General features: G+C 35.1%; 91 protein-coding genes and 6 tRNA genes (1 of these 97 running past the window's edge). 60 read left to right on the forward strand and 37 right to left on the reverse strand.

Annotated features, from left to right (window positions below; translation table 11 throughout):
• The coding region (locus tag J8281_RS08080) for a hypothetical protein (RefSeq protein ID WP_210197113.1) at positions 1 to 1,118 on the reverse strand (1,118 nt) is incomplete at its 3' end.
• Between the two features lie 309 nt (positions 1,119 to 1,427).
• On the opposite strand from J8281_RS08080, the gene J8281_RS08085 reads away from it, so the two are divergent.
• Positions 1,428 to 1,500, forward strand: a tRNA-Gly gene (locus J8281_RS08085).
• Positions 1,501 to 1,618: 118 nt separating this feature from the next.
• Here J8281_RS08085 and J8281_RS08090 read toward each other — a convergent pair.
• Both J8281_RS08090 and pepE read right to left on the reverse strand, forming a co-directional pair.
• Complete coding sequence (locus J8281_RS08090; protein WP_210197114.1) at positions 1,619 to 2,533, reverse strand: glutaminase; 915 nt, start codon at positions 2,531 to 2,533, stop codon at positions 1,619 to 1,621.
• A 10-nt stretch (positions 2,534 to 2,543) separates the two neighbouring features.
• Complete coding sequence (gene pepE / locus J8281_RS08095; protein ID WP_210197115.1) at positions 2,544 to 3,251, reverse strand: dipeptidase PepE; 708 nt, start codon at positions 3,249 to 3,251, stop codon at positions 2,544 to 2,546.
• Positions 3,252 to 3,352: 101 nt separating this feature from the next.
• Here pepE and J8281_RS08100 point away from each other — a divergent pair, with 101 nt between their 5' ends.
• The 6 genes from J8281_RS08100 to J8281_RS08125 all read left to right on the forward strand — a co-directional run bounded on the left by J8281_RS08100 (position 3,353) and on the right by J8281_RS08125 (position 10,703).
• Positions 3,353 to 4,144 carry a carboxypeptidase-like regulatory domain-containing protein gene (locus tag J8281_RS08100; protein ID WP_210197116.1) on the forward strand — a complete coding sequence of 264 codons (792 nt, stop codon included), beginning with the start codon at positions 3,353 to 3,355 and terminating at the stop codon, positions 4,142 to 4,144.
• A 93-nt stretch (positions 4,145 to 4,237) separates the two neighbouring features.
• A complete protein-coding gene (locus tag J8281_RS08105; protein ID WP_210197117.1) occupies positions 4,238 to 5,005 on the forward strand; it encodes a hypothetical protein in 768 nt (255 codons plus the stop codon).
• 151 nt (positions 5,006 to 5,156) lie between these two features.
• On the forward strand, positions 5,157 to 5,657 hold the full coding sequence (locus J8281_RS08110) for a DUF6702 family protein (RefSeq protein WP_210197118.1): 501 nt from the start codon (positions 5,157 to 5,159) through the stop codon (positions 5,655 to 5,657).
• Positions 5,658 to 5,716: 59 nt separating this feature from the next.
• Positions 5,717 to 8,023, forward strand: a complete 2,307-nt coding sequence (locus J8281_RS08115) for a M1 family metallopeptidase (protein WP_210197119.1) — start codon at positions 5,717 to 5,719, stop codon at positions 8,021 to 8,023.
• An 83-nt stretch (positions 8,024 to 8,106) separates the two neighbouring features.
• The gene (locus tag J8281_RS08120; protein WP_210197120.1) at positions 8,107 to 8,400 is read left to right on the forward strand and encodes a twin-arginine translocase TatA/TatE family subunit; all 294 of its coding nucleotides are present in this window, start codon (positions 8,107 to 8,109) and stop codon (positions 8,398 to 8,400) included.
• A gap of 800 nt (positions 8,401 to 9,200) precedes the next feature.
• A complete protein-coding gene (locus J8281_RS08125) occupies positions 9,201 to 10,703 on the forward strand; it encodes a S8/S53 family peptidase (RefSeq protein ID WP_210197121.1) in 1,503 nt (500 codons plus the stop codon).
• 41 nt (positions 10,704 to 10,744) lie between these two features.
• Here J8281_RS08125 and J8281_RS08130 read toward each other — a convergent pair whose 3' ends face one another.
• Positions 10,745 to 11,389, reverse strand: a complete 645-nt coding sequence (locus J8281_RS08130) for an O-methyltransferase (RefSeq protein WP_210197122.1) — start codon at positions 11,387 to 11,389, stop codon at positions 10,745 to 10,747.
• Between the two features lie 251 nt (positions 11,390 to 11,640).
• Between J8281_RS08130 and kynU the strand changes: the two genes are divergently transcribed.
• Positions 11,641 to 12,942: a kynureninase gene (gene kynU / locus J8281_RS08135; protein ID WP_210197356.1), complete on the forward strand. Its 1,302-nt coding sequence runs from the start codon at positions 11,641 to 11,643 to the stop codon at positions 12,940 to 12,942.
• Here kynU and J8281_RS08140 read toward each other — a convergent pair.
• Positions 12,925 to 13,782 (reverse strand): AraC family transcriptional regulator, encoded by an 858-nt coding sequence (locus J8281_RS08140; protein WP_210197123.1) that lies wholly within the window; start codon positions 13,780 to 13,782, stop codon positions 12,925 to 12,927. The genes kynU and J8281_RS08140 overlap by 18 nt on opposite strands.
• A gap of 203 nt (positions 13,783 to 13,985) precedes the next feature.
• Here J8281_RS08140 and J8281_RS08145 point away from each other — a divergent pair, with 203 nt between their 5' ends.
• The gene (locus J8281_RS08145; RefSeq protein ID WP_210197124.1) at positions 13,986 to 15,152 is read left to right on the forward strand and encodes an MFS transporter; all 1,167 of its coding nucleotides are present in this window, start codon (positions 13,986 to 13,988) and stop codon (positions 15,150 to 15,152) included.
• Positions 15,153 to 15,238: 86 nt separating this feature from the next.
• On the opposite strand, the gene J8281_RS08150 is transcribed toward J8281_RS08145, so the two are convergent.
• Complete coding sequence (locus tag J8281_RS08150) at positions 15,239 to 15,961, reverse strand: hypothetical protein (RefSeq protein ID WP_210197125.1); 723 nt, start codon at positions 15,959 to 15,961, stop codon at positions 15,239 to 15,241.
• A 364-nt stretch (positions 15,962 to 16,325) separates the two neighbouring features.
• On the opposite strand from J8281_RS08150, the gene J8281_RS08155 reads away from it, so the two are divergent.
• Positions 16,326 to 16,538: a hypothetical protein gene (locus J8281_RS08155; protein ID WP_210197126.1), complete on the forward strand. Its 213-nt coding sequence runs from the start codon at positions 16,326 to 16,328 to the stop codon at positions 16,536 to 16,538.
• A 310-nt stretch (positions 16,539 to 16,848) separates the two neighbouring features.
• Here the strand turns inward: J8281_RS08155 and J8281_RS08160 are convergent, their stop codons facing one another.
• Positions 16,849 to 17,334, reverse strand: a complete 486-nt coding sequence (locus tag J8281_RS08160; protein ID WP_210197127.1) for a hypothetical protein — start codon at positions 17,332 to 17,334, stop codon at positions 16,849 to 16,851.
• A 312-nt stretch (positions 17,335 to 17,646) separates the two neighbouring features.
• The gene (locus J8281_RS08165; protein ID WP_210197128.1) at positions 17,647 to 18,174 is read right to left on the reverse strand and encodes a GNAT family N-acetyltransferase; all 528 of its coding nucleotides are present in this window, start codon (positions 18,172 to 18,174) and stop codon (positions 17,647 to 17,649) included.
• Positions 18,175 to 18,652: 478 nt separating this feature from the next.
• Between J8281_RS08165 and J8281_RS08170 the strand changes: the two genes are divergently transcribed.
• Entirely contained in the window at positions 18,653 to 18,940 is a 288-nt protein-coding gene (locus J8281_RS08170; protein ID WP_210197129.1) for a hypothetical protein, read from the forward strand.
• A gap of 25 nt (positions 18,941 to 18,965) precedes the next feature.
• On the opposite strand, the gene J8281_RS08175 is transcribed toward J8281_RS08170, so the two are convergent.
• From J8281_RS08175 to J8281_RS08200, 6 genes are all read right to left on the reverse strand, one after another.
• Positions 18,966 to 19,694 carry an acetolactate decarboxylase gene (locus J8281_RS08175; RefSeq protein WP_210197130.1) on the reverse strand — a complete coding sequence of 243 codons (729 nt, stop codon included), beginning with the start codon at positions 19,692 to 19,694 and terminating at the stop codon, positions 18,966 to 18,968.
• Between the two features lie 52 nt (positions 19,695 to 19,746).
• A complete protein-coding gene (locus tag J8281_RS08180; RefSeq protein ID WP_246849037.1) occupies positions 19,747 to 20,031 on the reverse strand; it encodes a hypothetical protein in 285 nt (94 codons plus the stop codon).
• Between the two features lie 106 nt (positions 20,032 to 20,137).
• Positions 20,138 to 21,802 (reverse strand): FAD-dependent oxidoreductase, encoded by a 1,665-nt coding sequence (locus J8281_RS08185; RefSeq protein ID WP_210197131.1) that lies wholly within the window; start codon positions 21,800 to 21,802, stop codon positions 20,138 to 20,140.
• 29 nt (positions 21,803 to 21,831) lie between these two features.
• Entirely contained in the window at positions 21,832 to 22,668 is an 837-nt protein-coding gene (locus tag J8281_RS08190; protein ID WP_210197132.1) for an aldo/keto reductase, read from the reverse strand.
• A gap of 215 nt (positions 22,669 to 22,883) precedes the next feature.
• Positions 22,884 to 24,272, reverse strand: coding sequence for an ATP-binding protein (locus J8281_RS08195; RefSeq protein WP_210197133.1), 1,389 nt, complete (start codon positions 24,270 to 24,272; stop codon positions 22,884 to 22,886).
• A 313-nt stretch (positions 24,273 to 24,585) separates the two neighbouring features.
• Positions 24,586 to 25,230, reverse strand: a complete 645-nt coding sequence (locus J8281_RS08200) for a flavin reductase family protein (protein WP_210197134.1) — start codon at positions 25,228 to 25,230, stop codon at positions 24,586 to 24,588.
• A gap of 263 nt (positions 25,231 to 25,493) precedes the next feature.
• On the opposite strand from J8281_RS08200, the gene J8281_RS08205 reads away from it, so the two are divergent.
• A complete protein-coding gene (locus J8281_RS08205; protein ID WP_210197135.1) occupies positions 25,494 to 26,294 on the forward strand; it encodes a bifunctional 2-polyprenyl-6-hydroxyphenol methylase/3-demethylubiquinol 3-O-methyltransferase UbiG in 801 nt (266 codons plus the stop codon).
• A gap of 654 nt (positions 26,295 to 26,948) precedes the next feature.
• The gene (locus J8281_RS08210; protein WP_210197136.1) at positions 26,949 to 28,328 is read left to right on the forward strand and encodes an NAD(P)/FAD-dependent oxidoreductase; all 1,380 of its coding nucleotides are present in this window, start codon (positions 26,949 to 26,951) and stop codon (positions 28,326 to 28,328) included.
• A gap of 31 nt (positions 28,329 to 28,359) precedes the next feature.
• Here the strand turns inward: J8281_RS08210 and J8281_RS08215 are convergent, their stop codons facing one another.
• The 8 genes from J8281_RS08215 to J8281_RS08250 all read right to left on the reverse strand — a co-directional run bounded on the left by J8281_RS08215 (position 28,360) and on the right by J8281_RS08250 (position 35,918).
• Positions 28,360 to 29,724 carry an aldehyde dehydrogenase gene (locus tag J8281_RS08215; protein ID WP_210197137.1) on the reverse strand — a complete coding sequence of 455 codons (1,365 nt, stop codon included), beginning with the start codon at positions 29,722 to 29,724 and terminating at the stop codon, positions 28,360 to 28,362.
• A gap of 24 nt (positions 29,725 to 29,748) precedes the next feature.
• Positions 29,749 to 30,684 carry a sterol desaturase family protein gene (locus tag J8281_RS08220; protein ID WP_210197138.1) on the reverse strand — a complete coding sequence of 312 codons (936 nt, stop codon included), beginning with the start codon at positions 30,682 to 30,684 and terminating at the stop codon, positions 29,749 to 29,751.
• A gap of 528 nt (positions 30,685 to 31,212) precedes the next feature.
• Positions 31,213 to 31,641 (reverse strand): VOC family protein, encoded by a 429-nt coding sequence (locus tag J8281_RS08225; protein WP_210197139.1) that lies wholly within the window; start codon positions 31,639 to 31,641, stop codon positions 31,213 to 31,215.
• A gap of 77 nt (positions 31,642 to 31,718) precedes the next feature.
• Positions 31,719 to 32,546 carry a 23S rRNA pseudouridine(2604) synthase RluF gene (gene rluF / locus J8281_RS08230; RefSeq protein ID WP_210197140.1) on the reverse strand — a complete coding sequence of 276 codons (828 nt, stop codon included), beginning with the start codon at positions 32,544 to 32,546 and terminating at the stop codon, positions 31,719 to 31,721.
• A gap of 21 nt (positions 32,547 to 32,567) precedes the next feature.
• Positions 32,568 to 33,407, reverse strand: coding sequence for an alpha/beta hydrolase (locus tag J8281_RS08235; protein ID WP_210197141.1), 840 nt, complete (start codon positions 33,405 to 33,407; stop codon positions 32,568 to 32,570).
• Positions 33,404 to 33,772 (reverse strand): cupin domain-containing protein, encoded by a 369-nt coding sequence (locus J8281_RS08240; RefSeq protein ID WP_210197142.1) that lies wholly within the window; start codon positions 33,770 to 33,772, stop codon positions 33,404 to 33,406. The genes J8281_RS08235 and J8281_RS08240 overlap by 4 nt, the downstream gene beginning before the upstream one ends.
• Positions 33,773 to 33,779: 7 nt before the next feature.
• A complete protein-coding gene (locus J8281_RS08245) occupies positions 33,780 to 34,373 on the reverse strand; it encodes a hypothetical protein (protein ID WP_246849039.1) in 594 nt (197 codons plus the stop codon).
• A 9-nt stretch (positions 34,374 to 34,382) separates the two neighbouring features.
• Positions 34,383 to 35,918 carry a helicase HerA-like domain-containing protein gene (locus tag J8281_RS08250; RefSeq protein ID WP_210197143.1) on the reverse strand — a complete coding sequence of 512 codons (1,536 nt, stop codon included), beginning with the start codon at positions 35,916 to 35,918 and terminating at the stop codon, positions 34,383 to 34,385.
• Between the two features lie 407 nt (positions 35,919 to 36,325).
• On the opposite strand from J8281_RS08250, the gene J8281_RS08255 reads away from it, so the two are divergent.
• Together J8281_RS08255 and J8281_RS08260 are read left to right on the forward strand one after the other, a co-directional pair.
• The gene (locus tag J8281_RS08255) at positions 36,326 to 36,769 is read left to right on the forward strand and encodes a RidA family protein (protein WP_210197144.1); all 444 of its coding nucleotides are present in this window, start codon (positions 36,326 to 36,328) and stop codon (positions 36,767 to 36,769) included.
• Between the two features lie 108 nt (positions 36,770 to 36,877).
• Positions 36,878 to 37,507, forward strand: a complete 630-nt coding sequence (locus tag J8281_RS08260; protein WP_210197145.1) for a 7-carboxy-7-deazaguanine synthase QueE — start codon at positions 36,878 to 36,880, stop codon at positions 37,505 to 37,507.
• Positions 37,508 to 39,728: 2,221 nt separating this feature from the next.
• Here the strand turns inward: J8281_RS08260 and J8281_RS08265 are convergent.
• Positions 39,729 to 40,262 carry a DUF2911 domain-containing protein gene (locus tag J8281_RS08265; protein WP_210197146.1) on the reverse strand — a complete coding sequence of 178 codons (534 nt, stop codon included), beginning with the start codon at positions 40,260 to 40,262 and terminating at the stop codon, positions 39,729 to 39,731.
• Between the two features lie 251 nt (positions 40,263 to 40,513).
• On the opposite strand from J8281_RS08265, the gene asnB reads away from it, so the two are divergent.
• Positions 40,514 to 42,178 (forward strand): asparagine synthase B, encoded by a 1,665-nt coding sequence (asnB, locus tag J8281_RS08270; protein ID WP_210197147.1) that lies wholly within the window; start codon positions 40,514 to 40,516, stop codon positions 42,176 to 42,178.
• Between the two features lie 246 nt (positions 42,179 to 42,424).
• Here the strand turns inward: asnB and J8281_RS08275 are convergent, their stop codons facing one another.
• Complete coding sequence (locus J8281_RS08275) at positions 42,425 to 43,570, reverse strand: M12 family metallopeptidase (protein WP_210197148.1); 1,146 nt, start codon at positions 43,568 to 43,570, stop codon at positions 42,425 to 42,427.
• Positions 43,571 to 43,984: 414 nt separating this feature from the next.
• Here J8281_RS08275 and gyrB point away from each other — a divergent pair, with 414 nt between their 5' ends.
• The 6 genes from gyrB (at position 43,985) to secDF (ending at position 54,550) form a co-directional block, all read left to right on the forward strand.
• Complete coding sequence (gene gyrB, locus J8281_RS08280) at positions 43,985 to 45,925, forward strand: DNA topoisomerase (ATP-hydrolyzing) subunit B (protein WP_210197149.1); 1,941 nt, start codon at positions 43,985 to 43,987, stop codon at positions 45,923 to 45,925.
• 298 nt (positions 45,926 to 46,223) lie between these two features.
• On the forward strand, positions 46,224 to 48,125 hold the full coding sequence (locus J8281_RS08285; protein WP_210197150.1) for a PQQ-binding-like beta-propeller repeat protein: 1,902 nt from the start codon (positions 46,224 to 46,226) through the stop codon (positions 48,123 to 48,125).
• Positions 48,126 to 48,414: 289 nt separating this feature from the next.
• Positions 48,415 to 49,416 carry a DUF6588 family protein gene (locus tag J8281_RS08290; RefSeq protein ID WP_210197151.1) on the forward strand — a complete coding sequence of 334 codons (1,002 nt, stop codon included), beginning with the start codon at positions 48,415 to 48,417 and terminating at the stop codon, positions 49,414 to 49,416.
• An 88-nt stretch (positions 49,417 to 49,504) separates the two neighbouring features.
• The gene (mdh, locus tag J8281_RS08295; RefSeq protein ID WP_210197152.1) at positions 49,505 to 50,431 is read left to right on the forward strand and encodes a malate dehydrogenase; all 927 of its coding nucleotides are present in this window, start codon (positions 49,505 to 49,507) and stop codon (positions 50,429 to 50,431) included.
• 251 nt (positions 50,432 to 50,682) lie between these two features.
• Positions 50,683 to 51,315: a hypothetical protein gene (locus J8281_RS08300; RefSeq protein WP_210197153.1), complete on the forward strand. Its 633-nt coding sequence runs from the start codon at positions 50,683 to 50,685 to the stop codon at positions 51,313 to 51,315.
• Positions 51,316 to 51,532: 217 nt separating this feature from the next.
• Entirely contained in the window at positions 51,533 to 54,550 is a 3,018-nt protein-coding gene (gene secDF / locus J8281_RS08305; RefSeq protein WP_210197154.1) for a protein translocase subunit SecDF, read from the forward strand.
• Between the two features lie 114 nt (positions 54,551 to 54,664).
• Here the strand turns inward: secDF and J8281_RS08310 are convergent, their stop codons facing one another.
• From J8281_RS08310 to J8281_RS08340, 7 genes are all read right to left on the reverse strand, one after another.
• Positions 54,665 to 55,438 carry a DUF1206 domain-containing protein gene (locus tag J8281_RS08310; protein WP_210197155.1) on the reverse strand — a complete coding sequence of 258 codons (774 nt, stop codon included), beginning with the start codon at positions 55,436 to 55,438 and terminating at the stop codon, positions 54,665 to 54,667.
• 263 nt (positions 55,439 to 55,701) lie between these two features.
• Positions 55,702 to 56,199 (reverse strand): DUF192 domain-containing protein, encoded by a 498-nt coding sequence (locus J8281_RS08315; RefSeq protein ID WP_210197156.1) that lies wholly within the window; start codon positions 56,197 to 56,199, stop codon positions 55,702 to 55,704.
• 175 nt (positions 56,200 to 56,374) lie between these two features.
• Positions 56,375 to 57,730 (reverse strand): cell envelope integrity protein CreD, encoded by a 1,356-nt coding sequence (gene creD, locus J8281_RS08320; RefSeq protein ID WP_210197157.1) that lies wholly within the window; start codon positions 57,728 to 57,730, stop codon positions 56,375 to 56,377.
• Between the two features lie 23 nt (positions 57,731 to 57,753).
• On the reverse strand, positions 57,754 to 58,419 hold the full coding sequence (locus tag J8281_RS08325; protein WP_210197158.1) for a DUF1361 domain-containing protein: 666 nt from the start codon (positions 58,417 to 58,419) through the stop codon (positions 57,754 to 57,756).
• Between the two features lie 12 nt (positions 58,420 to 58,431).
• Positions 58,432 to 58,731, reverse strand: coding sequence for a hypothetical protein (locus tag J8281_RS08330; protein ID WP_210197159.1), 300 nt, complete (start codon positions 58,729 to 58,731; stop codon positions 58,432 to 58,434).
• 164 nt (positions 58,732 to 58,895) lie between these two features.
• A complete protein-coding gene (locus J8281_RS08335; protein WP_210197160.1) occupies positions 58,896 to 59,189 on the reverse strand; it encodes a transcriptional regulator in 294 nt (97 codons plus the stop codon).
• A 55-nt stretch (positions 59,190 to 59,244) separates the two neighbouring features.
• On the reverse strand, positions 59,245 to 59,856 hold the full coding sequence (locus J8281_RS08340; RefSeq protein WP_210197161.1) for a hypothetical protein: 612 nt from the start codon (positions 59,854 to 59,856) through the stop codon (positions 59,245 to 59,247).
• Between the two features lie 91 nt (positions 59,857 to 59,947).
• Between J8281_RS08340 and J8281_RS08345 the strand changes: the two genes are divergently transcribed.
• The gene (locus J8281_RS08345) at positions 59,948 to 60,310 is read left to right on the forward strand and encodes a DUF1801 domain-containing protein (protein WP_210197162.1); all 363 of its coding nucleotides are present in this window, start codon (positions 59,948 to 59,950) and stop codon (positions 60,308 to 60,310) included.
• On the opposite strand, the gene kdsA is transcribed toward J8281_RS08345, so the two are convergent.
• On the reverse strand, positions 60,297 to 61,115 hold the full coding sequence (gene kdsA, locus J8281_RS08350) for a 3-deoxy-8-phosphooctulonate synthase (protein WP_210197163.1): 819 nt from the start codon (positions 61,113 to 61,115) through the stop codon (positions 60,297 to 60,299). The genes J8281_RS08345 and kdsA overlap by 14 nt on opposite strands.
• 514 nt (positions 61,116 to 61,629) lie before the next feature.
• Between kdsA and typA the strand changes: the two genes are divergently transcribed.
• Positions 61,630 to 63,429 carry a translational GTPase TypA gene (typA, locus tag J8281_RS08355; protein WP_210197164.1) on the forward strand — a complete coding sequence of 600 codons (1,800 nt, stop codon included), beginning with the start codon at positions 61,630 to 61,632 and terminating at the stop codon, positions 63,427 to 63,429.
• Positions 63,430 to 64,505: 1,076 nt separating this feature from the next.
• On the opposite strand, the gene J8281_RS08360 is transcribed toward typA, so the two are convergent.
• Positions 64,506 to 65,189: a cell division ATP-binding protein FtsE gene (locus tag J8281_RS08360; RefSeq protein WP_210197165.1), complete on the reverse strand. Its 684-nt coding sequence runs from the start codon at positions 65,187 to 65,189 to the stop codon at positions 64,506 to 64,508.
• A 536-nt stretch (positions 65,190 to 65,725) separates the two neighbouring features.
• Between J8281_RS08360 and J8281_RS08365 the strand changes: the two genes are divergently transcribed.
• The 7 genes from J8281_RS08365 (at position 65,726) to J8281_RS08395 (ending at position 79,099) form a co-directional block, all read left to right on the forward strand.
• The gene (locus tag J8281_RS08365; RefSeq protein ID WP_210197166.1) at positions 65,726 to 68,743 is read left to right on the forward strand and encodes a tetratricopeptide repeat protein; all 3,018 of its coding nucleotides are present in this window, start codon (positions 65,726 to 65,728) and stop codon (positions 68,741 to 68,743) included.
• Between the two features lie 25 nt (positions 68,744 to 68,768).
• Positions 68,769 to 70,511, forward strand: coding sequence for a TonB-dependent receptor (locus J8281_RS08370; protein ID WP_210197167.1), 1,743 nt, complete (start codon positions 68,769 to 68,771; stop codon positions 70,509 to 70,511).
• Positions 70,512 to 70,555: 44 nt separating this feature from the next.
• Positions 70,556 to 71,443: a hypothetical protein gene (locus J8281_RS08375; RefSeq protein ID WP_210197168.1), complete on the forward strand. Its 888-nt coding sequence runs from the start codon at positions 70,556 to 70,558 to the stop codon at positions 71,441 to 71,443.
• A 235-nt stretch (positions 71,444 to 71,678) separates the two neighbouring features.
• On the forward strand, positions 71,679 to 72,494 hold the full coding sequence (locus tag J8281_RS08380; protein WP_210197169.1) for a M23 family metallopeptidase: 816 nt from the start codon (positions 71,679 to 71,681) through the stop codon (positions 72,492 to 72,494).
• Positions 72,495 to 72,876: 382 nt separating this feature from the next.
• The gene (locus J8281_RS08385; RefSeq protein WP_210197170.1) at positions 72,877 to 74,676 is read left to right on the forward strand and encodes a DUF885 family protein; all 1,800 of its coding nucleotides are present in this window, start codon (positions 72,877 to 72,879) and stop codon (positions 74,674 to 74,676) included.
• Between the two features lie 143 nt (positions 74,677 to 74,819).
• Positions 74,820 to 76,850, forward strand: coding sequence for a PKD domain-containing protein (locus tag J8281_RS19880; RefSeq protein ID WP_210197171.1), 2,031 nt, complete (start codon positions 74,820 to 74,822; stop codon positions 76,848 to 76,850).
• A gap of 626 nt (positions 76,851 to 77,476) precedes the next feature.
• Positions 77,477 to 79,099: an amidohydrolase gene (locus J8281_RS08395; protein WP_210197172.1), complete on the forward strand. Its 1,623-nt coding sequence runs from the start codon at positions 77,477 to 77,479 to the stop codon at positions 79,097 to 79,099.
• Between the two features lie 38 nt (positions 79,100 to 79,137).
• Here the strand turns inward: J8281_RS08395 and J8281_RS08400 are convergent, their stop codons facing one another.
• Together J8281_RS08400 and J8281_RS08405 are read right to left on the reverse strand one after the other, a co-directional pair.
• Positions 79,138 to 79,926 carry a hypothetical protein gene (locus J8281_RS08400; protein WP_210197173.1) on the reverse strand — a complete coding sequence of 263 codons (789 nt, stop codon included), beginning with the start codon at positions 79,924 to 79,926 and terminating at the stop codon, positions 79,138 to 79,140.
• A gap of 247 nt (positions 79,927 to 80,173) precedes the next feature.
• A complete protein-coding gene (locus tag J8281_RS08405) occupies positions 80,174 to 80,884 on the reverse strand; it encodes a bifunctional 2-polyprenyl-6-hydroxyphenol methylase/3-demethylubiquinol 3-O-methyltransferase UbiG (RefSeq protein WP_210197174.1) in 711 nt (236 codons plus the stop codon).
• A 37-nt stretch (positions 80,885 to 80,921) separates the two neighbouring features.
• Here J8281_RS08405 and J8281_RS08410 point away from each other — a divergent pair, with 37 nt between their 5' ends.
• Complete coding sequence (locus J8281_RS08410; protein WP_210197175.1) at positions 80,922 to 81,413, forward strand: YkgJ family cysteine cluster protein; 492 nt, start codon at positions 80,922 to 80,924, stop codon at positions 81,411 to 81,413.
• Positions 81,414 to 81,603: 190 nt separating this feature from the next.
• Here the strand turns inward: J8281_RS08410 and J8281_RS08415 are convergent, their stop codons facing one another.
• Positions 81,604 to 82,944: an exo-beta-N-acetylmuramidase NamZ domain-containing protein gene (locus J8281_RS08415; protein ID WP_246849041.1), complete on the reverse strand. Its 1,341-nt coding sequence runs from the start codon at positions 82,942 to 82,944 to the stop codon at positions 81,604 to 81,606.
• An 8-nt stretch (positions 82,945 to 82,952) separates the two neighbouring features.
• Here J8281_RS08415 and J8281_RS08420 point away from each other — a divergent pair, with 8 nt between their 5' ends.
• The 27 genes from J8281_RS08420 (at position 82,953) to J8281_RS08550 (ending at position 110,361) form a co-directional block, all read left to right on the forward strand.
• Entirely contained in the window at positions 82,953 to 84,194 is a 1,242-nt protein-coding gene (locus J8281_RS08420) for an ABC transporter permease (RefSeq protein WP_210197176.1), read from the forward strand.
• Positions 84,195 to 84,608: 414 nt separating this feature from the next.
• Positions 84,609 to 85,970, forward strand: a complete 1,362-nt coding sequence (locus tag J8281_RS08425; protein WP_210197177.1) for a pyridoxal-phosphate dependent enzyme — start codon at positions 84,609 to 84,611, stop codon at positions 85,968 to 85,970.
• A gap of 155 nt (positions 85,971 to 86,125) precedes the next feature.
• Positions 86,126 to 87,106 carry an AraC family transcriptional regulator gene (locus tag J8281_RS08430; protein ID WP_210197178.1) on the forward strand — a complete coding sequence of 327 codons (981 nt, stop codon included), beginning with the start codon at positions 86,126 to 86,128 and terminating at the stop codon, positions 87,104 to 87,106.
• Positions 87,107 to 87,667: 561 nt separating this feature from the next.
• The gene (locus J8281_RS08435) at positions 87,668 to 88,945 is read left to right on the forward strand and encodes a DUF2851 family protein (protein ID WP_210197179.1); all 1,278 of its coding nucleotides are present in this window, start codon (positions 87,668 to 87,670) and stop codon (positions 88,943 to 88,945) included.
• Positions 88,946 to 88,974: 29 nt separating this feature from the next.
• Positions 88,975 to 89,196, forward strand: a complete 222-nt coding sequence (locus J8281_RS08440; protein ID WP_210197180.1) for a PspC domain-containing protein — start codon at positions 88,975 to 88,977, stop codon at positions 89,194 to 89,196.
• Positions 89,193 to 90,209 carry a TrkA family potassium uptake protein gene (locus tag J8281_RS08445; protein WP_210197181.1) on the forward strand — a complete coding sequence of 339 codons (1,017 nt, stop codon included), beginning with the start codon at positions 89,193 to 89,195 and terminating at the stop codon, positions 90,207 to 90,209. Before J8281_RS08440 ends, J8281_RS08445 begins: the two co-directional genes overlap by 4 nt.
• A 98-nt stretch (positions 90,210 to 90,307) precedes the next feature.
• Positions 90,308 to 91,915 carry a sodium:alanine symporter family protein gene (locus J8281_RS08450; protein WP_210197182.1) on the forward strand — a complete coding sequence of 536 codons (1,608 nt, stop codon included), beginning with the start codon at positions 90,308 to 90,310 and terminating at the stop codon, positions 91,913 to 91,915.
• A 143-nt stretch (positions 91,916 to 92,058) separates the two neighbouring features.
• The gene (locus J8281_RS08455; protein WP_210197183.1) at positions 92,059 to 92,931 is read left to right on the forward strand and encodes a helix-hairpin-helix domain-containing protein; all 873 of its coding nucleotides are present in this window, start codon (positions 92,059 to 92,061) and stop codon (positions 92,929 to 92,931) included.
• 126 nt (positions 92,932 to 93,057) lie between these two features.
• Complete coding sequence (locus tag J8281_RS08460; protein ID WP_210197360.1) at positions 93,058 to 94,224, forward strand: acyl-CoA dehydrogenase family protein; 1,167 nt, start codon at positions 93,058 to 93,060, stop codon at positions 94,222 to 94,224.
• A 104-nt stretch (positions 94,225 to 94,328) separates the two neighbouring features.
• Complete coding sequence (rpsU, locus tag J8281_RS08465; RefSeq protein ID WP_025743950.1) at positions 94,329 to 94,523, forward strand: 30S ribosomal protein S21; 195 nt, start codon at positions 94,329 to 94,331, stop codon at positions 94,521 to 94,523.
• A 114-nt stretch (positions 94,524 to 94,637) separates the two neighbouring features.
• Positions 94,638 to 95,528, forward strand: coding sequence for a tyrosine-type recombinase/integrase (locus tag J8281_RS08470; protein WP_210197184.1), 891 nt, complete (start codon positions 94,638 to 94,640; stop codon positions 95,526 to 95,528).
• Between the two features lie 56 nt (positions 95,529 to 95,584).
• Positions 95,585 to 95,887, forward strand: a complete 303-nt coding sequence (hpf, locus tag J8281_RS08475) for a ribosome hibernation-promoting factor, HPF/YfiA family (protein WP_210197185.1) — start codon at positions 95,585 to 95,587, stop codon at positions 95,885 to 95,887.
• A 101-nt stretch (positions 95,888 to 95,988) separates the two neighbouring features.
• Positions 95,989 to 96,062, forward strand: a tRNA-Thr gene (locus J8281_RS08480).
• A gap of 234 nt (positions 96,063 to 96,296) precedes the next feature.
• Positions 96,297 to 96,379 (forward strand) — tRNA-Tyr (locus J8281_RS08485).
• Between the two features lie 95 nt (positions 96,380 to 96,474).
• Positions 96,475 to 96,547: transfer RNA gene (locus J8281_RS08490), tRNA-Gly, on the forward strand.
• A 209-nt stretch (positions 96,548 to 96,756) separates the two neighbouring features.
• Positions 96,757 to 96,828, forward strand: a tRNA-Thr gene (locus J8281_RS08495).
• Between the two features lie 58 nt (positions 96,829 to 96,886).
• Positions 96,887 to 98,074, forward strand: coding sequence for an elongation factor Tu (tuf, locus tag J8281_RS08500; RefSeq protein ID WP_210197186.1), 1,188 nt, complete (start codon positions 96,887 to 96,889; stop codon positions 98,072 to 98,074).
• 58 nt (positions 98,075 to 98,132) lie between these two features.
• A tRNA-Trp gene (locus J8281_RS08505) sits at positions 98,133 to 98,205 on the forward strand.
• Between the two features lie 284 nt (positions 98,206 to 98,489).
• Positions 98,490 to 98,687 (forward strand): preprotein translocase subunit SecE, encoded by a 198-nt coding sequence (gene secE / locus J8281_RS08510; RefSeq protein WP_210197187.1) that lies wholly within the window; start codon positions 98,490 to 98,492, stop codon positions 98,685 to 98,687.
• Positions 98,688 to 98,697: 10 nt separating this feature from the next.
• On the forward strand, positions 98,698 to 99,252 hold the full coding sequence (nusG, locus tag J8281_RS08515; protein ID WP_210197188.1) for a transcription termination/antitermination protein NusG: 555 nt from the start codon (positions 98,698 to 98,700) through the stop codon (positions 99,250 to 99,252).
• A gap of 76 nt (positions 99,253 to 99,328) precedes the next feature.
• Entirely contained in the window at positions 99,329 to 99,766 is a 438-nt protein-coding gene (gene rplK / locus J8281_RS08520; RefSeq protein WP_210197189.1) for a 50S ribosomal protein L11, read from the forward strand.
• Between the two features lie 18 nt (positions 99,767 to 99,784).
• The gene (rplA, locus tag J8281_RS08525) at positions 99,785 to 100,480 is read left to right on the forward strand and encodes a 50S ribosomal protein L1 (RefSeq protein WP_210197190.1); all 696 of its coding nucleotides are present in this window, start codon (positions 99,785 to 99,787) and stop codon (positions 100,478 to 100,480) included.
• Between the two features lie 15 nt (positions 100,481 to 100,495).
• A complete protein-coding gene (rplJ, locus tag J8281_RS08530) occupies positions 100,496 to 101,017 on the forward strand; it encodes a 50S ribosomal protein L10 (protein ID WP_210197191.1) in 522 nt (173 codons plus the stop codon).
• Between the two features lie 67 nt (positions 101,018 to 101,084).
• Positions 101,085 to 101,462, forward strand: coding sequence for a 50S ribosomal protein L7/L12 (rplL, locus tag J8281_RS08535; RefSeq protein ID WP_210197192.1), 378 nt, complete (start codon positions 101,085 to 101,087; stop codon positions 101,460 to 101,462).
• Positions 101,463 to 101,594: 132 nt separating this feature from the next.
• Positions 101,595 to 105,404 (forward strand): DNA-directed RNA polymerase subunit beta, encoded by a 3,810-nt coding sequence (gene rpoB, locus J8281_RS08540; RefSeq protein WP_210197193.1) that lies wholly within the window; start codon positions 101,595 to 101,597, stop codon positions 105,402 to 105,404.
• 96 nt (positions 105,405 to 105,500) lie between these two features.
• Complete coding sequence (gene rpoC / locus J8281_RS08545; RefSeq protein WP_210197194.1) at positions 105,501 to 109,802, forward strand: DNA-directed RNA polymerase subunit beta'; 4,302 nt, start codon at positions 105,501 to 105,503, stop codon at positions 109,800 to 109,802.
• Between the two features lie 244 nt (positions 109,803 to 110,046).
• Positions 110,047 to 110,361: a DUF3467 domain-containing protein gene (locus J8281_RS08550; protein WP_210197195.1), complete on the forward strand. Its 315-nt coding sequence runs from the start codon at positions 110,047 to 110,049 to the stop codon at positions 110,359 to 110,361.
• 108 nt (positions 110,362 to 110,469) lie between these two features.
• Here J8281_RS08550 and J8281_RS08555 read toward each other — a convergent pair whose 3' ends face one another.
• Complete coding sequence (locus J8281_RS08555) at positions 110,470 to 112,056, reverse strand: peptide chain release factor 3 (protein ID WP_210197196.1); 1,587 nt, start codon at positions 112,054 to 112,056, stop codon at positions 110,470 to 110,472.
• A 1,155-nt stretch (positions 112,057 to 113,211) separates the two neighbouring features.
• Here J8281_RS08555 and J8281_RS08560 point away from each other — a divergent pair.
• A protein-coding gene (locus tag J8281_RS08560; protein WP_210197197.1) for a hypothetical protein crosses the window boundary here: on the forward strand, positions 113,212 to 115,343 show its 5' portion. The gene runs 1,099 nt beyond the window's last position; 2,132 of the gene's 3,231 nt are visible here — the first part of the coding sequence; the start codon lies at positions 113,212 to 113,214; the stop codon falls past the right edge of the window.

Consider the following 115,343-nt stretch of genomic DNA (forward strand, 5'->3'; position numbering starts at 1 on the left):
GTAATGTTTCCATCACCTGTGATTGCAGTTCCGTCTACTTCTAGTGCACCCGATGCATTTTGCGTAAGTCCGGTTCCTGCTATATCACTATTAATAGTAGCTGCAGTTACAGCATCATCAGCAATATTTTCAGTTTGTATAGCATCATCTGCAATTTGTGCATTGGTCACCGCATCATCGGCGATTTCAGTAGTTCCTACTGCATTTGGAGCAATTTCTAGTGTTACATCGCCAAGTAGTGCATTTGTATCTCCACCAACAGTAAGGTCGGAAGATGTAATGTTTCCATCACCATTGATTGCGGTAACATCTACTTCCAGAGCACCTGTTGTTGCATTTTGCGTAAGTCCGGTTCCTGCTACATCTGCATTGATGGTTGCGGCATTAATGGCATTGGGTGCAATATCTTCAGAAGCAATGGTTCCATTCGCAATTTCTGTAGTCGAAATTCCTCCAGTAGCAACATCTAAAGTGTAAGGATTAGTAGTAGTTCCTGCTCCATTACGAATCAAAGTTCCATCGGTAGCATCCAATATTTCATTACCCGTAATTGTATCACCATCTGCTGAAACGGCTGCAGAAATATCCTGAATCGCTTCTTGAACGGTAGTTTCCAAATTACTATCCCCATCTACATCGATGGGAGCATTTAGATTTACCTCGGTAGCATCTTGATCATCTGTACCATCAAAATTGATTGGTGATCCATTACCATTATCAAAAGTAAATGTACCGTTACCTAAATCTTGTAATTGGGCTTTATTTATTCGTACTGCAGTTCCTTCTTCATTAGTATAAGTAAATGTTCCATCATTATTATCTACAATAAATGTAAGCGTCTCTGTAGAACTAATCGAGCACAAAGATTGCCAAACGGTACCATCGTATTGAAATACACAATTTTGATCAGTATTATAAACTAATGCTCCCGGAAGAGGAGTAATAAGATTCATTTGCCCATTAGTAACTCTGGTTAAAACAAAAACCTTGTCGGCACTTTGTAATTCTAATAGAGAAGAAGAATCAATAGCATTGGGGGCGTCTCCTACTTTTACCTGTGCCAATAGTGTACCGGCATTTAATAAAAGCAGTAGAATTAGGGTAATTCTTACATTCATAGTATTGGGTATTTCTTTACAATAAATAGGTTTATTTAAAACAATTGACGATAATGTTCAAATAATTTTAAGTAATTGTTTAAAATTATTTTACTAACAATAATAGTAATAACTACTTAGATAATTAAAAATTTATTAACAAAAATACATATTTTTTCGGATTAACAGCAATATTTATCGACAAAATACGTTTTAGCCTTTCTTTTAATTACGGTTTTACCGTAAAATTTATAATCTGTATTCGATTCTCGCATTTTTGAAATTTAATTTTATTTTTCTACCAAAAACTTATATTTTTACCTCCACAAAGCGGGAGTAGCTCAGTTGGTAGAGCGTCAGCCTTCCAAGCTGAATGTCGCCGGTTCGAACCCGGTCTCCCGCTCTAAAGGCTCAGTATATTGAAATTCTGAGCCTTTTTATTTTTTTCTACGCTCTTCTAACTGAGGTTCTTCAATATTTACGAAAAAAAGTTTCTGTTGGTTTTCTAATTATAGATTTTTTTAAAATATTGACAATCCAGTTAGTGTAGTCAACCGTTCCAGAGCATACATTCCAAGTTCCGAATTTCCTTTAGGATTCAATAATGGACTCCATACCGTAACCGCATACTGATTAGGATGTATTGCTGCAATTCCTCCGCCAACACCACTTTTGCCAGGTAATCCTACACGAAAACTAAATTCTCCTGCCTCATCATAAAAACCACAAGTCTGCATTATGGCATTAATTCGTTTTACTTTATGAGGAGAAATAACCTCTTCATGGCTAGAAAGTTTTGCGCCACGATTGGCATATACCATAAAAGCCGTAGCCAATTCTTTGCAAGACATTTCTATAGCACATTGATAGATATAAAAATCTAACACTTCTTCAATATCATTAGTGATATTACCAAATGATTTCATGAGATGAAGTAGGGCAGCATTGCGATAACTACATTTTTTTTCAGATTCAAATACCTCTACATTAATTTTCAAAGTATCATTGTCAGTAATATTTTGTACAAATTGAAGAAATTCTTGCTTTGGGCTTTTTAAAGTAGAGATTAAAATATCTGAGATTACTAGTGCTCCAGCATTAATAAAAGGATTTCTGGGAATTCCGTTTTCATACTCCAATTGTATTAAAGAATTGAATGGATTTCCAGAAGGTTCAACATCGACACGTTCAAAAAGATCTTCATGTATCAAAGACATGGCTAATGTTAATCCGAAAACTTTTGAGATACTTTGTATAGAAAATTTTTCATCGCTATTACCAAAACAATAGTGACCAGAGTTAATGCAGTGCAGATGCATCCCAAATTTTTGCGGTGATACTTTGGCCAACTCAGGAATATAGGTAGCTACATTGCCTCGTGGTTGTTTTGTAGTAAGTTCTAAAGCGATCGTATCGAGTATTTCCTGATAATCCACAATTAATCGTTTAATTTAATGTAGTTAATGAACTTTCTGCAGCTACTTCATATGGAGATGTATTCTGTTCAAAAATTCTTGCTGATAAGTTGCCCCCTAAAATAATTTCATTGTTTTTAACTCTTAGCCAGCTTCCTTCTCTTAAGCCCACTACAGGCTGTGGGTTAAGTTTATGAAATTCTTTAATTCTAGTTTCTCTAGTTTCACCTTTGTGAGTCGAATTAGGATCTGGATCAAGATAATGCGCATTAATATTGAAAGGGAGAATACCTAGTGTTTTAAAATTAGGCGGATAAATAATAGGCATATCATTAGTGGTTTGCATGGTAAGTCCTGTTATGTTACTGCCAGCACTTGTTCCGAGATAGGGAGTTCCAGAAAGGATTTTGTTTTTTAGTACTTCTATAAGATCATAGCGATATAATTGATCAACAAGAAGAAATGTATTACCACCTCCCGTATACAAACCTTTCGCTTGCGTTAAAGCATCAATTGGATTATCATATTTATGTATTCCTGTGATTTTCTTGTTTAATTTTTTGAAAATTTCACTAATCTTATGGGTATATTCGTCATGCGAAATTCCACCCGGTCGAGCGTATGGAATGAAAAGTATTTCATCAACATCGTTATACAACTCCAATAGTGTTTCTTTTAAATAGGTAAGCGGTGTGCTACCATATAAAGTAGATGTACTGGCGATTACACAGTTTTTCATTAGTTTTTTAGTAAAGGTAGTTTAACTTTTTATTATATCTTAATCTTTAATGAAGATAAAAAAATATAGTATCTTAGAAAATAAATCAACACTATTTCAACATGAAAATAAAGTTTTCTACCCTCATATTTTGCTTCGTTTTAACCATTTGTAATGCGCAAATCACGTCGAGAGTGATGATAGATGGTAAAATAAGCGCACCTATTGGAGATGATGTTGAGGGTGTTGTCGTTTATAATCGAAGTACAGATAAAGGTACAATTACTAATAGTGATGGAAGATTTAAGCTAAGCGTTGGTGTTAATGACAGATTAGAAGTTGTAGCTATGCAATATCAGCATTTTATCGTATTAGTGGATAAAGGGATTATAGATAGTAAAAAGCTAAATATCTTCTTAAACGAGTCTGTAAACCAACTTGATGAAGTAGTGGTCACTCCATATGATCTTAACGGAAATGTAACAGTAGACGTACAAAAAATTGGCTTCAAAGAAAGTGGGTTAGGGGAGGTTGCCGGACAGACTTCTGTAGTCATAAATGATACTGATTACGATTTTAGACCCGACGAATTATCTCCTGTCACCAATACAGTATTCTTAGAGGATAGAATGATCAATGGTTTAAATTTTGTTAATCTTTTTAAGGTTGTTTTTAAAGATAAGGACGAGGCAAAGAAGAAAAATCATGCATCAGATATCGATGTTAGGGTTCGTAATATGTATAAAGACGATTTCTTCAAGAATTATTTAGCCCTTGATATTGATCAAATTAATGATTTTATATTTTTTGCTGAAAATAACGGTCTAAGTACTACTTATTTTGAAACTGGTAAAGAACTGGATTTACTTCAATTTTTGGTGGTTCAAAGTAAATTATACAAACAACAACAATAATTTACCTCGTTACAGTTTGTCATAGTAATTGAGTTTTGTCGTCTCTTTTAGAAAAGTATCTATAGTCATCTATTTACGGCGCACAACACTCTTATGAAAATCCTATCTTTTTTATTCTTCGTATTTATTTTTTTTCAGGTTAGTGGTCAATCACAGTTGTTCAAAGGAAAAATTATTGCCGACTCTTTACAAGGATATGCCATAAATATTATAAATTTTAATAAAGAAATAGGAACTACGAATGATGAATACGGTATTTTCGAAATACCTGCAGCGGTAGGCGACTCTATTGTCTTTTCATCTGTTCAATACCAGATACAATCTTTAATTGTTGATAAAGATCTTCTAAATAATAAGAAATTTGTAATTGTTTTAAAACCACTAGTCCAAGAGTTAGAAAAGGTAAATATAAGCACCATAGAACTTTCGGGATTTTTAGATAAGGATAGTAAAGCCATAAAAGTTCAACCTTTTGTCGATTCTAAAACGCTGGGCCTTCCATTTGGAAATACACCCCAACCTACACTGGCAGAAAGAAGATTACATACTGCCAAGACATCTGCAAGTGGAATTCCTCTGGATTTTATAATAAACACAATTTCAGGTCGGTTACGTATTTTGAAAAGAAATAAGAGATTAGAAGATATGCAAACAACAATTCAAAAAGGAGAAAAGTCGTTTGCTACGGTATTTTTTGTAGATTCATTGAAGGTTCCAGAAAACTTAATTTCTGATTTTATTTATTATTGTGCTGAAGATGATACTTTTGAAGAACTATTACAACATCAGCAAAAACTGTATTTGCTCGAATTTCTTCAGAAAAAATCAAAACGCTATAGACTGTACAAAGCATTGAATTAACAATACGCAAAAAGGTTTAAGTACCATGCAATTTTTGAGTTTTAGCATAATTTTTAGTGCATTATTTTTAAATTAAGTATTTTTAACATTTATAACGATTCAGATATTAAGTTACACCTTTAATTTCAGCAATGGTATTACATCATTTCTAATGAAAAAAATTCTATTCTTTTTAACGATAGCATGCATTGTAAGCTCATTTACAATTCATAAATTTTATGTTAGTGTTACACAAATCGACTACAACACCAATCAACAATCTTTACAAATTATTACTAGAGTTTTTATTGATGATATAGAAGATGTACTCAAAGAAAGATATGATACAAATATTGTTTTATTAGCTACAAAAGAAAATCCTAACATTGATCAATATTTAAATACTTATTTTACGAAAAAACTAAGAATTAAGGTAAATGGAGAACAAGTATCGTTTAATTTTCTAGGTAAAGAGTACGAGGATGATTTGCTTATTTGTTATTTAGAAATTGAACAAGTTTCTTCATTAACATCGATAGAGATTTCAAATGAAATTTTGATGGATCTGTTTGAAGAACAACAAAACATAGTGCACATAAAAAAAGAAGATCAACGTAAAAGTCTGATTTTAGAAAGCGGAAAAAGCGAAGGGCTGTTAAATTTTAGTAAATAAATCATTAAAATTTCAAAAAACAGTTATTTTGCAAATAATTACATAACACACATCTCAAAATGAAAAGAATACTGCTTGTCCTTACTGTAGGATCATTACTATTTAGTTCGATAGCTTATGCGCAACGTAAACAAGAAACCAGGGAGTTAGGCCATACTAATGAAAACAAATTTAAGCAAATGTATGAAGAGTTTGCTACGCCTAATATGTATAGAACAGGTTCTGGCGCTCCGGGCTCGGCGTATTATCAGCAGCAAGCAGATTATGTAATGGATATAGAGCTAGATGATAAAAACAAGAAGCTCTATGGTAAAGAAACCATAACCTATACAAACAATTCGCCGGATCATTTAGAATTTTTATGGGTGCAATTAGATCAGAATATGCGGGCCAAAGATTCAAAAACACCACTTATTCAAGGCAGTGGCGTTGATCTTGCAAGTTCTCCCAAGGGTTTCTTAACAAAGTATCTTGCCGAACCGTTTGACGGAGGATTCAACATTACATCGGTCAAAAACTCAAAAGGCGAAACCATAGAATACAGCATCAATAGAACAATGATGAGGGTTGAGATGCCCAAAGATTTGCCCCCGGGTGGTAAATTCGTATTCTCGATAGATTGGTGGTATAATATTAATGATCATGTTAATGGAAGAGGACGATCAGGCTATGAAGAATTTGCAGATGGTAATCGCGCTTATGTTATTGCGCAATTTTATCCACGAATGGCAGTGTATAATGATGTAGAAGGATGGCAGAATCATCAATTTTGGGGGCGTGGAGAATTTGCACTACCCTTTGGTAATTTTGAAGTAAATATTACCGTTCCCGCTGATCACGTTTTGGATGGTACTGGTGTATTAACCAATAGAAAAGAAGTATTTACTGAAGAAATGATGAGCCGATATGAAAAGGCAAAAAAATCATACAAGCAACCGATAATTATTGTATCGCAAGACGAAGCCGATAAAGCCTCGAAATCTTTTTCAGACAAAAAGAAAACCTGGAAGTTAAAAGCTGAAAATGTGCGTGATTTTGGTTTTGCTACTTCGCGACGATTTATTTGGGACATGATGGCTGTTAAAATAGGAGGTAAAGATATTATGGCGGTTTCTATGTATCCAAAAGAAGGAAACCCACTTTGGGAAGATTGGTCTACAAAAGTAGTGGCCAGTACCCTAAAATCTTACAGTCGTATGACTTTTGATTATCCTTACCACAAAGCAATATCGGTTCACGCTAAAAATCAAGGAATGGAATATCCTATGATTTGTTGGAATTACGGAAGACCAAATCCTGATGGAACCTATAGCGATCGCGTAAAATACGGAATGATGAGTGTTATTATTCATGAGGTGGGACACAACTTTTTTCCTATGATCGTAAATAGTGACGAACGGCAATGGACATGGATGGACGAAGGTTTGAATACTTTTGTACAATATGTTGCCGAACAGGATTTTGGAGAGTGGTACCCAGATGCTTTAGGAAATGATAAAAATTACCCTTCCAGACGAGGTCCTGCAAAAAAAATTGTTCCTTACATGAGCGGAAATCAAAATCGCTTATCGCCGATCATGACACAGTCTAATAATATACACCAGTTTGGTCCAAATGCATATGCAAAGCCAGCTACAGGATTAAACATTCTTAGGGAAACTGTTATGGGTAGGGATCTTTTCGATTATGCATTTAGAACGTATTCGCAACGTTGGATGTTTAAGCATCCTACTCCTGAAGATTTCTTTAGAACTATGGAAGATGCTTCTGCAGTTGATTTGGATTGGTTCTGGAGAGGCTGGTTTTATACTACCGATTATACAGATATAGGTGTAAGCGATGTGAAGAAATTTGTAGTTTCTAAAATACCCACATTAGCTTCTCAGCAATTTGCTGCAAACGATAGAAGATTAAGATTCGCTAACCCCGCAGATCTGGTAGTTATGGTCGAAGAAGGCAGCGATGATTATAAACGAATAAAATCAAATGATGGATTGATTGAAGATACTAGTAGTCTAAAGGAATATCTAATGGATAATTTTTCTGAAGATGAGCGCAAGAGAATTAAAAATCCTAAATTCTTTTACGAAATTACTTTTGAAAAGCCCGGCGGATTAGTAATGCCCTTGATTGTAGAGTATACTTATGAAGACGGAAGTTCTGAAATCATTACCTATCCAGCGCAAATCTGGCGTAAAAACGATGATAAAGTAAAAAAGGCATTGGCTTCAGAAAAGGCGATAACCAAAATTGTTGTAGATCCTAACGAAGAAACGGCTGATATAGATACTTCTAATAACAGTTGGCCAGAAAATAAAACCTTAGGAAAGTTTGATCAATTTAAAAACAAAGTAAAAGGCAAATAATTCAATAAAATTATCATAAATACGCCATCCTGATCTATTAGGATGGCTTTTGTTTTTCATAGATTGTATATATTTGTAGTATTATGGTAGTATTGCCCTTATTTATTAGCGGAACAGAAATCGCCTTTATCGTTTTTATATTGGTTATGGTTTTTGGTGCTGATAAAATTCCTGAAATAGCTAGAGGCTTAGGCAAAGGAATGCGAATAGTTAAAGATGCAACTAATGATATCAAAACTGAAATTACCAAAAGTGCAGAAAAACAAGGACTAAATACTGATGTTACTTCTTCGATTACGTCAGACATCAAAAAAGAAATAGATCAGGTTAAAGATGATATCGATGACATTACAGGTCCTGTAAAACGAAGGTTCTAACCCACTTCATAAAATTTCTCAAACTCTTTTCTTTCGATACTGCACTTAATAACTGGGATTAAAACTCTTTTCATTGGTATCCAAATTTGAAGTATTACTTGTTTGAGCATATTCCGTATATCGACTTCTCGAGGGTCGCCTACATATCTTTTAATTTATTTCATCTCAACTAAAATTTTAAGTCCGTTATCAAAATCTACTTAACTGAGTGTGAGTTCGATGTAAGAAAATTGCGTCAGTTTGAGATATCCAATAAAAATTTTATACGTTGGTTGAACTCACATTCGTTGTATCGACGGCTTTTACTTCCCCCTTTGAAGGAGGATGTTTTTAAAGAAACACTCATCTTTATCCACCACCTGCAACTCGCCTACAACCAACGTTGTATCGTCCTCAAGGGAAGGAGTTGTACTATAGACAGCCAGGCAATTTTTCTCCATGTTATCTCGTACAGATTCGAGAGGTCGCTACGAAAAATCAATTTCAAAGCTTTTTTATATTAAGAATTTATATCGAGTTTGGTTAATTGAGTTCTTTTTCGATCTAGATGGCTGGTATCTCTATGACTTTAAATGAACACCCATGATTACTGGTATTTCGGGGAATTTTCAACCTAAATATTTGTGTTATGCAAGCATAGTATGATGTTTTTTATTATCAAATTTTTAAAAAATAAATAAAAAATTTGATATATAATTAATATATTAGTTTTAAAATTATATAATTGATAATATTTTAAAGTTTTTTACAAGTTCAATTATATTCGTTTTTACACACAAACTCATAAATCTTATACGTATATGAAAAAAATTATTTTCTTCGTTTTTGGGGTGCTTTTCATTTGGTCTTGTGAAAAAGAAAACCCCGATCAAATTATTGATCAAACTCAACTATCATTAGATGCTCAAAAATTACTTTCTGTTGAAGAAGTCAACGAATATATCGCTGATCAACTTAAAACAAAAGGTGATGTAGTTTGGCTAGATGCTCCAGCTGTTATCTTATGGAGCGCTGCCGTTCATGGTAATAATGTTTTAAGTATTGGCTATGGCAATGCAGGAGAAAGCTTTTCAAAAGCACAGCAATCTCCCCGATTAAGTAAGGCTAAAAGCGACGTAATAGCCATTGTTGAGAAAACAGAGCAAAATGGTAAAACAGCTGTCAAGGTTGTCGACGATGATATTTTAAATGTAATGGATATTCAAGTCACTCGATTAGAAACTGTTGTCGAACTTAAAGCTGCAGATCAAATTAGGTATATTGATCCTATCGGGTATAATTTATATTTAAAAGAGTCGGGTATTTATGAAAAATCCGGCTTAGGATGTGATAGAGATGGGCAAACTATTCATGGTGATGATTATCGTGTGATTACTCCTAACGCATGGTTGCCTTGGAATTTTGATATTCATAAAGTACCACAGGCCTGGAACTACAGTACAGGTTCAGGAATTACGGTAGGACTTATTGATAGTGGAATATCAGCAGGTCAACGTCTTTTAGGAAACGGTTTTAACAGCGGGGATTCAAATAATCGTTCTATAGAACGGTTTGGAACTTACATCGATTCTCCCTGGTGGTGGTCTGATAATTTAGATGGTCCAAACGATCTTTGTGGTCATGGTACCTCTATGGCATCAGCTCTGGCCTCGCCGCGTAATAATACTAATATGCCGGTTGGTGTAGCGTACAACTGTAACTTGATAGCCTATCGTGGTACATCTGATGTAGTTTTAAATGATTATCACGAACGCAAAGGCGTTAGTAATGCATTAAAAGCCTTAGGGGATAGGAGTGATGTAAAAATTATCTCGATGTCTATTGGATACCCCTGGTCGATTGGCAATGTTAAGGATGCCGTAAAATATGCGCATAGTAAAGGGAAATTGATTATAGCTGCCGGAGGAACATCTACAACTTTTACCAATTGGTACGGTGTAATTTTTCCTGCCAGCATGAGCGAGGCTGTTGCTGTAACCGGTTTAAAAGATAACGGATACAATCGCTGTAACGTTTGCCATGATGGTAGTAAAATTGATTTCACTATCGTTATGCAACGCGCGGGCGATGCTAATAGAAATGTACCCGTTATAGGGTTTGATACAGGAGTAACAGATTACGTAAGTGGTTCATCTGTAGCTACAGCCATGACGGCCGGTATTGCTGCTTTGGTTTGGGCTCGTAATCCCAATATGTCTAGAGAACAAGTGCTGGATAAATTGAAAAGATCTGGTGAATTTTACCCCAACCGAAATAATAAATTCGGCTACGGAAATATTAATGCCTTAAAAGCGGTGCAATAAACTTATAAATCTTGAGAGGTTGAGATCTATTACCTAAGATTTCAATCTCTTATTCTACTTATCGTCAGTCCGTCACGAATGGGTAACATTACTGTTTCTATTCGAGTATCTTCGATTAAGAGCTTATTATAATCCAAAAGCGCTTTTGTAGAAATATCATCTTCAGCGATTTGTGCTACTACTTTTCCACTCCAAAGCACGTTGTCTGATACTATGACACCGCCAGTATTCATTTTATTGATAATTAAGTTAAAATAATTAGAATAATTTGGTTTGTCGGCATCTATAAACACCAAATCGAATTTAATATCAAGATCTGGGATGATATGGGTGGCATCTCCAGTATATTGATAAATTTGTTTTCCGTAAGGAGAAAGATCGAAATATTTACGCTGAAAATCTGAGAGTTCTTCATTACTATCGATGGTATGTAGTTCACCCTGATTCGATAAACCTTCGGCCAAACAGAGTGCAGAATACCCGGTATAGGTTCCTATTTCAAGAATATACTTGGGTCGAATCAACTTCGATAGCATGCTTAATACCCTACCTTGATAGGGGCCACTTAGCATACGTGGTTGTAAAATTTTTTGATAGGTTTCTCTAGTCAATTTTTGTAGTAATTCGGGTTCTTCTTCAGTATGATTTATTATATAAGTATCTAATTCTTCTGGTAAAAAATGCATGATTTCTTTTTTGCAAAACTAAAAAAGTTTATGAAGAAGTTATCCTTTTCTATCGACTCTTATACTAGTTCTACTTTAACACTGTTTAAATAAAAAGCGGTCATTTTTTGTTTAGACAAAAACGAAAACTAAATCATAGCCGTAGCTACCGTTGCTTTTTATGTTGAAGTATAAACGGAAAAGGGTAATTTTTAATGAATAATTTCAAAGTGGAAGTGGTATTATACGTATTTTTGAATGAAAAGGCCATTATGAAATTTGAGAATACGCTAGAGTTTGCACGACAGCTAGACGAAAAAGATCCCTTAAGGAAGTATAGGGACAGGTTTCTATTTCCGAAGGTGAACAATAAGCCAGTCGTTTACTTTACCGGAAATTCTCTAGGGCTACAACCCAAAAACGCTAAAGATTATGTAGACGAAGTGATGAAAGATTGGTCAGAATTGGCCGTAGAAGGGCATTTTTATGCAAAAAAACCCTGGTGGGACTATCATGAGCGTCTCGCAAAACCTCTTAGCAAAATTGTTGGCGCCAAACCCGAAGAAATTACCGTGATGAATACGCTCACAGTAAACCTGCATTTATTAATGGTGTCTTTTTACCGTCCAAAAGGAAAACGATACAAAATTATTTGTGAAGAAAAAGCGTTTCCCAGCGATCAATATATGTTTCAAAGTCAGGTTAAATTTCACGGATATACTCCAGAAAATGCTATAGTAGAAATAAAAAAGCGAAAAGGAGAACATAACTTTCGAACAGAAGATATCCTTTCAATGATTCGTGATGTTGGTGATGAGTGCGCGCTAATTTTGATAGGCGGAGTAAATTATTATACCGGGCAGGTGTTTGATATGCAGAAAATCACTAAGGCAGGTCATGATATTGGTGCATTAGTAGGGTGGGACCTTGCACATGCCGCGGGTAACATCGAGTTACATTTGCACGATTGGAATGTGGATTTTGCTGCATGGTGTAGCTACAAATACATGAATAGCGGTCCCGGTAATGCCTCGGGTTGTTTTATACATGAACGTTTTCACGATCAACGTGAAATTAGCAGGTTTGAAGGTTGGTGGGGGACCAGTAAGGATACTCGATTTTTGATGAAACCCGAATTTGAACCTATGCCTAATGCCGATGCTTGGCAAGTGAGTAATGCGTCTATATTATCTATGGCGCCTTATTTAGCTTCATTGCAATTGTTTGAAGAAGTGGGAATGCAGGCATTGATACAAAAGAGGAAAGTAATAGTCTCATATCTTGAATTTGTTTTACAAGAAATTGATAAGCAGGTAGAAAGCACTTTTGAAATTATTACACCTGCAAATCCTAAAGAAAGAGGTACACAATTATCTGTGTTTTTACATGGGGAAGGAAAAAAAATATTTGATTACTTAATGCAAAATGGTGTTATTACCGATTGGAGAGAGCCTAATGTTATTCGTCTGGCACCAGCACCTTTTTATTGTTCTTTTGAAGATATGTATAGTTTTGGTCAAATCTTAAAGGAAGGAATTCTCAAAAAAGCGAATCAATTATCTAGTGAGTTGTAAATTTTGATAAAACGAGGGCGATACTCCCAAGTATCTTTTAAATTGTCTTGAAAAGTATGAAGGGTCATTAAAGCCACATAAGAACATCACTTCAGCTATCGATGTTTTGCCGTTATCAAAATACTCCTGAGCTTTTTTAATTCGAAATTCGTTGAGAAAATCAATGAAATTTCTCTGGGTAGCATTTCTAAACATTCTGCAAAAAGAGTTTGGAGTCAATCCTAGTATTTTTGCCATATCATCAGATCGTATGTCATTTGCGTAAAAGTCATTTACATATTGATATACTTTTGAAATTCTTTTGAATGATTGTTTGTCGATATCAAAAAACGGAGGTGTTTTTAAAAGCTGTTTTTGATCTGTAGCAATCGAAAGGTGATATAAAACATCCATAAAGTTTAGTAATTTCTCAATATTATTTTGTTTGCTAAATTTTAAAAATCGAGATTGAAGTTGTTGATGTGTTTTCGAAGAAAATAGGAGTCCGTTACATGATCTTTTTAGAAAGTTTACGATCAAATTAAACTCTGGAAAATGTAGTAACTTTTCTGAAATAAAGCTTTCCGGGAACTGTATTACTACCTCTACATTATTTTTAAACTGGTTGTTTCCAAAAGGCATATGAGGGATATTGGGTCCTAAAAAAACAAGCATTCCATTGTCGTAATTTTCATAATAAGAATTGATGTGAATACTTCCTTTACCACTTTTAATGAACACTAATTCGTATTCTGGATGCAAATGCCAGTTAATTATGTTACAACGAGACTTATGGGTATAACTTTCAATCTTTAAGGATTTGGATTGTTCCAGGTAAATTTGTTCGTAAGAGATTTGCATATAATAAAATTACCATTTATAAATGTATTTTTCTATATGTATGCATATTTTGTCTTAGTATTAGCATATTTTGTTTTAATATCTATGAAATTATGTATTTACATTTGAGGTAGATAACTTAGTTTAATTAAATAATTGAGTTGAAGAAAATAATTCGCGAACTTAAAGCAAACCTTAGTCTCCTCAAAAAAATACGCATATAGATGAATGCATTGCAACTCATTTTAAAAAAGCGACGCTATTTTGGTCCAGCTTGGGTATTTGCATCTCTAAACATAATGATAGGTACCTGGGTGCTATATATCCCTCAAGTAAAAGAAAAATTACAAATAGATGATGCACAATTAGGAATTGCCTTATTTTGCCTTGCCTTGGGCACATTGTTTATGATTACCCTTTCTCCAATCATAATCAAATTAATAGGTGTTGGTAGGGCAACCCTGTTTTCTATCCTCATTTTTTCACTATTATTTCTAATTCCTACAATAGTTGAAAGCTACCTGGCGTTCTGTATTTCTTTATTTGTAGTAGGCTTGGCAGGTTGTCTTACCGACGTTGCTATGAATGCTTTAGTTTCTGAAATTGAGATAGAAGATAATGTCCATTTTATGTCGGCTTCACATGGTTTTTTCAGTTTAGGTGGGGTTATTGGTGCAGGTATCGGAAGCTTACTAATCGAATATTTTGAAATAGCGATATTGCATTTGGCATGTATGGCAACTTGTGTTATTATTTCTAATCTAATGTTGGCTAGGACATACATTTCTATCAGGGCGATGCACAAAGAAAAAGAAACCCGGTCTAAGTTATTCAAATTATGTAAGCCTCTATTCGGTCTCTCTATTATTGCATTTTTAATTATGGGAAGTGAAGGCGCTATCGAACATTGGAGTAAGTTATATCTTCAAGATATCATGGCAATTTCTTCTGAAAAAATATCAGGCCTTGGATTTGTTGCTTTTTCGGCATTGATGACGGGAGGACGGTTTCTAGGCGATCAGGTTAGTAAGCGATTTGGATCGTTTTCTATCATTATTGTTGGATCTAGCATTGGTCTGTTAGGATTTATAGCCGTCTTGGTTTCTCAGATTTGGATAACTATCATTGGTTTTGGACTGGTAGGCTTCGGTTTTTCTATCATCATACCAGAACTTTTTAGATTGGCTGGTAAAACGAAAGGAATTTCGGCAGCGCAAGGAATTTCATTTGTAGCCGGTTTTGGGTATTTAGGTTTTTTAATAAGTCCACCCATACTGGGCTTTCTATCAAAAATAGAAAGTCTTCACTTAAGTTTTACGGTACTTTTATTTTGGACGTTATTGACAGTAATTATTACTTTTTTTCTTAAGAAACGAGATAAACCAAATTGATCGTAACAATTCATTTTTAGTCTATGCAAATCAATAAGAATGAAGGTACTATTATCAATTTCTCCTTACATAATAAGCTCTAACGTCTATTGTGTTATTACTTCAATATCGTCAAAGTACAGCGTCCAATCTCCTATGTCTTTTTTATGTGTTTTAGCAATTTTGATTCCGTTATACTCTTGATAATCTTCCCAAGATGTGACTAGTGACGGATCATCTGCATTTTTTCGTCTAAAAACCCACTCTTTTATCATAAAATCTCCTTCAAAATAGAAATCATAAGCATCGCCCGGTGTATACCCATCTTGATTATTATAAATTATGGTCAGCTTTTGCATTTCTTTACCACTCATGGGTGCTATTGATTTTACATAGTGTTTGGTAGCAAAGCTTTGCGAATCCCAAACCAAATTAAAAGGAGCCAGCAACCAATATTTATCATTTACAAATTGCTGGTCGGTTTTAAGAGAAATACTATCAACTTTGGTTCGGTTGTAGGTAATGGTATCGTTTTCGGTAATTTTGGTAACCTTATTTTGTTTAGGTTTCCAGCTCCATGAGCGCTCAAAGTGCGTAGAATCTTTATCGACATTAAAAGTAAATTTAATTTCTGTAACGTTATCCCAATGTTTCAGTCCATTAGCATAAGCTATTGCCTCTGCAGTAGTTCTTATTTTAGTTTTGTTTTGGTTTATGTTTTTGGGATCTCTAATTTCGATATCCTCTTCGTAGGGTTCAGGTTTTTTTGTTTCTGTTTTACAAGCGATGCATAGCAAAAAAGCAAGAGCAACCAATATCGAATTTTTCATGTTTAGGTTAGATTTTTAGCTAAATTATGAAAAGATGAATTTTACGAATATAGATTAACATGGTTTTAGGTTTTAGTTGTAAATATTTCAGAAAAATTGTCACTTTCTTTGCATTGTCGTGTAATGATATTGATTTTTACGAATATTCGTAATTTAACCTAAACGGTTTGCGTCAAGCTGAATACTGAAACGAGTTCAGCACAGGCTTGTTTCAGCTTCTCATCGCAATGTACTGACAATAAACTCAATGAGATCCTGAAATGAATTCAGGATGACTTCTTAGTTAAATTTTAGGTATAATAACGGATAATCAATTTGATTTTCAATATTCATGTATCCTATTAATTTTAGAAATGATAATGTTATGAATGAACCAGTAACCTTAAGATTAGTAGAAATAAAAGACGGGAAATATAAAATAGAATACCCTAACCTTTCTGTTCCTATTGAAATTAATGAGCATCTCTTTTATAAGTTTCTATCTAGTAATGAATTTATGATCGAAGGAGATACTCACAAGTTTCCTATACTTCGATCTTACACTAATTCGATAGAAAATCAAAATATGAGTGCATAACAAAATTATAGTATAGCCCGGTTTATGCATTAGAATTTTGTTATGAGGTTTGAAAACGCCTCGACAAAGCATTGCCTTGGGCGAGACGTAGCGTTAGGAGCGTTTTCTAAGTTGTAGAGCATAGCAGTTTACTCTGAGCGGAGTTAAAGTGCTACGGTGACACTTAAGAATACAACGTAGTACTTGGTTTTGCAGCGGTTTAAAGCCATAATACCTGCCCGCTTTTTTCTAATAAAATGATAGGCGGGGATTTTTATTAAATAAAACGGGTTTCATCCATGCATATTTATGGATTAAACAGGTTGTATAATTAAAAATCAATAGAAATTACACTAGGTAACGAATCAATTTTTCCGTTAAACGTATTTTTTCTGGAAGTGATATAGAGTTCTTCTAAGTTATTGTCTCTTCTAAATTGATTGATCAATTCGGGAAGCTTTTCATTTAAATAATTTTCAAAAGCGCGAACATTGGTACTTCTGTTTGCCCCTTTACGAATGGTTTTTAAATATCCGGCTTTGGGAATCTCGAGATTACTTCTTTCAGAAAGAAAGAGTAAATAACTATTGTTTTCTTTTGCCTTCTTAATTTCTATTCTAAAATTGATATCGTCTAAAGCGATAAGACTATTATTAACTTGGCTAAAGTTATTGGTGTAGACTACTTCTTCGCCTTTATGATTAAGATACACAGTTTCTAACTGATCTTCATATAAAATTTGTGCAGAACTTATAGAAGGTATAAGAGCTATACTAATTATCAATACGATATTGATGATGGCAACGCTACTTTTCATGTCTGATGTTTTAGTGGCACTGCCAAAGGTTTGAATATGCTGTGGCTTGCCTCGAAATTAAAATTCAGTTTCTTACGAACGCCTCACAGACTTCCGCCCCGAGGTAGTTTTTTCTATGATTTTTAGCAGACTTTGTTCAAATTTAGCAAAATTATTTGACAGGATCTTTGGTGATCGAAACATTTTTTTGCATAAAACACAACACTATGTTCTTATCTAAAATTGAACCTGACTAACGTATTAGACTTAGACTCTTTTATCATCAGTATATAGTCGTTCTTATGAATTCATAATTACACTAAAAGGTAGTCTTTATTGCTTCCAATTTATTTTCTCAATACTGAAGATATTAAAATTGTTGTCAAATTTTTTTTCAAAAGTCATTCCGTTTTTTAACGCCACTTTTTCTGAACCTTTATTAGCTGTATGAATCACAGAAATTAAAGAATCAATAAAATTATGTTCGAATGCAAAGTCTCTACATTTAGAAGCAGCTTCGAAGGCGTAACCCTGATTCCAGTATTTTGGAAGAATAGAGTACCCGACCTCTAATCGATTTTGGTTGTCTATGTTTTGTACTAAAAGACCAGATTGTCCTATAAACTGATCGGTTTCTTTGTTGATGAGTACATTCATGCCGCCTAATTCATTTTTATATCGATAAAATGATTTTTCGAACCATTTTTCACACAATTCAAAAGGTGTAAGATTTGGGTCCATTTCCAGAAATTTGGCTGTGTTTTTTTCTTTGAATAAAGGCAACCATTCATCAAAATCAGACGATCGAAGTTGTCTAAACTTCAGTCTTTGCGTTTCTTGATCTATGAGTAAATATGTCATATGAAACGAATAGTAACAAATTTTAAAAATTTCTTCACCAAGGGGAATGTTTAAAACTTTTAATGAATATCCGTAATCTATCATATCGCACTGTCTCCTCGAGCGCAGCGGTTACATACGTTCTCAATTTTTTAATTATTTAGTTTTCAAAAAATTAAAAAAATTTAATACGAATATCCGTAATTTAACCTAAATGGTTTGCGTCAAGCTGAACTCGTTTCAGCTTCTCATCTTAATTTACTGAAAATAAACTTCATGAGATCCTGAAATCAATTCAGGATGACTCCTCAGTTAAATTTTAGATATAATAACGGACAATCAATAAAAGATTTAAACGTATGAATTCATTTCGGTATAATAGCTAATTTAGCTTATAAAATTATTTTATATAAAATATCAAAAATATAAATAAATGATTGTATAAACTAGTATGATTCTTGATAAACTGTGTGTACACTAACTTGAAATATCAAAAATCATGATCGGCACAGAAAGGCATATCAAACTTATCAAAGGAAATTTTTCACCCTTCGAGGCAGCAGACGTCTTATTCTCTTTAATTACTGATAAAATAAAGTTTCACAATTTGCAAATGCTACAAAAACATCAGGGATCAGACCCCGATAACTTACATTCTGCAACCAGAATATCTGAATTAAAACACGAAAAAAATGTAGTACGAGATATGATTCTAAAAGCTAGAGATGAGGGATACGAACTTGAAATTTATGGTGCAGTAGAAATTAAAATGAAAAAAGTAAGATGATTAGAAGTACATCAAAACTATAAACCTATTTTTCAGGTAGATATAGTTGCATATTATTTATCTCTAAAATATCAAGATGTCCCATTTTACGCTTATCAGAGGTAATAAGATGCATATGTAATTTTGTATCATGGTGCGTAAATATACCTTTGTGTTTTGAGGAAAAGAAGCCTACAATTTCTGCATTTTGGTTCGTAATCGTGTAACGTATTTGTCCTTGATGTGCTTCTTTTGGTGATGAAACCTTAGTTCCTTCAGGTAAATTTTGAATATGAATTATAGCTTTTGAAACAGTACCTTTAAGTTTAAAAACGAGTGGCCGTTTAAAATTTTTGGTCTTGTTATCGATAAATGTTTCCAAATCTTCTATATTTCTAACAGAGGAAGGTATATCTACAACAATCCATTGAGTGACATTTGCATATACAAAGAAAGGTGCAGAAACTTCATAGGTTTTGTGAACTATCATCGTTGAATCAGAGGATACTTTAGAAACATAACTTTTTCCGTCGTTAATTAGAAGTTCGCCAGTCAAGTAACTATTAGGTCCTAAACCATAAAGGCCAACTCTATTAGATATAGTATCCAGTAAGACGTTACTGCTTAGTTGGCCTTTCCACATAACGTTTTTCATAGCCCCTACAATTTTGACATCGGTATACTCGTTTTCTATTTCAAAATTTTTTTGTTTTTGCGAATCGCATGCCGCCACTAGAACAATAAGTAGAACAGCTATAGTTTTTGATGTTTTCATTTAAACCACTTCAATGTTTATTCTAATAAGCCATGTTTAAAATGAGTTCAATTTAATATTGAACAAAAGATCGATGTGTATAACACCACGCCCACCGTTCATTAGGCTCTGCAGATGTTACTACGTGATGAGTAAGATGTGTTTGATAATGATTGCTGGCATGTTTATTTGGTGATGAGTCGCAACATAATGTTATTCCACATTCTTGACAGGTACGTAAATGTACCCAAGAGTCACCTGTTTTAATACACTCTGCACATTCAAAGCGTTCGTGCGTTTTTAATGTACCGCTATCCAAATTGATTAAGTGTTTACAAACCTTGGTTTTCATTTTCATAACTTAATAGTATATGTTGTAGTGTTCGTTTTTCAAAGAAGATTCTGATTCCATATTCAGCATAAAATTCAGTTATTTTTTACTATTGGAAAGTATGCTATTATAGTTAGGTTTCAGCTAAATATTCATGAACAAATTTTATAGCCATTGCACCTTCACCTACTGCTGATGCAACTCTGTTCATAGCACCGGCGCGCACGTCTCCAGAGGCAAAAATCCCCGGGCTGCAAGTTTCTAATAAGAACGGTTCCCGATCTTTTTTCCAGATTTTTTTAAAATTTTCATAACGCGTCAAATCTCTACCTGTTTCAATAAATCCTCGTTCATTTTTAATAATATCCAATGCTATCCAATCGGTATAAGGGCGTGCACCAATAAAAATAAATAAAGCATCTGCTGGCACTGTTCGGGTAGTATTGGTGCTATTATCGGTTAGTTCTAATTTGGTAAGCCGCTCGTTTTCACCTAAAGCTTTGGTAATATTTGTGTTGCCAAGTAAGGTAATGTTATCGATAGCATCGATTTGATCAATGAGGTAACTCGACATACTGCTGTTTAAACTTTCTTTTCTAATTACGATATACACATTTTTTGCAAATTTGGATAGATAAACAGCAGATTGACCTGCAGAGTTGCCTCCTCCCACAATATATACCTCTTTATCATGACAAGCTTGTGCCTCTGTCATAGAAGAGCCGTAATAGATACCTGCCCCCGTAAAATTCTCAATTCCCTCTGCTTCTAGCTTCCTGTAATTTACGCCTGTAGTGATCACTACGCTTTTGGTACTTATACACTCTCCGTTACTAAGAACAATACTTTTGTAACCATCTTTTTCTGAGATCGATGTAACTTCTTGTGGAGATAAAAACTCGATTCCGAACCGTTTTGCCTGGGTGATAGCTCTATGTGTTAATTCTTGACCACTTAATCCGTTAGGAAACCCCAAATAATTCTCTATTCGCGAACTTGTTCCTGCCTGGCCACCAGGAGCATGTTTTTCTATCAATAAAGTTTTTAATCCTTCAGATCCACCGTATACTGCAGCGGCTAGGCCAGAAGGTCCTGCACCGATAATCACAACATCGTATAAATTATCTTGTGGATGGGCATTAAGTCCCAAAGCTGTTGCAAGTTCGATAATGTCAGGATTTTTAAAACAGCTACCATCCTGTAACGATATTACGGGCATATCTTTGGGAGTGAGTTCATGAAGTTCGATCAATTCTTGAGCTTTTTCACTCGTTTCTGCATCTAACCATTGAAAGGGAAATAGATTTCCCGATAAAAAGTCTTTAATATCATGCGATTTAGGCGAGAACTGGTATCCTATGACTTTAATTCCGTCAAAATCTGGTTGAAAATCCAATTGCCAGACCTGTAGTAAATCATTAAGTGTTGGATATAATTTCTCTTCCGGGGGATTCCAGGGTTTAGTAAGGTAATAGTCCAGTTGCACATCATTTATTGCTTTAATGGCAGCATCAGTATCAGAATAAGCGGTTAAAAGCACCTTTTTAGCTTCGGGGTAATGATTTTTAGCTTCTGAAAGAAAATCGACACCCAACATTTCTGGCATACGCTGATCGACCAGAAACAAGGCTACCGTTTCATTTTTCTTCTTTAGATCGATTAGTGCCTCTAGGGCATCGTTCGCAGAACTAGTACTCATGATACGATATTCTTTACGATATTCAGATTTTAAATCTCTGGTAACGGCGCGTAGTACTTGTGGATCATCATCTACTACAAATATGATTGGTTTTTTCATGTCTTCAGAATACGTTTACTATATTTTGCTTAAAAATTAAAATTATCAGGATCGGGACCAATACGTTTATGACTATCCAAGGCATCGATATAATCCATATCTTCTTTGGATAATTCGAAATCAAAAAGATCTGCGTTGGCTTTTATACGGTCTTTATTTACAGATTTTGGGATGGTGATTACCTTTTTTTGGAGATTCCATCGAAGCACAATTTGAGCAACCGTTTTACTGTACTTCTTTGCCAGATCATCTAAAATAGAAAGCTCAAATATTTTTCCCTGCATCATAGGCGACCAGGCTTCATATTGAATTTTATGCAAATGACAAAAATCTAAGAGATCTTGTTGAACCAGGTGAGGATGAAATTCCATTTGATTGATCATAGGCACGATCTCGGTTTGGTTCATAAGATCTTCTAAGTGGTGTTGCATAAAATTACTAACACCTATAGCGCGAATTTTGTTATCCTTATATAACATTTCTAAGGCTTTCCATGTATCTATATACGTACCAGAAACTGGCCAATGAATTAAGTACAAATCTAAATACTCAAGTTGTAGACGCTTCAAACTAGCCTCGAACGCTGCTATGGTCTGGTCATATCCTTGATCATCATTCCAAACTTTACTTACTACAAAAATTTCTTCTCTAGGGATAGCGCTCTTTTTTATAGCTCTGCCTACTCCTTCTTCATTTTTATAAATACTAGCGGTATCTATGTGTCTATATCCGGTATCTAACGCCCATTGAATCGCATTGATCACCTCTTCATCATTGTCTGCCTGGTATACCCCCAAGCCCAAATAAGGCATATCAACACCATTGTGAAGTCTAAAAGTCCCTTTTATATCTGAAATTTCTCTCATTGTAATTTATTTATGATAATGGTCTGTTTTGTACAAATAGTAATACTGTATTGTTTTCTCTTTAACCTTAATTTTTTCTTCTTAAACCAATTCATTATAAAAATTGCTATTTTAATAGCTCCTATTACATGTAATTTGTTGATACCATAAAGTTATCTACAGAAGCAGAAATACTGTTATACTTTTATGTACTCGATAATTCTAATTATTCAGTTTTAAGATATAGGAAGACATACCGTAAAAGTAGTTCCTTTTTTTGTTGATATTACTTTAATGTCTCCATGGTGTTGATTAATGATTCGCTGCACAACTTCTAACCCCATTCCTGTGCCTTCACCAATGGGTTTTGTGGTAAAAAACGGATCGAAGATTTTACTCAAATCATCTTCATTAATTCCTTTTCCGTTATCGATGATTTCTATTTTAATAAAATTTTTGTCTTTACGGGTTGTAACACCTAGAGTTCCTTCGACATCCATTGCATCTATAGCATTATCTATTAAGTTGGTCCATACCTGGTTAATTTCGCTAACGTATATTTTGGGATAGGGTAGATCTTCTTGAAATTTTTTTTCGATAGTTATATTTTTTCTTTTTAGTTTATGGTTAAGCATGGTAAGCGTACTTTTTATACCGGTATGAATATCTGTTGCCACTTTTTCTGGCGCACGATCCATATGGGTATAACTTTTAATAGATTGTACCAGATTAGAGATCCTATCAGACGCTTCTTCAATTTCATCTACCATTTTCTCGGTAGTTAATACATTTTCTATCCACTCAATGGCATTGGGAAAATTAGTATCACCAGTCGCTTTATGAATTTCTTCCATCGCCTTAATATCCATGCAAAAATCTAATAAAGTCTCGGTAAGTTCAAACGCATTTTCGACACCGTGATCCTCTAACCATTCTTCAAGTTCATCTTCTTTTTCATTACGCTCGCTAAGTTTCATGTTATTTTCGGGGCGATTGGTAATTTTGTCAAAAAGAACGTTATTTATAGTGTCTACTTCTTTATCAGAAGCTTTGATAGAGATAATTCTCTTAAACTTTTCAGGAACATTGGCAAGATGCTGTTTTAAAGCTTTAGAACTTCGTAACATTGCTGATGCCGGATTATTAAGCTCGTGAGCAAGACCTGCTGATAACTTTCCCAAAGCCATCATTTTTTCTGATTGGACATTATTTCTAGTAAATTCTCGAACTCTAGAAGTCATATGATGTACGAGGCTTTCTGTAAGTTCATAATGATCACTCACCATTTCACGAAAAAATGATTTATCTAAAAACAACACCTTTGCATCTTCGACTATTTCGCCATATCCCATGGCAGAACTCATTCTTGAAAACGGTAATAATCCGGCGATACCATTCTTTTTGATCTGCCCGATTACTTTGTAGTTTCCGTTTTGCTCGAATTTAATATCGATTTTGCCTTTTAGAATAATAGCTAATTGATCTATAGTATCCCCTTTTTTAAATAGGAAATCCCCTTGTTCAAAAGACTGAATTTCTGATTGATTGATGAGCCATTGCAACTGTGCATCTGGAACATGAGTAAAATCTGGAATTTCTCGAAGAGTATTTGTTGTAAGATTCATCTGTTTTTTTTTGATGGTCAGACCTGCCTGCCTAGCGGCTGGTAAGCGGATGGAATCGCCATGTGATCATATCACACTGTCTCCTCGAGCGTAGTCGAGAAGTTAGTAAATCCAACGAGATTAAAATCAGGTCTATACTGTACTAAACCAGACGTTAAAATTAATTTTATGATTTATAGCGGATATTCAAATTTATTACTATTCGTTTCATATAGCTAAAAATACTCAATAAAAACTCGTGCTGCAACTACGGCAGACCTCTCAATTCTTAAGATTTTTATAAAATTGCGACAGATTATAATTCTGAAATATGCTAAGATTTGGTCATAAGCGATGTAGTTTCCTGATCTGGTTTAGCATATTGAAAACGATCTAACAGTGTAGGTAGCGCGTAGCCATCTAGACCGATACAAGATACCGCTTCCGTTTTATCGAGCTGCACCCAGCCGTCGTTATGAATGATTTTTTTATCCAAATAGATATGTTCAATACCCCCAATAATTAAAAGGGTATCATTTTCTTTAATCACGTACTCGTTACGATACCTACAACCTAATTGTATGGGGCTATTTTTTACGTATGGCGCATAAAATTCATCCAAATATTCTTCTTTTAACGCAGTTTTGTCAAATTCAGAGATATGCTCTGCATATTTCGAGGCGGTGTGATGTGCATCTTCAATCATGGTTTGATGCACCAGGTTTACAGTAAAAACTCCAGTCTCTTTCAGATTTTTATAGGTATCTCTAGGTACTGTTAATGGTCTCAAAATGAAACCTAACATTGGGGGATTACTACCAATATGGACTATCGAATTAAAAACAGCAACATTCGTATGCCCCTTTTTACTTTTGGTAGCCAATAAATTACATGATTTGTATCCTGTACAGCTATTAATGAGATTAGCCCGATATCTTGACGGCATATGTTCAAGATCTTTTAAGGTAAAGTGATCCATTTATATCTTATATTTAGTGATTAATGTAAAGTGAGCCATGAACTGATTTAAACTTTTTTGATTTAGGCAGGACCGACCGATAGGAAGGTGCCAGATGGTGCAATTGCAAAAGGTTTTGTGCTTGTATGAAGTAATTTTTTACTTGCATAGCAGCGCTACAGAAGTAAAAAATTATAAAATAAAAGTGCAAAACAGCATTTTTTTAGCAAATTGAAAAAAGTTTAAATCAGTTCAATATTTCAAAACTAAGTAATCTATAACATATGTCTACAGAATACGAGAGATATTTTAAAACCAACCAACAAACCTGGGATAGAAAAGTAGCTATTCATGCCGCCAGCTCATTCTATGAAATAGAAGCCTTTAAACAAGGAAAATCATCGTTACATACTTTTGAAATAGATGCATTGGGAGACGTATCAGGAAAATCACTATTACACCTGCAATGTCATTTTGGTCAGGATACCTTAAGTTGGAGTAGAAGAGGAGCCAAGTGCGTAGGTGTAGACCTTTCTGAAAAAGGAATTGAATTGGCCCAACAATTAAACCAAGAGCTAGGATTAGATGCTCAATTTATCAATTGTAACGTTCTAGATACTTCTTTACATATAAAAGAAAAGTTTGATATTGTATTTACGAGCTACGGAGTGATCAATTGGTTACCCGATCTTGAGCCTTGGGGTCGCATGATTGCAGAACGATTACAACCAGGGGGAACGTTTTATATGGTAGAATTTCATCCTTTGGTATGGATGTTTGATTATGCTGAAGAGAAGCCGACTATAAAATACAAATACCATCAAAGCAAAGTAATTTATGAAGAGTACCAAGGAACCTATGCCGACGAAAATGCGAAAATAACCAGTAAAGAATATGGATGGAATCATGGATTGGGAGACGTAATTTCGGCATTAGTAAAGGCGGGGCTTACTATTGAATATTTAGAAGAATACGATCAATCACCTTATGCTATATTTCCTGGATTGAAGGAAACCGAAAACGGAATGTTTGAAACCAAAGATGCACTGTATCCATTGTTGTTTGCCTTAAAAGCTCGGCGGTAGCAGAGCGGTAGTAGATTAGTAAACGAGCATTGCCAGAAATAGCGACTGTAAAGTAGTTGATTTTGTTAAACACCTATAAATACTAGTCCGCGCACTGGGTGGGGTCTCCCGCGCCGCGCGGACACCTATTGCTATCGCGCGGATGGGTATACACCTTGCGCGGAAGAGTCGCCCCTTACCGCTGATCGATAAAACTAGCGTGCGGATTGGTATACACCTTGCGCGGAAGAGTCGCCCCTTACCGCTGATCGATAAAACTGGTGCGCGGATGGGTAAACACCTTGTGCGGAGTAGTTCGCCCATACCGCTGATCGATAAAACTAATACTCGTACGATTATTCTCCTGCGCGGGACATCCAACTTACATCACTGATCGATAGAATTAATAAAAACACAAGCTCGCTCTCTTGCAGAAACGCTAAAAGGTATTTTGAGTAAAGAATTAGAATTAAGAATCCAAAGTTTATAGATAGAGACTGGAACACTTGTAGCACGCCTACCAAGGATAATTCGGTATTATTTATTATTTTTACCGAAGGTTTTAGTGGTTGCGTATGCTCTTAGGTATGGAAAGAGCTCACCTGTTAGATACATTAAAACTCGAGTCTTCTGATTCTATGTATCAATCTAGCGGGTCTTGAATACAAATACCCTATGCAAACAAAACATATTGCCATAGTAGGAAGCGGCCTGGTAGGTTCGCTATTGGCTCTTTATCTAAGAAAACGTCAGTATACGGTTACCGTTTTTGATAGAAGACCAGACATTAGAACCATAGAGTTTAGTGGTCGTTCTATTAATTTGGCGATGTCTGTGCGAGGCTGGAAAACCCTCGATCGTATCGGTATAGGTGATGAGGTAAGAAAACTTGCCATCCCTATGCACAAAAGAACGATGCATATTACCGATCAACCTATCTATCATCAGCATTACGGAAAAGATGGCGAAGCTATCTACTCTATCCCAAGAGGAATTTTGAACAAAAAAATGATCACACTGGCAGAAGATGCTGGGGTTACTTTTAGATTCAATGAAAAAGTTTGGGATATTGACTTGCCCGAAGCTAAACTCTATACAGGGGAATCTGAAAAGAGTGAGTGGACATCGTATCAATATGATATGATTTTTGGATGCGACGGTGCATTTTCAAGAGTACGGCATAAAATGCAGCGAAGAAGCAGGTTTAATTATTCACAAAAGTTTTTAAATACCGGCTATAAAGAATTAGGTATTCCACCCAATGCAGATGGAAGTCATCAATTAGATAAAAACTCATTGCATATTTGGCCAAGAGGCGAATTTATGCTTATTGCTTTACCAAACCTGGATGGTAGTTTTACATGTACTTTATTTATGCCACACGAGGGAGAGCATTCTTTCGAGAACTTAACAGATGATGTCGTTGTAACCAAATTTTGGGAGCAGTATTTTCCTGATACAATTGATCTTATGCCAACGTTACTTGAAGATTTTAAGAACAATCCTACCAGTGCGTTGGTAACCATAAAATGCTACCCATGGACCTATTGGAACAAGGTGGCTTTGGTAGGAGACTCGGCCCATGCCATTGTACCTTTTTACGGACAAGGCATGAACGCCGGGTTCGAAGATATTTCGGTGTTAGACGAGATTATCGAAAAATTGGGTGATGACCGCTGGGAAGAGATTTTTGAAACCTATCAAAAGGCAAGAAAACCTAATGCCGATGCCATTGCCGAGCTATCCTATCGCAATTTTATCGAAATGAGTAGTAAAACCGCCGATCCAGATTTTTTACTTCGGAAAAAAATTGAAAAAAGATTTGCTGAAAAGCATCCTCAAAAATGGATACCGCTGTATTCGAGAGTTACCTTTAGTCATCGTCCTTATGCTGAAGCGCTAGAAATAGGAGACCAGCAGGCGTTGATTATGGATAAAGTTATGAGTATGAATGCTATTAATGATCTTTGGGATAGTGACGAGGTAGAGCATTACATGCTAGATCATCTCGAAAATAACCATTTAGCTAATACAACGAAAGCTAAATTGATATAACATACGTAGGTTAACATATGTTTATTTAGCGTTATCCCATAATACGTTTGATCCAATTCAATTTAGTTGTACTATATGGTGAATATTTGAGAGGAAGTTCTATCCAAAATGGTTTTTGAAGAATGCTTTTGTAATGTGAAAATGCTTCAAAACCAAATTTTCCATGATAATTTCCTATTCCGCTTTCACCTATACCTCCAAAAGGTAGTGATTGTTCTGTAAAGTGCATAACCGCATCATTAACGGCTCCGCCACCAAAAGAAATTTCACGTAGAATTTTTTCCCGGGTATGGCGACTTTTGGTAAAGGCATAACAAGATAAAGGTCTGGGTAGCTTTTTGATCTTTTGTATAGCATCATCAATAGATTCAAAAGAAATCACCGGTAATATAGGTCCAAAAATTTCATCTTTCATGATTTCATCTTCAAAATCTATAGCATCTAATACGGTAGGAGTGATAATTCTTTCTTCTTTATTTCCTTTTCCGCCAATATAAACCTTATCAGGATCAATTAGATGATTGAGGCGGTCAAAGTTTTTATCATTAATAATCTGAGTATAATTATGATTATCAATACGATAGTCAGAACGCTCGATATGTTTTTTTATGCTAGCCAGTACATCGTTTTTAATACTCGAGTGTACCATGACATAGTCGGGAGCAATACAGGTTTGACCAGCATTTAAAAACTTAGCCCATACTAATCTTTTGGCTGTCATATCGATATTTACATCTTCACTAATGATTGCAGGACTTTTTCCTCCTAATTCCAAAGTTACAGGCGTTAAATGTTTAGCTGCAGCCTGATAAATAATTTTTCCTACGGGTACGCTTCCTGTAAAGAAAATTTTGTCAAACTTTATTTTTAGCAGGTTGGTGGTTTCTTCCTCACCTCCCTCTATTACAGTAAAAAAATCGGAGTTAAAATTTTGATGAATAAGTTGAGCCATAATTGCCGAGGTTCGTGCAGGAATTTCACTAGGTTTTAAAACCACTGTACATCCGGCGGCAATTGCGGCGATTGCCGGGCATAAAGAAAGTTGAAACGGATAGTTCCATGCGCCAATGACCAAAACCGTTCCGTACGGTTCTGGCATGATGTAGCTTTTACCTGGTAAATTAACCAGACTGGTAGACACTTTTTGTCGTCTGGCCCATTTTTTTACATGTTTGATTGCCAGATCGATGTCTTCATATATGATGGACAACTCTGTAGTGTAGGTCTCAAACTCAGATTTTTTAAAATCATGATAGATAGCTTCGTAGAGCAAATTTTCGTTTTTTTTCAAGAGCTTCTTAAGGCGTTTTAGTTCTTGGATTCTAAACGAAATTTGTTTTGTTGTATGACTGTTAAAAAATGTACGCTGTTGATCTATGATCTTTTGATAATTCATAATAAAATGAGTAAGAAAACGAAGTTAAGCTTTTTGTTTTTTAGCTTCAAGTTCTCTTTGCATTTGTTTTACGGTAAGCGTACTGCCATCGTGACTCCATCCCGGGGGACCAAAAATGTACATAAATTTATGATACCAGTTTTTTGATTTTTTGGTGTCATTCCAAATATCTCTGTACTCGTGGGTAAGAATAACCCAGGGATTATATGAATTAGGCGCGTGAGTCACACCATATTGCACTTCAATATTCTCGTCGAGTTCTTTCCAGGTTCCAAAAATTTTATCGAATATATTTAAAAATCCTCCGTGGTTCTTGTCCATGTACTCCACATTTTTTGCATGGTGTACCTGGTGCATAGTGTGTGTATTAAAGATTTTTTCGATAAAACCCATTTTAGGAATGTAAACAGAATGTAATTGAAACTGCCAAAGCGCTTCTATTCCTAAACATACCACCACCATCTCTGGCGGAAAACCAATAGCAGGAAGCCACATATAAAATAGTGGTTTGTATAATATGGTAAACCATCCATTGCGTACTGCTGTACCCAAATTAAAATTATCTGAAGAATGATGAACAATATGAGCAGCCCATAAAGCTCTCACCATATGATTTTGTCTGTGAAACCAGTAGTATGTAAAATCATCGAGTAATTGGCAAAGTAGCCATATGTACCAGGCATATCCAAAAGATTCCCAGCCAAAAATATTAGTTCGAATACCGTTAATCTCTGGATTAAATATATCATATACATAGTTGAAAATAACTATGGCAGAGATCGTTTTTATCAATGGGGCCAATAGGGCAGATCCTACTCCCATAAATAAGCTTGCACCCAAATCTTTCCATTCGTACAAATTTTTGTTTTTGTGGTCATGAGCCTTGCTGTACGTAAGTTCTAGCAAGATCAAACCCAAAAAACAAGGTACTCCATACACCAAGGGGTTCGTAAAATCCATTCTTTTTCAGTTCAATTTTTATTTTGGCAGAATATAGGAAGATTTTTTAGTAAATCTTTAACAATACGATACGAATTCGTTTAGGTACACTCTTTTTAACGATTGTCTAATGGTAAAAGTATCTATTTAAGAATAAATTAGCTTCTGCGCTTTTGCAATCAAAAATCTTTGATATCAATTTTACGAATATCCGTAATTTAATCGAAACGGTTTGCGCCAAGCTGAATACTGAAACGAGTTCAGCACAGGCTCGTTTCAGCTTCTCATTTCAATTTGCTGAAAATAAACGTAATGAGATCCTAAAATGAATTCAGGATGACTTCTTAGTTAAATTTTAGGTATAACAACAAACAATCAATTATCAATTTATATCAGTTCTACTTTGAAATTGCTCAAATAAAAAGCAGTCATTTCTTGTTTAGACAAAAAAGAAAACTCAATCATAGCTGTAGCTACGGTTGCTTTTTATTTTGAAGTATAAACGGAAAAGGGCAATTTTTAATGAGTAATTTTAAAATGGAAGTGGTATTACTTCTTAAATAATTCAGAAGGATCTTTAAATGATTTAAACTCAAGAGCATTTCCGCAGGGATCATAAAAGAACATAGTGCCTTGCTCACCTGTTTGCCCTTCAAATCTAATATAAGGTTCTATAACAAATTTAACTTTTTTTTCTTTTAGCTGATCAGCTAGATTATTCCAATCGTTCCATGCCAATACTACACCAAAGTGAGGTACAGGAACGTGTTTCCCGTCAACGGGATTGGTATACTCATCCTGTACATCCTGCTTTTCTTTATAATGAATCACCAATTGATGGCCAAAAAAATTAAAATCAACCCAGTGGTCACTACTTCTGCCTTCTTCTAAACCTAAAATGTCATTATAAAAATTGCGTGCTTTTTCAAGATGATCTACGGGTATTGCCAAATGAAATCGTGATAACGTATTATGCATAACTAATAATTTTTAGTGTTAATCTTCAGTCTATCTAAGTCAGAATAAAAACCTATAACTTTTTGGCCAATAGTAGTTTATTTCTTGCGATCGCTGCGTTTTTTCATTCTGTGCCGGTTATTTTTCTGGTTCTTTTGCGGCACTCTTCGTTTTGTTTCTACATCAGGTGTAATCGAGGCTTCTTCCGTTTTACTGGATTGCTTCACATCATGGGTAATGGTGTGTAACTCTTCAGAAGTTAAATACCTCCATTCGCCAACCGGAACATCCAAAGAGACATTCATGATTCTTATTCTTTTCAAAGCCACTACTTCATAACCCAAATGTTCGCACATTCTTCTGATTTGTCTATTTAGTCCTTGCGTAAGTACGATCCTAAAGGTATACTTTGTAATTTGCTCGACTTCACACCTTCGCGTTATTGTATTTAAAATAGGAATACCATTACCCATACGTTTGATGAATTGATCATTGATCAATTTATCTACAGTCACTATGTATTCTTTTTCATGGTGGTTTCGCGCTCGTAGTATTTTATTAACGATATCTCCGTCACTGGTCAGAAAAATAAGACCTTCACTGGGTTTATCCAGTCTTCCTATCGGAAAAATACGCTTAGGGTAATTGATATAGTCTATAATATTATCTTTTTCGTTTTGAGCAGTAGTACATACGATACCCACAGGCTTATTAAAGGCAAGGTAGACGTGATCTTCTTTTGGCAGTTTGATCAATTTGCCATCAACATGTACCACATCTTCTGCCTTTAGTTTAGTCCCCATTTCGGGTAATTTCCCGTTAACGGTAACGCGACCCTGATCTATCAGTTTATCGGCTTCGCGACGTGAGCAGTATCCTACTTCGCTTAAAAATTTATTGAGCCTAATGAGATTAGAATTTTCCACATGCAAAGTTGGGTATAATTATTATTCTTTCAAAAAATCGATAATCATATTATCGACTTCTTCAAAAAATAGTGAATGACCATAATGCTCTGTAGTTACAAATTTGGCATTGTTCCAACGCTCTGCAATGGTTTTGGCTTCGTGGTACGGTGCAATGTCGTCATACTTATCGTGAATTAGCAGACCTGTGTTTTCTATTTTTTTTGCAAAACCAGCAATAGAAAATTCTTCAAAATAGTAATTGTGCTTATTTTTAAAATATTGATTCAAAGCCTTCATAAATTTAGAAGAAAGCTTCAATACATGCTGATATTCTTTGCTAATTCGAGACACCTCGGACGGTGGTGCCAATACGACCATCTTTTGTATTTCTTGATTAGGATAGCTGTATTGATGAAAAATAGCGGTCATGCCCCCAACCGAATGACCAATTAAATGATTGGGGCGATAGAGTTCAATAATCTTTTGAAGACATGTAGTGTATAGAGGCACATTAAGTATGTTACCAGACGAATTACCGTGAGCGGGAGCATCAAAAGCAATAATATTGTATCCTTGCTTATGTAACTTTGGAATTAACGTTTTCCAGCGATATGTATTACTTTCCCAACCGTGAACGAGTAAAATAGTTTCTCCCATGGCGGGCCAGCGATAGGTTTGAATCTTTGCTGTATTGATTAAAATTCTTTCATCTTCTGCCGCTTCAAGAAAATCTTCCTGTTCGGGTAAAATCTTTCCTTTTTGTGGGGTACAAAAGAGAATGTATGCCTTGTGAACTGCCTTTTTGGGAAACAAAAGAAACAGGAATTGAAAATATTTTCCAATAAAAAGCGGTAGATATTTTTCAAACGTTTCTTTCATTCGTCTTCACGATGTGTTGTTTCTATGGTAAATGCAGGTAAACAGATCGCAATATACTCACATTCTTGTTGAAATGGATTGGCATATTGAACTCGAGTATATTTTTCTATTTTTATAGATTGTCCTGCTTCAAGTATTACAATTTCGTCGTCGATAGTAAATTGTTTTTTACCTTTAATGATGTAGGTATATTCGTCGAATTCTGGAGTTTGAAAAGGCTCGCTCCATCCTGATGGGGCTATCATATGAGCGATACTAATATCAGAATTTTGATCTGTTGCTTTTCCAAAATGCTCTTCAATTAATTTCCCATCTGTAGTTGGGACTATAAACGGATTTTTCTGAATGCTGTATGTTTTACCCATGGCTTTTTTAATTTGCGTCCCATCGTATCCAAAAATTCTTAATCTTTGCAGTATCAGGAATATCTGAAGCTTTAATTTTTACATCGGTATCAGATTGAAACTTTTTTGGTAATTTCTTTTTATCAATGGTAACATACGCTTGTATGCTGTCGATAAATAGTACTGCTGTGCTTAATGTATTATTAATTTTGGAAATTTTATAATGATCTTTTATGTCTCTAAAAGAACTACCTGCCGATAAACCAGAGGTAGTTTGATATCTGGGATCGATCACTTGTATATTTTGTATGGTTGAAGATGGATCAGATTCGTTTCTTGCTTCTAAAACCAAAAGTTTAGCACCTCCTTTTTCAAATATTTCGATATCACTTGTGCCCCGTAAAGATCGATTTTCCATTTTTATTTTTACAATAGAATCCTTAGCAAATATCGAATCCAGTTGATTCACTTGGGTAGTACTGGTAAGATGTCCTATTTTATGACTAGAAATGAGAAAAGGATTATTTTTTTGTTCTTGTTGACAACCTGATGCAATAGTCACCATTATTAGTATCAAAACTATATTTTTGATCATAGCGTATATAAAATTGTGTATAGTCATTAACGTAAATTATTTTAATAACTTGTTTAAAACCCCTAAAGCACCTCGAATAAAAGTTGCACTCGTAAGCACTTTGATGACGGCTTTTTCTGTTGTACTGGCTTTTCTGCTTCTTGATCGAGTACTTTTAGCAGTTCTTTCTAGCTTTTCTCTTTCTTTTTTTGCAGCAGCTTTAGCTTCTTCGGCTTCGGCTTTCTCAATCTTTTCTACTAAAATTTCATAAGCACTCTCCCGGTCTATTTCTTTGTTATATTTGGAAGCAAGTTTTGAGTTTTTCAATAAAGTATCAAGCTCATTAGGACTTAATATATCCATTCTACTCATGGGTGCTCTCAACATTGTAGCAGCAAGTGGAGTAGGGCGACCTTTTTCGTCCAAAGCAGATACCAACGCTTCACCTATCCCTAATGAAGTTAATACCTCTTTAGTATCGTAGTATGCTGAAATTGGATAATTTTCTGCAGTTAGTTTTATAGCTTTTCGGTCTTTAGCGGTAAATGCTCGTAAAGCGTGTTGTACTTTTAATCCTAACTGACCCAAAACTCCGTCGGGTACATCTGTTGGATTTTGAGTAACAAAATATAACCCCACACCTTTTGACCGTATGAGTTTTACAATACTCTCGATTTGATCCATTAAAGCATTCGAAGCTTGTTTGAAAATAAGATGAGCTTCATCAAGAAAAATAACAAGCTCAGGTCGTCCGCTATCGCCTTGCTCTGGGAATGTGCCGTAAATTTCGGCAAGAAGACTTAGCATGAATGTAGAAAATAATTTGGGTTTATCTTGTATGTCGGTTAGTCTAATGATATTGATCAGGCCTCTGCCATCATCGTTTATTCGACATAAATCCTGAACATCGAAAGATTTTTCTCCAAAAAACAAGTCGGCTCCTTGCTGTTCTAACTCAACGATTTTGCGCAGGATAGATCCTGTTGACGCTGTAGAAATACGACCGTAATCTTTTTCGAGTTCTTTCTTGCCTTCTTGGGTCGAGAATTGCAGTACTTTTTTAAGATCTTTAAGATCCAACAAGGGCAATTTGTTATCATCACAGTATTTGAAAATAATCGAAATAATACCCGCTTGCGTTTCAGTAACATCCAAAATACGAGATAATAGCACAGGTCCAAACTCACTTACGGTAGCTCTTAGTCTCACCCCATCCTGTTCTGAAAGAGAAAATATCTCTACCGGAAAATCTTTGGCAGTAAACGGAATCCCGATTTTTTCATGTCGTTCATCAATTTTAGGATGCCCAGCACTTGCCGCAGCGATTCCACTTAAATCTCCTTTGATATCCATTAATAATACCGGAATTCCCTTGTCACTTAAATTTTCGGCAAGAACTTGCAAAGTTTTGGTTTTTCCGGTACCGGTTGCACCAGCAATAAGTCCGTGTCGATTCAATGTTTTTAAGGGTACCTTTACATGTGCATTGGTGATGGTTTCACCATCTAGCATAGCTGCCCCCATGGTAATAAAATCACCTTTACTTGTATATCCTTTATTAATATGATCTAAAAAAGCTTGTTGCTCACTCATCGTAGATTTATTTTTGATAAAAATAGGAATCTTAAGTTTTGTATTGAAATTATATACTATTTTTAATCTAGCAAATTGCCCGAGATGCTGACTTAGGTGTAATGAGCAAACATTGGGATGTTTAGAATCTAGAACCAAGAAATAGAGAAATCAAGATAAATGAATTTTTTGATTTTCAAAACGGAGTGATTTTAACGTTACTACTTCGATAGTTCTGCTTTAGGTGCCGTTCATTACGCTTTAGCAAGTGTCATTCGGTTTCATCTGTTGTACGCACAGAGCGAGTATAAAAATCAAAACCAATGAAACGGATAGTAATAAAATTTCTAATGTGAGAGCGTAGTGATTACATACGTTCTCAATTTTTTAATTACATCGTTTTCAAACCATTAAAAATAGTTAAACGTATGAAAAATATCCTTTGTATTCTATGTTTTGCACTTGTTATACAGGCTTGTCAAACCGACACCAGAACTATAATTTTTCACAAGACTCACGAGCCCAAGAAGTCGGCAGCACCTTTTTCTGATATTGTTCAAGTTGATGATCTCTATTTTCTTTCTGGTCAAATTGGAATGGATCATAGTACTCGAAAGCTTGTAGAAGGTGGTATAAAAGCCGAAACCAAACAAACTCTTGAAAATATAAAGGCGGTTCTAAAACATCATAATTTAGAGATGAAACATGTCGTAAAATGTACCGTTATTTTATCTGATATCGAAGATTTCGCAACATGTAATGCAGTGTATAGAACTTATTTTCCACAAAAACCAGCGCGTACAACCTTTGCGGCCAAAGACTTGGCTATGGGCGCTACCATAGAAATTGAATGTATTGCAGTCAAACCCTAATGAATTTGTATGTGTAATTCGGAGGAAAACGAATTATTTTATTGCAAAACAGCATTTTTTTAGCAAATTAAAAAAAGTTTAAACCAGTTCCTTTACCTTTGCGCTCTTATGCAAAATAGAGTACAAACATTGGTAGATAAGGGAGAAATGCTTCCTTTAATGGAAGAGTTTTATACGATTCAGGGAGAAGGATATCATAAAGGAACAGCGGCATATTTTGTAAGAATTGGAGGTTGTGATGTGGGATGTCATTGGTGTGATGTTAAAGAAAGCTGGAATGCCAGCATACATCCCCCTACAGAAACTGAGATCATTGTAGAAAATGCAGTTCGCTATAGTAATGTAGTAGTGGTTACCGGAGGAGAGCCATTAACCTGGGATATGACACTACTAACTCAAAAATTAAAAGAAAAAGGAGCTCAAACGCATATAGAAACTTCTGGAGCCTATCCGCTTACAGGTATTTGGGATTGGATTTGTTTGTCACCAAAAAAGGTAAAAAAGCCTAAGAATGAGATTTACAAGGTTGCCAATGAGCTAAAATGCATTATATACAATAAGAGTGATTTTGTATTTGCTGAAGAGGAAGCGTTGAAAGTTTCAAACGAATGTATATTATACCTGCAACCCGAATGGAGTGTTCGAGAAAAAGTTATACCCCTCATCGTAGATTATGTAATGAACAATCCAAAATGGAGAGTGTCGCTTCAAACACATAAATATTTAAATATTCCCTAGTAATAGCAACATAGTATAAGATTTGTCTTTTTACATATTTTGTACAAGTACTTGATAATAAATAAATTACGGTAAAACAGTAATTTGTGATACATTAGTATATATAAAGACTATAAATTAGAAAGAAAAAACTTACAATTTTAATTATTTTGTATTCATATTAAAGTTTTTTAGCGATGATAATATTATTTGTGTCGAAATGTTAATTGATACTATACTAGTTACCTTGATTTAATCTTTTACTATTTGTAAATTTATGTAAGTAATTTAAAATCAGTTAGCTATGAAAAATTTTTACACAATATTAGGAATAAGTTTTAAGTCTATTATGACTTTTATAAGTGATTTGCCAGGAGCTTCATGGTATGCAATGCGCAAATAATAGAAAATGATAATTTGATTCATTACTATTTTGATGACCGGTAGGATTTTCTAATTATTATATGACGCATTTACACAAATAATACATAGGTACTTAGTAAATTTAGTTTTCAGTTTGAAGAAAAAACTCATCACATCATTTGCTTCGTGATAGGTTTGAGAAATAGGTTATACAATCAGGAGAGCTTATTTTAGTAAGAAAACTATTCTTTTTTTAAGTGTGTTTAAAACAATGTTAAATGTCTATCATTTAGAATTGATTTAAGCTTTTAGAGATCAGTAGATAAATACGTATAGGTTTTATTATAAAAATTGTTTTTTAGTAATTTAAAATCTTATCACATGTTCGTTCGAGTGCAGTCAAGAAATTTCGTTTTTGTAAAATAGGTTTTGATTGAGCCTGTCCTGAACTCTAACGAAGGTATCAGCTAGACATTAGTACTATATATCTTATTCAGTAGGTGTAACTAACTACTAACCTCTAAAAGTTTAAGTTAGCTATTTAAAATGTACCTTATCAAAAAATAATAGTAATTGCAGTAGATATATTACTTCATAATTTAATTTTCGAGAATAATCAATTAAAACATCATTAAATGAACAAATTTTTTAAAGCAATTGGTCTTGGTTTTAAATCTTTTATTGGATTTATTAAAGATTTACCTGGTGCTTCAGGTAACGCAATGCGTCAATAATTGTTGTCTTTCTAAATTCAATACCTTATAAATTGTTCTTATTTGAACAATTTATAAGGTATTGAATTTCTTAATTTGATTTCTTTCTTATTACGTTGTGGCAATTACAAAGTACCGCTTATTATTTTTAATTTCTTTCTTTAATTTATTCACTCAATCATCGAGTTTTAAATACTTCGTGGGCAAGATCCCAAAACAAAATTAGTTTCAATCAGTGCTTCATAGGCTTTCGGTAAGTTGGTTTACTGATGTCCTTAAAAACGTATTGCCAAGAGTTATCATCCTAAGTATTACATTATTTTGAATGGTAAGGTGTAGAAATTTATGCAATGGATATGTATCTATGTGTTTAAGTCAATTAAGTTTTATATCTATAGCTATTAAAAAGGGGATATTTCCCCTGTATAATGTGATTTTTTTGTAAGATTTTTCTTTTAATAGTAATAGTCTTAATTATTATAAATGCAATTCATCTGTTTAGATATTTAGATTATCTAAATTATCGTCACGTCTATGTTAATATTTTTATACTTGATATAATTGCCTATATATTTGTAAATCAATTTAAAAAACATAAATATGAAGTTATTTTACGGTATCTTAATGGTTGATGTAAAAGCATTAAAATCATTTTTAAGGCAATTGCCTTCTGCATGTAGTCATGCGATCCATCGATAGTATCTTAACTATACTACTATCGAGTTTACTACATATGGATGAGATTGATGTAGTAAAAACGTAACAGAGATTACGCTATTTTCCTAGTAAAATCCATCGTTAGAACTAGAGGTTAACTAGCAGAAAATTAAGTAATTGTGTTCGTTGTCGATGAAATATTCGGTTATGTCTAAAAATTAATGAAAATATTGATTTGACAATATTTTGTCATTAAATTTATCTAATTATTAAAAAATAAATATATGGGGCTATTTTACACTAAATTTAAATTAACTTTCAGAATTGTAATGGAATTTTTAAGCGAATTACCAGGAGCATCAAGTCATGCCATCCGTCGGTAGATCTTAAGATTTTATAACATTTTTAAAAGATCAACACAAATCATATTATTTTAGGGGCATTAAAATAATGATACAAAAAGGCTTAGTTTATAAACTAAGCCTTTTTTGTTTTTAAAGTATTTGCTACTACATGTAAAAGGGGACTTCTACTCTGGTAGTATCCCAACCTAATATCATATGGTAACCTTTATCTACTTTATTAAAAGCTATAGAAAATACTTCTAATTCATCACCGCTTGATGCCGGAACCTTTATTCTGGCAACATCTTTAGATTTATCATAAGTATAAGCTCCCCAACTGTCAAGATCTGAATTAATAATGATCGTCCATTCTTTTTCGCCAGGAATAGTGAATAACGAATACGTTCCGGCCTCGATATTCTGATCTCCCATTTTTACATCTTCAAAAAATTTGATTTCAGTAGCTTCGTCTGCTCCTGTTCTCCAAACTTTATCATTCTTCACAATGTTTCCGAAAATTTCACGACCCTTCTTCTGGGGGCGGCTATACACTACTTTAATTTCTGGTTTGGCGTTTCTATCAGTTTTTGCATAAGCAATGTCTGTCGGACTTTTTTGTAACCCCTCAAATTTTTGAGCATTCATAGTAGTTATCGTTCCCAAAAGCACCATAGCAACGAGTAAGATTGATTTTTTCATGATTATGATTTTAATTTTTACGTAAGACGTAAAGATATCTTTGAACTTACAAGAGAAATGTTAATCCATTCTATAAGTTCTGTTAAATCTTTATCTAATATATCGATAGTTTTACGTATAAATTTGTAGCTACTCCTAATTGTTATGTTTATTTTTATCGTTTTAAGTTTTAAATTGTAGTTAAATACGCTTTAGTTGTTTATATTTTTAAAGCTTAGTCTCACATTTGTTTTAATTAATAAAATAAAATTATGTGTGGGATAGTATGTGCTTTTGATATAAAGCAAGATGTAGAGGTATTACGACCAAAATTATTAGAAATGTCTAAAAAAATTCGTCACAGGGGCCCCGATTGGAATGGGATATATGCCAATGATCGTGCGATACTAGCTCATGAGCGCTTAGCCATCGTAGATCCTGTATCTGGAAAACAACCTCTTTTTAGTGATGATGAAAAAATAGTGGTAGCCGCTAATGGTGAGATATATAATCACCAAGAGCTTCGAAATCAACTTAAAGCAACCTATAATTTTCAAACAGCTTCAGACTGCGAAGTAATTTTGGCTTTGTATCAAGAAAAAGGAACACAATTTCTAGATGATTTAAACGGTATTTTTGCTTTTGCGCTATATGATACCGAAAATGACCTATATCTTATTGCAAGAGATCATATGGGGATCATACCTTTATACATGGGTTGGGATCAAAATGGAACGTTCTATGTAGCTTCAGAATTGAAAGCTCTCGAAGAAGTTTGTACAAAAATTGAATTATTTCCGCCGGGTCATTATTTATTTAGCAAAGATGGAAAGGTTAAAAGATGGTATACCAGAGATTGGTCAGATTATAAAGCTGTTCAAGAAAATCAAACAAGTATTGATGAGGTTAGAGAAGCTTTAGAAGCAGCAGTTCATAGGCAATTAATGTCTGATGTTCCTTACGGAGTTTTGTTATCGGGTGGTTTAGATTCATCGGTCACTTCTGCGATAGCCAAAAAATATTCTGAAAAGCGTGTAGAGTCTGGGGGTACCAAAGCCGCATGGTGGCCACAATTGCATTCATTTTCGGTTGGATTAGAAGGATCGCCTGATCTGGCAGCTGCACAAAAAGTTGCAGATCATATAGGTACTGTACATCACGAAATTAAATTTACCATTCAAGAGGGTTTGGATGCTATAAAAGATGTTATTTACAATTTAGAGACCTATGACATCACAACGATTCGAGCTTCTACACCAATGTACTTAATGGCCAGGGTCATTAAATCTATGGGCGTTAAAATGGTGCTTTCTGGTGAGGGTGCAGATGAGATTTTTGGTGGGTATTTATATTTTCATAAAGCACCTAATGCTCAAGAATTTCATGATGAGACGGTGCGGAAGCTTAATAAATTGCATATGTATGATTGTTTACGCGCCAACAAATCACTGGCAGCTTGGGGTATTGAAGGTCGTGTACCTTTTTTAGATAAAGAATTTATGGATGTGGCTATGCGCATCAATCCAAAAGATAAGATGATCAATGGTGAAAGAATGGAGAAATGGGTAATTCGAAAGGCATTCGAATCCTATCTTCCTGAAAGTGTTACCTGGCGTCAAAAGGAACAATTTTCTGATGGAGTGGGCTACAGTTGGATTGATACGTTGAAAGAGGTGGTTGAACATGAAGTATCTGATGAGCAAATGCAACACGCCCATTTTAGATTTCCAATACAGACCCCTCAAAACAAAGAAGAATATTATTATCGAACAATTTTTGAAAGCCATTTTCCCAGCGACGCTGCAGCGCTGAGTGTACCCCAAGAGCCATCGGTTGCTTGTAGTACAAAAATAGCATTAGAATGGGACGAAGCTTTTAAAAATATGAATGATCCAAGCGGTAGAGCTGTAGCCAATATTCATGAAGAAGCGTATTAGTTAGCCTATACTTTCTTATATCGTCGAATTTATGAAGGCTAAGATTTTTAAAGCAGTTAATTTCTTATGTGGACTGATGTAAACTTTTTAGCTTACATCAAAAAGGTTTAAACCAGTTTAGTATGCTAAAAATACCACAGTATTAATTTAAAAAGCTGAAAAGTTCAGTTTCATTAACATTAAAAACCCTGAGAATAGTTCTCAGGGTTTTTTTGTGCTGCTATAAATTTTTATGCAATATTTATTCTAGTTACCACATTGTCCTAGATTAGACCATCTTCTATTGCTTTGTAATTCATACAAAAATCCTTGATATGTAACCTGATCTCCTACAGAATAGCTGTTATTTCTATTCCATGCAGAAATTCCTTCGCAAATATCTTCAATTACTGTTGTGTCACATTCTAAAAGACGATTCCATCCATTAAAATCTCTTTCATATAAAAAGCCTTCATACGTTACTCGGTCTCCTACATTGTATCGTCTTCCAGAAACCCATTCGTCTACCCCTTCACAAGTATCACCGCCACCGGTATCGCTGGGATACAATTGATTTGTTCCTGCAATATCACCGGCAGATAATCTACTTCTAAAGGGAATACGGCTACCATCTTTTTCGAGCATCACAGGCCGACCGTTTTTACTAAAAGTAAAACTGCTATAAATCATAATTGATGCTACATCAAATTCACCTGGATTTACAGAGTTACTGTCGATTCGAAATTGACTTATGGCTCCGTCTTGGATATTTTCAGGAAAAATATCTACAAATTGATCTCTATCGCTTCGATTTTGTTCGTGTAGGTACCCTAATGTGTGTCCAATTTCATGAGTCATTACTCCAACACCAGTTCTTACTCCCATATTAATGGTACCTCTAGAGCCTTGATCTCCCAAACTTGCAGAAGCACAATTACAGTCACGACCGCTATTTCGAATGGTAACATAAGAACTTTCGTTAGTTCTTTCTTTAAAACGTATGTTGGTATTGTTTATCCATTCATCCATCGAGTCAAAAGTAACATCACGTTGTCTGCTTGATAAACTATTGTCTAATACATAAACGATAGTGTTATTTCTCCATTTGCGTACTCTAGAGGCCAGACCTAGTTTTGCATCAATACCTTGGTCTGGTGCAGCTAAAGGATCAAAAATGATTTTCTCGTCAGATAGTTGCGCTTCATCAAATAATATATCACCCCACTTAAAAGTACCATTTCCCAAATCCTCTACCTGTATCAAGTCACCTCTAAAATATTTATCGACCAAGAGTGTTGTTTCACCAGTTTCATTAGGCAAGTCATCAATGTTTTCATTAGAACAAGAGGTTAAGAAAAGTCCTAAGCTTAGCATGGTAACTTTTACCAAATTCATTAAATTTTGTGTTTTCATGTTAAAGTATAATTATGAGTTTGTTTTATATGCGAGGATAACTATGGATATGTCATGGTTATTTCAATTCTAAATGTTAAAAAAAAATTAAAAAATGTTAATTATACTTAAGTAATGAGAATTCGTAAGCGACGAACTAGTAAGCGTAATTATAAATTAAGTTACCATTCAATTTTTAATTGTTTTTATTAATTTTCTAAGTTTTCTACTCACGTTTTAAAATGCTAAAATTAATATAAAATCCGTTTGAGGTGGTTTTTATCGTTTTTAAGGGCATATTATGTATATCTGGTAGTATATTATATATAATTGTTGATAACTCTTTAAATCATCATAGATAAAATCCTTTTATCCTTTTTGTGTTTTTTTATCTTTGTTCGTTAACCAAAATTATCCTAATAATAAAGCTGGTTTATGAGCGAAGAAAAAAAGAAAAGTAATTATTCTGCCGATAGTATTCAGGCATTAGAGGGAATGGAACACGTGCGTATGCGTCCGTCAATGTATATTGGTGATGTTGGCGTACGAGGTTTACACCACTTGGTTTACGAGGTGGTAGACAACTCTATAGATGAAGCGCTGGCAGGGCATTGCGATACAATTGAAGTTACTATTAATGAAGACAATTCTATCACAACCAAAGATAATGGGCGGGGGATTCCGGTAGAAATACATAAAAAAGAAGGTGTCTCTGCTCTAGAGGTAGTGATGACAAAAATAGGTGCAGGAGGAAAGTTCGATAAGGATTCGTACAAAGTTTCTGGGGGATTACACGGTGTTGGTGTATCTTGTGTTAATGCGCTTTCAGATCATTTGCATGCCTATGTTCATAGAGAAGGTAAAGTATGGGAACAGGAGTATGAAAGAGGAAAGCCTTTATATCCCGTAAAAGCTACCGGTGAAACAGATTTTAGAGGTACCATCGTAACCTTTAAGCCTGATACTACAATTTTTCAGCAGACGATAGAATATAATTACGATACATTAGCCAGTCGTATGCGAGAACTGGCATACCTTAATAAAGGTATCACTATTACGCTTACCGATATGCGTCATAAAGACGACGAAGGTAATTACGTTTCTGAGACTTTTCATTCTGAAGAAGGATTAAAAGAATTTGTACGATTTTTGGATGCGAGTCGTAGTGCTATCATAGGAGAAGTCATTGCCATGGAAGGCGAGAAAAATGATATTCCTGTAGAAGTGGCTATGATTTACAACGATTCTTATGCAGAAAACCTTCATTCGTATGTGAACAATATCAATACTCATGAAGGGGGTACACACCTATCTGGTTTTAGAAGAGGGTTGACCTCTACACTAAAAAAATATGCAGATGCTTCAGGAATGCTTGACAAATTGAAGTTCGAAATTGCCGGAGACGATTTTCGTGAAGGATTAACAGCTATTGTTTCGGTAAAAGTAGCAGAACCGCAATTTGAAGGGCAAACAAAAACAAAGCTAGGTAATAGAGAAGTTACCTCTGCCGTTTCACAAGCGGTTTCTGAGATGTTAGAAAATTACCTTGAAGAAAATCCAAGCGATGCAAAAACTATCGTTGAGAAAGTAATTCTGGCCGCTCAGGCACGTCATGCTGCTAAAAAAGCCCGCGAAATGGTACAGCGTAAGTCTGTAATGAGTATCGGGGGGCTACCGGGTAAGCTTTCAGATTGTTCTGAGCAAGATCCTGCCTTATGCGAAGTATTTCTTGTTGAGGGAGATTCTGCAGGGGGAACTGCAAAACAAGGACGTGATCGTATGTTTCAGGCCATTCTTCCGCTACGCGGAAAAATCCTTAATGTAGAGAAAGCGATGCATCACAAAGTTTTTGAAAATGAAGAAATTAAGAACATCTTTACAGCATTAGGGGTAACTATTGGTACCGAAGAAGATAGTAAAGCACTCAATTTGTCAAAATTAAGATATCACAAAATTGTTATCATGTGTGATGCAGATGTTGATGGTAGTCATATTTCAACCTTGATTTTAACGTTCTTTTTCCGTTATATGAAAGAGTTAATCGAAGCTGGTCATATCTATATTGCTGCGCCTCCATTGTACTTGGTAAAGAAAGGTGCCAAAAAGCAATATGCCTGGAATGATGATCAACGGGATCAAATCGTTCGAGAATTCGGGGATAATTCCAAAATTCAACGATATAAAGGTTTAGGAGAAATGAATGCTGAGCAACTTTGGGATACCACTATGAATCCAGAATTTAGAACATTACGACAAGTAAGTATCGATAATCTCACCGAGGCTGATCGTATATTCTCTATGCTCATGGGAGACGAAGTGCCACCGCGAAGAGAATTTATAGAGAAAAATGCTGTCTATGCCAATATTGATGCGTAGGCTGGTATACTATTAGTCGATAAAATTAGACATTGTATCAAGAATCTATCATATTCCATGGTAGATTCTTTTTTTTATATAAATTAGCAAAATCTTAATATAATTTTAAGAATGTATAGTAGCTTAACCCAGTACATGGTAAAGTTCAATAGTAGAATTTTATTTATGTAATCAATTTAGATCTTCTATACAGATTCGCATTTTAATGTTTAAAATTTTTAATATGAGAACGTAGCGTTACCTAAATTCTCAATTTTATAATTAATTTATTACCAAGTAATTACTAAAATTTAAACGTATGAAACTACATCTATCAAAATTCTCGTTACTAGTTCTTTTCGTCGCTTGTAACACAATTTTTGCTCAGCGAAGCGCTGATAAGCAAATTGCCTTCGATGGAAAAATTGAACAACTCTTTTTTCATGAGTTCTCTGCGGTTCCAATAGTGCTCACAGATAAAACGGTTGCAGGTATCGATGCAGAGAAAGGAACAAAAATATGGGAAGTAGAAGGAGACCGAATTTCTCTCTTGGGAGGAGCGATTCAAACAGATCAGGAAAATTATCGTATGGTTCCATTTTCACCCTATATTATCGTAGCGAATTTGTTAATTGATACTCGCGATGGGAAGGTGTTATTGGATAAGGAAAAAGAAGGATATAAAAAAATCAAATCTTTCCAAATTATTCCTGAGTTAGAATCCTTTATTTTTCAATGCACAACAGAAGACAAAGCAAAAAATAAAGCATTCTTGGTTTCTTTAAAATCGAATGAAAGTAAATGGAATACCGAATTAACGATTAAAAAAAGAGGTACTCTGAATAATTTGGTTGTAGATAAGAATACTAATATTGCTTTTAGTTTAGGGTCTAACTTGTTTATTTTGAATAGTACGAATGGATCAGTTATTTTTAATGAAGAAGAAAAAATAGGAAAGCTTTTTCTTAATCCTTCAAAAGATATCTTGTATGCTGTAGAAGCCGCAGGAGGAGGATTAGGTTCTATGATGGGAGCGGCAATGACATTGAATGCAAATAAACTGTCTGCGTTAGGGGACAAAATACATGCTTTTAAAGTCGAAGATGGAAGCAAAGCATGGAAAAAACCATTAAAACTAGATGAAGGGTTTATGTTTGAGCAAGAGGTAGATGGAAAACTCTTTATTAAACACGAAAAAGCAGGAAGCCTTTATGATTATGCTACCGGAGAAAAACTTTGGAAGAAAGATTTTGAAAAGAGAAGAATAAATGATGTAGAAAAAGTTGATGAAGGATACATGGTGTACTACGGGGCTCGGAAAATCTTGTTGGACAATAACGGTAAGAAAGTATGGAAAAAACCACAATTTAATGGTAACGATTTCCTGGCAGAAGTAGGAGAGGATGATACCTATGATGAATTTAGATATAATAAAGGAAGTATCATTGCTACGCCTTACCGCATCGCATATTATGAAGATGGGGTTAAAAAGGCAATCTGGAAGTTTGGTGTAGATGAAGATACAAGAATAGCTTATGATGATCAAGAAAAGAATTTGATTGTTTTAGATGGTAAGGAACTCTATTTATTAAACCCAGATAAAGGTTGGAATAAAGATAATAGTCAAAAGCTTGAGCTTAAAAAGCATAAGGATTTTAATAGATTAGAAGTACGCGGAGATAATTATTATCTAAGTAGCCCTTGGGAGTTTGCTATCGTTGCCAAAGATGGTACAGTAAAAAAGACAAAATATTATCCGCAGCCAGGAGAAACTGGGCGAAAATTACTTAATACCTTGTCTGTATTAGGTGAAGCTGCCGGTGCAGCTTATCAAGTGGCAGGTGTGTATAACATGGGTATGGGTGCAACTTCTGGAGCTGCAGAAACCTTTACAGGCGTACGACCACCAGGAACAGGAGGTTTTAAACAAGCTGATAAAGGCGCTGTACAATATCAGGCAGGTGCTTATGGAGAAATGGCGGCAGAGGCATTATACAACCCTAATCGTTATGATGGTTCTGCAAATACAAGAGATTATTCTTTCTTTTTCACGAAAGATAATGCAGAAACGAAATATTTGGTTCAGGTAACCAAGGATGGAGGCGAAGAGAAAGATAAATTTACTTTTGAGGATAATAAGCCAAATTATCATGTAGATCAGGTAGAAAAAAGAGTGTTCTACACCAAAGGAAAAAACCTGAACATTTTTGATTACCAATAATTAACTATACAACCTGGTTAAACAAAAAGAGACTGTTTAAACATCGTTATTCTGAGAGAGGCGAAGCAATCTGTAAAACGTAAATTACGAATAAACAGATTACTTCTAAATTGAAATCTTTTGTGACGACTTTTATACTTATTTTTAGATAGCCTCTTTTTGTTTTATCGGGTATCACCTCAGATTTTTGCACAATTCCAAGTTGTTGTAGATTTTCTAACTCATACACCGTGATTAATGGTCGTTTGAACGTTTTTTTTTATATTGCAATGCCCATAAATCCAGATTCATGAAAAAAACTACAATAGGTATTGCTCTTTTTTTAAGTCATATACTTACTTCTCAAACCAACATTGATCAAATTCTCGAGCTAGGCGTAGAAAATGCACAACGATTTAGTCAAGAGTATTTTGCACCCGCAGGACAGGCGTTAATCAATACAATGTCCAACGGTTGGTATACTACAGCAAAAACTAAAAAGCTTTGGCATTTTGAAATAGGTGTTGTTGGTAATCTCTCTTTTGTGCGAGATGATAAACAGTCTTTTCTTTTAAGAACTGCAGAATATACAAATCTAAGTTTTAGGGATGGTAGTTTTAGCCAATTTGTAGGGAGTTCATTAGGTACAAATTCTGAAAATTTATCGATAGTAATTAATGAAGGGAGTGCCTCAGAACATGAAATCGTATTGCCCGATGGTATAGGAGATTCTGAAATAGGATCTTTACCGAACGGATTTATCCAAGGGTCTATGGGATTGATCAAAAGTACAGAAATAAAATTGCGGTTTATGCCCAAAATAAAAGCGGTTGGAGATGCTGAAATACAACTATATGGTATTGCCTTTCAGCATGAGTTTACCAATTGGGTATTTCCTCTCAAAAGGCTGCCTATGAGAATTTCTGCACTGCTAGGATATACCAATGTAAAAGGAAATTATGATTTAAATTCAGCTACGGGGGTTCCCGGTACCAATCAAGAGGTGCAATTAGATACTAATTCGTGGTTGCTCACCAGTATCGTTTCAACTAAATTTCCTGTCTATAATTTTTATGGTGGTTTAGGCTATTATTTCGGGTCAAGCGATGCAGACGTATTAGGAACGTATCAAATACAAAACGGTCCGTTTGCTTCAGAGACAGTCACCGACCCTATACGCGTTAGAACAAAAACTAACGGAATTAAAGCAACGCTGGGAGCTCGTGCGCAATTTGGTATTTTTAAAGCAAATATAGATTACACATTGCAAAATTTTGGAAACCTATCTATTGGACTTGCTTGTGGATGGTAATTAACTTTTTATTGGCTCATAAATTCGTTCTAGAATTCGTATTTTCGCAACTCGAAAATATGTTTAACTACAATCAAAAAAATATATAATGAAAATTACAGTAGTAGGCGCTGGTGCTGTGGGTGCAAGTTGTGCTGAGTACATCGCCATTAAGAATTTTGCTTCAGAAGTAGTATTACTAGATATCAAAGAAGGATATGCCGAAGGTAAGGCGATGGATCTTATGCAAACAGCTTCTTTAAATGGCTTTGATACAAAAATTACCGGTACTACAGGAGATTATTCTAAAACGGCAGGTAGTGATATTGCTGTAATTACTTCGGGTATACCTCGTAAACCCGGTATGACAAGAGAAGAACTTATCGGTATTAATGCCGGTATTGTTAAAACGGTGTCTTCAAGTTTAATTGAGCATTCTCCAAACACAATTATTATCGTTGTTAGTAATCCTATGGATACAATGACGTACTTAGTGCATAAAACAACCGATCTTCCCAAAAATAGAATTATAGGTATGGGCGGGGCTCTAGATAGTGCACGTTTCAAATATAGGTTGGCAGAAGCTCTAGGAGCTCCTATTTCTGATGTAGATGGTATGGTAATAGGAGGGCACAGTGATAAAGGAATGGTGCCATTAACCAGATTGGCTACCAGAAATAGTGTACCTGTTTCAGAATTTATTTCAGATGATAGACTGGAGCAAGTAGCTGCAGATACCAAAGTGGGCGGTGCTACATTAACAAAATTGTTGGGGACTTCTGCATGGTACGCTCCGGGAGCTGCAGTTTCGGGTCTGGTACAAGCTATAGCTTGTGATCAAAAGAAAATTTTCCCATGTTCTACCCTATTAGATGGGGAGTATGGATTACAAGATTTATGTATTGGTACACCCGTAGTTTTAGGAAAAGACGGTATCGAAAAAATTGTAGAAATTAAGCTGAGTGATGATGAAAAAGCAAAGCTGGCAGAAAGTGCAGAGGGAGTTAAAAAAACTAATGGACTGCTAGAGTTGTGATTTAGAACTGGAATTTACAATGCATTTACTATATCATGACTACATAAAAATCATTTAGCAATAAAATAAAGGTTCTTCGTGATGAGGAGCCTTTTTTATTGGTGTTTTCAATAGATTTTATAATGCATAATCCGGGTTTAATACCTTACAGTTTGTAATGAGGTAGCTTACTGAGTACCCACATAATTGCGGTAATTTCAATATTCATCTAAAACAGCACATAAAAAGTTTTAAATTTTTATATTTGCGCCATGCAAAAAAAATGGTATTTCGGGATTTTTATTTCTGTGCTGGCAATGCTTGTCATTGTTCAGCAGCAAACCGTGGTGCCAAATCAGGAGATCGTATTAGAATTTCTGAATACTGAAATCTCTCCTCAAGAGATACAAAAGGCAATTGCATCGGTAAAAACAAAATTACGTCGTATTGGTGTAAAGCATACCCGAGTGTATAACCATTCAAAAGAAGGGGCACTTAAAATCACGTATTATAGTGATGCAGATATAGACGTTATCAAGAAAATATTATCTGAAACGCAAAACATTTCACTGGATCATACCGCATACGACCATGAAAATAAGAGTGACCACAAACCTTCAGATAAACCCTCCCGGGATTATGAGCTCAAGATCAGTGAAATTCAAAAAAGTATAGATTTTAACCCCGATTTTAAGAGTGTATTTGCTTCAAAAACATATCATAAAAGAAATGGGTCTGTACATCACCATTCTTTTTCTTTTTTACGGAGTCTTTTTAGTACGCATACGCATCAATTTCGGTATGGTGGTACTACGTTAAAAGGGGATAAGACGATTACATTGGCAATAAAAGATGTTTTATATCAAATTCCAGAGGGAAGAGCCGGACCCTTTTATCTTTTATAGATTCAGATCTGTCCTGAATACTGAATTCATTTCATAAAAACGAAATAAAATGAATCTGTGATATACTACATATCTCTGCATTCGTTGTTTCATAGTAAATAGCTTCATTACAAAACACAAGCTATTTGATAACAATCATAAATTATTTATTAAAAACTATCAAACTTCAACAAAAGCCATAAAAAAGGTATTCGAAGTTTAATTAAAAAAGGAAATAATGCAAAACAAAGGACTTGTTAGGGTGTTTGCGATTTTATTTGGGTTGGTATGTGTATATCAGCTTTCGTATACATATCTAGCCTACACCAAAGAAAAAGAAGCCGAAGCCTATGCGCAACAAAAGTATGGCGAGAATATAGAAAATTATTCTAAATTACGAGAAACGGCAGAGCAGCAGTATCTTGACTCTATTGGTAAAGAAGAAATCTTTGCAGGAATTACATATAATGATGCTAAAGATAAAGAACTTAACAAAGGTTTAGACCTTAAAGGAGGAATAAATGTAATTCTTCAGATTTCTGTAAAAGATATATTGAAAGGATTATCAAATAATTCGAAAGATCCTTCATTTAATCAGGCATTGCTTGCTACTGATGAGTTACAAAAAAACAGTCAGAATACATACATTGAAGATTTCTTCACCGAGTTTGAAAAAATTCCTGATGCTCAATTAGCATCGCCTGATATTTTCGCAAATAAAAATTTAAGCGATGATATCGTGTATGACATGACGAACGAAGAAGTAAAGCCTATTTTAAGAAGAAAAATAGACGAATCGGTAACTTCTGCTTTTGAAGTGTTGCGTAAACGTATTGATAAGTTTGGAGTAACGCAGCCCAACATACAGCGCCTTGGGCAATCTGGTCGAATTTTAGTTGAGCTTCCGGGAGCAAAAGATGTAGCTAGGGTAAAAAATCTATTACAAAGTACGGCTCAACTAGAGTTTTGGGATGTGTATAAAATGGAAGAAATCTTTTACTCGGTGATCGTTCCTGCAAATAACCTTTTAAAAGAAGAACTGGAGAAGAATAAACCCCAGTCTCAAAGCTCAAACGAAATCGTTTTGGATTCTACCCAAGTAGATACGGCAAAGACTGATGAAGATGCTGCTATCGAAAACTTATTAGAAGATGCAGACGATTCGACAAATGTGGAAACCCAGGTAAATCCGATATTCGATTTGATCGTAGGGCAAGGAGGTCAAGGAGGACCAGTAATTCTTCAGGCACTTAAAAAGAACGCAGACCAAATAATGGCTTATCTAAATGATCCAAAGGTTCGCGCTTTATTACCTGTAGAACAACGATACGTAAAATTTGCTTGGGGTAAACCAGTAAAGGATTCTGAAATTTTAGAATTATATGCAATTAAAGGAAATCGCGACAGCGAGCCAGAATTGAGTGGTGGAGTGATCACAGATGCGCGACAAGATTATAACCAAGTTGGTAAAGTAGCGGTAACCATGCAAATGGATGGTAAAGGAGCCAAAAAATGGGCCGAGATGACCAAAAGAGCTGCAGCGCAACAGAGTCAGATCGCTATAGTTCTTGATGATATTGTATACTCTGCACCTGGGGTAAGTGATCCCAATGGAATCCCTGGAGGAAGAAGTGAAATCACAGGAGATTTTTCTATTGAAGAAGGACAGGATTTAGCCAATGTATTAAGAGCAGGAAAATTACCGGCATCTGCAGATATTATTCAAAGTGAAGTTGTAGGTCCATCCCTGGGGCAAGAAGCTATCGATAGCGGTATCATGTCATTTGCTATTGCTTTAGTATTGATCCTGATTTGGATGATATTCTATTATGGCAAAGCAGGTGCATTTGCCGATGTGGCACTTGTAGTGAACATATTATTTATTTTTGGTGTATTGGCAGGGTTAAAAGCAGTATTAACATTGCCAGGGATTGCAGGTATCGTATTAACCATTGGTATGTCTGTTGACGCGAATGTGTTAATATTTGAAAGAATTCGAGAAGAATTAGCCAAAGGCAAGTCTCAAGCCGATGCTATTAAAGACGGATTTAATAATGCGTTGTCTTCAATTTTGGATGCGAATATTACTACCGGTCTTACAGGTCTAATTTTATTGGTTATTGGTACGGGACCTATCAAAGGGTTCGCGACTACGTTATTGATCGGTATTCTTACATCATTATTCACAGCCATTTTTGTAACAAGATTATTTATCGACGGTTATGGTAAAAACGGTAAGGAGCTTATGTTTTCTACGGCAGCTACCAAAAACCTATTCAAGAATGTAAATATCAACTTCTTAAAGAAACGTAAGATCGCTTACGTAATCTCTGGGATTATTATCACTACCGGTATTTTTTCATTATTTACCAACAATCTGGATTATGGTGTAGATTTTGTTGGGGGACGAACGTATACGGTACGTTTTGCCAAAGATGTAGTGCCTACTGCAGTAGAGAAAGACTTGGTAGCTGTTTTTGAAAGTGCTCAGGCTAAAACACTTGGTGCTAATAATCAGTTAAAAATTACGACAAAGTATAAAGTAAATGAAACCGGTGAAGCTATCGATAGCGAGATCTCGAACAAACTTTTTGAAGCATTAAAACCTTATCTCACCGAGGGGCTAACTTATGATGAGTTTGCCAACGGTGATGACGATAAGCAAGTAGGGATCATGTCATCTATGAAGGTAGGTCCAACCATTGCAGATGATATCAAACAAGCTGCCTTTTGGTCGGTATTGGCGTCATTAATTGTGGTATTCTTATATATTCTTTTACGATTTAGAAAATGGCAGTTCAGTTTAGGTGCGGTTGCAGCTGTATTTCACGATGTCTTGGTCGTACTGGGTGTGTTCTCTCTAACCTGGAAGTTTATGCCTTTCAATATGGAAATCGATCAGGCATTTATTGCAGCAATACTTACAGTAATAGGATATTCTCTAAATGATACTGTGGTAGTGTTTGATAGAATTCGAGAGTTTTTTGCAGAACATACTACATGGCCTTTAGATAAAAATGTAAACGGAGCTTTAAATAGTACGTTAAGCCGAACCCTAAATACATCATTAACTACGTTGTTGGTACTCGTAGCCATTTTTATATTTGCAGTACCCTTAAGAGGGTTTATGTTCTCGCTGATTATCGGTGTACTAATCGGGACGTATTCTTCATTATTTATTGCCACTCCGATAATGCATGATACGGTAAGAAAGGTAGGTTTAAAAACAAAAACCAAAGAGACGAAAGAAAAGTAAACTTATTTCGTAATTATAGCTTTTAAAAAATCCGTTCTAGTAGATTAGAACGGATTTTTTAGTATTATCCAGTGAAATAGTAAGCTTAAGTTGAGTTCGCACTATGAACTGGTATTAATCATCAAAAGATCTATATTTCGCCATGGCAAACATGTAAACTCCATAACATAGAAGTCCTAGTGATACTAATGCAAATAGCCAAGGGCCTGATGTACTTTGTTCTAAAAAGGAGAAAGCCTCTTTGGTTCCTTTGATATTGTTAGAAGATGATAAATCCATACCAGCTCTAATTAAAAAGTAAGAGATAATCCCAACAACAATGCCTCTGGCAACTAATCCGGAATAGCCCAGATTTTTAATTATACTAGTTTTCTTGGCACTCGAAATAGCACTTAAATTGAATTTTTTTAGAAAATCACCTTTAATTGCTTTAATAAATTGGTAAATACTTTTGATAGCTAAGCCAATACCTATAGCGATAAGAATGTATTTTCCAGATTGACCGTCTACTGGCATTTTGCTACCGCTATTTCCCTGTTCTTGAAAAATTTCAATAATTGCATATATTCCAAGGGCTAAATACACAGCACCACTAATAAAAAAGCTAATTCTTTTTATAATGCCTTTGGCATCATTGCCAATGCCTTCTGGATCATTTAAACTTTGCATAAATCGCCAAAAAGCATAACAAGCCAATCCTACTCCCAGTAGTGCTAAGATAATTTTTCCAAAAGCTTGATTTTCCAAAAATTCAATAATTTGAAGTTTTCCGGCTTTTTGTCCGCCCAGATCAAATGCAGTCATTAAGGCTAGAATCCCGGTAAGTGCATATACTACACCTTTTGCGGTATAACCAATATGCGCAACAGTTTTAATATTTTCATTCATTTTTAGAGTAGTTTTCGATGATTATGGTGAAGATAATCTGTGCCACTAGATTAATATAGCTGTAATGAAAAAATAATTAATCCATTTCATTTATACCCGTTCTACTTTAAAATTGCTCACTAGAAATTACACAGTGTCAGGCCATAATATACGTAGATAGTGGTAAAAGTAGGTATACAACTGTATTAGTGTTGTATCTATTACACCGGGTTTAACCAATAGAATCAATAGTGCAATTATACTGTACAGTATAGCAAATTGCTCTATAATTTTATAAACGAGATAGAATCACCAGGCTTTAAATTCCATTGCTCTGATAATCCTGCATTTACTTCCAATACATATTGCGCAGGACCTTCAGACGGTAACGAAGTTTCATTTAGGGGTTGCGCATTTTTTTGAATACTTACCACCTTATAATTTGCATCAATAAAAATAATGTCTAGTGCAAATTCAGTGTTTTTCATATAAAATGAACGAGGGGCTTCTTCAGGAAATATAAAAAGCATGCCCTGATCGTCTTTCATAGTTTTGCGGTACATTAAACCTGTTTGAATTTGATATTCATTATCGGCAATTTCAATGTTTAAATCGACGATAGGATCTACTATGGTGTCTTTAAAATTGAACAAAGAAAGTTCTCCTTCTTTATTGAAAGTAATTTCTTTGGTGTCTATACGCTCATTCTTGACTTCTGTTTTGCAAGAGTAGGTCAACATTGCACTTAGGCTTATCAAAAATATATATACATAGTTGCTCATTATACTGCTTTTTATGGACTAAAGTAGCTAAAAAGCCACACTTCCAAAAATATGAAGCGTGACTTTTATCTGTAGATCAAAATTTAGTTTTTTTCTATATAATTTTGATAGTAAGGCTGCGTAACCTGATTACAGCAATAACATGATTTGACGTATGTTGCAATATATTGGGTGTTTAGTTGTTTTTCCAATCTATTTTTCTAGAAATCATCATAATAGCTGCCAGAATCAAGAATAATCCGATACTGCCAACGAGTAAGGCGTAGTTTTCCAGTTGTATGATAACAAAAATAAAGGCGTACAGTACAACCAAAGATAGAGCAATAAAAATTGAAAACTTATAGCTACGGAGAAGGGTTTTGACATATATAGCTATCAATCCTACAACAGCTATTCCTGAGATCGTATATGAAAATAAGAAACTCGAATGCTCTGATATTGAAATCAGCAGCGTATAAAACATAACCAACGCCAGCCCTATCATTAGGTATTGAAAAGGATGAATATCTATTTTACTAATAGTTTGAATCAAAAAAAATACTAAAAAAGTAAGGGCTATGACTAAATACCCATATTTACTGGCCCGCTCACTTTTCTGATACTCATCTACCGGAATTAGCAACTTTACACCAAAAGCTGAAGTGTTAATTTCTGGAAGTTGTCCAAAGAATTGTTGCTCGAATTCTCTGTTAATCTGCAAAACTTTCCATTGGGCCTTAAAACCGGTTTCTGAAATTACTTTGGATTTAGTATTTGGTAAATAATTCCCGTTAAAACTGGGTGACGGCCAGTTTGAAACCATCGATACTGTGGTTTCTTTACCCACAGGGATAAATCGTAATTGCTCGCTACCATTAATCACCAGATCCATACTAAAATCAATAGGTTGTTCTTTTGGGAGTGTAGTATTCTTTAAAAATTCGGTTTCTAATCTATTTGTGTAAGAGTTTTTGGTATAGCGTGATTGTAATGCATACGTGTGGGTACCTAATGTTAATTCTAAATTGTTTCTTATGCCTTTAATATTAGTAGTATTTAATAGTATTGTAGCTTTATGCCATAAAATATCCTTACTTGCGATATTTCTACTGTCGAAACTGGGAGAGGTAAAAGAACCTTTAATTTTCATAGTAGCCGTATATACTACAGATTCATAAATACTTCTACCTAAGGTTTCAGATTCTATAGTGCTGGCAATGTCTAACGCATCTGGAAAGAAATAGGCATTTCTAGTCGTCGTAAACGTTTCTTCGGTATATGATTTTGTTTTATCATCCCAGTTTTTTTTCAAGGTATGTACGTGATATGGGATTTTGAGAATAGGTCCGTATAATAATACTTCGTTACCCCATTTTTGGTTAATTTCTTTAACTACAGATTTTTGTCTGTAAGAGCGCTCACGTATTAAACTCTCAATAAAAGATAACGGAATTAGCAAGGTTAAAATTAATGCGCCAACCATTAGCATACGAATTGTTATTGAAGTTTTGATCCATTGCCCGAAGGACTTTTTTTGTTTTTGGGTTTCCATATGTTGAAATTTAAATAATTATATTATTCAGTATGATGATATAATTTTGTCTCGCGGTAATACTCTAATAATCGATAGGTGAGAATTAAAAAGCCACCAAAACCTGCAGTAAACATCCAAGTGTCTATATAGTACAAGGGAGAAAGAACTCTTTTAATGATATCTCCTGTAATGTCAACAGGATTTTGAATAATATCCCAACTGTTCCAGCGAAGTATTCGACCTAAGTATATACCTAATCCGCATAAGAGTAAAATAAAGTGCACAACGATTGTAACCACACGATGGGGCAATCGTTGTTTAAGTAGTTTTTGCATCATTTGTAAAGAGGCAAATCCAATGATCATCCCATTAATGGCAAAAGAGAGAATAAGTAATACATCAAACCAAATCGATGGTAACGTACTTTGTTTTATGTGTTGTATGTCGGTTAAGATGTACGGAGCATTAGGTAAAAAAGCCAACCAGATACAAAAGCCCAACCAGAACAGGTTTTTTCTATTGACAAAATAATGTAATAGTAAAGTAATGAAGTAGGGTATACAGGCTAAAAATAGATTCCAGATCAGAAACAGATACAAAAAGGAGTCTGTTGTAATGATTCTCGCCAGCAGAAGAATAAAGGTAAAAATAATAGCTACACTAAAATTCTTGATAAAGGGTAGGTAGGTATAAAAAGTGTGTTTCATAATGGGATAGCATTAAAATGGACTACTCATAACCAGATAGAAATATCCTAGGGCTATGGGAATATTAACAAGAAAGCAGAAGATAGTAATTAGATTTTCTCTGTAGTATTGATGCATAATTATGGCATGAATTAATAGTTCTATGAACATAATTGCATTAAGAACTAAAGTGATAAGGACATAAAATACACCTGCAATAAGAAAAGAGGGAGATTCTGAAATGAGATATAAAGCTAAAATTATAGTGCCTAGCAGAAAACTTGAAACCGCAACTTGTAGTGCTTTTTTGTTGATATACTGTGTTATTTGCATAATGAAGTAATTAAAAATGTATGTTAACTTATTTGGAGCAGTTGTTTCAAAAGTTTTTGAAATGGTGTCTTACTCCATTCATAAAGTTTTTTCAGAATATATTGTTAGTATCTAAGTATTTTAAAGTACTTTGAATTTCAAAGTAAATAAATAAAAAAATATAGTTATTGTTTTAATAGTTTTTCAATGGCTTCTACATGTTTTTTAAAGGCATCACGTCCTTTTTTAGTCACGCTATATTTTGTATTAGGCTTCCTGCCTATAAATGATTTTTCAACATTAATATATGCTTCTTTTTCTAGTGCTTTGGTATGACTTGCCAAATTGCCATCGGTAACTCCCAGCAGTTCTTTCAGCATTTTAAAATCAGCGAATTCGTTCACTACCAATATAGACATAATGCCCAATCGAATTCGGTGGTCAAAAGCTTTGTTTATATTGTGTATTATATTCTTCATCGGTAGTTGCTGTATACACAGAAATCTTTGTAATTCGTACTATTAAAAAAGTGGCTTATTCCTGGCGATCGTGTTTTAGATAGATCAAGCTTCCGTAAAGAATATGCATAGCACCAAAACCTAACACCCAGAACCAAAAACCATATCCGGGAAATATAGCACATAACAAACCTAATATAATTTCTATATATCCCAGATATTTTACATTACCAATAGTATATTTTGATGCATTTACCAAGGCTAACCCATAAAAAATAAGCATTAAAGATCCAGTAAGCCCATAATGATGAGTAAAAATTTTAATGATAATATAGATACCACCGGTAAGCAAGGGAGTCATAAAGGCTGTTAGTAATCTTTTCGAAGTTCCGTTCCATAGAATTTCATTATTTTTCTTCGCCTTTTTAACACTAAGGAAAATGGCAGTCGCAATACTCAAAAGTGCAACGACGAAAAGATCAATCAAAATATATCGAAATACCTGGCTATCTAAAATGATGTAATCCCTACCGCTCTTTTCAAACAGATAGTAGGCAAATGCTGCACCGGTAAGTGCATAAATTCCGGCTAAAATTCCAGATAAACCACTTAAAGAGAGAAATCGAGATGATTTATTCATCATATTTTTAATCTCGGTAATGTCTTTTAAATATTCTTCTTTATTCATATTAAAAGTACTTTGAAATACAAAGTAAAATTAAAACTTCGAATTGTGCAAATATTTTAGGGATATACTTCTAAAATTTTATTTTTGACATATGAATCCGGCAGAAGCATATATTGTAAAGCAACAAGAACCTTTTCAATCCATATTGTTACATCTACAGGTGATTATTGAAACCAGTTTGCCAGAAGTAACGTTATTGTATAAGTGGAAGCTTCCGTTTTATTATGAGGGGAAATATCCTATTTGCTATCTCAATGTCACCAAAGGTTATGTAGATGTAGGATTTTGGGCAGCACAACACTTTACGAAGCATTTGGAATACTTACAATCAGATAACAGAAAATTTGTAAGGTCGTTACGTTATCGCACTCTAGAGGAGATTAATGATCAAATACTTAGTGAAGTTCTTAAAGAAGCCTACCACTTTAGAAAAGAAAAATTTATAACTGGTTAACTGTTTGCCGTATAGCCACCAGGTTGCTTAGTAATTTTTCTAAATGATCAAGATGAAGCATATTGGCACCATCACTTTTGGCATTCGCAGGATCAAAATGTGTTTCCATAAACAGTCCGTCAACGCCTGTGACTATACCAGCGCGAGCGATAGTTTCTATCATGTCTGGTCGTCCTCCTGTAACACCACTGGATTGATTAGGTTGTTGTAGCGAGTGTGTAACATCCAAAACTGTTGTTCCATATTGTTTCATCGTGGGAATCCCTCTAAAATCTACAATCATATCCTGGTAACCAAACATGGTTCCCCGATCTGTAATCATTACATGATCATTACCACTATCGTTTACTTTTTTTACTGCGTGCTGCATCGCTTCGGGACTCATAAATTGTCCTTTCTTTAGATTAACCGTTTTTCCGGTTTTTGCAGCGGCAACCACCAAATCTGTTTGTCGAACCAAAAAGGCGGGAATCTGTAGCACATCAACATAAGCTGCCGCCATAGCTGCATCTTCATTTTCATGTATATCAGTAACGGTAGGGATCTCGAACGTTTCTCCTACTTTGCGTAAAATTTTCAAAGCTTTTTCATTTCCGATTCCCGTAAAACTATCGATACGGCTACGATTTGCTTTTTTAAAAGATCCTTTAAAAATGTAAGGGATTTTTAACCTGGAAGTAATTTCGACTACATTTTCTGCGATGCGCAGCGCCATTTCTTCTCCTTCGATGGCACAGGGCCCGGCAAGAAGAAAAAAATGATTAGCATCAAGATGTTTTAGATTTTTAATTGAAGAAAGATCCATGTGATACATTTAAGAAGGTAAAGATAAGTCTTTTCATAACTGAAGTAAAATATTCTTGATAAAAGTCACTTTAGAATTGGTGTTCGCTATTTTTCAAACTGCCAATTAGCGCAGGTATTATTATGAACTCATCTTGACTTTTTATAATTAGCTGCAAAATGATCTTTTTTACCTACTTTTTGTCATTTTTGAGTTCCGTAGCAAAGGCTATGCAACAAAGAAATGCTTTCAATTAAGCTAAAAATCTCTATTTTTCACTTTAATCAAAAAAGTCAAGATGAGTTCAATACCAGTTCTACTTTAAAATTGCTCAAATAAAAAGCAGGCAATTTTTGTTTAGACGAAAGAGAAAACTCAATCATAGCCGTAGCTACGGTTGCTTTTTATGTTGAAGTATAAACGGAAAAGGGCAATTTTCAATGAGTAATTTTAAAGTGGAAGTGGTATAATTAACTTTTCATATACAAACTGTCAAAATAACTCGTACCTTTGCACCCTTAAAAATGAGGCGTTTATGACAGCTATAAAAAACATCGCAATAATTGCTCACGTAGATCACGGTAAAACTACTTTGGTCGATAAGATTATGTATCATTGTCAATTGTTTCGGGAAAATGAAAATACCGGAGATTTGATTTTAGACAATAATGACCTTGAGCGCGAACGAGGAATTACGATTACTTCAAAAAACGTTTCGGTAACGTACAAAGGAACCAAAATTAACATAATTGATACCCCGGGTCACGCCGATTTTGGGGGAGAGGTTGAGCGTGTTTTAAATATGGCCGACGGCGTATTACTTTTGGTTGATGCTTTTGAAGGACCTATGCCTCAAACACGTTTCGTATTACAAAAAGCAATCGATCTTGGTTTAAAGCCTTGTGTAGTTATCAATAAAGTGGATAAAGAGAATTGCACTCCCGATGAGGTACACGAAAAAGTATTTGATTTGATGTTTGAGCTTGGAGCTGAAGAGTGGCAATTAGATTTTCCGACCGTATATGGTTCTGCTAAACATAATTGGATGAGCGATGACTGGAAAAAAGAGACAGATAGCATTGAACCTTTATTAGATATGGTGATTGAGCATATACCTTCGCCTAAGATTGAAGATGGAACTCCGCAACTATTAATTACCTCTCTTGATTTCTCTTCTTTTACGGGTCGTATTGCTATAGGTCGTTTACAAAGAGGGACGCTAACCGAAGGCATGCAGGTTTCTTTGGTAAAACGCGATGGTACTATAAAAAAGTCAAAAATTAAAGAGCTACATACTTTTGAAGGTCTGGGCAGACGAAAAGTAACGCAAGTTGCTGCCGGAGATATTTGTGCCTTGGTAGGTTTAGAAGGTTTTGAAATTGGAGATACTGTGGCCGATGTAGAAAATCCGGAAGGATTACAAACTATTGCCATCGATGAACCCACGATGAGTATGTTGTTTACGATTAACGATTCTCCATTTTTTGGTAAAGATGGTAAATTCGTAACGTCGAGACATATTAAGGAAAGACTAGAAAAAGAGTTAGAAAAAAATCTTGCACTACGAGTTGAAGAAACCGATAGTGCTGATAAGTTTATGGTTTTTGGTAGAGGTGTTTTACACTTATCTGTACTAATAGAAACTATGAGACGCGAAGGATATGAGTTGCAAATTGGTCAGCCACAGGTGATTATTAAAGAAATCGATGGTGTAAAATGTGAACCCATAGAAGAATTGACCATAGACTTACCCGAACATGTATCTGGAAAAGCAGTCGAGATGGTTACACTTCGCAAAGGCGAGATGCTAAGTATGGAAGCTAAGGGAGACCGTATGATTTGTGAATTTATGATTCCGTCGCGAGGAATTATTGGTTTGCGTAATCAATTACTTACAGCTACAGCAGGAGAGGCCATTATGGCACACCGTTTTAAAGAATATCAACCACTTAAAGGTGACATTCCGGGTCGTATTAATGGTTCATTGGTTTCTATGGAGAAAGGAACGGCGATCCCTTATTCTATCGACAAACTTCAGGATAGAGGAAAGTTTTTCATCGACCCAGGAGAAGATATTTATGAGGGACAGGTTATCGGAGAGAATTCCCGCGGTGATGATATGACGGTTAATGTTACTAAAACTAAAAAATTATCAAACGTGCGTTCGGCAGGTGCAGATGATAAAGCTAAAATTGTTCCGGCAATCAAATTTTCTTTGGAAGAAGCCTTAGAATATATACAAAAAGATGAATATGTAGAGGTAACACCAAATCATCTTAGACTTAGAAAAATCTTTCTTACAGAAGTAGAACGTAAACGAAATAAGATAGTATAATTCTTCAGGGTATTATTTCAGTCAACTGAAGTAAAGTTGAGTGCTTATTTTTTGAGCTATGAAGTAGCTTTAGACTCCGCACCACCAGACAGAAAAAATAAGTGATCAATTTCAGTGAAATAACAATTGTACTTTGGTTTTTTTTGAACTGGTTTACACTTTTTTTGAATATCCGCTATACATTATAAAATTAACTTTAATGTCTGGTCGATCGTAGTCGAAACCTGATTTAGAGCTCGTTGGATTTACTAACCTCTCGACTGCGCTCGAGGAGACAGAGCGATTTTATTGATTACGGATATTCATTAAACTTTTTACCTATTTAAAAAAGTTTATAATGGTCAGTAGATACATATAAATGGATTTTAATTATGAAAATTGATTGTCCGTTATAATACCTAAAATTTAACTGAGAAGTCATCCTGAATTCATTTCAGGATCTCATTAAGTTTATCTTCAGTACATTGAGATGAGAAGCTGAAACGAGCCTGTGCTGAACTCGTTTCAGTATTCAGCTTGACGCAATCGGTTTAGGTTAAATTACGGATATTCATATTATGAAATAGTGTTTTTTAGTAATTTAAAATCTTACTATATGTCTGTTCGAGCACAGTCGAGAACTTTTCGTTTTCGTAAAATAGGTTTCGATTGAGACTGTCCTGAGCTCTGATAGAGGGCTGAACCCGACAATAGTACTATAGTTTCTTATTCCGATAGGTAACTAACTACTACCTCTAAAAGTTTACACTCGTTCTATATCAAAGACATTTATAAACGTAAAAAGTCCCGAGAGGGGGCTCGGGACCGTTTAGTCGATATTTCGGGGTATGAATTGGGGCTAATTCAATATCATAGGGTAATTAATGGGGCATTATTTCTATTTTGGTGTATTACTTTCTCTAATTGTACACTACAAATATAGAGATATTGTAGGAAGTGTCACTTGTAAAAAACAATAAATAATCGGTAAAATACATTAAAATATCGATAAAATGCAATAAAATCGATCGAATTTATAGTTTTAACACGATGCTATAGGAAGATTGTTATCAATTAGATGCCTATTCATGAACGACTCATCCTTTTCGCTGTACTACCTCAAACACCTTATTTCCATCACATTTTAATGTTTTAGAAGGATATTTAAGCAATAAAGCATAATCATGAGTGGCCATAAGAATCGTATTTCCATTTTTATTAATATCCTGTAGTACTTCCATAACCTCTACCGATGTTTGGGGATCGAGGTTTCCGGTAGGTTCATCGGCCAAGATCAGTTCAGGGTCATTTAACAAAGCCCTGGCTATAGCTATTCGTTGTTGTTCTCCACCTGATAACTGGTACGGAAATTTAAAGCCTTTGGTTTTCATACCGACTTTATCGAGAACGTCATCTATTTTGCTATCCATAGCTATTTCGTCTGTCCATCCCGTGGCTTTTAGTACAAATAGAAGATTATCTTTTACTGTTCTATCATTAAGTAATTTAAAATCCTGAAAAACGATACCCAGTTTTCTTCGCAAGAATGGAATTTGGTTTTCCTGTAGCGAAGGTAGATCAAAGTTTACGATACTGCCTTCACCTTCTAATAATGGTAAATCACCGTACAGCGTTTTCATGAAACTACTTTTTCCGGTTCCGGTTTTACCAATAAGATAGACAAAGTCACCTTTGTGTACTTCTACATTCACATCAGAGAGGATCAAGCTTTCTCGTTGATAAATAGAGGCATCCTTAAGGCTTAAAATCGTATCAGACATAGGGAATAGTTCTAATTAATACTACTTGGTAAAAGTAAAAAGTTTTCGATTAAAAACAGAACCCACCAAAAATAGTTTTCAATCATCATAAACTGTTAACTCATTTAACGATGACATATTTTAAATTTAAATAAATAATTGTGCGTTTTACACATTAATCAGATTGTTGGATTATCATTTTAAGGATGTTTCAGTATCTCATGACGCTCATTATTAGTTAATTTTAATGAGAACCTGAAACAAGCTTGTGCTGAACTCGTTTCAGTATTCAGCATGATATCAGAATAGAATTAATACTAATTAGGGATATTCAATTTTAGGGTATTATCGATTTTCAATATTCATAAAGAATTCATAATTATGAAACGGTGTTGTAATTATCTCAAAAAACCTGCGTTATACCTACGAAGATTAGGCTATCTTTAACACAAATTTATTCGCGGGAAACGATATTTACTTAAGGAAATCTCAAGGCTTGCCTTGATCAATTAAATTGTCATTCTGGCGCATGCCAGAATCTAAATCAATAAAGTTAGATGAACAAGCACATTATTACGATGCTTTTCGTAATTAGCCTTTATACGACCATAGCTGCGCAGCAATCTGCGATTTATACCAACGAATTGGTGCAGTACAATCAGGCATTAGAGTTGTATCACAATAAACAATTTTTGGCAGCACAAAATCTTTTTGATAAGGTTCGCGATACGATCGATGACTCAACTATCGATGCCAATTGTAGTTACTACATTGCTAGTTGTGCTGTTTGGTTAAATCAGAAGGATGCCGATCAGCTTTTAGAACGTTTTGTCATACAATATCCAACGAGCATTAAGAGAAGTTCTGCTTATCTAGATGCAGCTACTTATTATTTTGATAACGGAAAATATGCGTATGCGCGAAAATGGTATGATAAGGTAGATGAAGGAAATTTGAATCGTTCAGAAAGAGAAAAGTTCAACTTTAATAACGGGTATGCCTATTTTAAAATTCAGCGATTTAATGAAGCTAAGAAATTTTTAAACCGAGTACAAGATTCACCGGAATATGGAGCAAAAGCCAAATATTATCTCGGTTTTATCGCTTATGAAGGAGACAATTATAAGGAAGCAGATCAATTGTTTGACGAAGTAAAAGACTTAGATCAATACAATAAAAATTTATCGTATTTCCAGAGCGATATGAATTTCAAATCTGGAAACTTTGAAGATGCGATTAAAGAAGGTCTGGCGCAGTTACCTACATCTAAACCTTCAGAAAGATCAGAACTCAATAAAATCATTGGCGAGAGTTATTTTAACCTTGGTGCTTACGACAAAGCCATTCCTTATCTGAAAGAATATAAAGGGCGAAAAGGCAAATGGAATAACACAGATTATTATTATCTGGGTTATGCGTATTACAAGCAAGGGGCATATGCCAATGCAATTTCAGAATTTAATAAAATAATTGACGGTCGTAACGCAACTGCACAAAATGCATATTATCATTTAGCAGAATCCTATTTAAAAACAGGTCAAAAGCAACAGGCGCTAAATGCTTTTAAAAATGCTTCAGAAATGGATTTTGAAGCCAAAATTAAAGAGGATGCTTGGTATAATTATGCAAAATTAAGCTACGAAATTGGAAATTCGTATCAAAGTACACCAAAAATACTGGTAGCATATCTCGATCAATACCCGAACTCTTCGTTTAAAGATGAAATTTCAGAATTATTGATTAGTTCTTACATCACTTCTAAAAACTACAAAGAGGCGATGGATGTATTAGAAAGAAGTCGAAATTTTGCGGATAAAGGGGTGTATCAAAAAGTAGCTTTTTATCGGGGTATAGAACTTTATAATGAAGGTAACTATACTGAAGCTATTACCTATTTTGATACCTCTCTAAATAAGCAAGTAGATCCCTATTTTACGGCGAGAGCTTTGTATTGGAAAGCGGAAAGTAATTACCTGCTTAACAATTTTGATGAAGCGTTACTAGATTTTAAACAGTTTGAAGGAAGCACCAAAGCTTCGACTACTAACGAATACAGTTTGTTAGCATATAATTTAGGATACACATATTTTAAACTCAAGCAATATGAACAAGCGGCTCAATATTTTAAAACGTTCTCACAAAAAAATAACGTAGATGAAGCCAGGAAAGCAGATACTTATGTGAGGTTAGGCGACAGTTATTTTATCTCAAGTGCTTACTGGAATGCAATGGAAGCCTATAATAAAGCAATTAAAGCGAATGGTCCAGATGCCGATTATGCGCAGTATCAAAAAGCTATTAGCTATGGTTTTGTAAATAAAAACAATAGAAAAATTCAAGATCTTGAATTTTTTATCAAAAAGTACCCTAGTTCAACATATCGTGATGATGCTATGTTTGCATTAGGAAATGTATACATTTCAGAAAACAAAATAGATAAGGGAATTGCAGCGTATGAGCAATTAATTAAAGATGTACCCAGAAGTTCGTATGTACCTAAGGCGTTGTTGAAACAAGGATTAGTTTTTTATAACAGAGATCAGGGAAATAGAGCGTTATCGAAGTTTAAGAGGGTAGTTTCAGAATATCCGGGATCAGACGAAGCTATTCAGGCGGTTACTACTGCACGACTCATATATGTCGATCTGGGGCAAACTGCCGATTATGCTGCTTGGGTAAAAGGTTTACGTTTTATTGAGGTAAGCGATGCCGACTTAGATAATACTGCGTTTGAGGCTGCAGAAAAACAATTTTTAGAAAATAGGGATCAAGAGGCAATTCAAAGATTTGAAGCGTATTTGGCAGAATTTCCTAATGGATTACATGCCTTAAAAAGCCATTTTTATCTAGCCCAACTCTATTTCAAAAAAGGTGAGAAACAAGCAGCTATACCACATTATGAATTTACGCTAAAAAGCGAACGTACCGAATTTACCGAGCAGGCTTTGGCACGATTAGCACAGATTTATCTTGAAAAACGTGATTATGAGAAAGCTATCGTAGTTCTTAAGCGTCTTGAACGCGATGCCGATTATCCTCAAAACATCATATTTGCACAATCAAACTTGATGAAATCACACTATCAGTTACTTAACGATCAAAAAACTATTGAGTATGCTGATAAAGTCCTTGCTAACCCAAAAATTCAAAATGAAGTAAAAAGTGATGCAAAGATATTTACGGCAAGAGCAGCACTGCGTACAAATAATATGAGTCGAGCGAAACAAGCATACGCTGAAGTCCAAAAAATAGCTACAGGTGAGCTTGCGGCAGAAGCATTATACTATGATGCTTATTTTAAGCACCAAGAGAATAACTATCAACGTTCTAATGAAACTATACAACAATTGGCAAAAGCGTATTCGGGGTATCGATTATACGGGTCAAAAGGTCTGGTTCTTATGGCCAAGAACTTTTATGGTCTCGATGATGCTTACCAGGCAAGTTATATTCTGGAAAGTGTAATTAAAAATTTTTCAGATTATCCCAAGGTAGTAGAAGAAGCCAGGCAAGAGCTTACTAAAATTAAGGTTCAAGAGGCCAAAACGAATTCATCCATCCAAACTGATCAATAACACCCTTTATAAACGATTTGTATTTATGCGTATATATTGCCAAAAAGCTATACTTTTTATTTGTTTTGTGACTACGAGTTGGGGAGTTTTCACGCAAGAAAAAGAAAATGAAACTTTGGATACAGAACGTGTAGTCATTGTAAAAGCATACACTCCAACAATAAGTGATGCATTCAAAATTAAAGCTACTCCGGCGCTTAATGACTCGCTTACACAAAAAAAGAAACAAATTAGGTATGCTATCTTTTCGGTTCCTGTAGCCTCTACCTATACTCCGGCAAAAGGTAGCGCTGCCGCGATCGAAAGACCAGAATCTATAACTATCTATGATAATTACGCCACCTTAGGTTTTGGTAATTATACATCGGCTTTGGCAGAATTCTTTAGTAATTTTCAGCTCAATCGTTTTGATAATTTGGGGCTGTATTTACATCATAATTCTTCTCAAGGTGGGATTGATGAAGTACAATTAGAAGACAAATTTTATAATACGTACCTGGACCTTAATTACACATCTCGCCATCGAGAGTATACCTACGGAGTAGAGGTAGGGGTAGAACATCAGCTGTTTAATTGGTATGGATTGCCAGAAACACCTGCGTTAACCCAGGAAGAACTCAATGCGATAGATCCTCAGCAAAATTATTTTGGAGTAAAACTCGGGGGGAAACTTCAGTTTGATGATTTGTATTTCAAAAAAGCATCATTACAGTACCGGTATTTTAGTGATACTCACGGTTCTAAAGAGCATCACACCGTAATCAAACCTACATTCGAGTTTGAGATGGGAAATTCACTCATTACTACCAATTTCATTGTAGATTATGTGAGTGGAAGCTTTGATCGAGATCTTAATCCTGTTCTGCAAACACCAAATAATTATGGAATCTTAAATGTGGGAATACATCCTGGTTTGGTGATTTTAAAAGATAATCTTACGCTCAATTTGGGAGCTGCGGCGTTTTATAGTATCGATACTGAAAATAGTGATAACGATTTCTTTATCTATCCAAAAATTAAGGCTTCATATCGATTGTTGGATGAATCAATTATCGCTTACACAGGGTTAGAAGGAGAACTGAAACAAAATACCTATCGCGATGCCGTACAACAAAATCCCTTTGTATCCCCCACATTGATTATAGAACAAACCAATAATTTATTTGATGCCTATGTAGGTTTGAAAGGAAAAATATCAGATGTTGTGAGTTATAATTTTAGAGGAAGTTACAGGTCAGAAGATGAGAGGCCTTTGTTTGTAAACAACCCAAGAGCAACACTACTAGTAGAAGGTTTTGATTATGGAAATTCATTTTCATATCGCTATGATGATATGACCATACTTAGTGGATACGGAGAATTAAATATTGAGATTAGTGAAAAGTTTAAGCTAGGGGCCACGGCACAATATTTTAGTTACGACAATGAAGATGAGCAAGAAGCCTGGAACCTTCCAGACATGGAAGCTTCGGTACTGTTGGATTATCAGTTGCACCCACAATGGTCGATAGGAACACAGTTGTTTTATGTTGGTGAGCGTAAAGATATTGACCGTACCATTTTTACAGCGCCTAACTTGCCAGAACCCGTAATGACCTTAGATTCCTTTTTTGATGCTAATGTAAATATAGCGTATCGATTAGATGAGCAGTTATCATTTTTTGTAAAAGGAAATAACCTAATTGGTGAAAATTATGACCGTTGGGTTAATTTTCCTGTACAGGGGATACAATTTCTGGGTGGTGTGACCTATAAGTTTGACTATTAGGCGCAACGGTACTATTTTTGCTATAATTTTTAAAACCTAACCTTATGAATAACTTTTTTTTACTTGTCGTATGCTACCTTTTTCTTTCTTGTAGCTCTTCAGATGATGATACGAATCCCGAGATCTCTCGAAGTTTTCAACTAGATATTGATTCGAAAAGTATGAACTTTGTGAATGAACAATTTTCTATGAATGAAAATTGTGACCGTATTTTTATTAACATGTCTACATCATCAATGTCTAATCCAAAGTTTTTTCTAGAAATTAAGATGACTGTAACTGGGCATTTAGAAGAGGTGTTCTACGTAGATTATGAAGACAACGATCGTCATTATAGAAGTGCGGATTTTGATACTTCGGAAAATTTTAAAATCACAACGTTTGCTTATGGTCCATCGAACAAATTTTTAGAAATAGCGTTTTCAGGAAATGTATACGAATATGGTCAACCCAAAAATTCAAAAGCGATTAAAGGGACTATCCAAGAAGAAAACTTAGAATCCATTTCATGCTCGCATTCACCTTGGTTCATTACAGCAGATATTAATGAAAATCAATCATTTCAAAGTGTGCAAATGCAAGGAAAGACTGATTCAGAATCAACAAGATGGATGGCTATTTCTGATAATGGATTTAAAATTAAGCTCATTACAGAACAAACGTTACAACATATGCCTCCAGGCACCTATGCTTTCGGTAAAGATGATCCTTACAATAAAGTAATCATAGAACAGTATGTTGGTCCTGAAGGAGCTACACGCTTTATTCAATTTATAGAAGAGCAGTGGGAAACATATGATTATGAAGGTGAATTAATCATCGACGCACCTTCAGGAAATTTTTCTACAGTCACCAAAGGTAGTTTTAATCTTAATGCATTAAAAGGAGGTGAAGTGATTTATAGCATTACTAATGGTAGATTTTCTATTTAGTTATATGATGGCTACCTATAAAATTCCTTAATTATTTATTTATGGTAGTCATTGACATATTGCACGTTACGAGAGCTATTTTTGGTTTGGAAAATGTCTCCTGCACCCTGCGAGAACAATTTTAGGTCACAATGACTATCTCCTGCACCCTGTGAGAGCTGTTTTTTAGTGCTATGTTAATCGATTGTAAGTTTACATACGATATTTTTATTGTATTTTAGATCAAAACAAAATCATGAAAAATCTTACCCCACTTTTCTATTGCTTTTTTTCAATAATCGCATGTGCTCAAGAAAATTTCAATTTATATTATGAAGAAACTGAAAACGGTTTCTCGGTATTAGCCGATAATGATGAGTACAGCCCGGTATCTGCAGATATCACCTTTAGACTCGAAAATCTTAAGTCTTCCCAGGGGAACAATAAGATATTCGTGGTTCCGGCAAGAACCAAGAAACACAAAATTACAAACCTAGACGTAGTGGATCGTTCAAAACGAGTAAAGTTTGGATTTGAAACCTCTTTTAATTTCGGAAACCACGACCTTAAAACATATGATACAAATTTCGATTATTACTTGCCTTTCGAAAAAGGAAGTACTTTTTGGCTTTCACAGGGGTATAATGGAGCAACATCACATAAAAATGAGAATGCTTTAGATTTTAAAATGCCCGTTGGAACAAAAATTTATGCAGCTCGCGATGGTGTGGTGATCGATGTCGAAGATTCTTATAGTAAGCGTTGTACCGATCCTGAATGTGCCAAGCATAACAATTATATCCTGATCTATCATAATGATGGTACTTTTGCAGAATATGCACATTTAAAAAAAGGCGGTGCCAGGGTACATAGAGGAGATCAAATAAAAATTGGTCAATTTATCGGGTATAGTGGTGATGTGGGTTGGGCTACAGGACCTCATTTGCATTTCATAGTGTTTTTACAACGAATAAAAGACCGGGTTACGCTCGAAACGAAATTTTTAACAGGAAATGGTTCTAAATCAATATCTCTTATTGAAAAAGAAGAGTATACCAGAAACTACAAATAATACCAAAATTAATATAAAAGTAGGTCAATATACTTGTTCATATCCTCTTCTACTTCATTACAAAAAGCTTCCAGAGCTAAGGCTATGCAAGAATTTTGAAACTTTGTATAAGAAGATAGCAACGGCGCATCTTTAACCCGCTTTATGCATTAGAATTTCGTTATGAGGTTTGAAAATGCAATAAAACCAAGTGTTTTCTAAGTTTCAGCATAGCATCGCTACGGTGAAACTTAAAAATACAACGTAGTGCTTGGTTTTGCAGCAGTTTAAAGCCGTAATAGATTTTCTAATGCATAAAGCGGGTTTAACCTATTTTTATATTTATTTTGGTATAATATAATTTAAGTATATTTCGCCATAAAAAATTAAACGTAATATCATAATGAAAAAAATTCTCACTGTCTTTTGCATACTACTAGTTTCCATTTCATGTAAGGATGAAGCAACTACCAAAAACACTACAACCAAGGCAGATACAGATGTAAGCGCCAAATTCAATACTATGTTAGAGGATTATTATGAAGAGGGTCTTCAACTCAATCCCATTCAAGCTACCTTTACAGGAGATAATCGTTTTAACGATCAATTTCCAAACCCGTTAGCGTACGAAACAGTTACCAAAGTCAAAGCGCACTTTACGAAATATAAAGAAGCACTTGAAAAGTTTGATGATGAATCGCTTTCGGATAGCGAAAAAATGAGCAAAGCAATTCTAAAATGGGAATGCGATATTAATCTCGAAGGTTTTCATTATAAATCAGAGTATTTCCCTATCGATCAAATGTGGTCGATCAACCTTATGATGGGTCAATTAGCCAGTGGTGCCAGCGCTCAGCCTTTTACAACAGTAGAAGATTATGATAAGTGGTTGAATAGATTAGATGGGTACATTGCCTGGATGAGTTCTGCTGGTGAAAAAATGAAAGAAGGTATGGCTGCGGGTTATGTGCTTCCTAAATCTTTAATCATCAAAGTCCTACCACAATTAAAAGCCTTAACTGTTAAAGACCCTGAAGCTCATTTATTTTATAGCCCAATAAAAAATTTCCCTGATAGTTTTTCTGAAGAGGATAAAAAGCAGTTGACCAAAAAATATACCCAAATGGTAACCGAGCGTATCGTACCCGCTTATGAAGTACTACACGAATTTATGAGTACCGAATATTTAGATGCCGGTAGAACTACTTCGGGGATTGCAGCTATTCCCAACGGTGAAGCTTTTTATAACTATCAAATTAAGCTGTATACTACAACTGATATGACAGCTAATGAAATTCATGAGTTAGGATTAGCTGAAGTAGCTCGCATATCCAATGAAATGGAAAAAATCAAAGATCAGGTTGGTTTTAAAGGTGATTTAAAAGCTTTCTTTAATGAGGTGCGTAACAAAAAGGAGCTCATGCCTTTTACCGAACCACAACAAGTGATCGATAACTTTAATGCGATTCATGATCGTATGAAACCTCAGATTGAAAAACTATTTGATGTAAAACCTAAAACTCCATTCGAGGTTCGCCGTACCGAAGAGTTTCGAGAAAAATCGGCCAGTGCAGAGTATAATCCAGGTTCACTTGATGGTACACGGCCTGGAATCTTCTATACTCCAATTCCTGATGTTACCAAATATAATACTTATAGCGATGAGTCTTTATTTTTGCACGAAGCCATTCCCGGGCATCATTATCAAATTTCATTAACCCAGGAGAGTACCACGTTACCAAAATTTAGAAAAACGCTTTGGTATAGTGGTTATGGAGAAGGTTGGGCTTTGTATAGTGAATCTTTGGGTAAAGAACTTGGATTGTATACAGATCCCTACCAATACTTTGGTATGCTAGGCGCAGAAATGCATCGCGCCGTTCGCCTGGTGGTAGATACCGGGTTACATGCTAAAGGATGGACTAGAGAACAGGCTATACAATATTCGTTGGATAACGAGGCAGTTTCAGAAGCAGGTATTACCTCTGAGATCGAGCGTTACATGGCAAATCCTGGTCAGGCTTTATCTTACAAAATTGGGCAACTCAAAATAAGAGAACTTCGCGCGCGGGCCGAAACCGCTTTGGGTGATACATTTGATATTCGACAGTTTCATAATGAAATACTAGAAACAGGCTGTGTACCTTTAGCACTATTAGAAGATAAAATAGACAATTGGATACTACGAGCGTCTGATAAATAACGTTCACTATTTTATCAACGATTGGATTAATCCTTGGTCTTTATACTGTAAAATTTTAACAAAGGAGTTTTAAGAAGTTAGTTGTTTATTTAATGGGCTCTAAATAAGTTCAAAAAATTCATCAATCAAAAAATAATCTTTTTATGAAGCAACAAGCTAAGTTTTTTCAGTTATTCCTTATTGGATCTTTATGTTTATGTATCTCCTGTTCTTCAGATGATAGCAGAGATCAAAATCAATTTCCTGGTCAAAATAGTGATGGATGTATAGTTACCTCCTTAGCGCAAGTTCAAACCGGTCAATCTGTTCAGTTTAGAACATGCTTGGATGATGCGAGTACCTATCTTTGGAATTTTGGTGACGGTCAGACTTCTACACAAAAATTTCCATCACATGTTTATCAAGAGGCAGGAACGTATACAGTGCTTCTAACCATTGATGACAATGAAACGCCTTATGAACTATCAATTACCGTTAACGAGAGCGCACCCATAAGTAATAATATGCATAGTGGTATTATTAGTAAAGATGAGGTATGGAAAGAAGGAGAACACTTTATCACCGGAGGATTAATTATACATGCAAAAGTTACTATAGAACCAGGCGCAATTATACGAATCAATCCGGGAATCCCGATAATTTTTGTTGAATCACAAGATGCAAAAACAGGTACAAATGCTTCTGTTTATGCCGTAGGGACACCTGAAAAACCGATTGTATTTACTTCATCTCAGGATAATCCCTCACCAGGAGATTGGGGTGAATTCAGTTTTGGCAAACATTCGTTAATTGAAACATCTGTATTTGAGTATTGTACATTTGAGTATGGCGGAAAGTCAATTAACGGCATAGGTCCGCGTCCTATGGTTTCTATTGTTGATCAAGGGAGAGTGTCCTTTAACCATTGTACATTCCGTTATTCTGAAGGTTATGCCATTCAATTGGATGAAAAAAGTACTTTTGAAAAATTCAGCAACAATACAGTTGCTGATAATGGTAGTTATGATATCAATATTTCAGGTAATTCTGCTGGAAGTATAGAAGATAATAATAACATTGAAGGGAAAGGTATTTTAATTTCCATTCATCGTATCACTGAAACAGTAAACTGGAGCGGTCAAAATAGCCCATATGTGTTAGAAACTGATCTCTTAATAGGATCTAGTGAGCCTAATACTGGTGGGAGTTTGACCTTAAATGAAGGTGTAACATTAGCATTTGCAGAAGGCATAGGATTACGAACTTCAGATAATGATATTTCTTTATATGTAAACGGAACCGCAGCTCGCCCGGTAATTTTTACTGCCCTAAATGATGATGCTACTTCTTTATGGAAAGGTGTTGAACTTACGGGTTCACTTTCAGAGGACTCATATTTTAATTATGCAATATTTGAAAAAGCCGGTAGTTATTCCCGATTTGATACTCACAATGCAGTAATATATGTAAATGGGACTACCTTAAACATGACTAACTGTAAAATAAGCGGGAATAAAAAATATGGGATACAATTCTCATCAATGGCAGAATTAGGAGAATTTAGTAATAATGATATTGGTTCTACTAATGAATACGCTATGGGCATGCGGGGTAATCAGGCTGGTGGTATAGATTCTGGGAATACCTTTAGCGGAGGTAAAGATGTAGAATTGTTTTCTAACGATAATATTGATAAAGATATAACATGGCCTGCTTTAGGTGTGTTTTATAGAATTATGCGTACTTTATATATTGGATCCCAGTCAGGTACTTTTAATACCTTGACACTATCTCCTGGCGTCAAAATTTCAGGAAATATCGAAGTAGGAAAGAATTATACTACAGGAGAGGGTATCATTAATGCACCGGGATCCTTAATTGCAGTAGGTACTGAAAGTGAACCCATACTTTTTGAAAATGGAGGATTATCCACCGCTGAAATGATATCTTTTGAAGGTCAAACACAGTCCAACAGTATTCTTGATCATTGTATAGTAGATGGTAAAAGCTTGACTTCAGTTGGGATTAGGATAACATTTATCGAAAATGATCAGTCTAATCCTTATCCAACTATTAGAAATTCAACTATAAAGAATATGACAGGATATCCTATTTACGTGTCAGATGCTTATCCAATAATAGAAAATAATAGTTATGAGGGCAACGGCACTAACGATGTCTATTATATACCTTAGTTTGTAAGGTTTGATATACTCATCTATCTAAAAAATAAGAAGCCGGAAGTTATACAAACTTCTGGCTTTTCAGTATTAAATTCTACACTTTATTACTTAAAGATCAGAGATTTATAGTTTGCTATAAAACTTTGTCTTTATATTTTTTCAGTATTGTCCGGTTAAAGAAACTAGACCGCTGCACTGCAAGAAAATAGAACAAAGACTTAGTTGTAAATACTTATTTATTATAGTTTTTGAAGTAAAGGCGATTCATTTTCAAAATAAGTTGTCTAAATTTTAGAAAAGCAAGGTGTCTTTTCTATAAACTCCTAAATTCTTAATGGTAATAGAGGTTTTCAGAGCTTATCAACTTTTTTATCGCACAACAATGTTATATTTTTTGATTGTCCGTTATTATACCTAAAATTTAACTGAGAAGTCATCCTGAATTCATTTCAGGATCTCATTACGTTTATTTTCAGTACATTGAGATGAGAAGCTGAAACGAGTTCAGCTTGACGCAAACCGTTTAGGTTAAATTACGGATATTCGTTATTTTTTTATTTTATCTGCAATGGCATCGTACTACAACGGAAATTATTTAATTTTAAGTCCATCAAACTCTAACTAAACTTATAGTTTTCATGCAAAAACACATCTTATACTTCGTAATAGTACTTATAGTTATTTCCTGTAAGAAGGCAACAACCGTAGACCTATTAGTGCTAAATGCTAATATATATACCGTAGACGAAAGTAATCCTAAAGCGTCAGCTATCGCAATAGAAGATGGTAAATTTATAGCAGTAGGTCAAACTGAGAAGATTTTAGAAAAATATAATGCTCAACATATGCTAGATGTTGGCGGAAAGACTATTGTACCTGGATTAATCGATGCACACTGCCATTTTTATCGACTAGGGTTACAGCAGCAAAAGGTAGATCTTGTGGGAACACGTAGCTATGATGAAATGTTAGATCGTATGGCTAAATTTCAAAAGGAAAAGCAAGTTAGTTTTATTACGGGTCGCGGTTGGGATCAAAATGACTGGGAGATAAAAGAATTTCCTACTAAAGAAAAATTAGATAGTCTGTTTCCTGATACGCCGGTAGCCGTTCGAAGAGTAGATGGGCATGCATTGCTTGCCAATCAAAAAGCCTTAGACATTGCTAATATTACAATGGCAACAAAAGTAGAGGGAGGAGAGATTCTAAAAAAAGATGGAAAACTAACAGGGGTGCTTATTGATAATCCCATGGCATTGGTTGAGCGTATTATTCCAGAACCTACATTATTAGAAAGTGTTCAAGCCTTAAAGGATGCCGAGAAAATCAATTTTAGTTACGGATTAACTACTGTAGATGACGCAGGTTTAAGTCCGAAAGTGATTGCTCTGATTGACAGTTTACAGCGAATAGGAGAATTAAAAATACGAATTTATGCGATGGTAAGTAACGAGCCTGATTATGTTGAGTATTACCTAAAAAATGGAGTGTACAAAACCGATAAACTGAATGTTTCCTCTTTTAAGGTATATGCCGATGGAGCGCTTGGATCCAGAGGTGCCGCTCTAAAACAACCTTATGCCGATCAAGAAAACCACTTTGGAGCTATGGTTATTGGGAATGCCGAATTTAAAAATTTAGCAAAACGATTGGCAGATTCGCCGTTTCAAATGAATACTCATGCCATCGGTGACTCTGCCAATGCGGTAGTCATGAATACGTATTACGAAGTGCTCGCCAATACAACAAACAGAAGATGGCGCGTAGAACATGCCCAGGTTGTAGCTCCTGAAGAGTTCGAAATACTTAATGATAATTTGATCATGAGTGTTCAACCTACACATGCCACTAGTGATATGTACTGGGCAGGTAAGCGATTAGGAACCGAGCGAATAAAAGGCGCATATGCGTATAAAAAACTATTAGAGAAGACAAGCAAAATTGCTTTAGGAACCGACTATCCGGTAGAACATGTAAGTCCGTTTTATACATTTTATGCCGCGGTCGCCAGAAAAGACTTAAGTCAATATCCCAAAAACGGTTTTCAACGTAAAGATGCGTTAACCAGAGAAGAAACCTTGAAAGGAATGACCATCTGGGCAGCATTTAGTAATTTTGAAGAAATGGAAAAAGGAAGCATTACTGCCGGAAAATTTGCAGATTTTGTGATTCTCGAAGAAGATATCATGCAAATTGAAGAAGATAAACTCCCAAATATTAAAGTAAATGCTACATTTCTAAACGGAGAAAAGGTATATTAGTTGGTAGTTGATTTTGTGTTTTTCTCAAACATTAATTTTTATTTCCCTCCGTTTGCTTGTAAATCTGCAATGCAAGCTGCATCAAGTCTGGGTACTTCACTCATTCCCATAATACCGCTTGTAAATTGTATAGAAGCCTGCATTAAACACCCTGATACGTTACAATGATTGTTTCCTTCATTTTGATCATTAATTGATTCATGCGGCGATTGTTGTGGTGTCCCCAAATCCACTAAACCCAAAAGATGAGAAAATTCATGATGTAATGTTGCAGTTTCAATAGTACTTAATGAGGGAGCTCTAGGTCCGGATCTACTAAATCTACGAAGTGTTCCCTCATAGATAACCATCGAGGTGTTTTTGTAGGCAGATCCTAAAGTAACTTGCTCACCAGAGTCATTTTCGTTACTACCATCGGCAAAGTATACATACACTGCTATATCATCTCCTTCATTAAATAATGTACGTGTATTCTTTTCTATTTCTCTAATTTCTTCTATGGTAAAAGGAGCAGTATTAGAAGAGGGAACGGTGCGTAAATTAATGGTAATACCATCTGGTTTGTTTAATCGATCTTCCAAAAATGTCCTGAAGTTTTCAATCGCAATACTTGTAGGTTCAAAACCTTCGACTGCTACAATTTCAATAGTTAAACTTTTAAAAGTTGTATCACTTAATAGATCATTGGGTGTGCCACCGCTTCCTAAAGGAAGATTATTTGCTATTTGATCAGGATTGCCATTGATAGGAGAATCATCATCATCAGAACATCCAACTAAAATAAAAGTGGAAATTAATAGATAACTTAAAAGCTTAGTCAGTTGCACAATATTCAATATTTGTAGGTTTATCTATAAATAAACTACCTAAAGCAGTCTTAAAGCAATAGGAGTTCAAAAACAATTCAAATAACGAAATAATCTAAATATACTGTATTCTTGTCCGTTGGATAAATAAACAAATTTACAAGATACTTTTACCGAAGTTTAACATTGTTTTTAGAACAGATGTATAGTCTATCAAATAGTATACCAGTTATATTCAGTAATAATTAGGTCTAGTCTTCAACTACGATTAGGTCATAGTTAACTTAGCTAAATAATCATGATTGCTGCCTTCAATAATTAATTCACATATAAAACCATGCGTATTGGCGGCGTTCTGCAAGGTGTTAAAATCGATAAACAACCAGTCGAACCAGTTTGACTTTTGTTCTTTATAGCGTAATCGATATTTGATTTCTCCGTAATAGGCAGTAGTAATATCTACCCAGAAACCTCCGTCTTCATCTGTGAATAGGTATGAAATATCTGAAGAATCTAAAAGGATTTGCCCTTTCGGCTTCAATAGTGTTTTAAGATGAATAAAAAAGTGATCTATATTAGCTAGTTTTCCTATAATCCCACTTCCATTCATCAACAACAATAAGGTATCAAACTTTTTATCGGTAAGTTGGTAGACATCTTTAACATGTGCACGCTGTATTCCTCGTTTTTTACAAATCTCTATAGCTCCGCCAGAAATGTCTATTGCGGTCACATTTAGATTCCTTTTATTTTGCAGATACATACTATGACTGCCAGCACCGCAACCAATATCAAGAATTTCGCCCCGACATAATTCTAGTGCACGCTGTTCTAATTTTGGCATTTCTTCATAATTTCTAAAAAGGTAGGGTACAGGGATATGATCATCATCAAAGTCGGGTGATTGTACAATGATATCTTCAGTATAGTTCTGATTAAAAAAATCTTTTATTGCTTCTCCAAAAATATCTGTATGCATATGTAGTTTACTGAAAGTTAACACTTAATTTTGCAGTATGCAGGAATTCATTGATCAATTACCGCAACTGGCCAAAGATAAATATATAGAGAACAAAAAGTTCTTAACAAAGCTCAGAAAAAAACCGCCTAAGCAATTAGATTATATAATGCAGGCGCTACACGACGAAGAGTTTAGACAAACCGACTGTTTACGCTGTGCGAATTGCTGCAAAACGACAGGTCCTTTGTTTACAGATAAAGATATAGAAAGAATTTCGAAGTTTTTTAAAATGAAGCCTCGTCAATTTGAAGAACAATACCTTAAACAAGATGAAGATGGCGATATGGTTTTACAAGAAACACCTTGTACGTTTTTAGGAGCAGATAATTATTGCGCGATTTATGAGGTACGACCAAAGGCTTGTAGAGAGTACCCTCATACCAATCGTAAAAAATTCCATCAGATTGCGAATTTGACATTAAAAAATGTTGCTATTTGTCCTGCTGCGTATCACATTGTTGAAAAAATGAAGGCAAAGATTTCTTAATAGTTATCGATACCTTTAAATAGAACTGGTTTAAACTTTTTCAATTTGCTAAAAAAATGCCGTTTTGCACTCATATTTTATAATTTTTGACTTCCGTAGCGCGGCTATGCAAGTAAAAAATTACTTCATCTAAGCACAAAACCTTCATTTTTCGCCTAAATCAAAAAAGTCTAAACCAGTTCATAATTTATTAATTGTATATCAAATACTTCTTTCTTTTTCTTTTATATTTTTCAAGATCTTCACTCCATGATTTTTTAATTTGTGTAGCACTCAAACCAGCCATTATTTGCTGTTGAAGTTCTTCATTACCTGCATGTAGGGTGAAAGACTTGGTATTAAAAAACTTCTCTTTACCTGTACAGTTTTTATAGGCATTAATTAACCAATCCAGTTGTATGCGATGTAAACGATTCATTTTTCGAAGGTCGTTGCCATAACAAACCTCACCCTGATGTTTGGGATACTTCGCTCCAAAATTAGGTTTGGGGATATAGGCATAATCGTACTTCTCTAAGGTAAGGTCTGGAGAGCCAAAAACTTGAAATTGGGTTTCGGTTCCTCTTCCTGCATTAATTGTGGTTCCTTCAAAAAATCCTAGACTAGGGTATAAATTTATGGCTTTATCATTGGGTAAATTTGGAGAGGGCCGAATAGGGAGGCTATAAAATTTTTGGTGTGAATAATTTTTAACGGGTACAATGGTAATTTTACAAGTTAATCCTTCACCTAACCATCCTTCACCATTAATCATTTGGGCATATTCACCAATGGTCATTCCGTGAACGAGGGGAATAGGATGCATACCTAAAAAACTAGAATGCTCAGGTTTTAATGTTGGTCCGTCTATATAGTGCGCATTCGGGTTAGGGCGATCCAGTATGAGTAGCATTATGTTATTTTCTGCGCAGGCCTGCATTACATAATGTAGTGTTGATATGTAGGTGTAAAAACGCACGCCCACATCCTGAATATCAAAGATCATAAGGTCTATACCTGATAGTGATTCTGCCGTTGGTTTTTTATTTTTACCATGTAATGACACGATGGGTAAGCCTGTTTTTATATCTTTTTCATCGGCAACTAATTCCCCTGCATCGGCTTTACCCCTAAAACCATGTTCTGGAGCAAAAACTTTTTTAACGGCAATGTTATTTGATAATAATGAATCTACCAAGTGGGTATATTGTTGAAATTTTAATGACCGAATGCCTTGTTCATCTTCTAGTAATGGTGCAATATTAGGATATTTAAAGATGACTGAAGTTTGATTACCAACAATGGCAATGTTTTTTCCTTGAAGGAGTGGAAGGTATTCTTCAGTTTGATTAGCCCCTACAATAATGGGGTCAGAAAGCACCTCCTGGGCTTCAGTTTGTTGCAGCGCTATAGTGTCCTGTTGTTTATTTTGGATTGTTTGCGCAGATGCTTTTATCATACTTCCGCAGAAAATAATCAAGGTACAAAAGAATAAAAATGTATTTTTGAACCTGTCTTCCATATGGATAGATGCTTTGTTAATCAAAATCATAGTTAAGCTTGAATTTCGAGTATTTTATCGCTAAACGTCTTATCAAAGGTAAGGAACAAAAAAGTAGCATTTCGACTCCTATTATAAAAATTGCGATTTCTGCTATCGCATTGGGAATGATCATGATGCTGATTACGGTCGCTACAGGTATAGGCTTACAACATAAAATTCGAGAAAAAGTAGCAGCATTCAATGGGCATGTTATTATTACGAGTTTTGATAATAATAGTAGTGTAGAATCTTTGATTCCTATTTCTGTAGAACAAAATTTTTTTCCCAAAATTCCTGATGTCGATGGTATCGTTCATATGCAAGCCGTAGCTACCAAAATGGGTTTGATAAGAACAGATTCAGATTTTGATGGTATCATCGTAAAAGGGGTTGATGAACATTACAATTGGGATTACTTTAAAGAGTATCTGGTGGCGGGCAAACTTCCAAATTTTAAAGGTAAACTGAATAATGAAATCTTAATCTCTTCTCATGTAGCCCGTCAATTAGCATTCGAAGTAGGCGACAAGGTGATTACTTATTTTTTGAAGAAGAACACAGCATCCAATACACAGCCTTTTATTAGAGCTTTTACAATAGCTGGTATCTATAATTCTGGTTTTCAAGAATTTGATGAAACATATCTTTTTGCAGACATACGGCACATACAAAAGATGAATAAATGGAAAGATGACGAGGTAGGCAATTTTGAAGTTTTTATCGATAATTTTGAAGAGATTGATGAAAAAGGTCAACAAATTTATGAAAATATACCCTCTACATTAGACAGTCAAACAATAACACTAAAATATGCTACGATTTTTGAATGGTTAAAACTTTTTGATTTAAATATTATAGGAATTATTGGTATCATTATAATAGTGGCAGGTATTAATATGATTACGGCACTATTAGTTTTAATCTTAGAAAAGACACCTATGATAGGCATATTAAAGGCATTGGGAACACCAGACTGGAGTATAAGAAAAGTATTTTTATACAATGCGGCGTATTTGATCGCTATAGGTATGTTTTGGGGGAATCTAATAGGTATCGGTTTACTGTTTATACAAGATCATTACGAGGTAGTAGGGCTTAATCCTGAAACCTACTATGTAAGTACTGCCCCTGTATTTATTAGTGCGGTGCATATCGTAGTTCTTAACCTTGGGACCATGCTACTGTGTTTATTCATGTTATTGATTCCATCGTACATCGTTTCGAAGATTTCTCCTACGAAATCTATCCGTTTCCAATAGTTATCCAAACTGAATATAGAAATAGGCTAAAGGTGCGCCGTTGCTATCTCCTTCTGCAAAGCTTCAAAATTCTTATATAGCTTTAACCCGCTTTATGCATTAGAAAATCTATTACAGCTTGAAACTGCTGCAAAACCAATCACTACGTTGTATTTTTAAGTTTCACCATAGCGATGCTATGCTAAAACTTAGAAAACACTTGGTTTTATGGCATTTTAAACCCTCATAACGAAATTCTAATGCATAAATCAGGTTTAACTCTGAAAGCTTTTTGTAATGAAGTAGAAGGTGATATGAACAAGTGGATTGGACTATTTCTATATTCAGTTTGGTATTAGCAATTGTTGTTCAAAAATTGTCAATAGACAAACTAGGTCGTATCTTTGCATTACAAAATATCATAAAATTATACGAGTGGAATACGCAGAAAATATTTTGGAAACCATTGGAAACACTCCTTTGGTAAAGATGAATGCTTTAGTTAAGGATATAGATGCTTTGGTGCTTGCCAAATACGAGACTTTTAACCCGGGAAACTCTGTAAAGGACCGAATGGCGTTAAAAATGATTGAAGATGCAGAAGCAGACGGTCGATTAAAGCCCGGTGGTACAATAATAGAAGGTACTTCAGGAAATACAGGCATGGGATTAGCCTTAGCAGCTATTGTAAAAGGATATACGTTAATTTGTGTAATGGCCGATAAACAATCTAAAGAAAAAATGGATATTCTTCGAGCAGTAGGAGCAAAGGTAATGGTGTGCCCTACAAATGTAGAGCCTGATGATCCAAGATCCTATTATTCCGTTTCTCGAAAATTAGCTGAAGAAACTCCTAACTCCTGGTATGTTAATCAATATGACAACCCCTCAAATACACTGGCACATTACCAAAGTACAGGGCCAGAAATATGGAAGCAAACCCAGGGAAAAGTTACTCATTTTATCGTAGGAGTTGGTACCGGTGGCACCATTTCTGGTGTTGGGAAATACCTTAAAGAACAAAATCCGAATATCAAAGTTTGGGGTGTAGATACCTATGGATCAGTATTTAAAAAATATCATGAGACAGGTATTTTCGATGAAAATGAAATCTATTCTTACATAACCGAAGGGATAGGAGAAGATATTCTTCCAAAAAATGTAGATTTTTCAGTAATTGATGGTTTTACCAAAGTAACCGATAAGGATGCTGCTATTTACACGCAAAAATTAGCAAAAGAAGAAGGAATGTTTTTAGGGAATAGTGCAGGTGCCGCAATAAAAGGGCTACTGCAATTAAAAGAACATTTTTCAAAAGATGATGTTGTTGTTGTACTTTATCATGATCATGGCAGTCGCTATGTAGGTAAGATGTTTAATGATGATTGGATGCGCGAACGAGGTTTTCTTGAAGAAGAAGTGTCTACTGCAATCGATTTGATCAAGGATCACGCAGATAAACCCTTGGTAACGGTTAAGACAGAAGAATTAGTCTCTCACGCTATAGAACGTATGCGTAAATATCAAATATCTCAAATTCCAGTGGTAGATACCGATGGTTTCGTAGGTTCTGTAGATGAAAGCGCACTTTTTAAAGCTTTTATGGAAGATAAAAATATGGATAGTACCCCTATAAAAGAAGTGATGAAAGCTCCTTTTCCAATTGTAGATTCTAAAACCTCTCTTGACCAAATCTCCAAACTTATCAAAAATGGAAATCCAGCTGTGTTGGTAAAGCTTGAAGAAGGACAACATCAGATCATCACCAAATATGACGTAATCAGTCATATAAAATAAATTAGTATATTTAAAATAAAATAGCCTATCCCCTGCATTAGTAAAAAACTAATAAAGGGGATATTTGCGTAATTGGGAGTATAGTTCACGCAACAAAATACGAGAAAGCTTATCTATATAAATGATAAGGATTCATTAATTAAGGGAACGACACTATGTATAAATACTCATTTGATTTTGCTGATATTGATAATCTGAGAAACTTTTACAGGTCTCAATTAGATCCGGGTAGCTCATCAGACCGGATTTATTTTCCAAAAAAAATTGCCGATGGATATTTGTCTTATTATAAAATCTCTCCCGAAGTCTTTCTTCTTATTAATAACTATAAAGCTAATGTAGATATAAAATATATCAGGAGACCTATTAAGGATAAAGATATAATTCTTCATTTTAGAAAATACGCGTTGGATCACCAGTTTGAGACTAATCAAATAATAAGTAAATATTCAGATAGCTATACACCGGGAAACATGAGATGTATGGATGCGCAGTACGGAGAACAAGTTTTGATCACCAAAGGTGCCGAGGTAAAATCTACAATGATCGTGCTTAAAAGTACCTACACAGAGCCCTACTTTATGAAAAGTAGTACTATGGCAGAAAAATTAGACCATTATATTCGTTGTTCTCATCAGCATATTAATAAGTTTTATCTATCTTACAAGCAATCCAATCTTTTTGACCAAATCGTAACTCCTAAAAATAGTACTGTAGAAAATTATTTATATTATATAGCCAGAGGAATTCGGCTTCTAGAAACATTTTGGAAAGACGTACTAAAATGGGAAACGGCAAGTAACCCATTTCATATTAATAGCGCTCAAGTAGGAAATATATATAAAGTAAGTAATTATTTAGAAGAAAATTTACAAGAACCTTTTGTAGGAGTGGATCAATTAGCGGCTATGGCGCATATGAGTAGAACCAATTTTTTTAATATGTTTAAAGAGATTCACGATCAAACACCTTTAGAGTTTTTCAATAATAAAAAATTAGAAAGCTCTTACAATCTTATATTTGGTGATGGATTATCGATAAAAGAAGTCATGGATACGCTAAATTATTCAAACTCTTCAAAATTTAAAAAAGCGTTTTTCAATAAGTTTGATGTTTTTCCAGATACAAACGCATAAAATAAAGATGGTTGTCAAAAATTGACAACCATCTATAACCTAACACAAACTCAACTTAGCTTAGGGTTTTGCAATCTTTATGTCGTTTTGAATCTAATTTTCCCTTAGTCAAATACAAAGTAACGGAATGCTATCAATGTAAAGCTTTCCATTAATACAGAAAATGTTACCAATAGTACATATTTTGTTAGAAATTAACGCAGTATTAAGGAAATATTGCTTAACGGGCTGTTTTACCTTCTTTTTTAAAGCGTATTTATCTCATTATTGTTTCAAAATGAATACTATACCTGGCTGTTTGGGTAGTGTGAAAACATTTTATCCTATTTTATATTCATTTTGGTATTACATCAAATTCAAGTTGTGCTATGTTTATTATTTACCATGCAGGAATTTTAAAGTATACCTAAAGCACTTTGTGTATAGAATAATTTTAGTAGTTTTACAGCAATATAAAAAGCTACTACATTTGTCTTCATCTTACCCAAAATGTACATGGCGAATGCTATTATCTACTTATTAATTCTAGGTAGACCTTGCAAATAGTAAGCTATACATATTATGAATGAAGATTTTATCCAATATCTCTGGAAGTATAAAAAGTTTGATCTCAAAAATTTAAGAACGACAGAAGAACAGTGCCTCATTTTACATCGCGTTGGAGAACATAATACACAAAGCGCTGGTCCTGATTTTTTTAATGCTTTAATAAGCATTGCAGATCAAAAATGGGCAGGTAATGTTGAGGTTCATTATAAATCAAGTGATTGGTATGTGCATCAGCACGAAACTGATAAAGCATATGACAATGTAATTCTTCATGTTGTTTGGGAAGATGATATTCATATTTATAGACAGGATAATACCTCGATTCCAACGTTACAATTAAAAAATTACATCGACAAGCATCTTCTCCTTCAATATCAAAAGCTATATAGTACAAGCAATACCAATTGGATATCTTGTGAAAGACTCATATCAAAGGTCCCCGATTTTATTATGAATCATTGGCAAGAACGTTTGTACATAGAACGACTAGAGCAAAAATCAATAGTCATCACATCATTATTAAAAAATTCGACCAATAATTGGGAAGCAACTTTATTTAAGCTATTGGCAAAAAATTTTGGATTAAAAGTTAATAGCGAAGCTTTTTTAAGCCTGGCTAATTCTATAGATTTTTCAGTTATTCAAAAGTGTAGCACAGCGTTGCATACATTAGAAGCTCTTTTTCTAGGGCAAGCTGGACTGTTAAATAAAGATATAGATATACCTTATGCTGGAAAACTTAGAAAAGAATACGAATTTTTGAAAAATAAATTTCAACTTCAAACTAATGGAATCATACCTATGCAGTTTTTCAGGTTAAGACCTGCTAATTTCCCAACATTGCGATTAGCTCAGTTGGCAGCCTTATACTATAAGAACACTAATTTCTTTCATAATAGTATAAAAAGTACTTCGATTGATGAGACATATAAACTTTTCGAGATTGAGACTACTAATTTTTGGAACACGCATTACACTTTGGAAAAACAATCCAAATATCGAAAAAAGCGTTTATCCCGAGCGTTTATTGATCTTATTGTGATCAATACAATTATTCCGTTTAGATTCGCCTATGCCAAAAGTAAAGGTTATCATGATGATAAGGTATTTAATTTAATACAGGAATTGTCTTTTGAAAAAAATAGTATTATAGATAATTTTACCGCTTTAAAAGTACCTGTACATCATGTGATGCATTCTCAGGCATTACTACAACTTAAAACGAAGTATTGCGAACAAAAAGCATGTTTACAATGTGCTGTAGGTAATTATTTGCTAAATCAAGATTGAAGTTTAGGATAATATAATTATTTTGCGATATGCTATATCATCTAAGACATTTTTTAGAGCGCAACGGATTTTATGTATCCTCCAGATTGGCTGATCGATTAGGAATGAGAGCGAAAAACGTACGACTTTTTTTCATTTATTTGACATTTGCCACTGCAGGATTAGGTTTTATAATCTATTTAAATATGGCATTTTGGTTAAGACTAAAGGATTTGGTGTATACCAAACGAACTTCTGTATTTGATTTATGATTGAAACGTATAATTGGGGAAGACCAAAAGTGTATATCGCACTAATTTTATTAGTTACAGTCATTATTATTGGAGTATTTGGGTTTCGTATTTTATCTGATTATTCCTGGGTTGATGCTTTATATATGACGGTTATTACCATGACCACAGTTGGCTTTGAAGAAGTGCAGCCACTTGATGATAACGGCAAGCTATTTACAGTATTCTTAATTTCTACTAGTGTTGCCATCTTTGCTTATTCAGTTTCTGTAATCACAGATTATATCGTAAGTAAAAACGATCCCAAAAAAGTACAATATCGAAAAATGCAAAAAATGATACATCAACTTGAAGACCATATAATTATTGTAGGTTATGGTCGTAACGGTAAACAGGCTGCCGTAAAGCTAATGGCTTATGATAAACCTTTTATAGTTATTGAAAATGATACTGAAGTCATTGATCGATACCATGATGATAAAATTCTGTTTTTAAAAGGCAATGCGACTGAAGATTCGGTATTGCTAGAAGCAGGAATGAAAAATGCCTCTTGTTTAATCTGTACATTACCAGAGGATGCAGATAATCTATTTATTGTACTATCAGCAAGACAGATCAATAAAAACCTTAAGATAATTAGTAGAGCTTCGCAGGATGCTTCCTATAAAAAAATACGATTGGCTGGCGCAGATAATGTAATTATGCCCGATAGAATCGGAGGAGATCATATGGCATCTCTTGTAGTAGTTCCTGATTTAATAGAATTCCTAGACAATCTTTCAATCGTAGGTAAAAAATCTATAAACATAGAAGAGGTTTCTTTCGAAGACATGTTTGATGATCAAGAAGAACGTACGATACGTACTGTAGATATGAGATCAAAAACAGGTTGCACCATTATAGGATACAAATCCCCACAAGGAGATTACATTGTTAATCCAGAAGCCGATACACCATTGGGACCAGGATCTAAGATTGTGGTTCTAGGGCGTCCAGAGCAAGTAAATCGTTTAAATAGAGAGTTTGATATTTAACAGTTTCTAAACATTTAACTCGCTAAAAATTGTTCGCAAACGTTTTTTTTGCCATCTTGCTGACTTCAAAAACATAAAATTTAATTAACTCACACATTATGAAGAGAATTCTTCTTTCGATTCTAGTATTTACAATTCCTATAATAACATTCGCACAAGAAACCACAGAAAAAGGCTTAGATCAAAAAATAGATGAAGCCTTTCAGCCGGTATCAGATTTTTTCTCAAGTGTCATTTTTTTTGAAGTTTTTAGCGGCGCCCCTTTTGTAATCATATTGTTAGTATTGAGTGCTCTGTTCTTTACGATTTATTTTGGGTTTCCGAATGTTCGATACTTCGGAAGAGCTATCAATGTTGTTAGAGGAAAGTATGATGATGTTGAGAGACATGGAATTCAAGGAAAAGCTGAAATTAATACAGTTGACGGAGATATAAAAGATACGATTCGGGATGAGTCTAAAGAAGGAGAGGTTTCTCACTTTCAAGCGTTAGCAACTGCCGTTTCTGGTACTGTAGGTAATGGAAACATCGCAGGTGTTGCCTTGGCGATTGCCTTGGGAGGTCCAGGAGCTACATTTTGGATGATAATCTGTGGTTTACTTGGGATGTCTACCAAATTCGTAGAATGTACACTTGGGGTTCAATATAGAGATGTAGGTGAAGATGGTACCGTTTACGGCGGTCCTATGTATTATCTTAGCAAAGGACTGAAAGAAAAAGGGTTTGCCTGGGTTGGTAAAATTACTGCAGTTTTATTTGCTATTTTTTGTATTGGAGGATCTTTTGGAGGTGGAAATGCAGCACAGTCCAATCAGGCAACTATTGTTTTAAAAGAAATGTTTGGATTACAAAGTACTGGTGCTGGTTTTTGGATTGGCGTGATCTTAGCTGTACTTGTGGGAATTATCATCATAGGAGGTATCAAACGTATTGCCTCGGTAACCGAAAAGGTAGTTCCGTTTATGGCTGTAATGTATGTATTGGCATGTATTTACATCATATTTAGTAATTTTTCTTTTGTAGATGATGCTTTAGGAATGATTGTAAGCGAAGCTTTTAGTCCTAAAGCTATTGGTGTAGGCGGACTCATAGGCGTATTATTGGTTGGTTTTAAAAGAGCAGCATTTTCTAATGAAGCAGGCGCAGGTTCTGCGTCGATTGCACACTCTGCTGTTAAAACGAAATATGCTGCCAGCGAGGGACTAGTTGCTTTGTTGGAGCCATTTATCGATACCGTGTTAATATGTACAATGACTGCATTAGTAATTATAATATTCAATTCTGGAGGTGCATTTGAATATGGAGGAGATGGCACCGGAGTAGTTTTCATAGACGGACTCCCGTACGAAGGTGCCGGAATAACACAAATGGCCTTCGCCGAGTACATTCCATATTCTGATATATTTCTAACCATCGCCGTTGTTCTTTTTGCAGTTTCCACCATGATTTCATGGTCATATTATGGTCTGCAATCCTGGAAATTTTTATTCGGTAGAGGAAAAACAGCCGATCTAGTATACAAAATTTTATTTCTAACCTTCGTGGTGATTGGAGCGGCTGCAAGTATGAATTCTATCTGGGCTTTTTCAGATGCTATGATTTTTGCTATGGTATTTCCGAATATGGTAGGATTATATTTCTTATTCCCGGTAGTCAAAAAGCAATTAACGCGATATTTTACAGCGATTAAAGAATCACGATCCTAGTCCATGATAACAAGTGTAGCGGTTACCTACGTTCTCAATTTTATAATTAATTTACTACCAATTAATTATTAAAATTTAAACTTATGAAATCTGTTCATTTACGTTTAGTACTTCGTATCTCACACTCATAACTCATACCATAAATGAATACTTTAAAATCCCATTTTGAAATGCATTTACGTTTCAGAAATGGGATTTTAGTATTATCGCTGCTCATCGTATTGAGCATACTTTTATTTATTTTTTATCCGTATACCAAAGTAGATCAGCAAAACTTCGTCGAACTTAAAGAATTTCAACAACAGGTAGATTCCTTAAAAAGAATAGCCATACAGCAAAGGGATGAAGTGAAACTAAAAACGTTTAACCCTAATTTTATCTCTGATTTTAAAGGATATCAACTGGGGTTGTCTCCAAAAGAATTAGATCGACTTACAGCATTTAGGCAACAAGGTAAATGGGTTAATTCTATAGCAGATTTTAAAAAAGTCACCCAGGTGTCAGATTCGTTGCTAAGTGTGATAGCACCTTTGTTTAAGTTTCCCGATTGGTTAGCCAAGAGAACTACAGTTAAAAGGGAGTACAAAAAAAGAACAATAACCAAAACCTTGAACCAAAAAGGAGACCTTAATACGGTAACCGCTGCAACTTTACAACAGCAAATAGAGCTACCAGATTTTATCGCCAGAAGAATCGTTAATTATAGAAATAAAATCGGAGGATTTATACACGACTTGCAGCTCAAAGATGTATCAGGGCTTTTTGATAATCAACGACGAAAAATACTGGCATCGTATACAGTCAAAACTTCGAAACCTGTAAAAAAAATAAATATTAACGAAGCATCAATTAAGCAATTGTTAGAAATACCCTATTTCGATTTTGAAACCGCAATAGAAATAAAAGATTTGATAGATAATCATGGGATCATCTCTGATTTTAATGAATTAGGAAAAATCGAAGGATTTTCGTTAGAAAAAATAGATAGAATAGCTTTATATTTGACATTAAAATAAAAATCGGAAAAAAATTGCTGTGAATTTTAATGGATCCTCAATGTATTAACATCCAACATTCTTATGGGTGGAGAATTTATTATGATGCACAGTGCTATGTTAATCAAAAATCATAGATGTTATCATATGAACAGCATGTATTTTACAGAAGAGCACGAATTGTTTAGACAAAGTCTACAAGATTTTCTTAAAAAAGAAGTCACACCGCATATTGATAAATGGGAAAAATCCGGAACTATCGACCGCTTTATTTGGGAAAAATTTGGCGAAATGGGGTATTTTGGGATTGCATATCCCGAAGAATATGGAGGCCTGAATTTGGACTTGTTCTATACCCTAATTTTGTTAGAAGAATTACAAAAAATAAATTCAGGAGGTTTTGCTGCAGCGATTTGGGCACATGTCTATTTGGCAATGACCCATATAAACAAAGAAGGCGATCAACAAATAAAAGAAAAATACCTCACGCCAAGTATTGCGGGTCAAAAAATTGGATGTTTAGCAATTACTGAACCTTTTGGAGGCTCTGACGTTGCGGGAATGCGAACAACAGCTGTAAAACATGAGGATCATTATCTAATTAATGGATCTAAGACTTTTATCACCAATGGTGTATATAGCGATTATCTCGTTGTTGCTGCAAAAACCAATCCCGATCTTGGTAATAAAGGTATTAGCATGTTTGTTGTTGACCGTGAAACTCCTGGTATAAGAGCAACAAAGCTCGAGAAATTAGGATGGCGAGCATCTGATACAGGAGAAATTTCATTTGATAATGTTAAAATTCCACTCGATAATCTCTTAGCAGAAGAGAATAAAGGTTTCTCTTATATCATGCAGCATTTTGCCTTAGAGCGTTTGATTATGGGGGTCAACGCACATGCGAGAGCAGAGTTTGCTCTGGAGTATACGATTAGTTACATGGCCGTTCGAGAAGCTTTTGGTAAAACAATTGATAAATTTCAGGCATTACGACATACAATAGCCGATATGGCTAGTGAGGTAGAAATGTGCAAAGAGTTTAATTATTCTATTGCCAAACGCTTAAATGATGGTAAATATGTAGTCAAGGAAGCAAGTATGTCAAAATTACTGTCCACAAAAATAGCTGATGAAGTTATCTACAAATGTTTGCAACTATTGGGTGGATATGGATATATGGAAGAATATCCTCTAGCTCGACTATTTCGTGATAGCAGGCTAGGGCCTATTGGTGGAGGTACTTCAGAAATTCTAAGAGAAATTATTGCAAAGATGGTTATCGACAAGAAAGAGTATAAACCAGCAACTTAAATAAATAGGTCTACCGGTCGCTGAAATAAAAATAGAAAAGACTTTGTATATTATAGTATTGTAGTATATTTGCAACTTAATTTTTAAAGAAAGGAGGTGCAACTATGTTAATTATACCAGTTAAAGACGGAGAAAATATAGATAGAGCGTTAAAACGTTTTAAGCGTAAATTCGATAGAACGGGAACGATGCGTCAGCTTCGTAAACGTCAAGCATTTACAAAACCTTCTGTAGAGCGTAGAGCTCAAGTTCAGAAAGCGCAATATATTCAGCACTTACGAGATCAGGAAGAGATTTAAAATGTAGAAGCGTAGTTCTCTGTATTACTTTTAACAAAAGCTTCGTTTTTCAGTATAGATTAAACTGTTAGGATTACAAAAGTTTTATATTTTTGTAGTTCTAACGGTTTTTTTATGCTTTTTTCTAAATTTCTGGAGTATCTGCTTTTTGAAAAAAATTACGCAAAACATACAATTGTTGCGTATAAGGCAGATTTAGAAGCTTTTTCAAACTTTTATATACAAGAGTTCGAAAGCGACGTTATCACAAAAGCAAACTATGCTCAAATACGTTCATGGATAGTAGTCTTAGTTGAGCAAAAAGTGTCCAATCGAACTATTAATAGAAAAATTTCTTCTCTTAAATCATATTATAAATTCTTATTGAAAATAGGTGAAATAACCAACAATCCACTAGCAAAACACAAACCTTTAAAAGTTTCAAAAACAATTCAAATTCCTTTTTCAGAAAGTGAAATTGATAATGTTCTTGACGATTTAAGAGATGCTCATGATTTCGAAAGTATTAGAGATAGACTAATAGTAGAACTCTTTTATGCTACCGGAATGCGAAGAATAGAGTTAGTTAATTTAAAGGTTTTAGATATCAATATTAGCGCCAGGCAAATTAAAGTCCTGGGAAAGCGTAATAAAGAGCGATATGTGCCTCTTTTAGATACAGTATGTCAAACGCTAAAGCTATATTTAGAGGTGAGATCAGATATACAAGTAAAAGAAAATGAGCCCTTCTTGCTGCTCACTAAAAAAGGAGTTAAAATCTATGAAACACTTGTGTATCGAATCATAAATAGTTATTTTAGTAAGGCTTCTGCAAAGGTTAAAAAGAGTCCGCATATTCTAAGACATTCATTTGCGACCCATTTACTTAATGAAGGAGCAAATTTGAATGCTGTAAAAGAATTGCTTGGTCATTCCAGTTTAGCTGCCACGCAAGTGTATACGAATAACAGTGTCGCTCAGCTAACAAAAGTTTATCAACGATCTCACCCACGGAACAAAAGGTAATTATAAGTGCTTCTTTTCGGCTTAAAATAGTTGTCAAACCAATTAAATTAACACCTATGAAAGTGAACCTTCAATCTGTAAATTTTAACGTAGATCAAAAATTGGTGAATTTTACTCAAGCGAAATTGGATAAGTTAGAAAATCATTTTAATCGAATTATTCATGCCGATGTATTTTTGAAAGTAATGAATACGAGTGGAAAAGAAAATAAAATTACTGAAATTTTATTGAGTGTGCCTGGAGATGAATTTATTATCAAAAAGATTAATAAAACGTTCGAAGGAGGTGTGGATGAATGTGTTAGTTCTTTAGAAAGACAACTCAAAAAACGAAAAGAAAAATTAAATGCGCATGTTTGACTATTTTTTTAATAAATAGTTTTGTCTAAAACATAAATTATTATACATTTGCAGTCCGTTAGAAATAGCGGACTTTTTTATGTTCTAAAACATAGTGAAAAGCCGATATAGCTCAGCTGGCTAGAGCAGCTGATTTGTAATCAGCAGGTCGTGGGTTCGAGTCCCTCTATCGGCTCTTTTAAAACTTAAAAATCCTCTTAAAAAATGAATAGTTTACTGTAAAATTATTTATTTATAAAAAGTGGAAAAGTTTATGCTGTTAGTAGCGTTAAAAAAGAATATTTCAACTGGTTTTCCAGCAGTTTTATAACTATGAAATATGATTTTTATTGAATTTTGATTTGTAGAATAAATGATTATTTTTGCGCTTTTCAAATTCACAAAGTTCATTTTGAAATACTAACATTTGGGGGAGATACTCAAGCGGCCAACGAGGACAGACTGTAAATCTGTTGGTTTTTACCTTCGCAGGTTCGAATCCTGCTCTCCCCACAATATTAATTCAGAATTAAGAACGCAGAATTCTGAATTAAAATATAGATTAGTGTTAATTCTTAATTCAACGTTCTGAATTTAGAATTGCAAATGCGGGAGTAGCTCAGTTGGTAGAGCGTCAGCCTTCCAAGCTGAATGTCGCCGGTTCGAACCCGGTCTCCCGCTCAAATTGTATACATATAATTACAACATAATATGTATAATGGTACAGATTTAATATTTGTATCGAGTAGAACAAAGTAAACTTAGTTTTCTACTCAAAAGCTAATCTTGATGCATTTTTAGCATTGGATTTTTAAAATAAAGTAAAAGATGAGTCGGTTTTCTTTTGATAAACGTTCAAAGAACTCTGGTTTATCTTCGTACTTTTTAAAGCCGGTGTAGCTCAGGGGTAGAGCGTTTCCTTGGTAAGGAAGAGGTCACGAGTTCAAATCTCGTCATTGGCTCTTAGTAAAGAAGCATAAATTGAACACTAATATATAACTAAGATTAAATACATTAATTATGGCAAAGGAAACTTTCGATCGTTCCAAACCGCACTTAAATATTGGTACTATTGGACACGTTGATCACGGTAAAACAACTTTGACTGCTGCTATCACAAAAGTATTAGCAGAAGCTGGTCTTTCTGAAGCTAGAGATTTCGATACTATCGACAACGCTCCAGAAGAAAAGGAAAGAGGTATTACAATTAATACATCGCACGTAGAGTACCAAACAGAAAATCGTCATTACGCTCACGTTGACTGTCCTGGTCACGCCGATTACGTAAAGAACATGGTTACTGGTGCTGCTCAAATGGACGGAGCGATTTTGGTAGTTGCGGCTACTGATGGTCCAATGCCACAGACTCGCGAGCACATCTTATTGGGTCGTCAGGTAGGTATTCCTAGAATCGTTGTTTTCCTTAATAAGGTAGACATGGTAGATGATGATGAGCTATTAGAGCTTGTAGAGATGGAAGTAAGAGATCTTCTTTCTTTTTACGAGTATGATGGTGATAATGGTCCTGTAATTTCAGGTTCTGCACTAGGTGCTCTTAATGGAGAACAAAAATGGGTAGACACGGTAATGGAGTTGATGAAGGCTGTAGATGAGTGGATCGAATTGCCAAAACGTGATGTCGATAAAGATTTCTTAATGCCTATCGAAGATGTGTTTTCTATTACAGGTCGTGGTACAGTTGCTACCGGTCGTATAGAAACAGGTGTTGCCAATACAGGAGATGCTGTAGAAATTATCGGAATGGGAGCAGAAAAATTAACTTCTACCATAACTGGAGTTGAGATGTTCCGTAAGATCTTAGATAGAGGTGAAGCAGGAGATAACGTAGGTATCTTATTAAGAGGTATTGAAAAAACTGAAATCTCACGTGGTATGGTTATCACTAAGCCAGGATCAGTAACTCCACATAAAAACTTCAAAGCTGAGGTGTATATCCTTAAGAAAGAAGAAGGTGGACGTCATACACCATTCCACAACAACTACCGCCCTCAGTTCTACGTACGTACAACTGATGTGACTGGAAACATCGCGCTTCCTGACGGAGTTGAAATGGTAATGCCTGGAGATAACTTAACAATTACTGTAGAGTTGATTCAGCCAATTGCAATGAATGTAGGTCTTCGTTTTGCTATCCGTGAAGGAGGTAGAACAGTAGGTGCTGGTCAAGTTACCGAAATTTTAGACTAATTAAGCATATCGTATATAAGTAAGGTATTCGTTACGGCGAATACCTTGACTTATGTATACGGGTTTAGCTCAGTTGGTAGAGCACTGGTCTCCAAAACCAGGTGTCGGGAGTTCGAGCCTCTCAACCCGTGCTAAGAATGCTTTGTGTATTGATTTGTTAACTGGTATTCTCAGAAATAAATTTGTAACGCGGCGAGAAGCCTGACCTGAGCGAAGTCGAAGGGAGCCTCTCAACCTGTATAGAAAAAGTACTACGGTATTGTGTTATGAATACCTTTTTGTAATAGGTAATCATAATTTGAAATATAATGATCACAGTAGCTTACAAAGTGAAAAGTTAAGAACTTATATTGCCTGTGATAAATAAATAGATGTGATAACGAAGTAATTTATTTCGTTTAAAAAATAAAATAAGATGGCTGGATTTATAAATTATGTTACAGAATCGTATAACGAGCTGAAAAATCATGTTACCTGGACTCCTTGGGCCGAGGCACAAAGGTTAACGGTAGTAGTGATTGTTTTTTCGGTTATTTTTTCTTTGGCTATCTGGGGAGTTGATACCGTATTTAGTAATATGATAGAGTATTATTTTACTTTAGTTAAATCTTAATGTAGTGAAAATGGCCGAAGTAGATAATACAAAAAAGTGGTACGTAGTAAGGGCAGTTAGTGGTCAAGAAAATAAAGTAAAAGATTATATAGAGCGTGAAATAGCGCATATGGGACTTGAGGATTACGTGGCTCAAATTTTGGTGCCTACAGAAAAAGTAGTTCAGATTCGTAACGGAAAAAAAATTAATAAAGAGCGTGTATACTTTCCTGGGTATGTGATGATCGAAGCTAATCTTTCAGGAGAAATACCACATATCATTAAATCAATCAATGGTGTTATCGGTTTTCTTGGTGAAGTTAAAGGAGGAGATCCTGTACCACTTAGAAAAGCTGAAATTAACAGGATGTTAGGTAAGGTTGACGAATTAGCGGTGAAGACTGATAATGTGGCTATACCGTATACCGTAGGTGAAACCGTGAAGGTTATCGATGGTCCTTTTAATGGTTTTAATGGTAGCGTCGAGAAAGTTAATGAAGAAAAGCGTAAGCTCGAAGTAATGGTGAAGATCTTTGGTAGAAAGACACCGTTAGAGTTGAGTTACATGCAAGTAGAAAAAGTATAATAATTGTTACATTATATATCTAGAATTGTTCTTTTGCTTCCACTTATAGAACAATACTAAATCTAAAATTAGAAAAATGGCTAAAGAGTTAAGTAAGGTTGTAAAGTTACAAGTACGTGGAGGTGCGGCAAACCCTTCTCCACCAGTTGGACCTGCTTTAGGTGCTGCCGGAGTAAATATCATGGAATTCTGTAAGCAATTCAATGGTAGAACACAAGATAAGGCTGGTAAAGTTTTGCCTGTAGTTATCAATGTGTATAAAGACAAGTCTTTTGATTTTGTTATAAAGACTCCTCCTGCAGCTGTTCAAATACTGGAAGCAGCAAAACAAAAGAAAGGTTCTGGAGAGCCTAATCGTAAAAAAGTAGCGAGTGTTACCTGGGATCAGGTTCGTACTATTGCAGAGGATAAAATGCAGGATTTAAATGCATTTACCGTAGAATCTGCAATGAAAATGATTGCCGGTACTGCACGTTCTATGGGTGTAACTGTAAAAGGGCAAGCTCCTTTTTAATCCTAAAAAGTTTACAAAATGGCAAAAGTAACTAAAAAACAAAAAGAAGCGAACGCAAAAATTGATAAGAATAAATCGTATTCTTTAAATGAGGCTTCTTCTTTGGTAAAAGAAATTACAAACGTTAATTTTGATGCCTCGGTTGATTTAGCGGTTCGTTTGAACGTAGATCCTCGTAAGGCAAATCAAATGGTACGTGGCGTAGTAACATTACCACACGGTACGGGTAAAGATGTTAAAGTACTGGCATTAGTGACCCCAGATAAAGAAACAGAAGCTAAAGAAGCCGGTGCAGATTATGTAGGGCTTGACGAGTATCTAGATAAAATCAAAGGTGGTTGGACTGATGTTGACGTAATTATTACCATGCCTAGCGTAATGGGTAAATTAGGACCACTGGGTAGAGTTTTAGGACCTCGTGGATTAATGCCTAATCCAAAAACTGGTACAGTAACTATGGATGTAGCAAAAGCTGTTTCAGATGTAAAGGCTGGTAAAATAGACTTTAAAGTTGATAAAACCGGTATTGTTCATGCTGCTATTGGTAAATCTTCATTCGATGCAGAAAAGATAGCCGGTAATGCTAAAGAATTAATAACGACATTGGTAAAGTTGAAGCCACAGGCGGCAAAAGGAGTATATATTAAATCGATATATATGTCATCTACGATGAGCCCTGGTGTGGAAATAGATGCTAAAAACTTTGCTGGGTAATTAAGATAAACGATTATGACAAGAGAAGAAAAATCACTAGTAATTGAAGACTTAACTGCTCAGTTGGCTGAAAATACTAATATCTATTTAGCTGATATTTCAGGATTAGATGCAGGATCAACTTCAAATTTACGTAGAGCTTGTTTTAAAGCTAATGTATCATTAAAAGTAATCAAGAATACGCTTCTTGCGAAAGCAATGGAGAATTCAGATAAGGATTTTGGAGAATTACCTACAGTCTTAAAGGGTAATACTTCATTAATGTTTGCCGAGACTGGTAATGCACCTGCAAAAGTTATAAAAGAATTTCGAAAGAAATCTGAAAAACCTTTATTGAAAGGTGCTTTTGTAGAAGAAGCTATCTTTATCGGAGATGAAAACCTTGAGACTTTAGTAAACATAAAGTCAAAAGAAGAAGTTATCGGAGATATTATCGGATTATTACAGTCGCCTGCTAAGAATGTTATTTCGGCATTAAAGTCAGGTGGAGGAACAATAGCCGGTATCCTTAAAACATTATCCGAAAAAGAAGGATAATTAGTACAACGTACGCACTTTTTAACAAATTATATTTATTTAAAGAATTTTATTAAAACGATAGAAAATGGCAGATTTAAAAGATTTCGCAGAACAATTAGTTAACTTAACAGTTAAAGAAGTTAATGAGTTAGCTGATATATTAAAAGAAGAATATGGTATCGAGCCTGCTGCTGCTGCAGTTGCAGTTGCTGGTGGCGGTGCTGCTGGTGGCGGTGAAGCTGCTGAAGAAAAATCAGAATTCGATGTAATTCTTAAGGCTGCAGGTGGTTCTAAATTGGCAGTTGTAAAACTTGTTAAAGAATTAACTGGTCTTGGTCTTAAAGATGCTAAAGAATTAGTTGATGGTGCTCCTAAAGCTATCAAAGAAGGTATAGCTAAAGATGAAGCAGAAGCTCTAAAAGCTCAACTAGAAGAGGCTGGAGCAGAGGTTGAGCTTAAGTAAGCTTACCATAAATGAACATATAGGTTTAGACCCAGAGAGCACTCTCTGAGGTCTAAACCATTTTGCGTATATAGATAGTAAGTATTTTAATACGCTCCCTTTTTTAAAATTTTAATTTAATTCCGTCCATTGATGTTAGCAACGCAAACTGAAAGATTGAATTTCTCTTCTGTAAAGAATAGGCCTGATTACCCAGACTTTCTGGATATCCAGATTAAGTCCTTCCAGGATTTCTTTCAATTAGAAACAAAGTCTGAAGAAAGAGGAAACGAAGGTTTATATAACACCTTCATGGAAAACTTCCCGATTACTGATACTCGTAATCAATTTGTACTAGAATTTTTAGATTATTTTGTTGATCCTCCTAGGTATGATCTTCAGGAGTGTATAGAAAGAGGTCTTACCTATAGTGTTCCTTTAAAAGCACGTCTCAAACTATTCTGTACAGATCCTGAGCACGAAGATTTTGAAACTATTGTTCAGGACGTGTATTTAGGAACTATTCCGTATATGACACCAAGTGGTACATTCTGTATCAACGGGGCAGAACGTGTTGTAGTATCACAATTACACCGTTCTCCGGGAGTATTCTTTGGACAATCTTTCCATGCAAATGGAACTAAACTTTATTCTGCCAGAGTAATTCCTTTTAAAGGATCATGGATAGAATTTGCTACCGATATCAATAGCGTGATGTACGCGTATATTGATAGAAAGAAAAAATTACCGGTGACTACACTTTTCCGTGCGATCGGTTTTGAACGCGATAAGGATATTTTAGAAATATTTGATCTTGCAGAAGAGGTTAAAGTTTCTAAATCTGGATTAAAGAAAGTACTTGGACGTAAACTAGCTGCGCGTGTTTTAAATACATGGCATGAGGATTTCGTTGATGAAGATACAGGTGAAGTAGTTTCTATTGAACGTAATGAAATTGTTTTGGATCGTGATACCATTCTTGACAAAGATCATCTTGAAGAGATTATCGAGTCTGGCGCAAAAACCATCCTGTTACATAAAGAGGATAATCAAAAAGGGGATTACGCTATAATTCACAATACTTTACAAAAAGATCCTACTAATTCTGAAAAAGAAGCGGTAGAACATATATATCGTCAATTACGTAATGCAGAACCACCTGATGAGGAAACTGCACGAGGTATTATTGATAAATTATTCTTTTCAGATCAGCGTTACAATTTAGGTGAAGTTGGTCGTTATAGAATGAACAAGAAATTAGGTTTAGATATCGAAATGGATAAGCAGGTACTTACCAAAGAGGATATCATAACTATTATAAAATATTTGATTGAGTTAATCAATTCAAAAGCTGAGATTGATGATATTGATCACCTGTCTAACCGTCGTGTTCGTACGGTAGGTGAACAGTTATCGCAACAATTTGGAGTTGGTTTGGCGCGTATGGCTCGAACCATTCGTGAACGAATGAATGTTAGAGATAATGAAGTGTTTACGCCTATCGATTTGATTAATGCGAAAACCTTATCATCGGTAATCAACTCGTTTTTTGGTACCAACCAGCTGTCTCAGTTTATGGACCAGACCAATCCATTGGCAGAAATTACACATAAACGTAGATTATCTGCTTTAGGGCCGGGGGGTCTTTCTCGTGAACGTGCAGGATTTGAAGTTCGAGATGTGCATTATACACATTATGGGCGTTTGTGTCCTATAGAAACTCCTGAAGGTCCAAATATTGGTCTGATTTCTTCACTTTCGGTATTCGCAAAGGTGAATTCGATGGGGTTCTTAGAGACTCCATATCGTAAAGTAGAAGATGGTAAAGTTGATCTTAGTGGTTACAAATACCTTAGTGCAGAAGAAGAAGAAGAAAAATTAATAGCACAGGCTAATATTCCTTTAAAAGAAGATGGGACCATAGATTCTGAAAAGGTAATTGCGCGTATGGAAGGTGATTTCCCAGTAATCGAGCCAACCAATGTAAATTATGCAGATGTTGCCCCTAATCAGATTGCTTCGATTTCAGCATCTCTAATTCCATTTTTAGAGCACGATGATGCCAACCGAGCATTAATGGGATCTAATATGATGCGTCAGGCAGTTCCATTATTACGAGTAGACGCACCTATCGTTGGTACAGGATTAGAGCGGCAGGTCGCATCAGATTCTAGGGTATTGATTAATGCAGAAGGAGCCGGAGTAGTTGAATACGTCGATGCACAAAAAATCACTATCAAATATGATAGAACTGACCAGGAGAGAATGGTTAGTTTTGATGGAGATTCAAAAACTTATGATCTGATAAAATTCCGTAAAACAAATCAGGGAACCAGCATTAACTTGAAACCTATCGTAAGAGTAGGGGATAAGGTTGCCAAAGGACAGGTTTTATGTCAAGGATATGCTACTGAAAACGGAGAACTCGCGCTAGGTAGAAATATGAAAGTGGCCTTTATGCCATGGAAAGGATATAATTTCGAGGATGCGATTGTAATTTCTGAAAAAGTAGTTCGTGATGATATTTTTACTTCCATTCATATTGATGAATATTCTTTAGAAGTTCGAGATACGAAGTTGGGGAATGAAGAGTTGACAAATGATATTCCTAATGTTTCTGAAGAAGCTACGAAAGATCTCGATGAAAATGGAATGATCAGAGTAGGTGCAGAAATAAAACCTGGGGACATTCTTATAGGTAAGATTACTCCAAAAGGAGAAAGCGACCCTACTCCCGAAGAAAAATTACTAAGAGCGATCTTTGGTGATAAAGCAGGAGACGTTAAAGATGCATCTTTAAAAGCTTCACCTTCATTACACGGTGTGGTAATTGATAAAAAATTATTCGCTCGTGCGATTAAAGATAAGAGAAAGCGTTCTCAAGATAAAGAAGACATCGAAATCTTAGAAAGATCGTATGATACCAAATTCGAATTGCTAAAATCTGAATTGGTAGATAAATTGTTCGCTATTGTAGGTGGAAAAACTTCTCAAGGAGTAATGAATGACTTAGGAGAAGAAGTGCTTCCGAAAGGTAAAAAGTATACTCAAAAAATGCTAAATAGCGTCGATGATTATGCACACCTTACCAAAGGCACCTGGACTACCGATGATGATCTCAACAGAATGGTAGCCGATCTTATTCATAATTACAAGATCAAAGAAAATGACTTACAAGGAAATCTTAGACGAGAAAAATTTACGATTTCTGTTGGAGACGAGTTACCTTCAGGGATTATAAAACTTGCAAAAGTTTATATTGCAAAAAAACGTAAGCTCAAAGTAGGTGATAAGATGGCAGGTCGTCACGGTAATAAAGGTATTGTTGCTCGTATCGTTAGAGAAGAAGATATGCCTTTCTTAGAAGATGGAACCCCTGTAGATATCGTACTGAATCCGTTAGGGGTACCTTCTCGTATGAATATCGGTCAGATCTATGAAACTGTGTTAGGATGGGCCGGACAAAAATTAAGTAGAAAATTCGCTACTCCGATTTTTGATGGTGCTTCTCTCGAACAAATTAATGAACTTACCGATGAAGCAGGAATCCCAAGATTTGGGCATACATACTTGTATGATGGTGGTACGGGAGACCGCTTTGATCAGGCAGCTACTGTAGGTGTAATTTACATGCTGAAATTAGGTCATATGGTAGATGACAAAATGCACGCACGTTCTATTGGACCATACTCGTTGATTACGCAACAACCTTTAGGTGGTAAGGCACAATTTGGAGGTCAGCGTTTTGGAGAGATGGAGGTATGGGCATTAGAGGCTTACGGAGCCTCAAGCACCTTACGTGAGATATTGACTGTTAAATCTGATGATGTTATAGGAAGAGCAAAAACATACGAAAGTATTGTTAAAGGTGAGCCTATGCCAGAACCGGGATTACCAGAGTCTTTTAATGTTTTAATGCACGAATTAAAAGGTTTGGGTCTAGATATCAGATTAGAAGAATAATATATACGAATTTTGTACCTCGAGTGAAGTCACGAGGTACGATTGCCGTAGATTATTCAAATTTAAATTACAATAATTCTTTAGCAACCATATATTATGGCAAGAAATAATGATAAGAATACAGTAAAGAGATTTGATAAAATCTCTATCGGTTTGGCCTCTCCAGAATCTATTTTGGCGGTTTCTAACGGAGAAGTATTGAAACCTGAAACTATTAATTATCGTACACACAAACCTGAACGTGATGGTTTGTTTTGCGAGCGTATTTTTGGACCTGTAAAGGACTTTGAGTGTGCTTGTGGTAAATATAAAAGAATTCGATACAAAGGTATTGTTTGTGATCGATGTGGTGTAGAAGTAACTGAAAAGAAAGTGCGAAGGGATCGTGTTGGTCATATCAACTTGGTCGTTCCTGTGGCTCATATCTGGTATTTCCGTTCGTTACCCAACAAAATAGGATATTTATTAGGTCTTCCGTCTAAAAAATTAGACATGATCATTTACTACGAACGTTACGTAGTCATTCAACCGGGTATTGCCAAAAATGAAGAAGGTGAACCGGTGCAAAAAATGGATTTCCTTACAGAAGAAGAGTATCTGAATATTTTAGATAGTCTTCCACAAGAGAATTTGTATTTGGATGATAATGATCCAAATAAATTTATCGCTAAAATGGGAGCAGAGTGTCTTATCGAGATCTTACGAAGAATTGATCTGGATGCACTTTCTTACGAACTGAGACATAAGGCAAATAATGAGACTTCTAAGCAACGTAAAACTGAAGCGTTAAAAAGACTTCAGGTAGTAGAGTCTTTCCGTGATGCGAATAAAAACCGTGAAAATCGTCCAGAATGGATGATCTTGAAGGTAGTACCGGTAATTCCGCCAGAATTACGTCCGTTAGTACCATTGGATGGAGGTCGTTTTGCTACTTCAGACTTAAATGACCTTTATCGACGTGTTATTATTCGAAATAATCGTTTGAAGCGTTTGATGGAAATCAAAGCTCCAGAAGTAATCTTACGTAATGAAAAACGTATGCTTCAAGAGTCTGTAGACTCTCTATTTGATAATACACGTAAAGCGTCTGCTGTAAAAACAGATTCAAACCGACCTTTAAAATCGTTATCAGATTCTTTAAAAGGAAAGCAGGGACGTTTTCGTCAGAACTTATTAGGTAAACGTGTTGATTATTCTGCACGTTCGGTAATTGTTGTTGGACCAGAATTGAAACTCTTTGAATGTGGTCTTCCTAAAAATATGGCAGCAGAACTTTACAAACCTTTCGTGATCAGAAAATTGATAGAACGTGGTATTGTAAAAACAGTAAAATCTGCCAAGAAAATTATCGATAGAAAAGAGCCTGTGGTTTGGGATATCTTAGAAAATGTTCTTAAAGGACATCCGGTATTATTAAACCGGGCTCCAACACTTCACCGTTTAGGAATACAAGCATTTCAGCCTAAACTTATTGAAGGTAAAGCAATTCAATTGCACCCACTGGTTTGTACGGCATTTAATGCAGATTTTGATGGAGATCAAATGGCAGTACATTTGCCATTAGGACCAGAAGCTATTCTAGAAGCTCAGCTGTTAATGCTGGCATCACATAATATCTTGAATCCCGCTAATGGTTCACCAGTAACTGTACCTTCACAGGATATGGTACTAGGTCTTTATTATATGACGAAGTCTAGAAGATCTACTCCAGAATTAGAAATCAAAGGTGAAGATTTAACATTCTATTCTCCTGAAGAAGTAGTTATCGCATATAACGAGAAGAGACTAGATATTAATGCCAATATTAAGGTTCGTACAAAAGACTTTAACGAAGATGGCGAGTTGGTGAACCAGATTATTGAGACTACTACAGGTAGGGTTCTTTTTAATGAAAAAGTTCCAGAACGTGCAGGGTATATTAATGAGGTATTAACCAAAAAATCGCTTCGCGATATTATTGGTGGTATTCTTAAAGTAACCAGTGTTCCTGAAACGGCAGCATTCCTTGATGAGATTAAAACATTAGGATATAATTTTGCTTTCAGAGGTGGTTTGTCATTCAGTTTGGGTGATATTATTATTCCTAAAGAAAAGCATACCATGATTGCCGATGCGAATTCGCAGGTAGATAATATTGTAGCCAACTATAACATGGGTCTTATTACGAATAACGAACGTTATAACCAGGTTATTGATATTTGGACGTCTACGAATGCTGAACTCACAGAGTTATCGATGAAACGTATTAGAGAAGATCAACAAGGATTCAATTCCGTATACATGATGCTTGATTCTGGTGCAAGGGGCTCAAAAGAGCAGATTCGCCAGTTGACAGGGATGCGTGGATTAATGGCAAAACCGAAAAAAGCAAGTTCTGCCGGAGGTGAAATCATCGAAAACCCAATTTTATCTAACTTTAAAGAGGGATTATCAATTCTTGAATACTTTATCTCTACTCACGGAGCGCGAAAAGGTCTTGCAGATACTGCCCTCAAAACAGCGGATGCCGGGTATTTGACACGTCGTTTGGTCGATGTAGCTCAGGATGTTATTGTTAATATTGAAGATTGTGGTACTTTACGTGGTGTTGAAGTTTTTCCATTAAAGAAAAATGAAGAAATCATCGAAGGTCTCGCTGCCAGAATAGTAGGTAGAACTTCACTGCAAGACGTAGTGAACCCACTTACTCAAGAAGTTTTGGTAGAAGCAGGGGTTGAAATTGACGAAGCTACAGCAAAAATCATAGAAGATTCTCCGGTAGAATCTGTAGAAGTACGCTCTGCACTTACATGTGAGGCTAAAAAAGGGATTTGTGTGAAGTGTTATGGTCGTAATCTTGCTACCGGAAAAACGGTACAACGAGGTGAGGCTGTAGGAGTAGTTGCAGCGCAATCTATTGGTGAGCCTGGTACACAGCTTACGTTACGTACCTTTCACGTAGGGGGTATCGCAGGTAATATTTCTGAAGAAAATCAATTACGATCCAAATTCGCTGGTAAAGCTGAAATAGAAGAGCTCAAAACGGTTAAGGGTGAAGATGCTGAAGGAAAAGAAATCGACGTGGTTATTTCTAGAACTTCTGAGGTGAAATTAATCGATCCTAAAACTAAGATTGTTTTAAGTACTAACCTTATTCCTTACGGTTCTCAATTGTTTATTAAAGACGGTGAAACCTTAGAAAAAGATCAGGTAATTTGTCAATGGGATCCTTATAATGGTGTAATTATCTCAGAATTTGCTGGTAAGGTTCAATATGAGAATATAGAACAAGGAATCACTTATCAAGTAGAAATTGATGAACAAACTGGTTTCCAGGAAAAAGTAATTTCTGAATCAAGAGATAAGAAAAAGATCCCTACGCTTTTAGTGATGGGTAAAGGAGATGAAGTATTACGATCTTATAACCTTCCTGTAGGTGCGCATCTTATGGTAGATGATAGTGATAAGATAGGTGTAGGTAAAGTGTTGGTTAAAATTCCTCGTAAATCTGCCAAAGCAGGTGATATTACCGGTGGTCTGCCAAGAGTAACTGAATTATTCGAAGCTCGTAATCCGTCTAATCCTGCCGTAGTAAGTGAGATCGACGGTGTTGTATCCTTTGGTAAGATTAAAAGAGGTAATCGCGAAATCATCGTTGAATCAAGAATAGGAGAAATTAAAAAATATTTGGTTAAACTGTCAAATCAGATTCTTGTTCAGGAAAATGATTATGTGCGTGCCGGAATGCCTTTGTCTGATGGATCTATCACTCCAGAAGATATCTTGAAAATTAAAGGGCCATCTGCTGTACAGCAATACCTAGTTAACGAAGTGCAAGAAGTTTACCGTCTACAAGGGGTAAAGATCAATGATAAGCACTTTGAGGTTGTCGTAAGACAGATGATGCGTAAAGTTCGAATACAAGATCCGGGTGATACTATTTTCTTAGAAAATCAACTGGTACACAAGTCTGACTTTATTGAAGAAAATGATGCTATTTTTGGAATGAAAGTAGTAGAAGATGCTGGTGATAGTGAAAACTTAAAACCAGGACAAATTGTTTCTCCTCGTGATCTTAGAGACGAAAATTCTGTCTTGCGTAGGGATGATAAAAACTTAGTTACAGCAAGAGATGCATCTCCTGCTACGGCGACTCCTATACTTCAGGGTATAACTCGAGCTTCGTTACAAACTAAGTCATTTATTTCTGCGGCCTCTTTCCAGGAAACTACTAAAGTACTTAACGAAGCTGCAGTAAGTGGTAAGGTAGATACGCTTGAAGGTCTTAAAGAAAATGTAATTGTTGGACATAGAATACCAGCAGGTACAGGAATGAGAGATTATGAAAGCATTATCGTAGGTTCTAAAGAAGAATTTGAGGATAGAATGGAACAGCGACAAGAAGTAAATTATAATTAAAATTAGAAAGCCTGCCTGCTTAGGCAGGCTTTTCTTTTTGTAGTTTACTACCAAAATGATCATAAAAATAGGTCAATCTGCTTATTCATATCATCTTCTACTTCGTTACAAAAAGCTTCTAGAGGTAAGATTTTACTCAAATTTTGAAGTCTTTTAGAAGAAAAGATAGCAGCATTGCATCTTTTTTAGTCTCTTTTTATATATGCGCTTTGGTAGTACATTACATACTAATAGGATACATAGCATGTCAGATCAAAAAAATAAAAATCAGAATCAGATTAATATTGAATTAGACGAAGCCATTGCTGATGGAATATACAGCAATCTTGCGATTATTAATCATTCCGTTTCAGAGTTTGTCGTAGATTTTGTAAATATTATGCCAGGCCGACCCAAAAGTAAGGTGAAAAGCAGAATTATATTAACTCCGCAGCATGCCAAAAGATTACTAAAAGCGCTTCACGACAATGTAAATCGCTTTGAGAATGCGCATGGCGAAATTAAGGATTATGATCAACCGCCTATTCCTATGAATTTCGGACCTACCGGAGAGGCATAATCATTTTTGAGTAGTGAATAAAAATATACAATCCGATGAAGTGTGTATTTATCTCTCATCGGATTTTTTGCTTTTTGGTGATACCAATTTAGTCATACCACTTTCACTTTAAAATTCTGATGTAAAATGGAATTTGATACTAGGATATTTTTGTTGTGTCATTTGCAAACTAAAAGATGAATCTGCTAGAAAAACCAACTGTTCTTGTTTGTCTTTTGCTAAAAACTTACTTTTTACACGTTTAAATTCTTTAAATTCATCATTATTTTCATCTTCTGGGTCTACCCAACAAGCCTTATGTACATTTAGATTTTCATAGGTACATTTCGCTCCGTATTCATGTTCTAAACGATATTGAATAACTTCGTATTGAAGCGCACCAACAGTACCGATTACTTTTCTTCCGTTAAGTTCTAGCGTAAATAATTGAGCAACTCCCTCGTCCATTAATTGATCAATTCCTTTGGCTAGTTGTTTAGATTTCATGGGATCGGCATTATTGATGTATCTAAAATGCTCTGGAGAAAAACTGGGAATTCCTTTGTAATGAAGAATTTCTCCTTGTGTAAGCGTATCACCAATTTTGAAATTACCGGTATCATGTAAACCTACAATATCACCAGGATACGATACGTCGACAATTTCTTTTTTCTCGGCAAAAAATGCATTCGGACTCGAAAATTTTAGTTTCTTATCATGCCGGGTATGTAAGTAAGGTACGTTTCTTTCAAATTTACCCGATACAATTTTGATGAAGGCCAGTCTGTCGCGATGTTTAGGATCCATGTTAGCATGGATTTTAAATACAAATCCGGTGAAATCCTTTTCCTCAGGTTTTACCAGTCGTATATCGCTTTCTTTAGGTCTTGGAGGTGGCGCGATGGTAATAAAACAATCTAAAAGCTCTCGTACGCCAAAATTGTTTAATGCCGAGCCAAAAAATACAGGTTGCAATGATCCTTTTTGATAGGCTTCTTGATCAAATTTAGGATAAATGCCTTCAACCAACTCAATTTCTTCGCGTAAGGTAGCTGCTGATTCGTCGCCAATGGCATTTTCAAGTTCTTTTGATGACAGGTCTTTAATTTCTATAGTTTCTTCAATGTTTTTACGACTATTTCCGCTAAACAGGTTTAGATTTTTTTCCCAGAGATTATAAATTCCTTTAAAATCATACCCCATACCAATAGGAAAACTTAAGGGTGTCACGGTAAGTCCCAGTTTTTGCTCAACTTCATCGAGTAACTCAAAAGCGTCTTTACCTTCCCGATCTAATTTATTGATAAATACGATCATGGGGATATTTCGCATTCTACATACAGCCACAAGCTTTTCTGTTTGCTCCTCTACACCTTTGGCCACATCAATAACAACGATAACACTATCTACGGCAGTTAGAGTTCTAAATGTATCTTCGGCAAAATCCTTATGTCCGGGGGTATCTAAAATATTAACTTTTATGTGTTCATATTCAAAAGCCAGAACCGAAGTAGCTACAGATATTCCACGTTGGCGTTCAATCTCCATAAAATCACTTGTAGCTCCTTTTTTTATTTTGTTAGATTTTACAGCTCCAGCTTCTTGTATGGCCCCACCAAATAATAAAAGTTTTTCTGTTAGTGTAGTTTTACCTGCGTCAGGATGCGAAATAATCCCAAAGGTCCTTCTTCTTCCTATCTCTTCTATAAATTTCATACGTTCAAATCTTTTTAATTGTTTGAAAACGAAATAATTAAAAAATTGAGAACGTATGTAAGCGCTACGCTCTCACATTAAAAAATTTAAATCCTGCGCTCCACCTGGCTTGTTCGCTAAAAATGTTCACCAAACATTTTTTTAACGCTCCACCCTGTGAAGTAATTTTTGAAATTTATTAATGTTCGTTTCATATGCTGTTGCTCTGATAAGGATGCAAATATAGTACTTAAACCCGGTTTATGTATTAGAATTTCGTTATGAGGTTTGAAAATGTACGACAAAGCATTGCTTTGGGTGAGATGTAGTGTTGGGAATGTTTTCTAAGTTTCGGTATTAGTACCGCTACGGTTAAACTTAAATGCTTTTCTGTTATTTCTGTCGTAGCAGGTAAATATAGTGGTTTAAACCAGTTCAATAGCAAAACTATGTTATTTATTGTTTACGCTAAGTAAGTATGTGACCAAACATTATTGTAGTACTAATCTCCCCCATATAGAAAATTTTCGTATACAAACAGGGTCACGTGATGGTATAAATGTGAGAACGGAGTGGTTACACATATGCTCATTTATTATTGCAGTATTATCAAATATGAACTGAGATTTTAATGTGTAAAAAAGCAAGAAAATGAGGATACATTTTTAATTTTTTACGGAAAACCGTAACACTAATAATTTTTTATATATTTACAACATACCTTAAGGATAGCCCAGAACGGTAGGTTTTTATCATCAATTTTATACCAAATGGAGTCGAATGGATTAATGGAAAGGGCTAGATATACTGTAGGGTAATAGACGAGATACACCTAGATTTTATATAACATAGAAACATAAATTAACTTTGGCGAGCGTGTAATTTATCGATAAAATTAAGCAGTTAGTCGATAAAATATTTGAAAAACTTTGACTATTCAAGTTAAAAGTAGTTTTTATTATTTAGTTTTGTACTATTAATATTACGGTTTAACCATAAAATAGTTAAGGTTTTAACTTTTGTAGTATGTATTGATAGTTTATGAAAACCATACCCCTTTAGTTTTCGTAAATACTAATGTAAACACATCGTCATATGTTTAAAATTACCCAAATCTATCTGGGCAAAAGGGTATATATGCTTTTTTTGCCTGGATTTTTATTAATCCAAGTTTCTATGTATTCGCAAATAGCTATTAATTCTATTTCTGCTAGTTATAAAGACGTTAATGATAATTCGAATGATTATTCGATAGTCGGAAATGGTACCAATGGTAACTATAACGCAGGGACTACATACGATTTAGAGTTTAGTACAACGACCACTACCGAAAATGATTATACTATTGATGGTAATATAGTTGCAGGAGGTATTACTTATAATACTGTGGCACTAATTGATGGATTTTACGTGCGTAGAAACGGTACTACTGATGGTCAATCCAATCGACAAATATTGTGGTTTGAGAGAGAGTCTGCTTCAGGTAATTTAAGAAAGTTAAAACCAACATATACAGGTAGTATTGAAGAATCGTTTAGAAGTTTTAGATTGAATATTGGATCTGATAATACTTTTGTCAACACAGGAAACGCACAAAGAAATAATATAGAAAGGTTAGATTATGTAAATAGTGAACCTCTTAGTACTCCTAATCCTGCAAATGCCGGCTTTGCCATTTTTGAAAGAGATGGGAACGATGACTTTAAGATTGCAGGAATCACAAGTGTTGATGGATCAGGGCAGCCTAATGGTTTTACGTCATTATTAACTGTAAACACCTCAAGTTATGGTCCTAATTTGAGGACATTCAGGTATGTGATTTTTCAGAAACAGGATGCTGACGCGAACCTGAAACCAGCTCAGAATGGTGGCCCTCAGGACTTAAGAGGAGTTTTTGTTCGATTTTCTGATCTCGGGATTTCTCCCGATCAGCCAGTATATGGCTATGTAGTATTACCTGCAGATGCCCCTACGGTTGATTTTACTACTAGTCCCACAAATACAGCTAGCGCTGCAGGAGGTATGGATGCATTCCCCGGAGGCGGTTTTTTTGATAGTGACGGTAGTTTGACCACAGCATTTTCTAACGATGTAGATATGGATACGGTTCCTAACGTAGATGATGATGATGATGATAATGATGGTATTTTAGATACAGACGAAGGTTTAAATTGTGGCATTGCCGATTGGACAGACTCTGGGTCATACGCCGTAAATACAAACTATGCTCCCAGTCTTACCAATACCGCAGTGTATAATTCGGTTAACTTGGATATTACTGTAAATGCGACCGGTTCTTCAGCAAACAATCGATTGCGTATACAAAATGCAGTAGGAGGTAATGGGCAAGGCGTAGATTTTAGGTCTGTCAATTCAAATTTTAATACGTCTCCGCTCACATATGTGTATACCTTTAATAGTCCAGTAACTAATTTACAGTTTGATTTTGGAGGGTTGGATACCTCAGACTTTGTTGAGGTCAAAGCATATCTAGGCTTAAATAGAGTAAATCTTAACTCTGATAATTTCTCTGTGTATTTTCCCAGCCGAGTGAATTATAATGGAACGTTTTCGTTTTTAGGAGTAACAGGAAATGCAGATAATTCAAAAGAAGGTAGTTTTAATGTAAACATTGGTCAACCTGTAGATAGAATTGAGTTCAAAACCGGAAAAAGTTCTGGTAGCGCTACAGTTACCCTTAATATTAGTGATTTTAAATATTGTATTCCCAGCGATACCGACAATGATGGTGTCTATGACTATTTGGATAATGATAGTGATGGTGATGGCTGCGCCGATGCCATAGAGGGAACTGCAACTTTTACTCCGGCAAATCTGGATAGTAATGATAGATTAACGGGTACTGTTGACGCCGATGGTGTTCCTACGATAACGGGAAGTCCGCAAGGCAATACTGCTGCTGTAACTGATGCAACAGACACTACGGCTTGTGATGTAAATGCAATTGATGATGACTTTCAAAATAACGCAATTCTTACAGGGACTAGTGCTACTACAGCATCTGTATATACTAATGATACTTTGTATGGTGTGGTGGTAACCAGTAGTACTGTAACTCCTTCAATAATAAATAATGGTGGTCTAAGTGGGACTACGATAAATGCTGATGGAACTCTTAGTATACCGGCTTCCACACCAGTAGGAGTATATACCATTACATATCAAATATGCGAAACTGCTTCTCCTTCAAATTGCGATACGGCAGATGCTATAGTTGCTGTAGAATCCCCTATTGCAGATGTAGGTTGTTCTTTATCCCCTAATACCATTAGGTATGATCAAAACGG

The sequence above is a fragment of the Aquimarina sp. U1-2 genome, assembly GCF_017897595.1.
Lineage (GTDB): Bacteria > Bacteroidota > Bacteroidia > Flavobacteriales > Flavobacteriaceae > Aquimarina.

What these genes read in the sequence shown, in the direction of transcription:
- pepE (WP_210197115.1), bottom strand. Translation starts at nt 3,251, where the DNA reads ATGAAAAACTGTGTAATCGCCAGTACATCTACTTTATATGGTAGCACA.
- J8281_RS08100 (WP_210197116.1), top strand. Translation starts at nt 3,353, where the DNA reads ATGAAAATAAAGTTTTCTACCCTCATATTTTGCTTCGTTTTAACCATT.
- J8281_RS08105 (WP_210197117.1), top strand. Translation starts at nt 4,238, where the DNA reads ATGAAAATCCTATCTTTTTTATTCTTCGTATTTATTTTTTTTCAGGTT.
- J8281_RS08110 (WP_210197118.1), top strand. Translation starts at nt 5,157, where the DNA reads ATGAAAAAAATTCTATTCTTTTTAACGATAGCATGCATTGTAAGCTCA.
- J8281_RS08115 (WP_210197119.1), top strand. Translation starts at nt 5,717, where the DNA reads ATGAAAAGAATACTGCTTGTCCTTACTGTAGGATCATTACTATTTAGT.
- J8281_RS08120 (WP_210197120.1), top strand. Translation starts at nt 8,107, where the DNA reads ATGGTAGTATTGCCCTTATTTATTAGCGGAACAGAAATCGCCTTTATC.
- J8281_RS08125 (WP_210197121.1), top strand. Translation starts at nt 9,201, where the DNA reads ATGAAAAAAATTATTTTCTTCGTTTTTGGGGTGCTTTTCATTTGGTCT.
- J8281_RS08130 (WP_210197122.1), bottom strand. Translation starts at nt 11,389, where the DNA reads ATGCATTTTTTACCAGAAGAATTAGATACTTATATAATAAATCATACT.
- kynU (WP_210197356.1), top strand. Translation starts at nt 11,641, where the DNA reads ATGAAATTTGAGAATACGCTAGAGTTTGCACGACAGCTAGACGAAAAA.
- J8281_RS08140 (WP_210197123.1), bottom strand. Translation starts at nt 13,782, where the DNA reads ATGCAAATCTCTTACGAACAAATTTACCTGGAACAATCCAAATCCTTA.
- J8281_RS08145 (WP_210197124.1), top strand. Translation starts at nt 13,986, where the DNA reads ATGAATGCATTGCAACTCATTTTAAAAAAGCGACGCTATTTTGGTCCA.
- J8281_RS08150 (WP_210197125.1), bottom strand. Translation starts at nt 15,961, where the DNA reads ATGAAAAATTCGATATTGGTTGCTCTTGCTTTTTTGCTATGCATCGCT.
- J8281_RS08155 (WP_210197126.1), top strand. Translation starts at nt 16,326, where the DNA reads ATGAATGAACCAGTAACCTTAAGATTAGTAGAAATAAAAGACGGGAAA.
- J8281_RS08160 (WP_210197127.1), bottom strand. Translation starts at nt 17,334, where the DNA reads ATGAAAAGTAGCGTTGCCATCATCAATATCGTATTGATAATTAGTATA.
- J8281_RS08165 (WP_210197128.1), bottom strand. Translation starts at nt 18,174, where the DNA reads ATGACATATTTACTCATAGATCAAGAAACGCAAAGACTGAAGTTTAGA.
- J8281_RS08170 (WP_210197129.1), top strand. Translation starts at nt 18,653, where the DNA reads ATGATCGGCACAGAAAGGCATATCAAACTTATCAAAGGAAATTTTTCA.
- J8281_RS08175 (WP_210197130.1), bottom strand. Translation starts at nt 19,694, where the DNA reads ATGAAAACATCAAAAACTATAGCTGTTCTACTTATTGTTCTAGTGGCG.
- J8281_RS08180 (WP_246849037.1), bottom strand. Translation starts at nt 20,031, where the DNA reads ATGAAAATGAAAACCAAGGTTTGTAAACACTTAATCAATTTGGATAGC.
- J8281_RS08185 (WP_210197131.1), bottom strand. Translation starts at nt 21,802, where the DNA reads ATGAAAAAACCAATCATATTTGTAGTAGATGATGATCCACAAGTACTA.
- J8281_RS08190 (WP_210197132.1), bottom strand. Translation starts at nt 22,668, where the DNA reads ATGAGAGAAATTTCAGATATAAAAGGGACTTTTAGACTTCACAATGGT.
- J8281_RS08195 (WP_210197133.1), bottom strand. Translation starts at nt 24,272, where the DNA reads ATGAATCTTACAACAAATACTCTTCGAGAAATTCCAGATTTTACTCAT.
- J8281_RS08200 (WP_210197134.1), bottom strand. Translation starts at nt 25,230, where the DNA reads ATGGATCACTTTACCTTAAAAGATCTTGAACATATGCCGTCAAGATAT.
- J8281_RS08205 (WP_210197135.1), top strand. Translation starts at nt 25,494, where the DNA reads ATGTCTACAGAATACGAGAGATATTTTAAAACCAACCAACAAACCTGG.
- J8281_RS08210 (WP_210197136.1), top strand. Translation starts at nt 26,949, where the DNA reads ATGCAAACAAAACATATTGCCATAGTAGGAAGCGGCCTGGTAGGTTCG.
- J8281_RS08215 (WP_210197137.1), bottom strand. Translation starts at nt 29,724, where the DNA reads ATGAATTATCAAAAGATCATAGATCAACAGCGTACATTTTTTAACAGT.
- J8281_RS08220 (WP_210197138.1), bottom strand. Translation starts at nt 30,684, where the DNA reads ATGGATTTTACGAACCCCTTGGTGTATGGAGTACCTTGTTTTTTGGGT.
- J8281_RS08225 (WP_210197139.1), bottom strand. Translation starts at nt 31,641, where the DNA reads ATGCATAATACGTTATCACGATTTCATTTGGCAATACCCGTAGATCAT.
- J8281_RS08235 (WP_210197141.1), bottom strand. Translation starts at nt 33,407, where the DNA reads ATGAAAGAAACGTTTGAAAAATATCTACCGCTTTTTATTGGAAAATAT.
- J8281_RS08240 (WP_210197142.1), bottom strand. Translation starts at nt 33,772, where the DNA reads ATGGGTAAAACATACAGCATTCAGAAAAATCCGTTTATAGTCCCAACT.
- J8281_RS08245 (WP_246849039.1), bottom strand. Translation starts at nt 34,373, where the DNA reads ATGACTATACACAATTTTATATACGCTATGATCAAAAATATAGTTTTG.
- J8281_RS08250 (WP_210197143.1), bottom strand. Translation starts at nt 35,918, where the DNA reads ATGAGTGAGCAACAAGCTTTTTTAGATCATATTAATAAAGGATATACA.
- J8281_RS08255 (WP_210197144.1), top strand. Translation starts at nt 36,326, where the DNA reads ATGAAAAATATCCTTTGTATTCTATGTTTTGCACTTGTTATACAGGCT.
- J8281_RS08260 (WP_210197145.1), top strand. Translation starts at nt 36,878, where the DNA reads ATGCAAAATAGAGTACAAACATTGGTAGATAAGGGAGAAATGCTTCCT.
- J8281_RS08265 (WP_210197146.1), bottom strand. Translation starts at nt 40,262, where the DNA reads ATGAAAAAATCAATCTTACTCGTTGCTATGGTGCTTTTGGGAACGATA.
- asnB (WP_210197147.1), top strand. Translation starts at nt 40,514, where the DNA reads ATGTGTGGGATAGTATGTGCTTTTGATATAAAGCAAGATGTAGAGGTA.
- J8281_RS08275 (WP_210197148.1), bottom strand. Translation starts at nt 43,570, where the DNA reads ATGAAAACACAAAATTTAATGAATTTGGTAAAAGTTACCATGCTAAGC.
- gyrB (WP_210197149.1), top strand. Translation starts at nt 43,985, where the DNA reads ATGAGCGAAGAAAAAAAGAAAAGTAATTATTCTGCCGATAGTATTCAG.
- J8281_RS08285 (WP_210197150.1), top strand. Translation starts at nt 46,224, where the DNA reads ATGAAACTACATCTATCAAAATTCTCGTTACTAGTTCTTTTCGTCGCT.
- J8281_RS08290 (WP_210197151.1), top strand. Translation starts at nt 48,415, where the DNA reads ATGAAAAAAACTACAATAGGTATTGCTCTTTTTTTAAGTCATATACTT.
- mdh (WP_210197152.1), top strand. Translation starts at nt 49,505, where the DNA reads ATGAAAATTACAGTAGTAGGCGCTGGTGCTGTGGGTGCAAGTTGTGCT.
- J8281_RS08300 (WP_210197153.1), top strand. Translation starts at nt 50,683, where the DNA reads ATGCAAAAAAAATGGTATTTCGGGATTTTTATTTCTGTGCTGGCAATG.
- secDF (WP_210197154.1), top strand. Translation starts at nt 51,533, where the DNA reads ATGCAAAACAAAGGACTTGTTAGGGTGTTTGCGATTTTATTTGGGTTG.
- J8281_RS08310 (WP_210197155.1), bottom strand. Translation starts at nt 55,438, where the DNA reads ATGAATGAAAATATTAAAACTGTTGCGCATATTGGTTATACCGCAAAA.
- J8281_RS08315 (WP_210197156.1), bottom strand. Translation starts at nt 56,199, where the DNA reads ATGAGCAACTATGTATATATATTTTTGATAAGCCTAAGTGCAATGTTG.
- creD (WP_210197157.1), bottom strand. Translation starts at nt 57,730, where the DNA reads ATGGAAACCCAAAAACAAAAAAAGTCCTTCGGGCAATGGATCAAAACT.
- J8281_RS08325 (WP_210197158.1), bottom strand. Translation starts at nt 58,419, where the DNA reads ATGAAACACACTTTTTATACCTACCTACCCTTTATCAAGAATTTTAGT.
- J8281_RS08330 (WP_210197159.1), bottom strand. Translation starts at nt 58,731, where the DNA reads ATGCAAATAACACAGTATATCAACAAAAAAGCACTACAAGTTGCGGTT.
- J8281_RS08335 (WP_210197160.1), bottom strand. Translation starts at nt 59,189, where the DNA reads ATGAAGAATATAATACACAATATAAACAAAGCTTTTGACCACCGAATT.
- J8281_RS08340 (WP_210197161.1), bottom strand. Translation starts at nt 59,856, where the DNA reads ATGAATAAAGAAGAATATTTAAAAGACATTACCGAGATTAAAAATATG.
- J8281_RS08345 (WP_210197162.1), top strand. Translation starts at nt 59,948, where the DNA reads ATGAATCCGGCAGAAGCATATATTGTAAAGCAACAAGAACCTTTTCAA.
- kdsA (WP_210197163.1), bottom strand. Translation starts at nt 61,115, where the DNA reads ATGGATCTTTCTTCAATTAAAAATCTAAAACATCTTGATGCTAATCAT.
- typA (WP_210197164.1), top strand. Translation starts at nt 61,630, where the DNA reads ATGACAGCTATAAAAAACATCGCAATAATTGCTCACGTAGATCACGGT.
- J8281_RS08360 (WP_210197165.1), bottom strand. Translation starts at nt 65,189, where the DNA reads ATGTCTGATACGATTTTAAGCCTTAAGGATGCCTCTATTTATCAACGA.
- J8281_RS08365 (WP_210197166.1), top strand. Translation starts at nt 65,726, where the DNA reads ATGAACAAGCACATTATTACGATGCTTTTCGTAATTAGCCTTTATACG.
- J8281_RS08370 (WP_210197167.1), top strand. Translation starts at nt 68,769, where the DNA reads ATGCGTATATATTGCCAAAAAGCTATACTTTTTATTTGTTTTGTGACT.
- J8281_RS08375 (WP_210197168.1), top strand. Translation starts at nt 70,556, where the DNA reads ATGAATAACTTTTTTTTACTTGTCGTATGCTACCTTTTTCTTTCTTGT.
- J8281_RS08380 (WP_210197169.1), top strand. Translation starts at nt 71,679, where the DNA reads ATGAAAAATCTTACCCCACTTTTCTATTGCTTTTTTTCAATAATCGCA.
- J8281_RS08385 (WP_210197170.1), top strand. Translation starts at nt 72,877, where the DNA reads ATGAAAAAAATTCTCACTGTCTTTTGCATACTACTAGTTTCCATTTCA.
- J8281_RS19880 (WP_210197171.1), top strand. Translation starts at nt 74,820, where the DNA reads ATGAAGCAACAAGCTAAGTTTTTTCAGTTATTCCTTATTGGATCTTTA.
- J8281_RS08395 (WP_210197172.1), top strand. Translation starts at nt 77,477, where the DNA reads ATGCAAAAACACATCTTATACTTCGTAATAGTACTTATAGTTATTTCC.
- J8281_RS08405 (WP_210197174.1), bottom strand. Translation starts at nt 80,884, where the DNA reads ATGCATACAGATATTTTTGGAGAAGCAATAAAAGATTTTTTTAATCAG.
- J8281_RS08410 (WP_210197175.1), top strand. Translation starts at nt 80,922, where the DNA reads ATGCAGGAATTCATTGATCAATTACCGCAACTGGCCAAAGATAAATAT.
- J8281_RS08415 (WP_246849041.1), bottom strand. Translation starts at nt 82,944, where the DNA reads ATGATTTTGATTAACAAAGCATCTATCCATATGGAAGACAGGTTCAAA.
- J8281_RS08430 (WP_210197178.1), top strand. Translation starts at nt 86,126, where the DNA reads ATGTATAAATACTCATTTGATTTTGCTGATATTGATAATCTGAGAAAC.
- J8281_RS08435 (WP_210197179.1), top strand. Translation starts at nt 87,668, where the DNA reads ATGAATGAAGATTTTATCCAATATCTCTGGAAGTATAAAAAGTTTGAT.
- J8281_RS08440 (WP_210197180.1), top strand. Translation starts at nt 88,975, where the DNA reads ATGCTATATCATCTAAGACATTTTTTAGAGCGCAACGGATTTTATGTA.
- J8281_RS08445 (WP_210197181.1), top strand. Translation starts at nt 89,193, where the DNA reads ATGATTGAAACGTATAATTGGGGAAGACCAAAAGTGTATATCGCACTA.
- J8281_RS08450 (WP_210197182.1), top strand. Translation starts at nt 90,308, where the DNA reads ATGAAGAGAATTCTTCTTTCGATTCTAGTATTTACAATTCCTATAATA.
- J8281_RS08455 (WP_210197183.1), top strand. Translation starts at nt 92,059, where the DNA reads ATGAATACTTTAAAATCCCATTTTGAAATGCATTTACGTTTCAGAAAT.
- J8281_RS08460 (WP_210197360.1), top strand. Translation starts at nt 93,058, where the DNA reads ATGAACAGCATGTATTTTACAGAAGAGCACGAATTGTTTAGACAAAGT.
- rpsU (WP_025743950.1), top strand. Translation starts at nt 94,329, where the DNA reads ATGTTAATTATACCAGTTAAAGACGGAGAAAATATAGATAGAGCGTTA.
- J8281_RS08470 (WP_210197184.1), top strand. Translation starts at nt 94,638, where the DNA reads ATGCTTTTTTCTAAATTTCTGGAGTATCTGCTTTTTGAAAAAAATTAC.
- hpf (WP_210197185.1), top strand. Translation starts at nt 95,585, where the DNA reads ATGAAAGTGAACCTTCAATCTGTAAATTTTAACGTAGATCAAAAATTG.
- tuf (WP_210197186.1), top strand. Translation starts at nt 96,887, where the DNA reads ATGGCAAAGGAAACTTTCGATCGTTCCAAACCGCACTTAAATATTGGT.
- secE (WP_210197187.1), top strand. Translation starts at nt 98,490, where the DNA reads ATGGCTGGATTTATAAATTATGTTACAGAATCGTATAACGAGCTGAAA.
- nusG (WP_210197188.1), top strand. Translation starts at nt 98,698, where the DNA reads ATGGCCGAAGTAGATAATACAAAAAAGTGGTACGTAGTAAGGGCAGTT.
- rplK (WP_210197189.1), top strand. Translation starts at nt 99,329, where the DNA reads ATGGCTAAAGAGTTAAGTAAGGTTGTAAAGTTACAAGTACGTGGAGGT.
- rplA (WP_210197190.1), top strand. Translation starts at nt 99,785, where the DNA reads ATGGCAAAAGTAACTAAAAAACAAAAAGAAGCGAACGCAAAAATTGAT.
- rplJ (WP_210197191.1), top strand. Translation starts at nt 100,496, where the DNA reads ATGACAAGAGAAGAAAAATCACTAGTAATTGAAGACTTAACTGCTCAG.
- rplL (WP_210197192.1), top strand. Translation starts at nt 101,085, where the DNA reads ATGGCAGATTTAAAAGATTTCGCAGAACAATTAGTTAACTTAACAGTT.
- rpoB (WP_210197193.1), top strand. Translation starts at nt 101,595, where the DNA reads ATGTTAGCAACGCAAACTGAAAGATTGAATTTCTCTTCTGTAAAGAAT.
- rpoC (WP_210197194.1), top strand. Translation starts at nt 105,501, where the DNA reads ATGGCAAGAAATAATGATAAGAATACAGTAAAGAGATTTGATAAAATC.
- J8281_RS08550 (WP_210197195.1), top strand. Translation starts at nt 110,047, where the DNA reads ATGTCAGATCAAAAAAATAAAAATCAGAATCAGATTAATATTGAATTA.
- J8281_RS08555 (WP_210197196.1), bottom strand. Translation starts at nt 112,056, where the DNA reads ATGAAATTTATAGAAGAGATAGGAAGAAGAAGGACCTTTGGGATTATT.